Source organism: Streptomyces gobiensis, from assembly GCF_021216675.1.
In the GTDB taxonomy this organism is placed as follows: Bacteria; Actinomycetota; Actinomycetes; order Streptomycetales; family Streptomycetaceae; genus Streptomyces; species Streptomyces gobiensis.
The window spans coordinates 3279611-3394953 of record NZ_CP086120.1; the positions used below are offsets into that span (position 1 = coordinate 3279611).

The 115343-nt window shown below is 68.8% G+C and carries 106 protein-coding genes and 4 pseudogenes (2 of these 110 running past the window's edge); 60 read left to right on the top strand and 50 right to left on the bottom strand.

Annotated elements, in window-relative coordinates; translation table 11 throughout:
• Positions 1–534: the 3' portion of a SpoIIE family protein phosphatase gene (locus tag test1122_RS15330; RefSeq protein ID WP_232269730.1), read on the top strand. Its footprint begins 1929 nt before the window's first position; the window shows 534 of its 2463 coding nt (coding positions 1930–2463); its start codon lies off the left edge, out of view; its stop codon occupies positions 532–534.
• A gap of 31 nt (positions 535–565) precedes the next feature.
• Here test1122_RS15330 and test1122_RS15335 read toward each other — a convergent pair whose 3' ends face one another.
• A complete protein-coding gene (locus tag test1122_RS15335) occupies positions 566–1636 on the bottom strand; it encodes an alpha/beta hydrolase (RefSeq protein ID WP_232269731.1) in 1071 nt (356 codons plus the stop codon).
• 279 nt (positions 1637–1915) lie between these two features.
• Between test1122_RS15335 and test1122_RS15340 the strand changes: the two genes are divergently transcribed.
• Together test1122_RS15340 and test1122_RS15345 are read left to right on the top strand one after the other, a co-directional pair.
• Positions 1916–3832 carry an AMP-dependent synthetase/ligase gene (locus test1122_RS15340; protein ID WP_232269732.1) on the top strand — a complete coding sequence of 639 codons (1917 nt, stop codon included), beginning with the start codon at positions 1916–1918 and terminating at the stop codon, positions 3830–3832.
• Positions 3833–4113: 281 nt separating this feature from the next.
• Complete coding sequence (locus tag test1122_RS15345) at positions 4114–4461, top strand: VOC family protein (RefSeq protein ID WP_232269733.1); 348 nt, start codon at positions 4114–4116, stop codon at positions 4459–4461.
• A gap of 170 nt (positions 4462–4631) precedes the next feature.
• Here test1122_RS15345 and test1122_RS15350 read toward each other — a convergent pair whose 3' ends face one another.
• The 3 genes from test1122_RS15350 to test1122_RS15360 form a co-directional block, all read right to left on the bottom strand.
• Positions 4632–5279 (bottom strand): DUF4360 domain-containing protein, encoded by a 648-nt coding sequence (locus test1122_RS15350; protein WP_232269734.1) that lies wholly within the window; start codon positions 5277–5279, stop codon positions 4632–4634.
• A gap of 121 nt (positions 5280–5400) precedes the next feature.
• On the bottom strand, positions 5401–6360 hold the full coding sequence (locus test1122_RS15355; protein WP_232269735.1) for an FAD-dependent oxidoreductase: 960 nt from the start codon (positions 6358–6360) through the stop codon (positions 5401–5403).
• On the bottom strand, positions 6357–6899 hold the full coding sequence (locus test1122_RS15360; RefSeq protein WP_232269736.1) for a cysteine hydrolase family protein: 543 nt from the start codon (positions 6897–6899) through the stop codon (positions 6357–6359). The genes test1122_RS15355 and test1122_RS15360 overlap by 4 nt, the downstream gene beginning before the upstream one ends.
• A gap of 320 nt (positions 6900–7219) precedes the next feature.
• On the opposite strand from test1122_RS15360, the gene test1122_RS15365 reads away from it, so the two are divergent.
• Positions 7220–7699 (top strand): thioesterase family protein, encoded by a 480-nt coding sequence (locus test1122_RS15365; protein ID WP_232269737.1) that lies wholly within the window; start codon positions 7220–7222, stop codon positions 7697–7699.
• Positions 7700–7766: 67 nt separating this feature from the next.
• On the opposite strand, the gene test1122_RS15370 is transcribed toward test1122_RS15365, so the two are convergent.
• On the bottom strand, positions 7767–9491 hold the full coding sequence (locus test1122_RS15370) for an AMP-dependent synthetase/ligase (RefSeq protein WP_232269738.1): 1725 nt from the start codon (positions 9489–9491) through the stop codon (positions 7767–7769).
• A gap of 113 nt (positions 9492–9604) precedes the next feature.
• Here test1122_RS15370 and test1122_RS15375 point away from each other — a divergent pair, with 113 nt between their 5' ends.
• Positions 9605–10639: an AraC family transcriptional regulator gene (locus test1122_RS15375; protein ID WP_232269739.1), complete on the top strand. Its 1035-nt coding sequence runs from the start codon at positions 9605–9607 to the stop codon at positions 10637–10639.
• 84 nt (positions 10640–10723) lie between these two features.
• On the top strand, positions 10724–11905 hold the full coding sequence (locus test1122_RS15380; protein ID WP_232269740.1) for a lipase family protein: 1182 nt from the start codon (positions 10724–10726) through the stop codon (positions 11903–11905).
• Positions 11906–11945: 40 nt separating this feature from the next.
• Here test1122_RS15380 and test1122_RS15385 read toward each other — a convergent pair whose 3' ends face one another.
• Both test1122_RS15385 and test1122_RS15395 read right to left on the bottom strand, forming a co-directional pair.
• The gene (locus test1122_RS15385; protein ID WP_232271919.1) at positions 11946–12245 is read right to left on the bottom strand and encodes a hypothetical protein; all 300 of its coding nucleotides are present in this window, start codon (positions 12243–12245) and stop codon (positions 11946–11948) included.
• Positions 12246–12657: 412 nt separating this feature from the next.
• Positions 12658–12861: a cold-shock protein gene (locus tag test1122_RS15395; protein WP_003984261.1), complete on the bottom strand. Its 204-nt coding sequence runs from the start codon at positions 12859–12861 to the stop codon at positions 12658–12660.
• A gap of 281 nt (positions 12862–13142) precedes the next feature.
• Here test1122_RS15395 and test1122_RS15400 point away from each other — a divergent pair, with 281 nt between their 5' ends.
• The 7 genes from test1122_RS15400 to test1122_RS15430 all read left to right on the top strand — a co-directional run bounded on the left by test1122_RS15400 (position 13143) and on the right by test1122_RS15430 (position 21105).
• Entirely contained in the window at positions 13143–14018 is an 876-nt protein-coding gene (locus test1122_RS15400) for a menaquinone biosynthetic enzyme MqnA/MqnD family protein (protein WP_232269741.1), read from the top strand.
• A 79-nt stretch (positions 14019–14097) separates the two neighbouring features.
• Positions 14098–15744, top strand: coding sequence for a serine/threonine-protein kinase (locus tag test1122_RS15405; protein ID WP_232269742.1), 1647 nt, complete (start codon positions 14098–14100; stop codon positions 15742–15744).
• A 42-nt stretch (positions 15745–15786) separates the two neighbouring features.
• Positions 15787–16992 (top strand): cyclic dehypoxanthinyl futalosine synthase, encoded by a 1206-nt coding sequence (gene mqnC, locus test1122_RS15410; protein ID WP_232269743.1) that lies wholly within the window; start codon positions 15787–15789, stop codon positions 16990–16992.
• A gap of 10 nt (positions 16993–17002) precedes the next feature.
• Positions 17003–17497 carry an imidazolonepropionase-like domain-containing protein gene (locus tag test1122_RS15415; RefSeq protein WP_232269744.1) on the top strand — a complete coding sequence of 165 codons (495 nt, stop codon included), beginning with the start codon at positions 17003–17005 and terminating at the stop codon, positions 17495–17497.
• Positions 17498–17675: 178 nt separating this feature from the next.
• Positions 17676–18377 carry a demethylmenaquinone methyltransferase gene (locus test1122_RS15420; protein ID WP_232269745.1) on the top strand — a complete coding sequence of 234 codons (702 nt, stop codon included), beginning with the start codon at positions 17676–17678 and terminating at the stop codon, positions 18375–18377.
• Positions 18378–18509: 132 nt separating this feature from the next.
• Complete coding sequence (locus test1122_RS15425; RefSeq protein WP_232269746.1) at positions 18510–19760, top strand: hypothetical protein; 1251 nt, start codon at positions 18510–18512, stop codon at positions 19758–19760.
• Positions 19761–19836: 76 nt separating this feature from the next.
• Positions 19837–21105, top strand: a complete 1269-nt coding sequence (locus test1122_RS15430; RefSeq protein WP_232269747.1) for a geranylgeranyl reductase family protein — start codon at positions 19837–19839, stop codon at positions 21103–21105.
• A 67-nt stretch (positions 21106–21172) separates the two neighbouring features.
• Here the strand turns inward: test1122_RS15430 and test1122_RS15435 are convergent, their stop codons facing one another.
• Positions 21173–22003: a C40 family peptidase gene (locus test1122_RS15435; RefSeq protein ID WP_232269748.1), complete on the bottom strand. Its 831-nt coding sequence runs from the start codon at positions 22001–22003 to the stop codon at positions 21173–21175.
• Positions 22004–22269: 266 nt separating this feature from the next.
• Entirely contained in the window at positions 22270–23049 is a 780-nt protein-coding gene (locus test1122_RS15440) for a sulfite exporter TauE/SafE family protein (RefSeq protein WP_232269749.1), read from the bottom strand.
• 824 nt (positions 23050–23873) lie between these two features.
• On the opposite strand from test1122_RS15440, the gene test1122_RS15445 reads away from it, so the two are divergent.
• The 14 genes from test1122_RS15445 to nuoN all read left to right on the top strand — a co-directional run bounded on the left by test1122_RS15445 (position 23874) and on the right by nuoN (position 40100).
• Complete coding sequence (locus test1122_RS15445; RefSeq protein WP_232269750.1) at positions 23874–24233, top strand: NADH-quinone oxidoreductase subunit A; 360 nt, start codon at positions 23874–23876, stop codon at positions 24231–24233.
• Between the two features lie 70 nt (positions 24234–24303).
• On the top strand, positions 24304–24858 hold the full coding sequence (locus test1122_RS15450; protein WP_232269751.1) for a NuoB/complex I 20 kDa subunit family protein: 555 nt from the start codon (positions 24304–24306) through the stop codon (positions 24856–24858).
• A complete protein-coding gene (locus test1122_RS15455; RefSeq protein ID WP_338423543.1) occupies positions 24855–25568 on the top strand; it encodes an NADH-quinone oxidoreductase subunit C in 714 nt (237 codons plus the stop codon). Before test1122_RS15450 ends, test1122_RS15455 begins: the two co-directional genes overlap by 4 nt.
• A complete protein-coding gene (locus tag test1122_RS15460; RefSeq protein WP_232269752.1) occupies positions 25568–26905 on the top strand; it encodes an NADH-quinone oxidoreductase subunit D in 1338 nt (445 codons plus the stop codon). Before test1122_RS15455 ends, test1122_RS15460 begins: the two co-directional genes overlap by 1 nt.
• A 17-nt stretch (positions 26906–26922) precedes the next feature.
• On the top strand, positions 26923–27783 hold the full coding sequence (gene nuoE / locus test1122_RS15465; protein ID WP_232271921.1) for an NADH-quinone oxidoreductase subunit NuoE: 861 nt from the start codon (positions 26923–26925) through the stop codon (positions 27781–27783).
• Positions 27783–29162, top strand: coding sequence for an NADH-quinone oxidoreductase subunit NuoF (gene nuoF / locus test1122_RS15470; protein WP_232269753.1), 1380 nt, complete (start codon positions 27783–27785; stop codon positions 29160–29162). Before nuoE ends, nuoF begins: the two co-directional genes overlap by 1 nt.
• The gene (locus test1122_RS15475; RefSeq protein ID WP_232269754.1) at positions 29159–31690 is read left to right on the top strand and encodes an NADH-quinone oxidoreductase subunit G; all 2532 of its coding nucleotides are present in this window, start codon (positions 29159–29161) and stop codon (positions 31688–31690) included. The genes nuoF and test1122_RS15475 overlap by 4 nt, the downstream gene beginning before the upstream one ends.
• The gene (nuoH, locus tag test1122_RS15480) at positions 31687–33030 is read left to right on the top strand and encodes an NADH-quinone oxidoreductase subunit NuoH (protein ID WP_232269755.1); all 1344 of its coding nucleotides are present in this window, start codon (positions 31687–31689) and stop codon (positions 33028–33030) included. The genes test1122_RS15475 and nuoH overlap by 4 nt, the downstream gene beginning before the upstream one ends.
• The gene (gene nuoI / locus test1122_RS15485) at positions 33023–33721 is read left to right on the top strand and encodes an NADH-quinone oxidoreductase subunit NuoI (protein ID WP_232269756.1); all 699 of its coding nucleotides are present in this window, start codon (positions 33023–33025) and stop codon (positions 33719–33721) included. Before nuoH ends, nuoI begins: the two co-directional genes overlap by 8 nt.
• Positions 33718–34605, top strand: coding sequence for an NADH-quinone oxidoreductase subunit J (locus test1122_RS15490; protein WP_232269757.1), 888 nt, complete (start codon positions 33718–33720; stop codon positions 34603–34605). The genes nuoI and test1122_RS15490 overlap by 4 nt, the downstream gene beginning before the upstream one ends.
• Positions 34602–34901 (top strand): NADH-quinone oxidoreductase subunit NuoK, encoded by a 300-nt coding sequence (gene nuoK / locus test1122_RS15495; protein ID WP_232269758.1) that lies wholly within the window; start codon positions 34602–34604, stop codon positions 34899–34901. Before test1122_RS15490 ends, nuoK begins: the two co-directional genes overlap by 4 nt.
• Before the next feature lie 13 nt (positions 34902–34914).
• Positions 34915–36846: an NADH-quinone oxidoreductase subunit L gene (nuoL, locus tag test1122_RS15500; RefSeq protein ID WP_232269759.1), complete on the top strand. Its 1932-nt coding sequence runs from the start codon at positions 34915–34917 to the stop codon at positions 36844–36846.
• A gap of 3 nt (positions 36847–36849) precedes the next feature.
• Entirely contained in the window at positions 36850–38475 is a 1626-nt protein-coding gene (locus test1122_RS15505) for an NADH-quinone oxidoreductase subunit M (RefSeq protein ID WP_232269760.1), read from the top strand.
• Positions 38476–38492: 17 nt separating this feature from the next.
• On the top strand, positions 38493–40100 hold the full coding sequence (nuoN, locus tag test1122_RS15510; protein ID WP_232271922.1) for an NADH-quinone oxidoreductase subunit NuoN: 1608 nt from the start codon (positions 38493–38495) through the stop codon (positions 40098–40100).
• A gap of 678 nt (positions 40101–40778) precedes the next feature.
• Here nuoN and test1122_RS15515 read toward each other — a convergent pair.
• Complete coding sequence (locus tag test1122_RS15515; RefSeq protein WP_232269761.1) at positions 40779–41273, bottom strand: hypothetical protein; 495 nt, start codon at positions 41271–41273, stop codon at positions 40779–40781.
• 36 nt (positions 41274–41309) lie between these two features.
• Entirely contained in the window at positions 41310–42527 is a 1218-nt protein-coding gene (gene fahA, locus test1122_RS15520; RefSeq protein ID WP_232269762.1) for a fumarylacetoacetase, read from the bottom strand.
• Between the two features lie 172 nt (positions 42528–42699).
• On the opposite strand from fahA, the gene test1122_RS15525 reads away from it, so the two are divergent.
• On the top strand, positions 42700–43710 hold the full coding sequence (locus test1122_RS15525) for a polyprenyl synthetase family protein (RefSeq protein ID WP_232269763.1): 1011 nt from the start codon (positions 42700–42702) through the stop codon (positions 43708–43710).
• A gap of 168 nt (positions 43711–43878) precedes the next feature.
• The gene (locus test1122_RS15530; RefSeq protein WP_232269764.1) at positions 43879–45015 is read left to right on the top strand and encodes a LolA family protein; all 1137 of its coding nucleotides are present in this window, start codon (positions 43879–43881) and stop codon (positions 45013–45015) included.
• 343 nt (positions 45016–45358) lie between these two features.
• Here test1122_RS15530 and rarD read toward each other — a convergent pair whose 3' ends face one another.
• The 9 genes from rarD to test1122_RS15575 form a co-directional block, all read right to left on the bottom strand.
• Positions 45359–46324 (bottom strand): EamA family transporter RarD, encoded by a 966-nt coding sequence (gene rarD / locus test1122_RS15535; protein WP_232269765.1) that lies wholly within the window; start codon positions 46322–46324, stop codon positions 45359–45361.
• A 194-nt stretch (positions 46325–46518) separates the two neighbouring features.
• Positions 46519–47619 (bottom strand): 2-oxoacid:ferredoxin oxidoreductase subunit beta, encoded by a 1101-nt coding sequence (locus tag test1122_RS15540; protein WP_232269766.1) that lies wholly within the window; start codon positions 47617–47619, stop codon positions 46519–46521.
• Positions 47612–49498, bottom strand: a complete 1887-nt coding sequence (locus tag test1122_RS15545) for a 2-oxoacid:acceptor oxidoreductase subunit alpha (RefSeq protein WP_232269767.1) — start codon at positions 49496–49498, stop codon at positions 47612–47614. The genes test1122_RS15540 and test1122_RS15545 overlap by 8 nt, the downstream gene beginning before the upstream one ends.
• 216 nt (positions 49499–49714) lie before the next feature.
• Positions 49715–50374, bottom strand: coding sequence for a response regulator transcription factor (locus test1122_RS15550; protein ID WP_232271923.1), 660 nt, complete (start codon positions 50372–50374; stop codon positions 49715–49717).
• Positions 50375–50486: 112 nt separating this feature from the next.
• The gene (locus tag test1122_RS15555; protein ID WP_232269768.1) at positions 50487–51776 is read right to left on the bottom strand and encodes a sensor histidine kinase; all 1290 of its coding nucleotides are present in this window, start codon (positions 51774–51776) and stop codon (positions 50487–50489) included.
• Positions 51777–51779: 3 nt separating this feature from the next.
• A complete protein-coding gene (locus test1122_RS15560; protein ID WP_232269769.1) occupies positions 51780–52964 on the bottom strand; it encodes a sensor histidine kinase in 1185 nt (394 codons plus the stop codon).
• Between the two features lie 102 nt (positions 52965–53066).
• Positions 53067–53654 carry an NADPH-dependent FMN reductase gene (locus test1122_RS15565; protein ID WP_232269770.1) on the bottom strand — a complete coding sequence of 196 codons (588 nt, stop codon included), beginning with the start codon at positions 53652–53654 and terminating at the stop codon, positions 53067–53069.
• Between the two features lie 94 nt (positions 53655–53748).
• Entirely contained in the window at positions 53749–54483 is a 735-nt protein-coding gene (locus test1122_RS15570; protein WP_232269771.1) for a mycothiol-dependent nitroreductase Rv2466c family protein, read from the bottom strand.
• A complete protein-coding gene (locus tag test1122_RS15575; RefSeq protein WP_232269772.1) occupies positions 54480–55463 on the bottom strand; it encodes a 3-hydroxyacyl-CoA dehydrogenase NAD-binding domain-containing protein in 984 nt (327 codons plus the stop codon). The genes test1122_RS15570 and test1122_RS15575 overlap by 4 nt, the downstream gene beginning before the upstream one ends.
• Positions 55464–55932: 469 nt before the next feature.
• Between test1122_RS15575 and test1122_RS15580 the strand changes: the two genes are divergently transcribed.
• On the top strand, positions 55933–56709 hold the full coding sequence (locus test1122_RS15580; protein WP_277879832.1) for an AfsR/SARP family transcriptional regulator: 777 nt from the start codon (positions 55933–55935) through the stop codon (positions 56707–56709).
• Between the two features lie 22 nt (positions 56710–56731).
• Here the strand turns inward: test1122_RS15580 and test1122_RS15585 are convergent, their stop codons facing one another.
• The 9 genes from test1122_RS15585 to test1122_RS15625 all read right to left on the bottom strand — a co-directional run bounded on the left by test1122_RS15585 (position 56732) and on the right by test1122_RS15625 (position 66584).
• Positions 56732–58399, bottom strand: coding sequence for an MDR family MFS transporter (locus tag test1122_RS15585; protein WP_232269774.1), 1668 nt, complete (start codon positions 58397–58399; stop codon positions 56732–56734).
• Positions 58400–58472: 73 nt separating this feature from the next.
• Positions 58473–59606 carry a glycosyltransferase gene (locus test1122_RS15590; RefSeq protein ID WP_232269775.1) on the bottom strand — a complete coding sequence of 378 codons (1134 nt, stop codon included), beginning with the start codon at positions 59604–59606 and terminating at the stop codon, positions 58473–58475.
• Positions 59607–59887: 281 nt separating this feature from the next.
• Positions 59888–60796: an MBL fold metallo-hydrolase gene (locus test1122_RS15595; RefSeq protein WP_232269776.1), complete on the bottom strand. Its 909-nt coding sequence runs from the start codon at positions 60794–60796 to the stop codon at positions 59888–59890.
• On the bottom strand, positions 60793–61749 hold the full coding sequence (locus tag test1122_RS15600) for an aromatase/cyclase (RefSeq protein WP_232269777.1): 957 nt from the start codon (positions 61747–61749) through the stop codon (positions 60793–60795). The genes test1122_RS15595 and test1122_RS15600 overlap by 4 nt, the downstream gene beginning before the upstream one ends.
• 1 nt (position 61750) lies before the next feature.
• On the bottom strand, positions 61751–62008 hold the full coding sequence (locus test1122_RS15605; RefSeq protein WP_232269778.1) for an acyl carrier protein: 258 nt from the start codon (positions 62006–62008) through the stop codon (positions 61751–61753).
• A gap of 44 nt (positions 62009–62052) precedes the next feature.
• On the bottom strand, positions 62053–63276 hold the full coding sequence (locus tag test1122_RS15610) for a ketosynthase chain-length factor (RefSeq protein WP_232269779.1): 1224 nt from the start codon (positions 63274–63276) through the stop codon (positions 62053–62055).
• A complete protein-coding gene (locus test1122_RS15615; RefSeq protein WP_277879833.1) occupies positions 63273–64541 on the bottom strand; it encodes a beta-ketoacyl-[acyl-carrier-protein] synthase family protein in 1269 nt (422 codons plus the stop codon). Before test1122_RS15615 ends, test1122_RS15610 begins: the two co-directional genes overlap by 4 nt.
• Before the next feature lie 59 nt (positions 64542–64600).
• Positions 64601–65746: an acyl-CoA dehydrogenase family protein gene (locus test1122_RS15620; RefSeq protein WP_232269780.1), complete on the bottom strand. Its 1146-nt coding sequence runs from the start codon at positions 65744–65746 to the stop codon at positions 64601–64603.
• Positions 65747–65798: 52 nt separating this feature from the next.
• Entirely contained in the window at positions 65799–66584 is a 786-nt protein-coding gene (locus tag test1122_RS15625) for an SDR family NAD(P)-dependent oxidoreductase (protein ID WP_232269781.1), read from the bottom strand.
• 187 nt (positions 66585–66771) lie between these two features.
• Between test1122_RS15625 and test1122_RS15630 the strand changes: the two genes are divergently transcribed.
• On the top strand, positions 66772–67221 hold the full coding sequence (locus test1122_RS15630) for a nuclear transport factor 2 family protein (protein ID WP_232269782.1): 450 nt from the start codon (positions 66772–66774) through the stop codon (positions 67219–67221).
• 11 nt (positions 67222–67232) lie between these two features.
• Here test1122_RS15630 and rfbH read toward each other — a convergent pair.
• The 3 genes and pseudogenes from rfbH to test1122_RS15645 form a co-directional block, all read right to left on the bottom strand.
• Positions 67233–68549 (bottom strand): annotated as a pseudogene (rfbH, locus tag test1122_RS15635) (lipopolysaccharide biosynthesis protein RfbH); the annotation flags it as partial.
• A 65-nt stretch (positions 68550–68614) separates the two neighbouring features.
• Complete coding sequence (locus test1122_RS15640) at positions 68615–69595, bottom strand: Gfo/Idh/MocA family protein (RefSeq protein ID WP_232269784.1); 981 nt, start codon at positions 69593–69595, stop codon at positions 68615–68617.
• Positions 69592–70929: an NDP-hexose 2,3-dehydratase family protein gene (locus test1122_RS15645; RefSeq protein WP_232269785.1), complete on the bottom strand. Its 1338-nt coding sequence runs from the start codon at positions 70927–70929 to the stop codon at positions 69592–69594. Before test1122_RS15645 ends, test1122_RS15640 begins: the two co-directional genes overlap by 4 nt.
• Before the next feature lie 234 nt (positions 70930–71163).
• On the opposite strand from test1122_RS15645, the gene test1122_RS15650 reads away from it, so the two are divergent.
• Together test1122_RS15650 and test1122_RS15655 are read left to right on the top strand one after the other, a co-directional pair.
• Positions 71164–72078, top strand: coding sequence for an NADP-dependent oxidoreductase (locus test1122_RS15650; protein WP_232269786.1), 915 nt, complete (start codon positions 71164–71166; stop codon positions 72076–72078).
• Between the two features lie 62 nt (positions 72079–72140).
• Entirely contained in the window at positions 72141–72785 is a 645-nt protein-coding gene (locus tag test1122_RS15655) for a DsbA family oxidoreductase (RefSeq protein WP_232269787.1), read from the top strand.
• A gap of 58 nt (positions 72786–72843) precedes the next feature.
• Here test1122_RS15655 and test1122_RS15660 read toward each other — a convergent pair.
• Positions 72844–73688 (bottom strand): IS5 family transposase gene (locus test1122_RS15660; protein ID WP_422396910.1). Its coding sequence is split into 2 segments (ribosomal slippage): positions 72844–73358 and positions 73358–73688, totalling 846 coding nucleotides; the frame shifts between segments, so codons are not numbered across the junction.
• A gap of 564 nt (positions 73689–74252) precedes the next feature.
• Between test1122_RS15660 and test1122_RS15665 the strand changes: the two genes are divergently transcribed.
• Positions 74253–74924, top strand: a complete 672-nt coding sequence (locus test1122_RS15665) for a hypothetical protein (protein WP_232269788.1) — start codon at positions 74253–74255, stop codon at positions 74922–74924.
• 61 nt (positions 74925–74985) lie between these two features.
• Here the strand turns inward: test1122_RS15665 and test1122_RS15670 are convergent, their stop codons facing one another.
• From test1122_RS15670 to test1122_RS15685, 4 genes are all read right to left on the bottom strand, one after another.
• Positions 74986–76269, bottom strand: a complete 1284-nt coding sequence (locus test1122_RS15670) for a DUF6365 family protein (protein WP_232269789.1) — start codon at positions 76267–76269, stop codon at positions 74986–74988.
• Positions 76266–77402, bottom strand: a complete 1137-nt coding sequence (locus tag test1122_RS15675) for a DegT/DnrJ/EryC1/StrS family aminotransferase (protein ID WP_232269790.1) — start codon at positions 77400–77402, stop codon at positions 76266–76268. Before test1122_RS15675 ends, test1122_RS15670 begins: the two co-directional genes overlap by 4 nt.
• A gap of 93 nt (positions 77403–77495) precedes the next feature.
• Positions 77496–78632, bottom strand: a complete 1137-nt coding sequence (locus tag test1122_RS15680) for a glycosyltransferase (protein WP_232269791.1) — start codon at positions 78630–78632, stop codon at positions 77496–77498.
• Between the two features lie 66 nt (positions 78633–78698).
• On the bottom strand, positions 78699–79532 hold the full coding sequence (locus tag test1122_RS15685) for a methyltransferase domain-containing protein (protein ID WP_232269792.1): 834 nt from the start codon (positions 79530–79532) through the stop codon (positions 78699–78701).
• 212 nt (positions 79533–79744) lie between these two features.
• On the opposite strand from test1122_RS15685, the gene test1122_RS15690 reads away from it, so the two are divergent.
• On the top strand, positions 79745–80818 hold the full coding sequence (locus test1122_RS15690; RefSeq protein WP_232269793.1) for a glucose-1-phosphate thymidylyltransferase: 1074 nt from the start codon (positions 79745–79747) through the stop codon (positions 80816–80818).
• Positions 80815–81783 (top strand): dTDP-glucose 4,6-dehydratase, encoded by a 969-nt coding sequence (rfbB, locus tag test1122_RS15695; RefSeq protein WP_232269794.1) that lies wholly within the window; start codon positions 80815–80817, stop codon positions 81781–81783. Before test1122_RS15690 ends, rfbB begins: the two co-directional genes overlap by 4 nt.
• 66 nt (positions 81784–81849) lie before the next feature.
• Here rfbB and test1122_RS15700 read toward each other — a convergent pair whose 3' ends face one another.
• The 4 genes from test1122_RS15700 to test1122_RS15715 form a co-directional block, all read right to left on the bottom strand.
• Positions 81850–82464 (bottom strand): NADPH-dependent FMN reductase, encoded by a 615-nt coding sequence (locus tag test1122_RS15700; RefSeq protein ID WP_232269795.1) that lies wholly within the window; start codon positions 82462–82464, stop codon positions 81850–81852.
• 28 nt (positions 82465–82492) lie between these two features.
• A complete protein-coding gene (locus test1122_RS15705) occupies positions 82493–83488 on the bottom strand; it encodes a quinone oxidoreductase family protein (RefSeq protein WP_232269796.1) in 996 nt (331 codons plus the stop codon).
• A 96-nt stretch (positions 83489–83584) separates the two neighbouring features.
• Complete coding sequence (locus tag test1122_RS15710; protein ID WP_232269797.1) at positions 83585–84772, bottom strand: mandelate racemase/muconate lactonizing enzyme family protein; 1188 nt, start codon at positions 84770–84772, stop codon at positions 83585–83587.
• 12 nt (positions 84773–84784) lie between these two features.
• Positions 84785–86035, bottom strand: a complete 1251-nt coding sequence (locus tag test1122_RS15715) for a M24 family metallopeptidase (protein WP_232269798.1) — start codon at positions 86033–86035, stop codon at positions 84785–84787.
• A 72-nt stretch (positions 86036–86107) separates the two neighbouring features.
• Here test1122_RS15715 and test1122_RS15720 point away from each other — a divergent pair, with 72 nt between their 5' ends.
• Positions 86108–87016: a LysR family transcriptional regulator gene (locus test1122_RS15720; protein WP_232269799.1), complete on the top strand. Its 909-nt coding sequence runs from the start codon at positions 86108–86110 to the stop codon at positions 87014–87016.
• A gap of 13 nt (positions 87017–87029) precedes the next feature.
• Here the strand turns inward: test1122_RS15720 and test1122_RS15725 are convergent, their stop codons facing one another.
• The 3 genes from test1122_RS15725 to test1122_RS15735 form a co-directional block, all read right to left on the bottom strand.
• Positions 87030–87548, bottom strand: coding sequence for an isoprenylcysteine carboxyl methyltransferase family protein (locus test1122_RS15725; protein WP_232269800.1), 519 nt, complete (start codon positions 87546–87548; stop codon positions 87030–87032).
• A 71-nt stretch (positions 87549–87619) separates the two neighbouring features.
• Positions 87620–88687: a type III polyketide synthase gene (locus test1122_RS15730; protein WP_232269801.1), complete on the bottom strand. Its 1068-nt coding sequence runs from the start codon at positions 88685–88687 to the stop codon at positions 87620–87622.
• Between the two features lie 114 nt (positions 88688–88801).
• Entirely contained in the window at positions 88802–88960 is a 159-nt protein-coding gene (locus test1122_RS15735; RefSeq protein ID WP_232269802.1) for a hypothetical protein, read from the bottom strand.
• Between the two features lie 220 nt (positions 88961–89180).
• Between test1122_RS15735 and test1122_RS15740 the strand changes: the two genes are divergently transcribed.
• The 14 genes and pseudogenes from test1122_RS15740 to test1122_RS15805 all read left to right on the top strand — a co-directional run.
• Positions 89181–89441 (top strand): hypothetical protein, encoded by a 261-nt coding sequence (locus tag test1122_RS15740; RefSeq protein ID WP_232269803.1) that lies wholly within the window; start codon positions 89181–89183, stop codon positions 89439–89441.
• Positions 89435–90757 (top strand): type VII secretion integral membrane protein EccD, encoded by a 1323-nt coding sequence (eccD, locus tag test1122_RS15745; protein ID WP_232269804.1) that lies wholly within the window; start codon positions 89435–89437, stop codon positions 90755–90757. The genes test1122_RS15740 and eccD overlap by 7 nt, the downstream gene beginning before the upstream one ends.
• 18 nt (positions 90758–90775) lie before the next feature.
• Positions 90776–91903 carry a CpaE/TadZ family protein gene (locus test1122_RS15750; protein WP_232269805.1) on the top strand — a complete coding sequence of 376 codons (1128 nt, stop codon included), beginning with the start codon at positions 90776–90778 and terminating at the stop codon, positions 91901–91903.
• A complete protein-coding gene (eccCa, locus tag test1122_RS15755; RefSeq protein ID WP_232269806.1) occupies positions 91903–95886 on the top strand; it encodes a type VII secretion protein EccCa in 3984 nt (1327 codons plus the stop codon). The genes test1122_RS15750 and eccCa overlap by 1 nt, the downstream gene beginning before the upstream one ends.
• 187 nt (positions 95887–96073) lie before the next feature.
• Positions 96074–97492, top strand: coding sequence for a DUF6177 family protein (locus tag test1122_RS15760; protein ID WP_232269807.1), 1419 nt, complete (start codon positions 96074–96076; stop codon positions 97490–97492).
• A 157-nt stretch (positions 97493–97649) separates the two neighbouring features.
• The gene (locus test1122_RS15765) at positions 97650–97982 is read left to right on the top strand and encodes a hypothetical protein (RefSeq protein WP_232269808.1); all 333 of its coding nucleotides are present in this window, start codon (positions 97650–97652) and stop codon (positions 97980–97982) included.
• Between the two features lie 21 nt (positions 97983–98003).
• Positions 98004–98312, top strand: a complete 309-nt coding sequence (locus test1122_RS15770) for a pore-forming ESAT-6 family protein (RefSeq protein ID WP_232269809.1) — start codon at positions 98004–98006, stop codon at positions 98310–98312.
• Positions 98313–98327: 15 nt separating this feature from the next.
• Complete coding sequence (locus tag test1122_RS15775) at positions 98328–98711, top strand: DUF6507 family protein (protein ID WP_277879837.1); 384 nt, start codon at positions 98328–98330, stop codon at positions 98709–98711.
• 10 nt (positions 98712–98721) lie between these two features.
• Entirely contained in the window at positions 98722–101274 is a 2553-nt protein-coding gene (locus test1122_RS15780; protein ID WP_232269811.1) for a hypothetical protein, read from the top strand.
• On the top strand, positions 101271–101807 hold the full coding sequence (locus test1122_RS15785) for a hypothetical protein (RefSeq protein WP_232269812.1): 537 nt from the start codon (positions 101271–101273) through the stop codon (positions 101805–101807). Before test1122_RS15780 ends, test1122_RS15785 begins: the two co-directional genes overlap by 4 nt.
• 86 nt (positions 101808–101893) lie before the next feature.
• Complete coding sequence (locus tag test1122_RS15790; protein WP_232271925.1) at positions 101894–102505, top strand: pentapeptide repeat-containing protein; 612 nt, start codon at positions 101894–101896, stop codon at positions 102503–102505.
• A 268-nt stretch (positions 102506–102773) separates the two neighbouring features.
• The gene (locus tag test1122_RS15795; RefSeq protein WP_338423545.1) at positions 102774–103271 is read left to right on the top strand and encodes an NADAR family protein; all 498 of its coding nucleotides are present in this window, start codon (positions 102774–102776) and stop codon (positions 103269–103271) included.
• A gap of 491 nt (positions 103272–103762) precedes the next feature.
• Positions 103763–104233, top strand: a complete 471-nt coding sequence (locus test1122_RS15800) for a hypothetical protein (protein ID WP_232269814.1) — start codon at positions 103763–103765, stop codon at positions 104231–104233.
• A gap of 27 nt (positions 104234–104260) precedes the next feature.
• Positions 104261–104692, top strand: a pseudogene (locus test1122_RS15805) (class I SAM-dependent methyltransferase); the annotation flags it as partial.
• A gap of 64 nt (positions 104693–104756) precedes the next feature.
• On the opposite strand, the gene test1122_RS15810 reads toward test1122_RS15805, so the two are convergent.
• Positions 104757–105005 carry a hypothetical protein gene (locus tag test1122_RS15810; RefSeq protein WP_232269815.1) on the bottom strand — a complete coding sequence of 83 codons (249 nt, stop codon included), beginning with the start codon at positions 105003–105005 and terminating at the stop codon, positions 104757–104759.
• A 319-nt stretch (positions 105006–105324) separates the two neighbouring features.
• On the opposite strand from test1122_RS15810, the pseudogene test1122_RS15815 reads away from it, so the two are divergent.
• The 6 genes and pseudogenes from test1122_RS15815 to test1122_RS15840 all read left to right on the top strand — a co-directional run.
• Positions 105325–105621: pseudogene (locus test1122_RS15815) on the top strand (urease subunit gamma); the annotation flags it as partial.
• The gene (locus test1122_RS15820; protein WP_422397077.1) at positions 105607–106143 is read left to right on the top strand and encodes an urease subunit beta; all 537 of its coding nucleotides are present in this window, start codon (positions 105607–105609) and stop codon (positions 106141–106143) included. The pseudogene test1122_RS15815 and the gene test1122_RS15820, both read left to right, overlap by 15 nt.
• A complete protein-coding gene (locus test1122_RS15825) occupies positions 106143–108311 on the top strand; it encodes an urease subunit alpha (protein WP_232269816.1) in 2169 nt (722 codons plus the stop codon). The genes test1122_RS15820 and test1122_RS15825 overlap by 1 nt, the downstream gene beginning before the upstream one ends.
• Positions 108312–108430: 119 nt before the next feature.
• Entirely contained in the window at positions 108431–109105 is a 675-nt protein-coding gene (locus tag test1122_RS15830; protein ID WP_232269817.1) for an urease accessory protein UreF, read from the top strand.
• A 38-nt stretch (positions 109106–109143) separates the two neighbouring features.
• Positions 109144–109833, top strand: a complete 690-nt coding sequence (gene ureG, locus test1122_RS15835; protein WP_232269818.1) for an urease accessory protein UreG — start codon at positions 109144–109146, stop codon at positions 109831–109833.
• Positions 109830–110675: an urease accessory protein UreD gene (locus test1122_RS15840; RefSeq protein WP_232269819.1), complete on the top strand. Its 846-nt coding sequence runs from the start codon at positions 109830–109832 to the stop codon at positions 110673–110675. The genes ureG and test1122_RS15840 overlap by 4 nt, the downstream gene beginning before the upstream one ends.
• Before the next feature lie 13 nt (positions 110676–110688).
• Here the strand turns inward: test1122_RS15840 and test1122_RS15845 are convergent.
• Positions 110689–111447: pseudogene (locus test1122_RS15845) on the bottom strand (IS5 family transposase); the annotation flags it as partial.
• Between test1122_RS15845 and test1122_RS15850 the strand changes: the two are divergent.
• On the top strand, positions 111437–111820 hold the full coding sequence (locus tag test1122_RS15850) for a hypothetical protein (RefSeq protein WP_232269820.1): 384 nt from the start codon (positions 111437–111439) through the stop codon (positions 111818–111820). The pseudogene test1122_RS15845 and the gene test1122_RS15850 overlap by 11 nt on opposite strands.
• 67 nt (positions 111821–111887) lie before the next feature.
• The gene (locus test1122_RS15855; protein WP_232269821.1) at positions 111888–112571 is read left to right on the top strand and encodes an SMI1/KNR4 family protein; all 684 of its coding nucleotides are present in this window, start codon (positions 111888–111890) and stop codon (positions 112569–112571) included.
• A gap of 123 nt (positions 112572–112694) precedes the next feature.
• On the opposite strand, the gene test1122_RS15860 is transcribed toward test1122_RS15855, so the two are convergent.
• The 4 genes from test1122_RS15860 to test1122_RS15875 all read right to left on the bottom strand — a co-directional run bounded on the left by test1122_RS15860 (position 112695) and on the right by test1122_RS15875 (position 115013).
• Complete coding sequence (locus test1122_RS15860) at positions 112695–113258, bottom strand: Uma2 family endonuclease (RefSeq protein WP_277879838.1); 564 nt, start codon at positions 113256–113258, stop codon at positions 112695–112697.
• 424 nt (positions 113259–113682) lie between these two features.
• Complete coding sequence (locus test1122_RS15865) at positions 113683–113901, bottom strand: hypothetical protein (protein ID WP_232269822.1); 219 nt, start codon at positions 113899–113901, stop codon at positions 113683–113685.
• Positions 113898–114299: a hypothetical protein gene (locus tag test1122_RS15870; protein WP_232269823.1), complete on the bottom strand. Its 402-nt coding sequence runs from the start codon at positions 114297–114299 to the stop codon at positions 113898–113900. Before test1122_RS15870 ends, test1122_RS15865 begins: the two co-directional genes overlap by 4 nt.
• A 279-nt stretch (positions 114300–114578) precedes the next feature.
• Complete coding sequence (locus tag test1122_RS15875) at positions 114579–115013, bottom strand: ATP-binding protein (protein WP_232269824.1); 435 nt, start codon at positions 115011–115013, stop codon at positions 114579–114581.
• Positions 115014–115306: 293 nt separating this feature from the next.
• Between test1122_RS15875 and test1122_RS15880 the strand changes: the two genes are divergently transcribed.
• Positions 115307–115343, top strand: partial view of a helix-turn-helix domain-containing protein gene (locus tag test1122_RS15880; protein ID WP_232269825.1) — the beginning only. 809 nt of this gene lie beyond the right edge of the window; 37 of the gene's 846 nt are visible here — the first part of the coding sequence; its start codon is at positions 115307–115309; its stop codon lies off the right edge, out of view.

Consider the following 115343-nt stretch of genomic DNA (forward strand, 5'->3'; position numbering starts at 1 on the left):
CGGCTCGGTGCCATCATCGCCGAGCACTGGCGGCCCCTGGATGAGCTGTGTGAGCACGCGGTGGCGTCCCGGCCCGCCGGGCCGGTGGCTGATGACGCGGCCCTGCTGCTGGTCCGTACGCGCGTACTCGCCGGTCATCAGGTGGCCGAGTGGGAACTCACCGCCGACCCCGCGGTGGTCTCCCAGGCCCGCACCGCGGCTGTCGAGCAGCTCGGCGCGTGGGGCCTGGGCGAGCTGGCGTTCACCACCGAACTGGTCGTCAGCGAGCTGGTCACCAACGCCATCCGCTACGCCGGCGGACCCATCCACCTCCGGTTGATCCGAGATCAGACCCTCATCTGCGAGGTCTCCGACACCGGGCACACCTCGCCCCATCTGCGCCGTGCCGCCAGCGAGGACGAGGGCGGGCGCGGCCTCTTCCTCATCGCCCAGATGACCCAGCTGTGGGGTACGCGCTACACCCCCACCGGCAAGACCATCTGGGCTGAACAGCCTCTCCCGCATCAGCACCTGGACCTCGGTTACGCCGCCTAGCCGCCTAGCCGCCTGGCCGCCTTCTCAGTTCTCACCCCGCCTCGATCGCGGCCGCCAGCAGGGGCAGTGCGGTGGCCAGCTCCCGTTCCCAGTACCGCCAGCTGTGGGTGCCCGGGCCATAGCGGTGGGCGGTGACATGGAGGCCGTAGTCGCGGGCGCGGTCGATGTAGGCCGCGGCCATCCGGTCGAAGGAAGCCTCCAGGCCGCTGGGTGCGGCCTGTGGCCTGTCCATGGGGCCGGGGCGGCCGTCGCCGCAGGAGATATAGACCGGGAAGCCCCTGGGGAGGCTGCGGATCAGCCGATACGGGTTGTGTGCCGTCCAGATGTGCTCATGGGTCACCGGGTCGCCCCAGAGCGCCTTGGGGTCCGGCGCGAAGCGGCCGACCTTGTTCAGTACGGCCAGTGGGTCGGACTGGGTGTCCAGCCGCCCGCTGAACGACGCGGCCATCTGGAACATTCCCGGGTTCCGCCCCGCGTACAGCAGCGCCCCGGTGCCGCCCATCGAGACGCCCGCCACTGCGCGGCGCCCGTTGGCGCGCAGCTCACGCTCCAGCAGCTCGCGTAGCTCGGTCAGATGAAAGGTCTCCCAGGCGGCCGGGGTGCCCTGGTCAGACCGCCACCAGTTGCTGTAGTAGCTGACGGGGCCGCCCTCGGGCATCACGACCAGGGCCTTGAGCGAGGCTGTGATCAGCTCGACATCGGTCTTCCGGGTCCACAGCTGCCAGCTGTTCTGGGAGATACAGCAGCCGTGCAGCAGATAGAGCGTCGGCCAACGCCGCTCCGGCTGCTCATCGAAGCCGGGCGGCAGCAGCACCCGGGTGGCCACTCGTCGGCCGAGAGCGGGGGAGTCGATGGTCAGATCGACGGTGCGCCCCGCGCCGCGGGTGAGGGAGACGAGCCGGGCTTCGTCGCCGCTGCTCCGTTCGATCAGCGCTGGTGCGCCGACCGGGGCGGCGGGCTGCGGCCGGGAGCCGTAGGAGTCCAGTCCGACGGCGAGCGCCAGCGCGACGGCAGCCGCGAGCGCGATCGCCGTGAGCGCTACCGCCGCACGACGCCACAGCGGTGCCGGGCGGGATTTCCGGCTGGTCGTGCTGATGCCCACGGAACTCCTCGGCGACCAGATGCGCTTCACAGACCTCCAAGCCGACCCCATCACGGCGAACGGACGCGGTCATTCAGGCGGCGCAGGAGTTACCGCATTCGGGCCAGTCACGGCGGCAGAGCGGCGGCAGAGCGGTGGCAGAGCGGCACCAGAGTGACAGAAGAGCGTGGCTGTCTGGTGAAGGTGCGTGTCCAACCTCTGGCCAAAGGGCGATAACCGCGTCAACCTACGCCCCAGTAGTGCTGAATTTCTGTCAATAACTCGCTGCTGGGAGGACGCATGTCCGCACAGCAAGTCCCCGCCGTCCCCGCCGTCCCCGCCGCCCCCGAGCCTGTCGAACCCGTACTGCGGGTCGCGGACGGCTCCGTGCGGGAAGTCTCCGTACCGCCGCTCGTACAGCCCGTAAGCCGGGGGTCGCTCGCCGATATCCCCTTCGACAACGCCAGCGAGGCACCGACCGAGGCCGTGCTGGGCCGTAAGCGACCCGATGGCCGCTGGGAGGATGTGACCTGCGCCGAGTTCGCCCATGAGGTGCTGGCCACCGCCCGTGGGCTGGTCGCCAGCGGGCTGCGCCCCGGTGACCGGCTCGCCATCATGGCCCGTACGACCTATGAGTGGACGCTGCTCGATTTCGCCGCTTGGGCCGCCGGGCTGATCACCGTCCCGATCTATCCGACGTCCTCCGTGCACCAGGCCCGCTGGATACTCCAGGACGCGGCCGTATCCGCCATCGCGGTCGAGGACGTCGCGGGCGTCCGGCTCATCAGCGGTATACGCGCCGAACTCCCCGATCTGGCCCACCTCTGGCAGCTGGACAACGGCGCCATCCCCCAACTCGCCGCCGATGGCCAGGACATACCCGACGCCCTGGTGACCGAACGCCGGGCGGGCCTCACACCCGACACGGTCGCCACCCTCATCTACACCTCGGGCACCACCGGACGCCCTAAGGGCTGTGTCCTCACCCACGGCAACTTCTTCGCCGAGGTCGACAACTCCATCGAGCTGCTGCACCCTGTCTTCAAAGCGGTCAGCACGGAGCCCGCCGCTACGCTGCTGTTTCTGCCGCTGTCCCATGTCTTCGGCCGGATGGTCGCCGTCGGCTGTCTGCGCGCCCGGGTCAGGCTCGGCCACGCGCCGAGCATCCAGACCGAGGACCTGCTCGCCGACCTCGCGGGCTTCCAGCCAACATTCCTGCTGGCCATCCCCTATGTGCTGGAGAAGGTCTACAACACCGGGCGCGCTACGGCGGAGAAGATGGGCCGCGCCTCGTCCTTCGACCGGGCTGCGAAGATCGCCATCCGCTGGGGCGAGGAGTGGAGCGCCGCTCGCAGCGGCCATGGCAAGGGGCCCGGGATCGCCGTCCGGGCCGCCCGTGGCCTCTACGATCCGCTGGTCTACCGGCGCATACGGGCGGCGCTGGGCGGCAAGGTGCGATACGTCATCTGCGGCGGCTCGCCGCTCGGCAAGCGGCTCGGCGCCTTCTACACCGGAGCCGGGATCGAGGTCTTCGAGGGGTACGGGCTGACGGAGACCACGGCGGCGTCCACCGTCACCCCGCCGCTGAAGCCCAAGCTGGGCACCGTCGGCTGGCCGATGCCGGGCACGTCGGTGCGGATCGCCGAGGACGGTGAGGTGCTGCTGAAGGGCGGTCATATCTTCAGCGGCTACTGGGACTCGGAGCGGGGAATCACCGTCCCGGACACGGATGGTGAGGGGTGGCTCGCCACCGGGGATATCGGCGCCCTGGACGCGGAGGGCTACCTCACCATCACCGGCCGCAAGAAGGATCTGATTATCACCTCCGGCGGCAAGAACATCGCCCCGGCTCCGCTGGAGGACTGGCTGCGCGCCCATCCGCTGGTCAACCAGTGCCTGGTGCTCGGCGACAATCGGCCGTACATCACCGCGCTGATCACTCTGGAGCCCGACGGTCTCGCCCACTGGCGCCGTATGCACAAGAAGGAGGACATCCCAGTCGAGGCACTGGTCACGGATGACGACCTACGGCGCGACCTTCAACAGGCTGTGGATGAGGCCAACAAACTCGTCTCCCGCGCCGAGTCCATCCGCCGCTTCGCGATCCTGCCGGTGGATTTCACGGAGGAGTCCGGCCACCTCACGCCATCGCTGAAGCTCAAGCGGGCGGCGATCACCCGCGACTTCACCAAGGAGATCCAATCCCTCTACACCTGACCCGGCTCCCGGGTGCGGGGCCCCCACCCGCGTTGTGGGCAACTCGCAGCCCCGCGAGGGGCTGTGGGTGGGTACAACACCGACCACCGGCCCGCACCGGCAAACCCGCCGCCTCAGTCTTCGCCTCAGAACTGGACCAAGCTCGGCAGATCGATTTCGACCGGATACGGCACTTCCGTGACTAACTTTAGGACCTGCTTCGAAAGTGCGTGCGGCGATGGGTGTGCTGTGGTACTTCTGGGGCGTCTCAGAGACAGGTTTGTTCTCACTTGGAGTCGTCGATGGCCGTCCGCCGTGTCATGCCCATCATCCAGTCAGAGGCTGCGCCGGAGAACCGCGAGTTCTACGGCCTGCTGGGGTTTGAAGAGGTCATGAATCACGGGTGGATCATGACGCTCGCCTCCCCGTCCAGTCCGGCGGCACAGGTCAGCTTCATGACCAGTGACAAGACTGCGCCGGTCACCCCGGACATGAGCGTGGAGGTGGACGACGTGGATGCGGCCTACGCGGTCATGCGGGAGAGGGGTGCGGAGATTGTTCACCCCCTGCAGGACGAGGAGTGGGGAGTACGGCGGTTCTTCGTCCGCGACCCCAACGGCCGGGTGGTCAACGTACTGAGCCACCGCTGACGCCTCTCCCCGAACTGCTGGTGAAGGTACTGGTCACAACCACTCGTTGATGGCCGCGACAAGGACAGTCGCTTCGTAGCGAGCGGCAAGCTTCCCGTAGCGGGTGGCGCCACCGCCCCACGGCGTGGGCCCGCTCACCGGTGTTGGGTGGTGGGCGGGCCGTCGCTCGGTCAGGGTTTGGGGCACCTCTTCCAGGCCAGGTGGTAGATCGTGTTGACGTCACCGTCCGTGGAGTCCATGGTCATGAAGCTGGTCTTGTCCGCGTCCGAGGTACCGGCGTTGACCCGCAGTTCGGTGTTGACGTTGAAGTTCCGTTTGGCGCCGCAGGGGGCCCAGACCAGTTGGGCCCATTCGGTCTCGTCGGTCGCCTGCCAGTTGTCGTTGTACGGGCCGTCGAACGGGTGGGTCCTGGACGCCGTATCCGGTGACCCCTGGAAGTAGTACGAGGCCTTCTGCATGCTGCTGGCGCCAGGCTGCAGGGAGGCGAAACCCCGGTAGTCGACGCTGGCGATCGCGTAGGTGAATCCGTGCGGGACATGCACGACAAGGCTGATCTGGCAGTTCTTCCGGAAGTCGGTCGGGTCGGAGGACCCGCCCACTCTGGCCAGATAGTCGCTGTAAGTAACCGTGAATGCCGTGTTGTCCTGGGCGACGGCCACGGCGGCTGTGCCCTGGCGGCACCCCGATCCATTGACCGTCGCGACTTCGATGACGATCTTGTCGGGGGGCGGGTCGCTGATCGCGGACGCGCCCTGAGCGGAGAGCGTCGAGGCGAACAGTGCTGCTATCGCGCCACTTGCGAGTAATCCACCGGCCATGATTCTCCCATCCTCGGCTCGGGTGGTGTGGGGGTAACGCAAGAGGCCGCTGCGAGGTGGGGGGATGCGGATTCCCCATCCGTACGCGGCGCGACCGTTGAGCGGGCCGGTCCCCGCAGGGTCAGTTGCGGTCTGTGGGACCGGAGTTGGGCAGATAGTACGTACCAGCGTGGGGGTCGGCTAGGGAGCTTTCCGGCCAGTTGTAGTAGGCGTGCAGTGCGGCCTCGCTGCCGGAGCCCATCGCGGTCATGATGCGCTGGCAGCGTGCGGAACGGAGGTCGCCCGCGATGTGGATGCGGGGGTGCTGGCGGGCCGGTGGGCAGTAGCCCAGCTCGTCGGGGGAGAAGGGGCCGGTGGGGTGGTGAGGGCGGGTGCCCAGGTTGAGGTGGATGTGATCTGCCGGTCGTGACAGGGTTTCGCCGGTTGTGCTGGTGATCTCGGCGGTGAGCTGGGGGCTTTCTGGGGGTGTGTACACCGTCACGTGGCGGGCCTGGATGAGCTCGACGCGGCTGTCCCCTCGGGCCTCGGCGGTCTTGTAGGTGTCCTCGGGCGGGTGGACGACCAGGAGGTGGGTGTCGAGGTCCGGGGCCGAGCGGAGGAGGGTGTCCAGGGGGCGGTCGGCGCCCAGGATGAGGGCGGTCCGGCCGGTGAGCGCTTCGGGGCTGGCCTCCCACAGCGGGGTGATGGCGAGCCCTTCCGGGGCGGTGATCCAGTCGGCGTGGGCGGGCTGTGCCGGGGTGACGCCGGTGGCGACGACCACGTGCGGCGCGGTGAGCCGCTGGTCCGGGGCGAGCGTTACGGTCACGTCTTCGTCGCCGGCGTCGATACGGGAGACGGGGTGCCCGGTCATGATGTGGCAGCGGTCGGAGCGGGTGACATCACCGGCGATCGCTTCGGCCAGGGCGGGTCCGGAGGTGAAGCCGCCCAGGACATTGCTGAGGGCGGGGATGTGCAGCAGCTTGCGGCACAGCAGGGTGTCCGCCTCAAGCAGGGTGGAACGCATACCCAGGCTGGCGGCCATCACGGCCGCCGCACAGCCCGCGGGACCGCCGCCGACGATCAGCAGGTCGATATCCCTCATTTCAGCATCTGAGGCAGGTCACCGGAGGTAATCAGGTGATCGGCCCCGATGAAACGCCGGGCGACCGTCACCCCGGCCTCGTGGACGGCGGAGCCTGCGTGGCTGGCGGAGGCATCGGTCACGATCCATGGCCGGTAACCACGCTCAAAGGCGTCAACGGCAGACTTCAGAACACAGTTTTCCGTGGCGATCCCGCAGAAGACGAGATCGCTCCACCCCTCCTTCTCGAACAGGGCGCTCCCCTGGGCCGTGAAGCAGGTGTAGGCGGGCTTGTCGATAACGGCACGCGCATGGGCCGCCCGCTGAGCCAGCGTAGGAGCGATATCCGTCTCGGGCGGCTGCTGAAGCCGCGTCCAGTGCAGCAGGCGCTCAAAGGGGCTGCCCGGGTGATTGCGGTACTGGGTGAACACGACGGGACGGCCAGCCGCCGCCCAGCGGTCGATGAGCCCGGTGACGGTGGGGAGGATGTGCTGGCTGTGGGCGTTGAGAAAGCCGTTCTGCATATCGATGACGATCAGCGCCGCGTGAGGGGCATCCAAGGGGCTGTTCTCCTGTACCGGCTCTGGGTGGGGTGATGTGGGCTGGCCTGACGTGCAGGCTATCCAGCTGGAAGCGGTTCGTACGGACCGTGATCAATACTGACCGAATGTTCACTCGGAGCGGGTGAGGCATCCCGCTCCCGGACCCAGCGTGTGACACTCCCCTCGCCCGCGCGAGCTGCGACAGGACGGCGGGCGGGCGTAGCATCGCCGCTCGTCGGGGAACGGGACCAGGGCGTCATCGACGTCGCTGCACGCCGCCGCCGGACGACTGACATACCGCAGTGCAAGCAGGACAAGCAGGACAAGTGAGGCGCCAAGTGAACGATCGGCTCCCCGATTTCGAGCAGACCGTCCGGCCTGAGTGGGTCGACTACAACGGCTGTATGAGCGAGGCGTTCTACGTCCTCGTCTTCGGCCACGCCACGGACATGATGAGGGCGGAGACCGGCCTTGGCTCCGGCTACCGCGAGGGGACCGGGTGTTCCCTCTACACCGGCGAGACGCATGTGCGCTACCTCAGCGAGGTGGAGGAGGGCGCCGAGCTCACCATCCGTACGCGGGTGCTGGGCGTGAGTGAGAAAGAGGTGCGCTTCACGCACGAGATGTACGTGGGTACGCCCGACGACGACGCGGCCGAGCCCGTGGCCACCTCCGAGCTGCTCGGCATCCATGTCGACCAGCGGGCGGGCCGTTCGGCGCCGCTGCCCGACGCGATCCGCGAGTGCTTCGCGGCCCTGACCGAGACGCCCCCCGCGTGGGCGGGCGGCGCCATCGGGCCCGTCCCGAGCGCGGCCTGAGAGTACGTCTGCCGGTTGGGCCCCTTCCGCCGGACCCCGAACGCGGAGTCCGGCGGAAGTCGCGGGGTCACCCGGGCGGTGCGTACAGCGCCTCGATCTCGGCCGCGTAACGGTCCATCACCGCCTTGCGGCGGACCTTCATGGTGGGGGTGAGTACGCCCGTTTCCACCGTGAAGTCCCCGTCCAGGATGGTGAACGCACGGATCCGGGCCGGGCGTGCCACCTGCGCGTTGGCCGCCTCGACGGCCGCCTCGACCAGCCGCCGTATCTCGTCCTCCGGCAGCCCCTTCGTCGTATCCGGATCCAGCGTGATCAGCGCGACCGGGTACGGCCGCTTGTCACCGACCATCACCGCCCGCGAGACATAACGGGACTGCTGGATCGCCAGCTCGACCTGCGAGGGCGTGAGGTTCTTGCCCGCCGAGGTGATGATCAGATCCTTCTTGCGCCCGGTGATGGTGAGATAGCCGTCCTCGTCCAGTGAGCCCAAGTCGCCGGTGTGCAGCCAGCCCTCCGGATCCAGGGTCTGGGCTGTCGCCGCCTCGTTCGCGTGGTAGCCGGGGAAGACATTCGCCCCGCGCGCCAGCACTTCACCGTCCTCAGCGATACGGACCTCACAGCCCGGTATGGGTTTGCCGACCGTCCCGTAGCGGACCGCGCCCGCGTGGTTGAGGGCGATGACACCGCCGGATTCGGTCATGCCGTAGCCCTCGAAGATCTCGATGCCGCAGGCGCGCAGAAAGTCCAGCGTCTGCGGGGCGATCGGGGCGGCGCCGGTCAGTGCCCAGCGCAGTCGGCCGCCGAAGATGGCCCGGACCAGTCCGTACAGCTTCTCGTCGGCGGCAGCGTACGGCTCTCGCAGCTCCTCCGGGAGTTCCTTGTCCTGGGCGCGCAGGTCGGCAGCTTGCACGCCCAGCCGCACCGCCGCGTCGAAGCGTTCCCTGCCGCCCTCCTGCGACTCCGCGATGGACAGCACGGTCGCGTGCACCTTCTCGAAGAGCCGGGGTACGGACGGCAGATGGGTTGGCTTGACCTCGGCGAGCTCGGCGACGATGTTCTCGATCACACCGCCGAAGAAGCACAGTTCACCGCCCTGCACCAGACAGCGCAACTCGATGAGCTGCGCCATCGCATGGGCCAGCGGCAGATAGAGGTAGGTGACACTGCCCGGCCCGCCCTCGATGAAGTCGACGGTGCTGTCGTGCACCGAGACGATGTTGCCGTGCGTGATCCGGCATCCCTTGGGCATACCGGTGGTGCCGGATGTGTAGATGATGGAGCACAGATCGCCGGGCTCCACGGAGCCGCTGCGGGCGAGGAGTTCATCCAGTGGAGCCTGCGCCGCCAACTCCCCCATGGTGTCCATCGGTACCACAGCACGCAGTGCGGGCAGCTTGCCGCGCACCCGCTCCACCCGCTCCCGCTGCGCGGCGTCCTCGCAGAGGATGACCGAAGCCGCCGAGTCGCCGAGCACCCAGGTGACCTCCTCCTCCCCCGCCGTCGGATAGACGGGGACGACGACGGCGCCCGCCGCGAGGACGGCCAGATGGGCATAGGTCCACTCCGGACGGGTTTCGGCAAGGACGGCCACCCGGTCGCCCCGCCGTACCCCTAGCCCCATCAGTCCCCGCGCGATGGCGCGCACCGTGTCGCGGAACTCCGTATATGTCACGGTTTCCCAGCCGTCCCCGTCCGCCGTTCTGAAGCGGAGCGCCGGCTGCGGGCCGTGCTGTTCGGCCGACCATTCGGCGAAGAGGGCAAGGGTGCCGGGACGTGCGGGCTCAGCGGACATACGCGTCTCCCTCGGTGTCGTACGCATGAAGCTAGGGAGAGAACGAGGGGCGCATGATGACGCGAGGCGTCACCACCACTGACCTCTGCGCTCACCCGCGCTACCGTGCGCCTATGAGCAGCAGCCGGACCATCAGCGTGCACCGGGTGCGGGCCGCGATGCGCGGCGCTGAGCGGCTGGGCATCGACACCGTGCCGCTGCTGCAGCACGCACAGATCCCGCCGCTGCTGCTCGGTGACGATGAGGCGCGGGTGACGCCGGAGCAGTTCACCCAGCTGGTCCGGGGGCTGTACCGGGCGACCGAGGACGAGTTCTTGGGGCTGGGCCCGGCCCCCAGCCGACGCGGCACCTTCGCGATGATGTGCTACGCCTCGATCGGCTGCCGCGATCTGGGCTCGGCCCTGGACCGCGCCATCCGTTTCTACGGCCTCTTCCCTGACGGCCCCGAGCTCTCAGTCGAGGCCGGTGCCGGTGCCGGTGAAGGGGGCGTCTGCTACACCATCCACAACGATCTGCCCGATGACCCGGATCACTTTCTCTCCGAGTGCCTGGTCGTGATCTGGCACCGGCTCTCCAGCTGGCTGATCGGCCGCCGGATCCCGCTGCTGTGGGCGGAGTTCCGCTACGAGCCGCCGCCGCACCAGGAGGAGTACGAGCTCATCTTCGGCTGCCCGTCCCGGTTCGGCGCCAACCGCACCCGCGCCGCCTTCGCCGCCCACTGGCTGGACGCGCCCGTCGTCCGGGACGAGGCCGCGCTGGAGGCGCTGCTGCACAGTGCCCCGGCGGATCTGCTGAGCCGCCGGGCCTGGGATACCACGGTGGTCGAGCAGGTACGGCACACCCTCCGGCGGGCCCTGCGCGAGGGGGCGCGGCTGCCGGAGCTGACCCAGGTCTCCGCCCGGCTGGCGGTCAGCCCGGCCACCCTGCGGCGGCGGCTGCAGCTGGAGGGCACCTCCTACCAGGAGCTCAAGGACGCGGTGCGGCGCGATGCCGCGCTGGCCGCGCTCGCCGAAGGGCAGGAGCGGATCGCCGAGCTCGCCGCCCGGCTCGGCTTTTCCGAGGACACCGCCTTCCACCGCGCCTTCCGCCGCTGGACCGGTACGACTCCGGGCTCGTACCGCAATGAGACGTCAAGTCAACAAGACTGAGCGCCTCGGTCAGCACGGACATTACTCACTGGTCAGTACGGTCCCAGCAATGAGCCCAGCACCCCCATTTGTTGGGAGAGCCGTATGCACAGCAGAACCCGCTCTACTCGCTCCACTCGCCCTACTCGCTCTGCTCGTAACTCCCGAATACGCCGAGGCGCAGGGGCCGCCGCGGTCGCCCTCACGCTGACCGCCGGGCTGGCCTCCGCCACCGCGGAGGCGCAGGAGTCCAGCAGGCCGGGGGATGTGGTCAGCGCCCAGGCACAGGCCTTCAAGCCGAACCCGCTGACCCACTCCGACGCCAGGTCATGGAAGGTGCACTATCGCTCAACCACCGCCACCGGGCAGCCGAACGTCGTCTCGGGCACGGTCATCGTGCCGAACGACGGCAAGACCGGGGACCGCCCGATCGTCACCTATGCCGTGGGCACCGTCGGCCTCGCCGATCAGTGCGCACCGTCCCACACCTTCCCCTCCGGCCTCACCAAGGAGGGCTCCCTGATCCAGCAGGCACTGCAGCGCGGCTGGGCGGTCGCCGTCACCGACTACGAGGGCCTGGGCACCCCCGGCACCCACACCTACACCGTGGGCCGCTCGGCCGGGCACGCGGTACTGGACGCCGCCCGCGCCGCCCAGCGGCTGCCCGAGGCCGGTCTGTCCGCTGAGTCACCGGTCGGCATCATGGGGTACTCCCAGGGCGGCCAGGCCTCCAGCTGGGCCGCCGAGCTGCACGACCAGTACGCGCCTGAGCTCAACGTCAAGGGCACCGCGACCGGCGGTGTGCCGCGCGATCTGATGGAGGTCGCCAAGTTCAACGACGGGAACATGGGCTCCGGCCTGATAGCCATGGCCGCCGTTGGCTACGACGCGGCCTTCCCTGAGCTGGACCTGAACAAGTACCTGAACGCCCGGGGCAAGCTGCAGAGGAAGATCGCCGAGACCCAGTGCGTCGAGCTCGCCGCCGGCACCTGGCCCTTCGGCCGGATCGAGGACATCACCACGACCAACCCGCTCAATGAGCCGGACTGGCAGCAGCGGCTGAATGAGTCCAAGCTCGGCACCCACGCACCCAAGGCACCGGTCTTCCTCTACCACGGAGTCGTCGACACGCTGATCCCCTACACGTCAGGCACTCAGCTCCGGGACGACTGGAACGCCCGGGGAGCCGAGGTCACCTGGAAGTCGCTGCCCCTGGAGCATGTCTCCGGTGCGATCGCGGGCTCACCGCTGGCCATGGCCTGGCTGGCGGACCGCTTCAAGCAGTAGCGGCGTGCCCCCATCGGATTCGGATCCGGTGGGGGCACTGTCAGTGGTCGTCCCAGTGACCGGCGTGGGCGGCGTGCCGGTGCCCGTCGTGGGCGTAATCCACATGGTCGCCATGTGGCACCGCGGGGTGGCCGCAGCCGTCACCGTGCTCGTGGGCGTGGCCCGTGTGCTCTACATGCTGCGAGGTCTCGCACTCGTCCCAGTGGTCCTCGTGCTGACGGTGCAGGTGGCCGTCGTGGGAGTAGTCGACGTGGTCGTCGTGCTCGAAACTTTGGTGGCCGCAGGCCGGGCCGTGCTGATGGCCATGGGCCTCGTGGGGCTGGTGGACGGCGGTGGTCATCTTGCGGCTCCCGTGATCTCCGCGCGGCGCGCGGTGGGGGTTCGGTGCCCCCAAGCCTAGCGACCTTTCCGCCCCTTTGTCGGGTTTCATCCCGCCACCCAGGGGCTCCGCCCCTCCTCCGGCTCCGGATGGGGGTTCCCCCAATTCCCGCCCCTTTCCGGCACCGACGGCAGCGATGGTGGTGCGCCAGCCGATCTCGTCGGAGAGGGCGCCGAAGGCGAGGTTGAACAGGATGTTCGTACCGAAGGTGATCGCCAGCAGTTGGAGCCACCGACTGCTTCCGAAGCCGACATCGTCGGAGAAGGTACTCGGCAGATAGACCAGCAAGTCGAACATCGGGGCGGGGAAAAGGCAGGAGCCCCCCGCCAGTGGCGGGGGGCTCCTTGAAGTGCTGAGAAGATCAGCCCGGCGGTCAGACCGGGGTGACGTTCTCTGCCTGCGGGCCCTTCGGGCCCTGAGTGACGTCGAAGTTCACCTGCTGGTTCTCTTCGAGGGAGCGGAAACCGCTCGCATTGATCGCGGAGTAGTGGACGAACACATCAGGGCCGCCACCGTCCTGGGCGATGAAGCCGAAGCCCTTCTCGGCGTTGAACCACTTGACGGTTCCGGTAGCCATAAGCCCTCCCTGGGCCTATAAGGGTCGCCCTGCTCCAGAACCTGCAAGAAGTCTGAAAACGACGAAAGCCTGCGGTCACATGCTCCGCAGGCTCTGTACTGCAAGGGAAACCAAACTGCAACTTGCGGCGAGCCTAGCACGCTCTGCGCAGGTGGGGGAAGAGTCAAAAAGATCTCCACCTGACCGGACGTATCCCGCCGCGTGGCGCCGTGTCCCGGACGCCTTTCGCCCTCATCGTCCCTGGCCGTGAGCGTCTGAGACCCCAGGCGTACCCTCCGAGTGTGAGTGCACACGCCAGCTCCCCCAGAACCCGTCCGCGTGTCGGGCACATCGAGTTCCTCAACTGCCTTCCCCTGTACTGGGGCCTTGCGCGTACCGGAAGTCTGCTCGATCTGGAGCTGACGAAGGACAGCCCCGAAAAGCTGAGCGAACAGCTGGTGAACGGTGACCTGGATATCGGGCCCATCACCCTGGTGGAATTTCTGCGCAATAGCGAGGGCCTTGTCGCGCTGCCTGATATCGCGGTGGGCTGCGATGGTCCGGTGATGTCCTGTGTGATTGTGTCGAAGGGCCCGCTGGACCGGCTCGACGGGGAACGGGTGGCCCTGGGATCGACCTCGCGGACGTCCGTAAGGCTGGCCCAGCTGCTGCTGGCCGAGCGGTACGGGATCGCACCCGACTACTACACGTGTCCGCCCGACCTCGAGCTGATGATGCGGGATGCGCAGGCGGCCGTGCTGATCGGTGATGCCGCGCTGCGTGCCTCGCTGCACGATGCGCCCAAGCTTGGTCTGGCCGTCCACGATCTGGGCCAGATGTGGAAGGACTGGACGGGTCTGCCGTTCGTCTTCGCGGTATGGGCGGCCCGGCGTGACTATCTGGAGCGGGTGCCGGAGAACGTGCACGAGGTGCACCGGGCGTTTCTCGCCTCCCGTGATCTGTCCCTGGCAGAGGTCACCAAGGTCGCCGAGCAGGCGGCCCGCTGGGAAGCCTTCGACGCGGAGTTGCTGGCCCGCTACTTCACCACGCTCGACTTCCGCCTCGGCCCGGAGCAGCTGGCGGGCATCCGGGAGTTCGCCCGCCGGACCGGCCCGGAGACCGGCTATCCGGCGGACGTACATGTGGAGCTGCTGCGGAGCCGCATCGGTCTACGCTGAACTGCACGCGTCAGCAGGGCAGTAGGGCAGTGGGGCGTAGGCAGTAGGGCAGTACGTCAGAGGGGGAGGCGTTTTCGGCATGGATCCGCTCGCGGCGGACGATCCACGGACCATAGGCGAGTACCGGCTGCTGCGCAGGCTTGGCGCCGGCGGCATGGGCCGGGTCTATCTGGGCCGCAGCCCGGGCGGCCGTACCGTCGCGGTGAAGGCCGTTCATCCGCACTTCGCCGCCGATGAGGAGTTCCGTGCGCGCTTCCGCCGGGAGGTCGAGTCCGCGCGGCGGGTCGGTGGGGACTGGACAGCGCCCGTGCTGGACGCCGACCCGGAGGCCACGACGCCCTGGGTGGCGACCGGCTATGTGGCGGGCCCGTCCCTGCAGCAGGCAGTCGCCGAATACGGGCCGTTGCCGGAGACGACCGTACGCGCCATGGGTGCCGGACTCGCGGAGGCGCTACGGCATGTGCACGGTCTCGGCCTGGTGCACCGCGATGTGAAGCCGTCCAATGTGCTGCTCACCCTGGACGGTCCACGGCTTATCGACTTCGGTATCGCGCGTGCCACCGATGGCACCGCTTCCCTCACTTCGACCGGTGCCTCGGTTGGCTCGCCGGGCTATATGTCGCCCGAGCAGGTGCTGGGCAGCGGCGTGGGCGGCGCCTCCGATGTCTTCTCGCTGGGCGCGGTGCTGGCGTACGCGGCGACCGGTGCGGCGCCGTTCCCCGGGGACAGCTCGGCGGCGCTGCTCTACAAGGTCGTGCACGAAGAGCCCGAGCTGGACGGGCTGGACGGCGAGCTGCGTGAGCTGATCGCGGGCTGCCTCGCCAAGGGCGCCGCGGACCGCCCCACTCCGGCGGAGCTCGCCGGGCGGATCGCGGGTCCCGCGGGCGGGGCGGCGGGGATGGTACGGAGCGGCTGGCTGCCAGGGCCGCTGGTGGAGCAGGTGAGCAGGCGGGCTGTCGAGCTGCTGGAGCTGGAGCCGGAGGGCCCGGCGGAGGGCCCTGCGGACGGCCCCGCCTCGGGGCCCGTGCCGTTCACCACGCCGTCGGAGGGTCCGTACGGCGCCTTCGGGCCACCGGATCCTTCGTACTACGGCACGGCGAAGCCGACCGGCCCCGGTAACGGGCGTCCCGGGCTCTCCCTCACCGCCGGCGCGGAGCGCAGCAGGCGCGGGCTGAGCTGCACCCTCGCCCTCTCGGTCGCGGGCGCGCTGGCGGCGGTGACGATCGGCTCGTACTTCTTCGGCCTCTTCCCCGGCCAGGACAGTGGCAGTGACAGCGATGGCGGGGTCGCGCAGCCACCGCCGGCCAGCGAGGAGCCCGCCACCAGCGGTGGCTCCGACGGGGAGGCCGGGGAGCAGGGCGCTGTGCCCAAGGCCTTCCTCGGCACCTGGACCGGCGACGTCCGGAAGAGGGACGGCACGCCGCACGGGACGATGTCCGTGACGATCAGCAAGGGCAGCAAGGGTGATGAGGTCCTGAAGACGACATATGAGTTCTCCGGCTACGAATGCGGGGCGAAGGGCACCCTCGAATCCGCCACCGAGAAGAAGCTGACGGCCACGGAGGAGAGCGACGGCCGGACCTCAGAGGTGCTGGGCATTCCGCTGTGCACCGGAGCGACCGCGACGGTGACCCTCACCCTGAAGGGCGACAAGGCGCTCACCTTCGTCTCGGACGACGCCGCGGGCGGCAAGCCCACCTCGGAGCTGACCCGCGTCAGGGACTGAGTACGCTGGATCAGTCGTAAACCCCTCCGAAGGGACGCCCCGGTGACCGAACGATCGTCGAATGCCGACCTTCAGTCCCTGCTCGACCGTGCCGCTGACGGCGGGCGTATCTCGCCGGAGGAAGCGCTCGAACTGTACCGCCACGCTCCCCTCCACGCGCTCGGTCAGGCGGCCGACACGGTGCGGCGGCGGCGCTACGCCGGTACGGCGCACATCGCGACGTACATCATCGAGCGGAACATCAACTACACCAACGCCTGTGTCACAGCATGCAAGTTCTGCGCGTTCTACGCGCCGCCGAAGAGCGACAAGGTGTGGACCCGGGATCTCGACGACATCCTGCGCCGCTGCGCGGAGACCGTGGAGCTGGGCGGTACCCAGGTCATGTTCCAGGGCGGGCACCACCCGGACTATGGCGTGGAGTACTACGAGAAGCACTTCGCGGCGATCAAGGAAGCCTTCCCCCAGCTGGTGATCCACTCGCTGGGCGCCTCCGAGGTTGAGCACATGGCCCGGATCTCGGGGGTCAGCCCGGAGGAGGCGATCCGCCGCATCCACGCCGCTGGGCTCGATTCCTTCGCGGGGGCGGGCGCGGAGCTGCTCCCGGCCCGGCCGCGTAACGCCATCGCGCCGCTCAAGGAGTCCGGTGAGCGCTGGCTGGAGATCATGGAGACGGCGCACCGGATGGGCGTCGAGTCCACCTCCACGATGCTGATGGGCACCGGCGAGACCAACGCCGAGCGGATCGAGCACATCCGGATGATCCGCGATGTCCAGGACCGTACGGGCGGCTTCCGCGCCTTCATCCCGTATACGTATCAGCCCGAGAACAACACGCTGAAAGGCCAGACCCAGGCCACGCTCTTCGAGTATCTGCGGATGCTCGCCGTTGCCCGGCTCTTCCTCGACAATGTCGCCCATATCCAGGGTTCCTGGCTGACGGTCGGCAAGGACGTCGGCCAGCTGTCGCTGCACTACGGCGCGGACGACCTCGGCTCGGTGATGCTGGAGGAGAACGTGGTGTCGTCGGCGGGCGCGAAGCACCGCTCCAACCGGATGGAGCTGATCGACCTCATCCGGGCGGCGGGGCGGGTGCCCGCGCAGCGGGCGACGACCTATGAGCACCTGCTCGTGCATGACGACCCGGCGAACGACCCGGTTGACGACCGGGTCGTATCGCATTTCTCCTCTACCGCGATTGAGGGCGGTACGGCGCATCCTGAGCTGAAGCTCGTCGATGTGAACTGAGCCGGGTGCCGTGCTGACGCTTCATGTGCCCTCGGAGGGCGACGCGCTCGCCGTTGAGGGCGACCGGATCGCGGCCATCGGCCCCTACGAGGAGCTGGCCGCGGCCTATCCGGCGGCTCGGGTGCGGCGCTGGGCGGGGGCGCTGGCGCCCGGCCACGTTGCGGCTGACGCGGTCGAGCTGCTGGAGGGGACTTACCACCCCGATCCTCGGGAAGCGGACACGGAGTCGCCGGCCGTGGCGGAGCTGACCGACTCCCGGTGGGGCCAGAGCGCCCGGCGCGGCGTGCAACGGCTCCTCGGGGAGGGGGTAACGGCCGTGGTCGGGCCGTTCACCCGCCCCGCGGTTCGCACCGCGGTCCAGCGGTCGGGGCTGCGGGTGCTGCCCGCGGCGCCCCGTGAGCTGTCGCTGGCTGTCGGCATGCGGGCCGACTTCGCCGTTTTCGACGCGTCTGGGCGCTGTGTGGCGACGGTTATCGGTGGCCGGTTGGTCTATCGGGCCCGGTAGGTGTTGTTCCCCTAACCCGCCCCTTCCCGGAAACCGGGGCTTCGCCCCGGGGCCCCGGGGGTGGCCGGTGCGGGCCGGTGGCCGGTGTTGTGCCCACCCACAGCCCCTCGCGGGGCTGCGAGTGCCCACAACGCGGGTGGGGGTCTGGGAATGTCTTCGCCGGGTACAGAATGGGGGCGTGACCCGCGCATCTTTGGATAAGCAGCCGCACGACGTCGCCGCGATGTTTGATGACGTCGCCGCGAAATACGACATCACCAACGACGTGCTGTCCCTCGGCCAGGCCCGGCTGTGGCGCAAGGCCGTCGCCCGCGCCGTGGCCGCGCGCCCGGGGGAGCGCGTGCTCGACCTCGCCGCCGGCACCGGCACCTCCTCGATGCCGTTCAGCGCCGCCGGTGCGTACACCGTGCCCTGCGACTTCAGCCTGGGCATGCTGGGGGAGGGGAAGCGGCGGCACCCCTGGATGCCGTTCACCGCCGGGGACGCCACCCGGCTCCCCTTCGCCGACGGCACCTTCGACGCCGTCAGCATCTCCTTCGGTCTGCGCAATGTGCAGGACACCGACGCCGCGCTGCGCGAGATGCTGCGCGTCACCAGGCCCGGCGGCCGCGTGGTCATCTGCGAGTTCAGCCACCCCACCTGGGCGCCGTTCCGCACGGTCTACACCGAGTATCTGATGCGCGCCGTGCCACCGGTCGCCACCGCCGTATCGTCCAGCCCGGACGCGTATGTCTATCTCGCCGAGTCCATCCGTGCCTGGCCCGATCAGCGCGCTCTCGCCCGCCGTCTCCAGCAGGCGGGCTGGACCAAGGTCGCCTGGCGGAACCTCACGGGCGGCATCGTCGCCCTGCACCGGGGAACTCGCCCCAATAAGGCCTGAGTTGACCAGAAGCAACTTTGCTGACAGGGTCAGCTGTGCGAGAGTGTGGCTGTGCCCTCGTTCTGTCCCGCCTGTGGTGCTCAGTTCCTGAACGATGCCCGCTTCTGCATGGCGTGCGGACAGCAGCGGCCGGTGGCGCCAGCAGTACCGCCGCCACCGCCGCCCATGGCACCCCCGCTGCCCGGATACGCACCACGGACCGCGCCCGCGCGGCCTTCGGCCGCCGCGCTCTTCCTCCACCGCACGGTCACCGGTGACTGGCTTGCCGCGCTCAAGGCCGCGCTCTGGCCCACCGGGCTGCTGTTCATGCTCGCCCTGGCCGTGGCCATCCCCGCCACCGAGGAGATGGAGGAGATCGGCCTCGGCTTCGGCGCCCGGGTCCGGGTCGCCTTGGCGCTGCTGCTGCAAGGGCTCGGCGGCGGATTCACACTGCGCGGCGAGCCGGCCGCCGAGGGGTGGCTGACGCCGTCGGCCAGCAACGAGCTGACGCTCTCCGTGGTGCCGCTGACCATCACCGTGCTGTGGGCGGGAGCGGTCGCGCTCGGAGCCCGTATGACACACCGGCAGAGCACGGCAACGGCCGGACCCGAAGGGACGGTACGGATCGCGCTGCTGGCGGCGCTGGGCGTGCTGCTGCTCGGGCTGTTCGCACAGCCATCGGTCTCCGAGGTCTCGGTCTCCATCGCTCCGGCGCCGGCCGCGCTGTGGGCGCTGCCGCTTGGTGCACTGGCGGCGGCCATGGCGCTGTGCGGGCCGCAGGCGGGCGCCTGGCTGGCGACCCGGCACGGTCTGCGGTCCACCGCGAGCGCGCTGGGTTCGGCGGCGATCGCCATGGCCGTGGTGGTCGCGGTGTGCGGGCTGGCCGGGCTCATCTGGCTCGGGGCGGAGCAGGACCAGGACACCGGCTGGTGGCTGCTCGGGGCCTTTCTGCTGATGCCCAATATGGCCGTGGGCGTCCTGGGACTGTCCTGGGGCGCCAACGTCGAGGCGGAGAACGGCGCGACCGGTGAGGGCTTTGAGTACGACTCATTGGGGCTCGCCCAGCTGGGCAGCGAGCTGGGCGGCTGGGCGGTGGTCGGCGCGCTGCTGCTCGGCGTCTTCTGTGCGCTGACCCTGGGAGTGGTCGCCGCTCGGCGGTCGTCGCTGCGGGCCGAGCAGCTGCTGGCGGCGGGCTTCTTCATGGTGTTGTTCCTGCTGTTGATCGCCGTGGGCTCGGTGGGTGTCGAGGGCTCGGCGGATATGGGCTTCGGTCTCAGCGGCGAGGGCAGCGCCAAGACGGGGGTGAACGCGGCGGAGGCGCTGCTGTTCGGGCTGCTGTGGGCGTTCGGCGGTGCGTTCCTTGGGCCGTATCTGCTACGGCTGTTGCGGAGCCGTGCCACATAGGTGCAGCCTGCCCGGAGGAGGCGAAGACCGTCACCATAGACTGCGTTGGTCAGCGCCTAGTCTTGCGGGAGTCCTCGTGGCAGAACACCACGCCGATGTGATCGTCGTCGGGGCCGGGCCCGCCGGGTCCGCAGCGGCCTACCATCTGGCCCGCTCCGGACTGGATGTCCTGCTGCTGGAGAAGACCGCCTTCCCCCGGGAGAAGGTCTGCGGCGACGGGCTTACGCCCCGTGCCACCAAACAGCTGGTCGCCATGGGCATCGATATCTCCGAAGAGGCGGGCTGGCTCCGCAACAAGGGGCTGCGGATCATCGGCGGCGGTCAGCGGTTGCAGCTCGACTGGCCGGAGCTCGCCAGCTACCCGGACTACGGGCTCGTCCGTAAGCGCGACGACTTCGATGAGCAGCTGGCCCGGCAGGCCGAGAAGGCCGGTGCACGGCTGTATGAGCGGTGCAATGTCGGCGGACCGATCCTGGACGCCGCAGGCCGTATCACCGGCGTCGAGGCCAAACTCGGTGAGGACAAGGCCCCGGCCACCTTTCACGCCCCGATCGTGGTCGCGGCCGACGGCAACTCCACCCGGCTGTCCCTGAAGATGGGCCTGCACCGGCGCGAGGACCGTCCGATGGGTGTCGCGGTCCGGACCTACTTCACCTCACCCCGGCACGATGACGACTATCTGGAGTCCTGGCTGGAGCTGTGGGACCGGCGCGGCCCACAGGACCGGTTGCTGCCCGGCTATGGCTGGATCTTCGGTATGGGCGATGGCACGTCGAATGTCGGTCTTGGCATCCTCAACAGCTCCAAGGCGTTCCGGGAGCTGGACTGGCGCGAGGTACTGAAGGCCTGGTGCGCCTCCATGCCATCGGAGTGGGGCTACACCCCGGAGAACATGACCTGCCCGATCCGTGGCGCGGCGCTGCCGATGGCCTTCAACCGGAAGCCGCACTACACCCGTGGGCTGCTGCTCGTCGGTGACGCGGGCGGACTGGTCAACCCGTTCAATGGCGAAGGCATCGCGTATGCGATGGAATCCGGGCAGATCGCCGCGGAGGTCATCGTCCAGGCGCAGGCCCGCCAGACCCCGTCCCAGCGCGAGCTGGCTCTGCGCCGCTACCCGAAGGTCCTGTCGGACACCTACGGCGGCTACTACACGATGGGCCGTGCCTTCGTGAAGCTCATCGGCAACCCGAAGGTGATGAAGCTGGCCACGGAGCGGGGGCTCTCGCACCCGCTGCTGATGCGCTTCACGCTGAAGATGCTGGCCAACCTGACCGACCCGACGGGCGGCGACGCGATGGACCGCATCATCAACGGACTGGCGAAGGTAGCCCCAAGGTCCTGACCACAAGTGGTGTGGGCAGTCGTGCCTCCCCCAGCGGTGGCTGGGGGAGGCACGACTGCCCCCTCGGTCAGAGGAACCGCACCGCGCCGGACGGCGTACCGCCCCAGCCCAGCTCATGCTCGGCGACGCCCGACGACGGATTCTGCGCGCCGACGTACTTGCCGTTGCCGATGTAGATGGCCACATGGGTCGCGCTGCCCTTGCCACCCCAGTAGAGAACGTCACCGGGCTGGAGATTGCTCAGCCCGACCTCGGTCCCGGCGCTCGACTGCGCCTGCGAGGTACGCGGGAGACTGACGCCCACCTGCTTGAAGGCAGCCGTGGTGAGGCCGGAGCAGTCGTAGGCGTTGGGTCCGGTGGCACCCATGACATACGCCTTGCCGACCTGGGCGCGGGCGAAGTTGACGACGCTCGCCGCGTTACCGCTACCGGGCGAGGTGGACGGCGCGGACGGCGCGCCGCTCAGGGCGCTGCGCTCAGCGCTGCGCGCGGCGCGCGCTTTCGCTTCCCGCTCGGCCTCCGCCTTCCTGGCGGCCGCCGCGGCTGCCGCCGCTTCCGCGGCTTTCTTCTTGGCCTCGGCGTCAGCCTTCTTCTTCGCCTTGGCCGCCGCTTCCTGGGCCTGCTTCGCCGCCGCGGTCTGCACCGCGTCCAGTTCATACTGGATGGCGATGGATTGCGTCGCGTGAGCGGCCTGGGTGGTGGTGGAGGCGAGCGCGCTGCCCAGGGTGGGCATTTCGACGGTGTCGACCGGGGACTTGCTCTCGGCCGAGGCCGGGGAGGCGGATCCGGTCACCGCGAGAGTGCTGAGGACGCCACCGGCAACGCCCGTGCGCAGAAGCGTGTTCCCGGAGGAACGACGGGGTTTCCGGTGGCTGCGTATGTGAGGTTTCGCGGACATGTTTCCCAGAGCTATCAGTGGATGAACGTTCCACTCAACAAAGGTGGGATGCACCACAGTCGGCGTGTCCGTGCCCAATTTAGGGCTTTTGAGGTCCCCTCAGCCCGCCGACAGAAGTTGATCAATGTCCAACTACGGGGCGCTGGCCACGTAGTTGTCCGGTTTGTTCCTGTCGGCGACACGCCTAGCATGTCACGGCCCGGTAACGCCACTATGTCAGTCGCTGTCGTTTCGCCGTTGTGGCGCAGTTCACAGCTGGCTCCCCGTCAGCTCACCCATCGCTCGTATCCCAGCTTTCCCACGAGGACAACAACCACCACCAGCAGGACAATTCGCACAAAGCCGCTCCCCTTCTTCAGCGCCATATGCGCGCCGAACCAGCCCCCCGCGATGTTGAAGAGCGCCAGCAGCGGGGCGAGCGTCCACAGCACCGTGCCATGGGCGGCGAAGACGGCGATCGCGCCGAGGTTTGTGCCGACGTTCACGACCTTTGCGGCGGCCGTGCCGGAGACCATGTCCATATGGAGCATCGCTACGAAGGCGATCACCAGAAAGGTCCCGGTGCCGGGGCCGATCAGGCCGTCGTAGAAGCCGACACCGATACCCGCCACGAGAAGCGCCGCCGCCACCCTTCGGCGTGTCACCGGGCGTCCGCTGGGCGCCCTGCCAAAGTCCGGCCGCAGGGTGACGAAGGCGGCCACGGCGAGCAGGATCACCATGATGAGTGGCTGGAGGATGTCGTTGTTGACTGCGGTCGCAAACGATGCGCCAGCGGCTGCCGAGAGCAGCGCCGCCCCGCCCATCCGCAGTGCGAAGCCCCGGTCGATCGGCACTCGCCGGGCATAGGTGACCGCGGCCATGGTGGTCCCGGCGATCGCCACGGCTTTGTTGGTGCCCAGTGCGTAGGTGGGGGGCAGGTGGGGGAAGCCGATGAGGAGTGCGGGGAGCAGGAGTAGGCCGCCGCCGCCTACTACGCCGTCGATCCAGCCTGCGAGTAAGGCGGCGGCGCACAGCATTACCGCGGTGGTCAGGGATATGTCGTCCATGCCCCCGGACGCTATCCACTTGCGCCCCCGCCTCTCCCCGGCCGCCCCGGTCCGCGGCTCCGCCGTACGGCGGGGTTGCTCCTACCCTTCCCGGCTCCGCCGGCGAGGGTTTCCCCTACACCCCGCTCCTTCCCGGCTGTGCCGATATGCGGCTCCGCCGCGCGGCGGGGCTTCGCCCGGCTGCGGGGGTGCCGTGGGTGGGGTTTCCCCGTATCCCGCTCCTTCCCGGCTGTGCCGGTGTGCGGCTCCGCCGCGTGGCGGGGCTTCGTCCGGCTGCGGGGTGCGGTGGGTGGGGTTCCCCGTATCCCGCCCCTTCCCGTAACCGGGGCTTCGCCCCGGGGCCCCGGGGTTGGCCGGTGCGGGACGGTGGCCGGGTGTTGTGCCCACCCGTTCCGCCCCAGCGGAACGGGTGGGCACAACACCCGGGGGTCTGGGGGCGCAAGCCACCGGTTTCGGGAAGGGGTGGGTCAGGGGAAGCGCTAGCGGGCGGAGATGTCTGTTGCAAATTTGCTTGGGCTGTCATCGCTTGATAAAAGCGCGCTCCGCGCACCGGGCCGGAAGGCCGGTGGAAATCACCAGCGGTGATCACTCAGGCGCTTACTGTATGAAGATCATCTGCCCTGTGAACTTATGCTCTCGCGGCTGGTGGTGAAGATCACAAAGCCCTTGTCCGACCCCGTGTCGCAGATCACAGATGCCGGGGCATAGGATGCAGTCAACTCGGGCTTGTGAACTGCCTCACATGTGCACGATCTTTCGTGAGACGGTCATCGGCTCGCAGCGGACCCCAGCTAGTCATCGGCGACTGGAAGGAGCGAGGAGCGGTGAACGCCTACGTCCCCATCCTCGTGCTCGGAGCCCTCGGGGCGGCCTTCGCGGTGTTCTCCGTGGTCGCGGCCTCGGTCATCGGCCCGAAGCGCTACAACCGCGCCAAGCTCGAGGCGTATGAGTGCGGTGTCGAGCCCACTCCCATGCCGGTCAGCGGCGGACGCTTCCCGGTGAAGTACTACATCACGGCGATGCTCTTCATCGTCTTCGACGTAGAGATCGTTTTCCTCTACCCCTGGGCCGTCCACTTCGACTCCCTCGGGATGTTCGGCCTCGTACAGATGCTGATCTTCGTGGGGCTCATCGGTGTCGCCTACGCCTACGACTGGCGCCGGGGTGGTCTGGAGTGGGACTGAGCGGCGGTAGGACTGAGCGGCCGGAATCGCGGAATCACCACCCGAGGATCTGAGATAGGGGCGAAACCAGATGGGAATCGAGGAGAAGCTGCCCAGCGGCTTCCTGCTCACAACGGTGGAGAACGCCGCCGGCTGGGTGCGCAAGTCATCCGTCTTCCCGGCGACCTTCGGCCTCGCCTGCTGCGCCATCGAAATGATGACCACTGGCGCGGGCCGCTATGACCTGGCCCGCTTCGGTATGGAGGTCTTCCGTGGCTCCCCGCGGCAGGCCGATCTGATGATCGTGGCCGGGCGGGTCAGCCAGAAGATGGCGCCGGTGCTGCGGCAGGTCTACGACCAGATGCCCAATCCCAAGTGGGTGATCTCCATGGGGGTCTGTGCCTCCTCCGGCGGGATGTTCAACAACTACGCGATCGTGCAGGGCGTCGACCATGTCGTGCCGGTCGACATCTATCTGCCCGGCTGTCCGCCGCGCCCCGAGATGCTGCTGTACTCGATCCTCAAGCTGCACGAGAAGATCCGCGAGGAGAAGCTCGGTGTGAACCGCGAGCAGGCGGCCCGTGAAGCGGAGGAAGCGGCGATGAAGGCGCTCCCGACGATCGAGATGAAGGGGCTGCTGCGGTGAGCGAGCCGAACGACCAGAACGGGACCGTGCCCACGCCGCGCGAGGACGCCGGTGAGGTCATCGACGTACGCAGGGGGATGTTCGGCGCCAGGAACGGCGGCGACACCTCGGGTTACGGCGGGCTCGTACGGACCGTACAGCTGCCCGGGGGCAGCGCGCGGCCGTACGGGTCGTACTTCGATGAGGTCGCCGATGAGCTGGAGGGCGCCCTTGAGGAGCAGGGTCTCGACCCCAGGAACGCCATCGAGAAGACGGTCGTCGACCGTGGCGAGCTGACCTTCTACATCGCCCGCGAACATCTTCCGCAGGTCGCCCGGACACTGCGCGATGACCCGGCGCTGCGCTTCGAACTCTGCACCGGGGTCAGCGGAGTGCACTTCCCCGGCGACCGGGGCCGCGAGCTGCACGCCGTCTACCATCTGCGCTCGATCACCCATAACCGGCTCATCCGGCTTGAGGTCAGCGCCCCCGACAGCGATCCGCACATCCCCTCAGTCGTCGATGTCTACCCGACCAACGACTGGCATGAGCGCGAGACCTACGACTTCTTCGGCATCGTCTTCGACGGTCACCCCGCGCTGACGCGGATCATGATGCCCGACGACTGGCAGGGCTTCCCGCAGCGCAAGGACTACCCGCTCGGCGGCATCCCCGTCGAGTACAAGGGCGCCCAGATCCCGGCTCCCGACCAGCGGAGGTCGTACAGCTAATGAGCACCTCGCACGCGTCCGCACGCGAGACGTCCCCACGAAAGACAACAGAAGGAACCGTCTACACCGTCAGCGGCGGTGACTGGGACGAGCTCGCGGAAACGGCGGCCAAGCGCGACGACGAGAAAATCATCGTCAATATGGGTCCGCAGCACCCGTCCACCCATGGAGTGCTCCGGCTCATCCTGGAGATCGACGGAGAGACCGTCACCGAGGCCCGCTGCGGCATCGGCTACCTGCACACCGGCATCGAGAAGAACCTCGAGTACCGGAACTGGACGCAGGGCACCACCTTTGTGACGCGCATGGACTATCTGACGCCGTTCTACAACGAGGCGGCGTACTGCCTGGCCGTGGAGCGGCTGCTGGGCATCGAGGACCAGATCCCCGACCGGGCCACCGTGCTGCGCGTCCTGCTGATGGAGCTGAACCGTCTCTCTTCCCACCTGGTGGCCATCGCCAGCGGCGGAATGGAGCTGGGCGCCACCACGATCATGATCTACGGCTTCCGGGACCGCGAACTCGTTCTGGATGTCTTTGAACTGATCACCGGGCTGCGCATGAACCACGCGTTCATCCGCCCCGGCGGCCTGGCCCAGGATCTGCCGCCCGGGGCGATTGACCAGATGCGCGAGTTCGTCAAGAAGATGCGCAAGAACCTTCCCGAATACGACAAGCTCGCCACCGGCAACCCGGTGTTCAAGGCCCGCCTCCAGGATGTCGGCTATCTCGACCTCGCGGGCTGTATGGCGCTGGGCGCCACCGGACCGGTTCTGCGCTCCGCCGGGCTGCCGCACGATCTGCGCAAGGCGCAGCCGTACTGCGGCTATGAGACCTATGACTTCGAGGTGCCGACCGCTGACACCTGCGACTCCTACGGCCGCTTCCTCATCCGTCTTGAGGAGATGCACCAGTCGCTGCGGATCGTCGAACAGTGCCTGGACCGGCTGGAGCCGGGCCCGGTGATGGTCGAGGACAAGAAGATCGCCTGGCCCGCGCAGCTCGCGCTCGGCCCGGACGGTCTGGGCAACTCGCTCGACCACATCAGGCACATCATGGGCACCTCGATGGAGGCGCTGATCCACCACTTCAAGCTGGTGACCGAGGGCTTCAGGGTTCCGCCGGGACAGGCCTATGTGGCCGTCGAGGCACCCCGCGGCGAGCTGGGGGCGCATGTCGTCAGCGATGGCGGCACCCGCCCCTACCGGGTGCACTTCCGTGACCCCTCCTTCACCAACCTTCAGTCCATGGCGGCGTTGTGCGAGGGCGGCATGGTCGCCGATGTCATCGTCGCCGTCGCGTCCATCGACCCCGTGATGGGAGGTGTCGACCGGTGACGGAGGTATCCCTTGGTATGCCGGAGCTGCCCGCCCCCGACTATCCGGCCGAGGTACGGGCCCGGCTTGAAGCCGATGGCAAGGAGATCATCGGCCGCTACCCCGACAGCCGTTCCGCGCTGCTGCCGCTGCTGCATCTGGTGCAGGCCGAGGAAGGCCATGTCACCCGTACCGGCGTGCGCTTCTGCGCCGAGCTGCTGGAGCTGACCACCGCCGAGGTCACCGCGGTCGCCACCTTCTACACGATGTACCGGCGTAAGCCCAGCGGCGATTACCAGGTCGGGGTCTGCACCAACACCCTGTGCGCGGTGCTGGGCGGCGACGCCATCTTCCAGGCGCTCCAGGAACATCTCGGTGTCGGCAACACCGAGACCACGGACGACGGCAAGGTCACCCTCGAACACATCGAGTGCAACGCGGCCTGCGACTTCGCCCCGGTGGTGATGGTCAACTGGGAGTTCTTCGACAACCAGACCGTCGAATCCGCCAAGCGGCTCGTCGATGATCTGCGGGCCGGGCGCGAGGTCGCCCCGACCCGCGGCGCCCCGCTGTGCACCTTCCAGGAGACCGCCCGCGTCCTCGCCGGATTCCCCGACGAGCGCCCGGGCGTCACCGAGGCCACCGGCAGCGCCGGGCCCGCCTCGCTGATCGGACTCAGGCTCGCCAAGGGTGAGACCGGGCCGGGCCGTATCGTCTCACCGCGCACCGCCGGCTACCCCGCGGAGGAGCCGCCGCCGGAACACCCCAGCTCCCATGACTCCCGCCCGTCGCCCGACCACCACCCCTCAACGAGTCCCTCCGGGACGCAGCCAACATTGCCGAGCTCGGCCTCCGACCCGCAACACCCGGCAGGTCCGGTGTCCGAGGAGGGTGAGTGATGACCGTGACCTCCGAAATCAATGAGACGAGCCCGGAGAAGCTGCTCAGCCCCGTGCTGTCGTCCTTCTGGGACCAGCCGGACTCCTGGACGCTGGACACCTACCACCGCCATGAGGGGTACCAGGGCCTGCGTAAGGCCCTCGCCATGGACCCCGACGATGTCATCGCCTACGTCAAGGACTCCGGGCTGCGCGGCCGGGGCGGCGCGGGCTTCCCGACCGGCATGAAGTGGCAGTTCATCCCGCAGGGCGACGGCAAGCCGCACTATCTCGTGGTCAACGCCGATGAGTCCGAGCCGGGCACCTGCAAGGACATCCCGCTGCTCTTCGCCAATCCGCATTCGCTGATCGAGGGCATCGCGATCGCCTGCCATGCGATCCGCTCGGACCACGCCTTCATCTATCTGCGCGGCGAGGTCGTCCCCGTACTGCGCCGACTGCATGAGGCCGTGCGGGAGGCATACGAGGCGGGCTATCTCGGCCAGGACGCCCTCGGCCCCGGCAAGAACCTCACCGTGACCGTGCACGCGGGCGCCGGCGCGTACATCTGCGGTGAGGAGACCGCTCTCCTCGACTCCCTCGAAGGACGCCGTGGCATGCCCCGGCTGCGTCCCCCCTTCCCCGCGGTCGCGGGCCTTTACGCATGTCCCACTGTCGTCAACAACGTGGAATCCATTGCCTCGGTTCCCGCGATCCTCAACAAGGGCAAGGACTGGTTCCGCTCCATGGGCAGCGAGAAGTCCCCGGGCTTCACGCTCTACTCGCTGAGCGGCCATGTCGCCAGCCCCGGCCAGTACGAGGCCCCGCTGGGCATCACCCTGCGCCAGCTGCTCGATATGAGCGGCGGCATGCGCCCGGGGCACCGGCTGAAGTTCTGGACGCCCGGCGGCTCCTCGACCCCGCTGCTCACCGATGAACATCTCGATGTGCCGCTCGACTACGAGGGCGTCGCCACCGCCGGGTCGATGCTCGGCACCAAGGCGTTGCAGTGCTTCGACGAGACCACCTGTGTCGTACGGGCCGTGACCCGCTGGACCGAGTTCTACGCCCATGAGTCCTGCGGCAAGTGCACCCCCTGCCGCGAAGGGACGTACTGGCTGGTCCAGTTGCTCCGCGATATCGAGGCGGGCAAGGGCACCATGACCGATATCGACAAGATCGACGACATCGCCGACAACATCAACGGCAAGTCCTTCTGCGCCCTCGGCGACGGCGCCGCCAGCCCGATCTTCTCCTCGCTCAACTACTTCCGGGCGGAGTACGAGCAGCACATCACCGGCCGTGGCTGCCCCTTCGACCCGGCGAAGTCCACGGTCTGGGCGGACCAGGGTGACGACGGCAAGAACGACAACAACGCTCACCAGGGGGTGAACGCGTGACTGTGACCACCAACGCACCCTCCTCCGGTGGAGGAGAGGCGGTGCCGCCGGAGGATCTCGTCTCGCTGACGATCGACGGCATCCAGATCAGCGTGCCCAAGGGAACCCTGGTCATCCGCGCCGCGGAACTGCTCGGCATCGAGATCCCACGGTTCTGTGACCACCCGCTCCTCGACCCCGCGGGCGCCTGCCGCCAGTGCATCGTCGAGGTCGAGGGCCAGCGCAAGCCGATGGCGTCGTGCACCATCACCTGTACCGACGGCATGGTGGTCAAGTCCCAGCTCACCTCGCCGGTCGCGGACAAGGCCCAGCGTGGTGTGATGGAGCTGCTGCTCATCAACCACCCGCTGGACTGCCCCGTCTGCGACAAGGGCGGTGAGTGCCCGCTGCAGAACCAGGCCATGACCGCCGGTGACCCCGAGACCCGCTTCGAGGGCAAGAAGCGGACCTTTGAGAAGCCCATCCCCCTCTCCAAGCAGGTGCTGCTCGACCGGGAGCGCTGTGTGCTGTGCGCCCGCTGCACCCGCTTCTCCAACGAGATCGCGGGCGACCCGATGATCGAACTGCTGGAACGCGGCGCGCTTCAGCAGGTGGGCATCGGTGAAGGGGAGCCCCTGGAGTCGTACTTCTCCGGGAACACCATTCAGATCTGCCCGGTCGGCGCGCTGACCTCATCGGCGTACCGCTTCCGCGCCCGCCCCTTCGACCTGGTCTCCTCGCCGTCCGTCTGTGAGCACTGCGCCGGTGGCTGTGCGACCCGTACGGACCACCGCCGGGGCAAGGTCATGCGACGGCTCGCGGAGAACGACCCCGAGGTCAATGAGGAGTGGATCTGCGACAAGGGCCGCTTCGGTTTCCGCTACGCGCAGCGCCCGGACCGGATCACCACCCCGCTCGTCCGGGACCCGGAGAGCGGCGAGCTGGCGACGGCCAGCTGGCCGGAAGCGCTGGCGGCGGCGGCCGAAGGGCTGGCCGGTGCCCGGGGACGTACCGGGGTGCTGACCGGTGGGCGGCTCACCGTCGAAGACGCCTACGCCTACGCCAAGTTCGCCCGGGTCGCACTCGGCACCAATGATGTCGACTTCCGGGCCCGGGTACACAGCGCCGAGGAGGCCGACTTCCTCGCCTCCCAGGTAGCGGGCCGGGGCCGGGACCTGGACCGTTCCGGGCCCACCTACACCGCGCTGGAGAAGGCTCCGGCGGTACTGCTGGCCGGTATCGAGGCCGAGGAGGAGGCGCCCGGCGTCTTCCTCCGGCTGCGTAAGGCGCACCGTAAGCGCGGGCAGCGGACCTTCGCACTGGCCACCCACGCCACCCGGGGTCTGGACAAGGCGGGCGGGACCCTGCTGCCCGCCGCACCGGGCAGCGAGACCGAGTGGCTGGACGCCCTGGCGGGCGGGGCGGGGCTCGATGAGGCCGGACAGCAGGCCGCCGAGGCGCTGCGTAACGAAGGTTCCGTGATCATCGTCGGTGAGCGGCTGGCCGCCTTCCCCGGTGCGCTGACCGCCGCCGTACGGGCCGCCTCCGCCACCGGCGCGACGCTGGTGTGGATCCCGCGCCGGGCGGGGGAGCGGGGCGCCGTTGAGGCGGGCGCCCTGCCCGGCCTGCTGCCCGGTGGCCGCCCGGCCACCGACCCCCGCGCCCGGGAGGAGACCGCGGCCGCTTGGGGCATCGCCGAGCTGCCCCGCGGCGTGGGCCGGGACACCGGCCAGATCATCGAGGCCGCGGCCACCGGTGAGCTGGCGGCGCTGCTGGTCGGCGGGGTGGAAGTGGCCGATCTGCCCGACCCGGCACGGGCCATCGAGGCACTGGACGCGATCGGCTTCCTGGTCAGCCTGGAGCAGCGGCCGAGTGAGGTCACCGAGCGGGCCGATGTGGTGCTGCCGGTCTCGACGGTCGTCGAGAAGTCCGGCACCTTCCTCAACTGGGAAGGCCGCGCCCGGCCCTTCGAGGCCGCGATCAAACCGGACCAGATGACCCGCCGCTTTGTTTTCCCCGACGCCCGCGCGCTGAACATGCTCGCGGACGCGCTCGCCCGCGCCGAAGGCGCTGACAGCCGCAGCCATCTGGGGCTGCCGGACGTACGGACCATCCGTGCTGAAATCTCGACGTTTCAGCGGCTGGGCACCTGGGACGGCCCCCGGGCCACCGCACCCCTGGAGACCTTCCAGCCGCCGGCCACCCCCGGCAAGGGCCAGGCCGTACTGGCCGGGCACCGGATGCTGCTCGACCAGGGCCGTCTCCAGGAGGGCGATGACGCGCTCGCCGCGACCCGGCATGAGACGGTGGCCCGCCTCTCGGCGGCCACGGCCGAGTCGGCCGGTGTCCAGGACGGTGCGCAGCTGAGGGTCACGGGCCCGGCCGGGTCGGTGGAGCTGACGCTGCGGATCACGGCGATGCCGGACCAGGTGGTCTGGCTGCCGCTCAACTCCACCGGCGCCGGGGTGCACCAGGACCTCGGCGCGCTGCCCGGCGAGCTGGTGACCATCACGGCAGCGGCCGTGGACACCCCGGAGGTGACGGCATGACAGACATGCTCGCGGTGGAAGACCTCTCCATGTTCGGGACCGACCCGCTCTGGCTGGTCCTGCTCAAGGCGGTCTTCTGCTTCGCCTTCCTCATGGTGACGGTCCTCATCTCCATCGTGATGGAGCGCAAGGTCGTCGCCTGGATGCAGCTGCGCATCGGCCCCAACCGGCATGGCCCCTGGGGCATGCTCCAGTCGCTCGCCGACGGCATCAAGCTGATGCTCAAGGAAGATGTCGTCGTCAAGGGCGCCGACAAGGCCATCTACATCATGGCCCCGATCCTTGGCGCGATCCCGGCCTTTATGGCGATCGCGGTGATCCCGTTCGGCCCGGCCGGCAACGAGGTGTCCATCTTCGGCACCCGTACCGCGATGCAGCTGACCGATCTGCCGGTGGCGGTGCTCTACATCCTCGCCACCGCCTCCATCGCCGGTTACGGCGTGGTGCTGGCGGGCTGGTCCTCCGGCTCGACCTACCCGCTGCTGGGCGGCATCCGCGCCACGGCCCAGATCATCAGCTACGAGATCGCGATGGGCCTCAGCTTCGCCGCGGTCTTCCTCTACTCCGGCTCCCTGTCCACCTCGACGATCGTCGGTTCGCAGGCGGATACCTGGTTCGCGGTGCTGCTGCCGATCTCCTTCGTCATCTACATGGTGTGCATGGTCGGGGAGGCGCACCGTGCGCCCTTCGATATGCCGGAGTCCGAGGGCGACCTGGTCGGTGGCTTCAACACCGAGTACTCATCGATCAAGTTCGCGATGTTCATGCTCGCCGAGTACATCCATATGGTCACCCTTTCCGCCGTCGCGGTCACCCTCTTCCTGGGCGGTTGGCGGGCACCGGCGCCGATCTCGACGTACTGGGAAGGCGCCAACCACGGCTGGTGGCCGCTGCTGTGGTTCGTACTGAAGCTGAACGTGCTGCTGTTCGGCTTTGTCTGGCTGCGCGGCACGCTGCCCCGCGTCCGCTACGACCAGCTGATGAAGCTGGGCTGGAAGGTCCTGATCCCGGTCTCGCTGGTCTGGCTGATGCTGGTCGCCACCGTCCGGGCGATGCGGAACGAGGGCTACGACTTCTCCCAGGTGATTCTGTGGGTCGCCGGCGGAATCATCGCGCTGCTGCTGATCTCCTTTATCGCCGATGTCTTCCGGGACCGCGCGGAGCGGCAAGCCGCCGAGGAAGCGGCGAAGGCGGCCGCCGAGTCGCCACCGGAGTTCGACCCCATGGCAGGCGGCTATCCCGTGCCGCCCCTCCCCGGGCAGAGCCTGCCGCCCGTACCGCGCCGGCCGTCCCGCCAGGAGCAGGAGCTGGTCAGTACCAAGGAGTCCGACGATGCTTGATTTCCTTAAGCCGGTGGCCGGCTTCGGCGTGACCTTCAGGGCCATGTTCAAGAGGCGGCTGACCGAGCAGTACCCGGAGTACAAGAAGCCCACCGCGCCGCGCTTCCACGGCCGTCACCAGCTCAACCGGCACCCGGACGGGCTGGAGAAGTGCATCGGCTGTGAGCTGTGCGCCTGGGCCTGCCCCGCCGACGCCATCTATGTCGAGGGCGCCGACAACACCGACGAGGAGCGCTACTCGCCGGGTGAGCGCTATGGGCGCGTCTACCAGATCAACTATCTGCGCTGCATCCTCTGCGGCCTGTGCGTCGAGGCGTGCCCGACCCGGGCGCTGACCATGACGAACGATTACGAACTCGCCGACCGGACCCGCGCGGGGCTCATCTACACCAAGGAAGAGCTGCTGGCCGGTCTTGAGGAGGGCATGGTCGACAGCCCGCACGCGATCTACCCGGGGATGACCGAGAAGGACTACTACAGCGGTCTGGTCACCGAGGCCGCACCCGGCACCGAGCGCCAGGTCCCGCTGACCGAGGGCGAAGAGCCCAGCGCCCAGCGGCTGTCGGACGACGCCGAGCAGCCGGTGGCCAGCCCCGCGAGCGGCGCCCGGCCCTCGAACACGGCCGGGAAGGAACAGCCGGACGAGGAGTCGCACGGCGGCGGCAACGGGGCTGCGGGGGTGCGGGTATGAGCACGGATCTGCTGGCGGCCACCACCTCGACCGGCGAAGCGACGCAGTTCTATGTGCTGGGTGTCATCGCCGTGGCCGGCGCGCTCGGGACCGTACTGATGCGCCGGGCCGTGCACTCGGCGCTCTGCCTCGCCACGACCATGGTGATCCTGGCGATCTTCTATCTCGCCAACGGCGCCTACTTCCTCGGCGTCGTCCAGATCGTCGTCTACACCGGCGCGGTCATGATGCTCTTCCTCTTTGTGCTGATGCTCGTCGGTGTGACCACCGCCGACTCGCTCAAGGAGACCCTGAAGGGCCAGCGCTGGCTGGCCGCCGCCTGCGCACTGGGCCTGGGCATCCTGCTGATCGCCGGGATCGGCCAGGCCTCACTGGGCACCTTCAACGGACTGGGCGAGGCCAACGCCGCGCACGGCGGCAATGTCCCCGGCATCGCCGAGAAGCTGTTCACCGAGTACGTCGTCGCCTTTGAGGTCACCGGCATCCTGCTCACCATCTCCGCCCTCGGGGCCACGCTCCTCACTCACCGGGAGCGGACCGAGGTGGCCAAGTCGCAGCGGGAACGGGCCGAGGAGCGGGTACGCGCGGGCAAGCAGCTGCCGCCGCTGCCCACCCCCGGCGTCTACGCCCGGCACAACGCCGTCGACCGTCCGGGTCTGCTCCCGGACGGCACCACGTCCGAACTGACCGTCAACCCGACGCTCCGCGAGCGCGGCCAGGTCCGCGAGGTCAGCGCCGAGACACTGGCCCGACTGGCCGCGCTGGAACAGCGCACCGCCGACTACCACGGCCAGCAAAACGCCGGCAATGGTGACAACAGCCTCAATGGTGACGAGGGCGGCAACGGCGAACGCGGTGAACGCGGCGAGGAGGCCCCCCAGTGAATCCCGTGAACTACCTCTATCTGGCCGCTTTGCTGTTCACCGTCGGCGCCTCCGGAGTGCTGATCCGGCGTAACGCCATCGTGGTCTTTATGAGCGTCGAGCTGATGCTGAACGCGGCGAATCTGTCGTTGGTCTCGTTCTCCCGCATGCACGGCAATCTCGACGGCCAGATCATGGCGTTCTTTGTCATGGTCGTCGCCGCCGCCGAAGTCGTGGTCGGGCTGGCGATCATCGTGATGCTCTACCGCTCCCGCCACTCGGCCTCGGTCGACGACGCCAGCCTGATGAAGCTGTAAGGGGTACGAACCAGTGGAGTCATTGATCGGACTGCTCATCGCGGCACCGCTGCTCGGCGCGGCGCTACTGCTCTGCGGCGGGAGGTTTCTGGACCGTACGGGCCCCTGGCTCGCCTGTGTGCTGGCCGGCGTCTCCTTTGTCATCGGCGCGGTGCTGTTCTTCGACATGGTCGGCAAGAGCGGCGATGAACGCGCCCTGCACCAGCATCTGTTCAGCTGGGTGCCGGTCGCCGATTTCCAGGCGAACGCCGCCTTCCAGCTGGACCAGCTGTCGATGACCTTTGTGCTGCTGATCACCGGTGTGGGCACGCTGATCCATATCTACTCGATCGGCTATATGGAGCACGACGACCGGCGCCGCCGCTTCTTCGGCTATCTGAATCTCTTCCTCGCGGCGATGCTGCTGCTGGTCCTCGCGGACAACTATCTGCTGCTGTACGTCGGCTGGGAGGGCGTCGGTCTCGCCTCGTATCTGCTCATCGGCTTCTGGCAGTACAAGCCGAGCGCGGCGACCGCGGCGAAGAAGGCCTTTATCGTCAACCGGGTCGGTGACGCGGGGCTGGCCATCGCCATCTTCCTGATGTTCACAACCTTCGGCACCTTCACCTTCGGGCCGGTGCTGGACAACGCCACCGAGGCCGGCCAGGGCACGCTCACCGCCATCGGGCTGGTGCTGCTGCTCGCCGCCTGCGGCAAGTCCGCCCAGGTGCCGCTGCAGTCCTGGCTCGGTGACGCGATGGCGGGCCCGACCCCGGTCTCGGCCCTCATCCACGCCGCCACCATGGTGACCGCGGGCGTCTACCTCATCACCCGCTCCGGCGCGATCTTCAACGCGGCACCGGACGCCCAGACAGCGGTGGTCGCGGTCGGTGCGGTCACCCTGCTCTTCGGTGCGATCATCAGTTGCGCCAAGGACGACATCAAGAAGGCGCTCGCCGGTTCCACGATGTCGCAGATCGGCTATATGGTCCTGGCCGCCGGGCTCGGCCCGATCGGCTACGCCTTCGCCATCATGCACCTGATCACCCACGGCTTCTTCAAGGCCGGTCTCTTCCTCGGCGCCGGTTCGGTCATGCACGGCATGAACGATGAGATCGATATGCGCAAGTACGGTGGCCTGCGCCGCTATATGCCGGTCACCTTTGTCACCTTCGGCCTGGGCTATCTGGCCATCATCGGCTTCCCGGGTCTGTCCGGCTTCTTCTCCAAGGACGCGATCGTCGAGGCCGCCTTCGCCAAGGGCGGCACCCAGGGCTGGATCCTCGGCACGGTCACCCTGCTGGGTGTGGCGCTCACCGCGTACTACATGACGCGCATCATGGTCCTCACCTTCTTCGGGAAAGAACGCTGGCGCGCGCAGGCCGCCGACGCGGCCGGTGATCCCACCGGCGCAAGGCCCGCCGCAGCCGAGCCGCACCCGCATGAGTCGCCCAAGGTCATGACCATCCCCATGATCCTGCTGGCCTTCGGCTCGGTCTTCGCCGGTGGCCTGTTCGCGTGGAACGACTCCTTTGTGGGCTGGCTCCAGCCGGTCACCCAGTTTGAGCACGGCCATCCGCCGGTCAGCGCGGCGACCGTCACCACCGCCACCATCGTGGCGCTGACGATCGGCATCGCAGCCGCCTGGGCGCAGTACGGGCGGCGCCCCGTACCGGTCCTCGCCCCCCGGGCGGGTCTGCTCACCCGGGCGGTGCGGCGGGATCTGCTCCAGGACGACTTCAACCATGTGGTGCTGGTCCGGGGCGGGGAACACCTCACCCGCAGCCTGGTCTATGTGGATCACAAGCTGGTCGATGGTGTGGTCAATGGAACCGCCGCCACATTCGGCGGCCTCTCCGGCCGGATGCGGCGGCTCCAGAACGGTTTCGCCCGCTCGTACGCGGTCTCGATGTTCGGCGGTGCGGCGATCCTCATCGCCGCGACCCTGCTGGTGAGGGCGGTCTGAGTTATGTCATTTCCTCTCCTTACGGCGACGGCCGTGGTGCCCGCGCTCGGCGCGATCGCCACCGCGGCCGTGCCCGCCGCGAAGCGCACCGCCGCGAAGTGGCTGGCGCTGCTGGTCTCCCTGGCGACGGTGGTGCTCGCCGCCGTGGTGCTGATCCGGTTCGACCCGGGCGGCGCCCGCTATCAGCTCACCGAATCCCGGCCGTGGATCGCCGACTTCGGAGTCCGCTACGAGCTCGGGGTCGACGGCATCGGTGTCGCGCTGATCGCGCTGACCGCGCTGCTGATCCCCTTCATCATCGGCGCGTCCTGGCACGACGCCGACTCCCATGAGGGTCAGACCACCAACCGGCGCTGGCGGCCCACCCAGGGTTTCTTCGCGCTGATCCTGATGGTGGAGGCAATGGTGATCATCGCCTTCGCCGCGACCGATATCTTCCTCTTCTACATCTTCTTCGAAGCCATGCTCATCCCGATGTACTTCCTCATCGGCGGCTTCGGAGACCGCGCGCACGCGCATGGGGAGGCTGAAGGCGCCAAGCAGCGCAGCTACGCCGCGGTGAAGTTCCTGCTCTACAACCTCGCCGGCGGCCTCATCATGCTGGCCGCGGTGATCGGCCTCTACGCCGTCACCGCCAGCGAGATGGGCGCAGGCACCTTCTCCATGCAGCAGATCGCCGAGGCCCGGGCGGCCGGTGACTTCACGCTGGCCGCTAACACCGAACGGCTGCTCTTCCTCGGCTTCTTCTTCGCGTTCGCCATCAAGGCACCGCTGTGGCCGCTGCACACCTGGCTGCCCAACGCCATGGGCGAGTCGACCGCACCCGTCGCCGTGCTCATCACCGCGGTCGTCGACAAGGTCGGCACCTTCGCGATGCTCCGCTTCTGCCTCGGCCTCTTCCCGGAGGCCAGTGCCTGGGCGACACCGGTCGTCATCTCGCTGGCGCTGGTGAGCATCATCTACGGAGCGCTGCTGGCCGTCGGCCAACGCGACATCAAACGACTGATCGCGTACGCGTCCATCTCCCACTTCGGCTTTATCGTGCTCGGCATCTTCGCGATGACCAGCCAGGGCCAGGGCGGCGCGACGCTGTACATGGTCTTCCACGGGATTTCCACAGCCGCGCTGATGCTGGTCGCGGGCTTCCTGATCTCCCGCCGTGGCTCCCGGCTCATCGCGGACTACGGCGGTGTGCAGAAGGTCGCCCCGGTGCTCGCGGGCACCTTCCTGGTCGGCGGTCTGGCCACGCTCTCCCTGCCCGGCCTGGCCCCGTTCATCAGCGAATTCCTGGTCCTGGTCGGTACCTTCAGCCGTTACCCGGCCGCCGGGATCGTGGCCACCGCCGGAATAGTACTGGCGGCGCTGTACGTCCTGCTGCTCTACCAGCGGACCATGACCGGCCCCGTGGAGAAGCCCGAGATCCAGCGGATGCCGGATCTGCGGCTCCGGGAACTCGCCGTCATCACACCGCTGATCGCGCTGTTGATTTTCCTCGGAGTCTTCCCGAAGCCGCTGACCGAGATCGTCAACCCGGCGGTTGAGCACACGCTCTCGGATGTGCGGAAGACCGATCCCAAACCAGACGTGCCAGACGTGCCAGAGGTGTCAGAGGTGGAGGCGGCCAAGTGAGCGCGGATCTGTGGACCATGGGAGCTGCGCAATCCGCGGCTCCATCCATCGAGTACCTGCAACTGTCCCCGGCCCTGATCGTGTTCGGCGTCGCCGTCGTCGGTGTCCTCATCGAGGCGTTCGCGCCCCGTAAGTACCGATACGGCATTCAGGTGCCGCTTGCGGCCCTCGGTCTGGCGGGCGCGTTCGCCGCCGTGCTGGGGCTGGCGCTCGGCGGATACGGCACGACCAAGGCCTCGATCGCGGGCCTCGGCGCCATCGCCGTGGACGGCCCAGCGCTGTTCCTTCAGGGCGTGATCCTGCTGATCGCGATGGTCGGCCTCTTCACCTTCGCTGAGCGGCGGCTGGAGCCGGTGGCGCATGGCGCCAGGGTGGACTCCTTTACCGCCCACCCTGCCGCCGTAGCCGGCGGCGCAGGCGAGAAGGAAGCGGTCAAGGCGGGCTGGACCACCACGGAGATCTTCCCGCTGCTGCTCTTCGCGGTCGGCGGCATGATGCTCTTCCCCGCCGCCAACGACCTCCTCACCCTCTTTATCGCCCTCGAAGTCCTCTCCCTCCCGCTCTACCTCCTCTGTGCGCTGGCCCGCCGCCGACGGCTGCTCTCGCAGGAGGCCGCCGTCAAGTACTTCCTGCTCGGCGCCTTCGCCTCGGCCTTCCTGGTCTTCGGGATCGCCCTGCTCTACGGCTATGCGGGCACCGCCAACTACGCGGGCATCGCCCAGGTCGTGGACGGCACGGTGAGCAGCCCGGACCCCGCGCTCGCCAGCACGATGGGCAATGACGCGCTGCTGCTCATCGGCGGCGCCCTGGTGCTGATGGGCCTGCTCTTCAAGGTCGGCGCCGTCCCCTTCCACATGTGGACCCCGGACGTCTACCAGGGCGCCCCCACCCCGGTGACCGGCTTTATGGCAGCGGCCACCAAGGTCGCGGCCTTCGGAGCGCTGCTCCGGCTCCTCTATGTGGTCCTCCCCGGCCTGCGCTGGGACTGGCGGCCGGTGATGTGGGGTGTGGCGGTTGTCTCCATGCTGCTCGGCGCGATCGTCGCCATCACCCAGACCGATGTGAAGCGGCTGCTGGCCTACTCCTCCATCGCACACGCCGGGTTCATCCTGGCCGGTGTCATCGCGGCGACCCCGGCGGGTATCTCATCGGTGCTCTTCTATCTGCTGGCCTACTCGTTCATCACGCTCGGCGCGTTCTCGGTGGTCACGCTGGTACGCGACGCGGGTGGCGAGGCCACGCACCTTTCCAAATGGGCTGGCCTGGGGCGGCGTTCCCCTCTGGTGGCCGCGGTATTCGCCGTCTTCCTGCTCGCCTTCGCGGGCATCCCGCTGACCTCGGGGTTCGCGGGGAAGTTCGCGGTCTTCAAGGCCGCGGCGGAGGGCGGCGCGGTGTCGCTGGTCGTGGTCGGCGTGATCGCTTCCGCTATCGCGGCCTTCTTCTATGTCCGCGTCATCGTGCTGATGTTCTTCAGCGAGCCGAAGCCGGAGGGGCCGACGGTCGCCATCCCCAGCGCCTTCACCACGGCGGCGATCGGCATCGGCGTAGCGGTAACGCTGCTCCTGGGGGTGGCCCCCCAGTACTTCCTGAACCTGGCCTCCCAGGCAGGCGTCTTCGTCCGCTAGGGGGGGCCTCCCCCTAACCCACCCCTCCCCGAAACTGGGGGCTACCGCCCCCAGACCCCCGAGGGGTTGTGGGCACTCGGTCCGCCCGAGGGGCGATGGGGGTCCCCCCAGGCCCTTAAGGCTATGGGGGAGGGTGGGCACAACACGGGCCACCGTCCCGCACCGGACCACCCCCGGGGCCCCGGGGGTGGTCCGGTGCGGGAAGGGGCGGGAATTGGGGAACACCCACCCACAGCACCCCCGCAGCCGGGCGAAGCCCCGCCACGCGGCGAAGCCGCTATCGGCACAGCCGGGAGGGGCGGGATACGGGGACAACCCACCCACAGCACCCCGCAGCCGGGCGGAGCCCCGGCGCGCGGCGGAGCCGCTATCGGTGCGGCCGGGAAGGGGCGGGATACGGGGACAACCCACCCACGGCGCCCCCGGAGCCGGGCGGAGCCCCGGCGCGCGGCGGAGCCGCTATCGGTGCGGCCGGGAAGGGGCGGGATACGGGACAACCCACCCACGGCGCCCCCGGAGCCGGGCGGAGCCCCGGCGCGCGGCGGAGCCGCGTATCGGTGCAGCCGGGAGGGGGCGGGGATGGGGGAACCCCACCCACGGCACCCTGCGCCGGGGGCGGAGCCCTGCCCGCCCCGGGGCAGGGAGGGTGCGCCGTTCACACGGGGGGGGGGGGGGACCTCAGCCCTTCGGGATGAGGTCGCCCAGGTCGTCCAGGTCCGACGGGGCGACATTCGGCGCGTCGGACAGCTTGGTGTACGTATCGGTGTCACCCCCATTCCACGACACCTTCATCGTCTTGCCCTCAATGCTGTCCACCGTCCCGTTCGTGCGCTCCTCACCACCCCCATTGGGGCACTTGATGGTGAGCGAGGGCTTGCCCGTGTCGGTCACCCGGCCCGTGCAGGTCTGGCCGTCGTGCCGGATGAGGCTGGCCACATCCCCGGCGATGGACAGGACGTAGACCTTGCCGTCCACCTCGCTGTTCCAGATGCCCTGTACGGTGCCGGGCTTGGCGTCGGCTTCCGGACCGCCGTTCTCATCGGTACCGGCCGACTCCCCGGCTGAAGGCTTGTCAGCCTTGCCCTCGTCGCTGCCGCTGCCGCATCCGCTGACGAGCAGCACGGCCGCGATCACCGTAGCCGCCGCCCCCGTCCATCGCGCTGACGTGCGCACCAGTTCTCCTCCGTTGTCGTACAGATGGCCGTCAAGCTAGCAGGCGACGCGGCCCGTTACCTCGCCAAGGCCGATACGCGCCGCGTCGGGCCCCGGCGCCCAAGCCGAGATGGTGACCTCGTCACCGTCCTCCAGGAACGTCCGCTTGGCATCCGCAAGCTCGAGCGGTTCCCGTCCGCCCCAGGTCAGCTCCAGCAGGCAGCCGCGCTGGTGCGGCTCCGGCCCGCTGACCGTGCCGGAGGCGAAGAGGTCACCGGTGCGGAGCGAGGCACCGTTGACGGTCATATGGGCGAGCTGCTGCGCCGCCGTCCAGTACATCGCGGAGAACGGGGGCTCGGCGATGGTCTGGCCGTTGAGGGTGACGGTGATGCGCAGATCGATTCCGCCCGGCTCGCTGTCGGCGTCGTCGAGGTAGGGCAGCAGCTGGTGGGTGCGCTCCGGCGGTGCGACGCGGGCCGAGTCCAGGGCCTCAAGCGGGGTGATCCAGGGGGAGACGGAAGTCGCGAAGGACTTGCCGAGGAAGGGGCCGAGCGGGACGTACTCCCAGGCCTGGATGTCGCGGGCCGACCAGTCGTTGACCAGGCAGACCCCGAAGACATGTTCACGGAAGGCCGACTGCGGTACCGAGGAGCCGAGCGCGGTGGGCGCGCCGACCACAAAGCCGACCTCGGCCTCGATGTCCAGCCGCTGGGAGGGGCCGAAGGCGGGAACCGGGTCGGCGGGCGCCTTGCGCTGGCCATGCGGCCGGACGATCTCCGTGCCGGAGACCACGACGGTGCCGGAGCGGCCGTGGTAGCCGATGGGCAGACGCTTCCAGTTGGGGGTCAGCGGCTCACCGTCCGGGCGGAACATCTTTCCGACGTTGGTGGCGTGGTGCTCGCTGGCGTAGAAGTCGACATAGTCGGCGACCTCGAAGGGGAGGTGGAGGGTCACTTCGGTCAGTGGCGTCAGCAGCGGTGCGACCTGCTGGTGATGGGTCGGTGAGGTGAGCCACAGCCGCAGATCGGTCCGTACGGCCGTCCATACTGCCCGGCCGGCCGCCATCAGCGGATTCAGCGACCCCGCGCGGAGCAGCGCGATGTGCGGGGAGGCGAAGAGCTCGGCCGCCGCACCGAGATCGAGCACCCGATCGCCGTAACGCACGCCGATACGACGCCGGTCGGGCGTGTCGGCCGTGCTGTAAACGCCGTAGGGCAGGTTGTGCCGTCCGAAAAGGTGGTCTTCGGGGAGAATGAGCGGGTTCTCTGCTGACATGGGGTGGTGCCCTCGCCTTCGAGGTCGTCGCCGGTCAGGACTCTGAACTGGCTGAACAGGCTATCGAGGGACGCGGCTGACGTGATCCTTATGTGACCGGATACGCTGCCAGTGATGGTGGCAACGACGCAGTAACCAGCCGAGTGATCGTCCGCAGACAGGAGAACCCCTCGTGACCGTCGTCGGGCCCTTCGGGCTGAGCGTGCGGGACCAGGCTCTGGAAGCCGATGTCCAGGCAGGGTTGTCGGCTGTCGAGGAGGGGCTCTTCGAGGCCACCAAGAGCGACGTACCGTTCATCACGGAGGCCGCGCAGCATCTCGTACTGGCGGGCGGGAAACGTTTCCGGCCACTGCTGGTGATGCTGGCCGCGCAGTTCGGTGATCCGTACGCGCCCGGTGTCGTGCCATCGGCGGTGGTCGTTGAGCTGACGCATCTGGCGACGCTGTACCACGACGACGTCATGGACGAGGCCGATGTGCGGCGGGGCGTGCCCAGCGCCAATGCCAACTGGGACAACTCGGTGGCCGTCCTCACCGGCGACTTCCTCTTCGCCCGGGCCTCGCACATCCTGGCGGACCTCGGCCCCGAGGCGGTCCGCATCCAGGCGGAGGCCTTTGAACGGCTGGTGACCGGTCAGATCCTGGAGACGGCCGGGCCCCGCGAGGGTCAGGACCCGATTGACCACTATCTGGATGTGATCGCGGGCAAGACGGGCTCGCTGATCGCCGTATCGGGCCGCTTCGGCTCGATGATGGCGGGCGCGGAAGAACGGGTCGTCAGCATCCTCACCCAGTACGGGGAGCGTATCGGTACGGCCTTCCAGCTGGCGGACGATGTGCTGGACATCGCCAGCGACACCCAGGAGTCCGGCAAGACCCCGGGCACGGATCTGCGTGAGGGCATCCCCACGCTGCCCGTTCTCCGGCTTCGGGCTCATGCGGCGGCGAGCGGCTCGGCGGACGACCTCGCGCTGTGCCGGCTGCTGGACGGCGACCTCACGGACGATGTACGGCACGCCGAGGCGCTCGCCGGGCTGCGCGTCCACCCCGCCCTGGAGCAGGCCCGCCGCGACACGGTCCGCTACGCCGAGCAGGCCCGCGAGACGCTGGCGCCGCTGCCGGAGTGCGCGGCCAAGGCCGCTCTGTCGGAGCTCTGCGACGCGGTGGTTCACCGGGCGGGATGACTCCGGGGCCCTGGGTGTCATCCCCGGGGAGTACATGGAGTTGGCCCTGTCGGCTGACGCCCGACGGTCGGCGATTTGGTGGGATTGTCAGCACCACCCCGCACCTATACGGGTGACCAGGCGGCGAGGGGTGGCGGCGGCGCCGCCAATACGGAGGTATGCGCACTGATGGCACGTACGCGACTGAGTAAGAAGGCGGCGCGGTACGCCGTACCGGTGACCGTAGCGAGCGTGGCGGTGGCGAGCATCGGCCTGGTACCGGCGCTGGCTGACAACGGGGACCCCGATCTGCCGGAGATAACCGCCGAAGAGCTGATAGCGAAGATCGCGGACTCGGACACCCAGCAGCTTTCCGGCACGGTGCAGATCAAGACCGACCTGGGCCTGCCGGCCCTGCCGGGCGGCCTCCAGGGCGGCGGTGGTGATGGTGGCGATGGCGCCGACCCGCAGGCCAAGCTGATGGAGCTGGCCTCCGGCGAGCACACGCTCCGGGTGGCCGTGGACGGCCCGGAGAAGCAGCGGGTGTCGGTTGCAGAGGGCGCCGAGGAGTACAGCTACATCCACAACGGCGGCGAGGTCTGGGCACACGACAGCGCCAGCAAGTCCGCCTACCACGCCACGGCCCCGGAGGGCGAGAAGCGGGGGAAGGGCGCCGACGCCCACGAGGGGCTCGGCAAGGCCACCCCGCAGGAGGCGGCCAGGGAAGCCCTCGACGCGGTCGACGACACCACCTCGGTCACCGTCGACGGCACCACAAAGGTCGCCGGGCGGGACGCCTATCAGCTGGCGCTGAAGCCCAAGAAGGCCGCGAACTCCACCATCGAGGCCATCCGGATCGCGGTGGACGCCGACAACGGTGTGCCGCTGAAGCTCACCGTCGCCCCCAGGGGCGGTGGCAAGGCGGCGATCGAGGCCGGATACACCAAGGTCGACTTCACCAAGCCGACCGCGGGAACGTTTGACTTCAAGCCGCCGAAGGGCACGGAGATCACTGAGGCCGAGGAGCTGGGGAAGCCCGACCACGGCGGCGACCTCGGTGAGCTGGACGGTCTGAACATCATCGGCGAGGGCTGGAACTCCGTCGTCGAGCTCAAGGCGCCGGAAGGCGCCGACGCCGGGGAGCGGCCGGGCTCGGCCAAGGGCGACAAGCTCCTGGACGCCTTCTCCGAGAAGGCCGAGGGCGACTTTGGCACCGGCCGGATCTTCAGCACGCGGCTGGTCAATGCGCTGCTGACTGAGGACGGCACGGTTTACGCTGGCGCCGTCACCAAGGATGGCCTGATCGCAGCCGCCAACGCCAACTGACCCCACGGGACGGTTTCCCCTCTGCGGCTCCGCCGCGCGGCGGGCTTCGCCCGGCTCCGGGGGTTGCTGTGGGTGGGTGTCCCCGTATCCCTCCCCTTCCCGGCTGTGCCGATATGCGGCTCCGCCGCGCGGCGGGGCTCCGCCTGGCTGCGGGGCGCCGTAGGTGGATTCCCCGATACCCGCCCCTTCCCGGAAACCGGGGCTCGCGCCCCGGGCCCCGGGGTTGGTCCGGTGCGGGCCGGTGGGCGGTGTTGTGCCCACCCACAGCCCCTCGCGGGGCTGCGAGTGCCCACAACGGGGTGGGGGTCTGGGGCGTTAGCCCCCAGTTTTGGGAAGGGGTGGGTTAGGGGAGGACGCTGTCCCCGACGCGGGGTTCCGGGGCTGGCGCGCTGGACGCTGCGCGGGCCGCGCGCAGGGCCGCGCGGGAGCGGTTCGCGTTGCGCAGGGCGTCGACGGTCAGCACGGACAGCGCGAGCCAGACCAGCAGGAAGCCCGCCCAGCGCTCGGGCGGCATCTCCTCGTGGAAGACCAGCAGGCCCAGCAGGAACATCGTCGACGGGGCGATGTACTGCATCAGCCCGATCGTGGAGAGCGGTACCCGCACCGTCGCGGCGCCGAAGAAGATCAGCGGCAGTGCGGTGACCAGGCCCGTACCCATCAGCAGCAGGGCATGGGTAGGGCCCTCGGCCGTAAACGTGGAGTCGCCGCGTGCGGCGAGGAAGACGAGGAAGCCCAGCGCGGGCAGGAACTGCAGGGCGGAGTCGGCGCTGAAGCCCTCCAGGCCGTCCAGCCCGGTCTGCTTCTTGATCAGCCCATACGCGGCGAAGCTGATGCTCAGGCTGAGCGAGACCCAGGGCATCTGGCCATAGGCGACCGTCATGACGACCACGGCCAGGGCGCCGATGCCCACCGCCGCCCACTGCGCGCGGCGCAGCCGCTCCCGCAGCAGGACCACACCGGCGGCGATGGTGATCAGCGGGTTGATGAAGTAGCCGAGGGAGGCCTCAAGGACCCGGTCGGCGCTGACCGCCCAGATGAAGAGAAACCAGTTACCGGAGATCAGTACGGCGGAGAGGGCCACCAGGCCCAGCCGCTTGGGCTGCCGCAGCAGCGGGCGTATCCAGGACCAGCGGCGCATCAGGGCGAGGATGAGCACCGCCACGGGCAGTGACCACACCATGCGGTGGGACAGCACCTCGCTGGGGGCGGTGGACTGCAGCAGATGCCAGTACAGCGGGAGCAGCCCCCACATGCCGAAGGCGGCGAAGCCGAAAGTGAGTCCGGTGCGAGTCTCGCTCGTCGACGACACAGATCCTCCTCATGCGATGCGGCGGCAACCAGCCGAAGGTAGCGCCGAACACGCCCGCTTGTCATTTCCGTTTACGTATTACAGTCCTGACAGGCTCGACAGGTCCCGACCGGCGTGAGGAAGTGATCAGTGGCCGCGAACGCCGATGTCCCCGCACGCCGTCACACGTGCGGGGACATCGGGGGAAGGTGGGCTCAGCCTGCGACGGTCCAGGTGTCGTTGCCGTGGAGGAGCGAGGCGAGGTCGCCCTTGCCGTGTTCCTCTATGGCGTGCTCCAGCTGATCGGCCATCTGTCCTTCGTAGACCGGCCGCCGGACGCTGCGGAAGACCCCGATGGGGGTCTGGTGCAGGGTGTCCGGGTCCGCGAGCCGGGAGAGCGCGAAGGCGGCGGTGGGTGACGCGGAGTGGGCGTCGTGGATGAGGATGCCGTCGGTGCCGTGCTCGGTGATGTCGATGACCTTGAGGTCGCCGGTGGCCGGGTCGCGGATGACGCCCTTGGACCCGAGCCCGTCCTCGGCCGGGGTGCCGAAGCGGACCGGCTGGCCGTGCTCCAGACGGATCACGGCCTCCTGGGCCTGCTGCTTGTCCTTGAGGACCTCGAAGGCACCATCGTTGAAGATATTGCAGTTCTGGTAGATCTCCACCAGCGCGGTGCCGGGGTGATCGGCGGCCGCCCGCAGTACCTCGGTGAGGTGCTTACGGTCGGAGTCCACGGTCCGGGCCACAAAGCTGGCCTCGGCGCCGAGCGCCAGTGACACCGGGTTGAACGGCGCGTCCAGGGAGCCCATCGGGGTGGACTTGGTGATCTTCCCGGCCTCGGAGGTGGGGGAGTACTGGCCCTTGGTGAGGCCGTAGATCCGGTTGTTGAACAGCAGGATCTTGAGGTTCACATTGCGGCGCAGCGCGTGGATGAGGTGATTGCCGCCGATGGACAGCGCGTCACCGTCGCCGGTGACGACCCACACGGACAGATCGCGGCGGGCAGCGGAGAGGCCGGTGGCGATGGCTGGGGCGCGGCCGTGGATGGAGTGCATCCCGTAGGTGTTCATGTAGTACGGGAAGCGCGAGGAGCAGCCGATGCCGGAGACGAAGACGATGTTCTCCTTCGCCAGGCCGAGCTCGGGCATAAAGCCCTGCACGGCGGCGAGGACGGCGTAGTCACCGCAGCCGGGGCACCAGCGGACTTCCTGATCGGACTTGAAGTCCTTCATCGTCTGCTTGGCGTCGGCCTTGGGCACCAGGGAAAGCGCTTGGGACGCGTGCGCCTGGGGCCCCTCCATAAGCGTGTCAGCCATTGTCGATGGCCTCCTTGAGGGCGGTAGCGAGCTGCTCGGCTTTGAAGGGCAGACCGCGGACCTGTGTGTAGGACTCGGCGTCGACGAGGTACTTCGCGCGGAGCAGGGTGGCGAGCTGACCGAGGTTCATCTCGGGCACGACCACCTTGTCGTAGGACTTCAGCACCTTGCCGAGGTTCGCCGGGAAGGGATTGAGGTTGCGCAGATGGGCCTGGGCGATCGCGTCACCCGCGTTGCGGATGCGGCGCACCGCGGCCGTGATCGGTCCGTAGGTCGAGCCCCAGCCGAGCACCAGTACCGTGGCCTCGCCGCTGGGGTCGTCGACCTCGATGTCCGGGACCTCGACGCCGTCAATCTTGGCCTGCCGGGTGCGCACCATGAACTCATGGTTGGCCGGGTCGTAGGAGATATTGCCGGTGCCGTCCTGCTTCTCGATGCCACCGATCCGGTGCTCCAGACCCGGGGTGCCCGGGATCGCCCAGGGGCGGGCCAGGGTGTGCTCATCGCGCTTGTACGGCCAGAACACCTCGGTGCCGTCATCCAGTGTGTGGTTCGGCGAGGTGGTGAACTGCACACGCAGATCGGGCAGTTCATCGGTCTCCGGGATCCGCCAGGGCTCCGAGCCATTGGCGAGATAGCCATCCGAGAGCAGAAAGACCGGAGTGCGGTACCGCAGCGCGATCCGGGCGGCGTCCAGTGCGGCGGTGAAGCAGTCGGCCGGGGTGGACGGGGCGACGATCGGCACCGGGGCCTCGCCGTTGCGCCCGTACATCGCCTGCAGCAGGTCCGCCTGCTCCGTCTTGGTCGGCAGACCGGTCGAGGGCCCGCCGCGCTGGATGTCCACGACCAGCAGCGGCAGTTCGAGGGAGACGGCCAGACCGATGGTCTCCGACTTCAGTGCCACACCGGGGCCGGAGGTGGTGGTCACGGCCAGCGAGCCGCCGAAGGCCGCACCGAGCGCGGCGCCGATTCCGGCGATCTCATCCTCGGCCTGGAAGGTGCGCACACCGAAGTTCTTGTGCTTCGACAGCTCATGCAGCACATCGGAGGCCGGTGTGATCGGGTAGGAGCCCAGGAACAGCGGCAGGTCCGCTTGCTGAGACGCGGCGATCAGTCCGTAAGACAGTGCCAGGTTGCCGGAAATGTTCCGGTATGTACCTGGCGGGAACGCGCTGGACGCCGGGGCGACCTCATAGGAGACCGCGAAGTCCTCCGTGGTCTCGCCGAAGTTCCAGCCCGCCCGGAACGCCGTGACGTTCGCCTCGGCCAGCATGGGCTTCTTGGCGAACTTCGTCCGCAGGAACTGCTCGGTGCCCTCGGTCGGCCGGTGGTACATCCACGACAGCAGGCCCAGCGCGAACATGTTCTTTGACCGGCCCGCCTCCTTGCGGCCCAGGTCGTAGTCCTTCAGCGCCTCCACCGTGAGGGTGGTCAGCGGCACCTCGTGGATCGCGTACGCGTCCAGCGAGCCGTCCTCCAGTGGGTTTGTTTCATAGCCCACCTTGGCCATGGCACGCTTTGTGAACTCATCGGTGTTGACGATGATCTCCGCACCGCGCGGCAGATCACCGATATTCGCCTTCAGCGCCGCCGGGTTCATCGCCACCAGCACATTCGGCGCGTCACCGGGTGTGAGGATGTCGTGGTCCGCGAAATGCAACTGGAAAGAGGAGACACCGGGGAGGGTCCCGGCGGGTGCCCGGATCTCCGCGGGAAAGTTCGGCAGGGTCGACAGATCGTTCCCGAACGACGCGGTCTCCGAGGTGAACCGATCACCCGTGAGCTGCATACCGTCGCCCGAGTCCCCCGCGAACCGGATGATTACCCGGTCCAGGCGCCTGACTTCTTTGGCGCTGTCACTGCTGACCTGGCTGGTCACTTGTTAGGACCTCCCTCGAGGCGGCGGCTCACTATCCATCGTACGTGGGTAAGGGTTGCCTTCCTGAGGGTGATCATATAGTGGACATCGATCTGAGACGTCCTTTTGCCCCGATATAACAAGAAATTCCACTCCCCCGAAGTGCACCGTTCGTTTACCCCTTCCCGCCCGGTCGGGCCGCGATTGAGCGTCACTTGGTTGAACGGCTACCGACCACTATGAGTTCAGATACCTGAGGACTGCGAGCACCCGACGGTGATCTCCGTCACTCTGCGACAGTCCGAGCTTCAGAAAGATATTGCTGACGTGCTTCTCGACCGCCCCGTCGCTGACCACCAGCTGGCGGGCGATCGCCGAGTTCGTACGGCCCTCCGCCATCAGCCCCAGCACCTCGCGCTCTCGCGGGGTGAGCCCGGCCAGCACATCCTGTTTCCGGCTGCGGCCCAGCAGCTGCGCGACCACCTCGGGGTCGAGCGCGGTGCCGCCCTGCGCCACCCGTACCACCGCGTCAACGAACTCACGTACTTCGGCTACCCGGTCCTTCAGCAGATAGCCGACACCCCGGCTGGATCCGGCCAGCAGCTCGGTGGCGTACTGCTCCTCGACGTACTGCGACAGCACCAGCACCCCAAGGCCGGGGTGCTCGGCGCGCAGCCGTACGGCAGCCCGTACCCCTTCGTCCGTATGCGTCGGCGGCATCCGGACGTCCGCCACCACCACATCGGGCAGCTGCCCGGCCCCCGCCAGCTGCTCCACCGTCTTGATCAGCGCCTCGCCGTCCCCGACCCCCGCGACGACATCGTGCCCCCGGTCGGTCAGCAGCCGGGTCAGGCCCTCCCGGAGCAGCACCGAATCCTCGGCGATGACCACCCGCACCCCGTACTCCACGATTTCCGGCCCCCCGTCCTTAGCTGTATGCCTCCAGCATCCCAGATCGTGGACAGGGAAACAGGACAACCGGACAGTCCGGCCAGCTCGCCCCGCCGGCTCAGTCCCGCCAGGGGAGCTCCGCGGTGATGGTGGTGGGCCCCCCGGCGGGGGACTGGACGAGCAGCAGCCCGTCCACGGACTCCAGCCGCTCGGCCAGCCCCGCCAGCCCGCTGCCCTCCCCGGCGCTGGCCCCGCCCCGCCCGTTGTCCTCGATCCGCATGAGCAGCCGGTCGCCGCTGCGCCACACCTCAACGGCGGCGGTGCGGGCGCCGCTGTGTTTGCTGATGTTCTGGAGGAGTTCGGAGACGGTGAAGTAGGCGATGCCTTCGATGGCGGGTGCCGGTCGCTGGGGTAGGTCTGCGGAGACGTTGACGGGGACGGTGCAGCGGGCGGCGAGGGCGGACAGGGCGGGGCCGAGTCCGCGGTCGGTGAGGATGGCGGGGTGGATGCCGCGGGCGAGGTCCCGTAGTTCCTGGAGGGCGAGTTTCACTTCGCCGTGGGCTTCGTCGACCATTTTGGCGGCGGCTTCGGGGTCTTCCGTCAGCTTCTCCTTGGCCAGCCCGAGGCCCATGGCCAGTGCCACCAGCCGGGCCTGTGCTCCGTCGTGCAGATCCCGCTCAATACGCCGCAGATCCGCGTTCGCGGTGTCCACCACCGTGCCCCGGTCATCCTCCAGCTCCCACATCCGGGCCGCCAGCTGGGACGGGCCGAGCAGCGTACGGACCAGCAACCGGTCCACGGTGGTCAGCCCACGGAACCACCACGGGGTGACCAGCACCAGCAGCAGACCGGCCAGCGCCAGGACGGCGATCTCCACCGGGGCGTCGATATACGCGCCGTTGCCGCGCCCATCCCCGTTGATCTGGAGCCCCGGCTGGTCCGAGAGGGCCGGGATGACCCAGAACCACAGCGGATACGTCAGCGCCATCCATCCGTAGGCCCACACCGACAGCCCCGCCGCGAAGGAGAAGCACGCCCACGGGAAGTGCAGCAGCGTATAGAGCAGCTGCCGCCAGGACGCACCGCTCTTCAGCAGCGCCCCCACCCTGGCCATCAGCCCGGTCTTGCCCTTGGGCGGCCGTACCGGCTCCGGCTCCGCGACAGCCAGCCGCAACAGCGCCCGCGCCCTGGCACGTTCCAGCACGCCGAGGCCCCGCGCCGTGGCGAGCGTCAGGGCCAGCAGCGGCACCCCGAGAAAGGTGATCAGCAGCCCAGCGCTGGCCGCCGTCATCCCCACCATCAGCGCGAAGACCGCCGCGGCGATCGGCAGCCCGGTGAGGAGGTAAAGAAACTCCCGCCAGGTACGGCCCGTGAAGGGCCCGCCCAGTATCCGCATGGGCAACCGCATGGGTCAGCCCTCCGTCCGGTCACGGTCCCGCCAGGGCAGCTCGGCCGTGACAGCGGTGGGACCCCCAACGGGGGAGTCAACGAGCAGCAGCCCATCGACTGAGCCCAGCCGGTCAGCCAGCCCCGCCAGCCCACTTCCACCTTCAGTGGTGGCCCCGCCCCGCCCGTTGTCCTCGATCCGCATGAGCAGCCGGTCGCCGCTGCGCCACACCTCAACGGCGGCGGTGCGGGCGCCGCTGTGTTTGCTGATGTTCTGGAGGAGTTCGGAGACGGTGAAGTAGGCGATGCCTTCGATGGCGGGTGCCGGTCGCTGGGGTAGGTCTGCGGAGACGTTGACGGGGACGGTGCAGCGGGCGGCGAGGGCGGACAGGGCGGGGCCGAGTCCGCGGTCGGTGAGGATGGCGGGGTGGATGCCGCGGGCGAGGTCCCGTAGTTCCTGGAGGGCGAGTTTCACTTCGCCGTGGGCTTCGTCGACCATTTTGGCGGCGGCTTCGGGGTCTTCCGTCAGCTTCTCCTTGGCCAGCCCGAGGCCCATGGCCAGTGCCACCAGCCGGGCCTGTGCTCCGTCGTGCAGATCCCGCTCAATACGCCGCAGATCCGCACTGGCCGTATCCGTGACCGTGACCCGGTCCGACTCCAGCTCAGCGATCCGCCGCTCCAGCTCATCCGAGGGCGACAGCAGCCCACGCACCATCGCCCGGTCCGCGTGTGTCAGCCCGCGCGCCAGCCAGGGCAGTACCGGCCAGGCGACCAGGAGGGAGACGAGAGCGACGCTGAAGGTCATGACCCCCCAGGGCACCCGGATGAACGAGTACAGCGCGTGCCGCCACCCGACCGGGTCCTTCAGACTCGTCCACAGCCAGGGGAAGAACCCGCCATGTGTACGGTGCCGGATCGGCGACGGCTCATCGACCCGCACCCCCAGCAGCGCCCTGGCGCGAGCCCGCTCCAGCTTGCCGAACTGCCGACAGCCCAGCAGCCCCAGCGCGAGGATGGGCAGGCCGACAACAGTGACCGACAGCGGCACTCCGCAGTAGATCCACACGCTGACGTAGGTGAAGCCGATGAGATCCATCGGCATATTGCTGAGCAGGTGTGCGATTTCTTTCCACGTCTGCGCGCTCAGCGGCGCACGTGGCGCGGGCAGCGCCGCGTCACCGGGTTCGTCGTAGTCGGAGCTCACGGCCATACGGCTAAGACTGCCGGTCGCGCGACCGTCGTCGCTATGGGGGAGGTGGGCGGTCCGAGGTGGGGTTTACCCCACCCACCCGGAGGTGGGTGGGGAATGGGATCACGCTGTGTACGCTCGCTTGGCCCGAGCTTCCTTCAGCGCAACCCCCCACCAGGTGAGCTGGTCGAGGAGCTCATCCGCCGCCTTGTTCACGGCGTCCGCCTGCAGCGGCTTGCCGTCCTCGTCGAACTGCTCCCAGGCCATGTGGAAGCTGACCGTGTTGCGCACGGTGACCGCGTGCAGCTCGGCGAAGACCTGGCGGAGCTGTTCGACGGCACGCTGGCCGCCCGCCATGCCGCCGTATGAGATGAAGGCGACGGGCTTGGCCCGCCACTCTTCGTACACCCAGTCGACGGCCAGCTTCAGGGAGGCGGGATAGCCGTGGTTGTACTCCGGGGTGATGATGACGAACGCATCGGCCTCGCCGATCCGGTGGGCGAACCCGGGACCGTTCATCGGCGCGGCTGTCTCGTCGAAGTTCAGCTTGAGCTCTTCGACGATCAGCGGGTCCGCGAGATCTATCAGCTCGGCCTCGATGTCGTCGCGCTGGGCGATCTGCTCGCGGAACCAGCCGGTGATGGTCTCGGCGAACCTGCCCTTTCGCACGCTGCCGATGATGACTGCGACCTTGAGACGCTGCTGGGACATGGGGGGTCTGCCTCCGTTAGGAATCGACTGGGTGCCGGTATGCGCCCCGCAAGGGGAGCCAGCCACCACCCTGCAAATTGAAGTGGGGTTGAGGTCAAGGTTCTTGACGGAGCGGAGCCCCCGGCACGGTGCGCGGCTCTCCCCGTACGGCGACTCTCTTGAGCTCGAAGAACGCCCCTTCGGTCGCCAGGACGCGGAAGGCATCCCACAGTTCACCGGCCCGCTCCCCGGTCGGGATCTCGGTGAAGATGGGGCCGAACTGTCCGGCGTGGCCGTCCACGGAGAGCGTGGGGACACCGATGAGCTGCCGGTCCAGCCCGTCTCCTGCCGGGATCCGGTCCCGGGACGCGCGCAGATCCCCGTCCCACGCCTCCGAGTCCATCGCGGAGACGAGCGACCCGGGCAGCCCGGTGTCGCGCAGCGCCGCTTCTACGCTGGGGCCGATCCGTTCCAGCGCGGCGACGGTCACGGCCCGGAAGGTCTCCCAGGACGCCTCACGGACCTTGGTGATATCGCCCGCGGGGCCGTGGAAGCGGTTTCCCATGGCCGTATAGAGGGATGCGGCGGCTTCGGGGCCGAACCGGGCGCGGGCGGCGGCGGCCACTCGGACAGGGCCCCAGTAGCGGTCCATCACCTGTCGGCGGTCCGGCGGGAGATCGGCCTCGCTGTTGAGCAGTGCGAGGCTCAGCTCATGCCAGACGATTTCGACCGGCCGGACCTTGGATACCTCGATGATCCAGCGTGAGGTGATCCAGGACCAGGGGCACAGCGGGTCGTACCAGAAGTCGATGCGGCGCTGCGGCTGCCGCTCGCCATGGTGCCCGGTCACACGTCGTCCGTTCGTGCGGTGTCCGGTCCGGCCGCGTCCGGGGTGATCCGCGCGAGCGCGTTGAGTACGGCGTTCTGCTTGCGGTCCCGCTCAGTGGCGAGCTCGGCGTAACTCCGGTTCCCGAAGGCGCGCTCCGCCTGGGTGCTGAGGAATTCGATGGTCTCGGGGTCCATCCGCGGGTGGCCCAGCTCCTGCCAGCTGCGTTCCAGGCCGGTGCCGAGGTGGGTGAGCCAGTGCCGCAGTCCGCCCTCGCCGCCCCCCAAGTGGAAGGCGAGGAAGGGGCCCACCGTGGACCAGCGCAGACCGATGGAGTGGGTGACGATGTCATCGAGTTCCTCGATGCCGACGACGCCCTCGCGCACAAGGTGTACACACTCTTGGAGCAGCGCGGACTGGAGCCGGTTGGCGACGAAGCGCGGTACGGCCTTGCGCAGGACGACCGGGACCTTGCCCACGGACCGGTAGAAGGCCGCCGCCTCTTCCAGGGCCCCCGGCGCGGTAGCGGCGCCGCCGACCACTTCCACCAGCGGTACCACATGCGGCGGGTTGAACGGATGTCCGACGATCAGTCGGCTCCGGTCGGCCATCAGCGCGCCCATGTCGTCGGGGAGGAGCGTGGACGTCGAGGAGAGCAGCAGCGCCTCCGGGGGCGCTGCCTCGCCGACGAGCTTGAACAGCTCCTGCTTGAGCGGCAGATCCTCGGGCGAGTTCTCCTGTACGACGTCGACGCCCTCGACGGCGTGGGCCACGTCGGGTTCGAACTCCAACCGGGCGGCCAGCTCCTCGGGGTCCCGGGCGCCGCCGGGCAGGGTGGGCGCGAATACTCTGAGGCCGTCCCTGACGATTCGCTCGGCTCCGGTCCGGCGGCTGTTGACCCGTACGGTGAGTCCGTGCGACAGGAACAGGGTGATCCAGCCGAGTCCGATGGTGCCAGCACCTATGACTGCCACAACCGGCGTCCGTGCTACGGAATTAGTCATCGACACCCATTCTCATACACCTCACGCGCGAACTTCAGCTGCGCGAACTTCAGCATGAAATAAAAAGCTACAGGAAAGCACTCGAAGGCCGGTCGAGGGGCGGTCGAGGGGGCGGTCGAAGGGCGGTTGAATGCGTGAGCCTGGCGAGGACGCGTGCCACCTTGGTCAAAGTAGCGGACGCTGGGCTGCCGCGTGATGAACGTCACATGGGAAAACTATCTGCTGCCTACAGGTAAACCCGCAGGCTGCGGGGCGCTGTTATACAGTTCAATCAAAGGGGGGAGTGCAGCAGAATGCAGATACATGATTCGGCGCACGTCATCATCTGGGCGTCGAACGTTGCTCGCGAGTCGGAGAGCCCCACAGCCAGCTCGCCAGCGCCATCATTCACTTTCTGTAACGCTCTACGTGTGCGCCTCTTAGTCGGGCGGGACCAACACACGTAATGACACAGGGGGATCAGGCCAAAATGCGATTCAATCTCATCGGCCCATTTGAGATAATCACCGACGAAGGCAGAGCCTACACGCCTCGCACTCCGAAGGTGTGTCAATTACTGGCACTTCTTCTCACTCGACCCAATGAAATCGTGATGATCGATTCGCTTATTCGCGAATTGTGGGGATGTAATCCGCCGCGCAGTGCTCTGACCACGCTGCAGACGTATGTGTACCACTCCCGGAAGATGTTCGCGAACGAGGGTCTGACCAGCCCTGAACGGGAGTTGCTGCTCACCCGTCCGCCCGGATATCTCATCCGCGTCGACGCGGAGGAACTGGATACCCAGATCTTCGAGCGGCTTATCCGGCAGGGACGCGACCATCTTGCCAACGGCGAGCCGGAGCTGGCGGCCAAGAGGCTCCGGGATGCCCTCGCGCTGTGGCGGGGACCGGCCCTCGCCAACATCTCGGCGGGCGAGATACTCATGGCTCGTATTTCCTATCTGGAGGAGCTGCGGATCCGCGCGGTGGAACTGCGGATCGAGGCCGACAAGCAACTGGGCAGACATCGGGAGCTGATCCCGGAGCTGCGATCGCTGGTCAAGGAGTACCCGTTCAACGAGTGGTTCCATGGCCAGCTGATCGACATGCTGAACACCGCGGGACGCCGGGCGGAGGCGCTTCAGGCGTACCAGAACCTGCGGAAGACGCTGCACGACGAGCTGGGTCTTGAACCCTCTACGGCGCTGCAACAGCTCCAGTACGAGGTCCTCAGCCCGCCGTTCCCCGAGCCGGTGAGCCAATAGCGGGTCACGAGCCGACCGCGCCCTACGGGGCCGCGGTCGGCTCGGTCGATTCCTTCTTCTCCGCCTTCGGCGCCGTCCCGCCGCCCTTCAGCAGCAGCGCCACCAGGAACCCCAGCAGCATGACGGCACCAGCTGTCAGATAGACGGTGTTGATGGCTTCGGCAAGGCCCTCCAGCACCGGCCGGGCCAGCCGTGGGTCCGCCTCCGCCAGCCAGGCCGTGTTGTCGATATCGAGGTCGCCGCCACCGCGTACCGCCTCCAGGACTTCGGTGTTGGCAGGGGCGTGCACGACATCCGGATCCCGCAGCGCGGCCTGGAAACCGGTCGAGCCCGAGGCCACCCGGAGAGCGTCGGCGATCCGCCCGCCGACGACGGAGAACATCACCGACAGAAACACCGCCACACCGGCCGTGCCGCCGATCTCGCGGAAGAACATATAGGCGGCGCTGGCCACCCCCATTTCCTCCTTGCGGGCGCCGTTCTGGAGCGCGATCAGCGTGACCGGGAAGCAGATGCCGACGCCGAGCCCCAGCACACAGGTGTAGAGGACGACCAGCCAGAGGGCGGTGTCCGGGCCGACCGTGCCAAAGAGGAGGAGCGCCGTCGTCACCAGCCCCAGACCGAGCAGGATGAACTCCTTGTAGCGCCCTGTCCGGTTGATCACCGGTCCGAGAGTGCGGCTGGCGAGAATGGTTCCCACGGTCTGCGGCAGCAGCATCAGAGCGGCGTTCCCCGGGGAGAGGCCCTTGACCAGCTGGAGATAGAGCGGCAGGAAGAGCAGCGAGCCGAAGACACCCATGCCGACGATGATGTTCACGGCATTGATGACGGAGAACGCCCGGGTCCTGAACAGCCGCATCGGAATGATCGCCGCATCGCCCATCCGCGATTCGACCAGGATGAAGAGAATGAGCCCGGCCAGACCCAGGGCGAACATCGTCAGGGAGAGCACGGAGCCCCAGCCCCATTCCCGGCCCTGCTCCGCCACCACGAGCAGCGGTACCAGGCACAGCGTGAGGGCGAACGCACCGCCGTAGTCGACCCGCTGTTCGGTGCGGAGGCGCGGCATCTTGAAGGTGGTGGTGACGACGATCAGCGCCAGCAGGCCGATCGGCAGGTTGATGAGGAATACCCAGCGCCAGCCGGCGATACCCAGAACGTCGCCCATGTCGGCGAAGAGGCCGCCGAGCAGCGGTCCCGCGATACCCGCGATACCGAATACCAGGGAGAAGTAACCCTGGTAGCGGCTGCGCCGCTGGGGCGTCATCATGTCGCCCATGATCGTGAAAGCCATTGTCATCACACCGCCCGCGCCGATGCCCTGGAGCGCGCGGTAGGCGGCGAGTTCATACATCGACTGCGCGATACCGCAGAGCAGGGAGGCGATGAGGAAGGTGACAATGGAGATCACATAGATGCGCTTACGGCCGTAGATATCGGAGAGCTTGCCAAGCAGCGGAGTGGTGATCGTGGAGGTGACCAGATACGCCGTGGTCACCCACGCCTGGACGGTCAGTCCGTTGAGTTCGTCGGCGATGGTGCGCATGGCCGTGGCGACAACCATGAGATCGAGCGCGCCTAAGAAGAGACCGAGCATCAGCCCGGCCATCACGATCATTATCTCCCGGTGAGTCGGCTCATTGGCCGTGCTCTGCGACCCGCCCGTGGGTGACGATGCGCTGTCTGTCATGGCGTCATACTCCTCGTTGCCTGCTACCGTTCCGCCATCCTCCAAGTTCAACCTCGCTTGAGGTCAAGCACCGTCAAGGACCGGAGTTCGCCAGAGACTCCAGTGACGGGACGAGTTCGGCCGGGCCGGGCATGGCGTTCATGTCCGACCGCAGCCGGTCGGCGGCATCCCGGTATGAGGCGTTGCCGAGGACCTCCTCGACGGCCGCCACGATGGTGTCCGCGGTGTCTTCTTCGGGCGTGATCAGCTTCGCCGAGCCGAGTTCGGCGAGCCTGTGGGTGTAGTCCAGGCCGAGCATGTGCGGAATCAGGATCTGCGGCACGCCGTGGGCCATCCCGGCGAGGGTGGTGCTTCCACCGCCGTGATGGACCATCGCGTTGATGGTCGGCATGGCGGTATCGAGCGGAATCCAGTCGGCCCGCGCGTGCGCCGGCAGCGGCCTCAGCTTTTCAGCGACCGCCTCGGGCGCGGCGATCAGCAGCTCGGCGTCGAGCGAGGAGGTGGCCCGGACCAGCCCGTCGAGGATGTCGAAGTCATGGTCCGGGGTGACCCTGCTGCCCGCGCTGACCAGCACACGCGGCCGGTCGTGCGCCGAGTGCAGCCACGGCTCTACGGGCCGCTGTGAGGTGTACGGGATATGCCGCATCGGCAGCGCGGGCGGTACTACGGCGGGGCGGGCGGCCGACGGGCACACGCTGATGCTCAGTGCGGGCCGGGGCATCTCGTAGAGCCCGAACCGCTCCATCTCCAGACCCAGTTGGGCCGCTGCGGCCAGATTGGTGACGGCGGGCTCGGCCAGATCGGTAGCGAACCGTACGAAGGGGACCCCCGCGTGGTGGGCGACCAGGGGTGCCGCGTACGCCAGCACCACGCCGACCACCAGATCGGGCCGCCAGTCATCGGCCAGCCGCAGCAGTGGGTCCAGACAGTCCGCCGCGTATCCGCCGAACATCCGGCCGATGGCCAGATAGGAGTCGAGGCCCTCCTCCGACACCGGTGCGGTGTTGCCCAGGCCGGGGATCCGGAAATCGGCGACGGACCGGTCGGTCACCACGACGGGCGGCAGACCGGCCCCGGCGATGTCGCCCGCGAGTGCCTCGGGGCCGGTCATGAAGACCTCGTGACCGGCGTTACGGGTGGCCTGAGCGAGCGGGATCAGCGGGAACAGTGTCCCCGCCCCGTTTCCCCCGACGAAAAGAATCCTCATGTCCACATCGTCAGCAGTGCGGATCGAGTGCGGCTCGACGTTTCCTCGACGCGGACGCCTCAGGGCCTGTCCGGGCGGATCTTTCCCCAACCCCGCCCCTTCCCGAAAACTGGGGGCTTCGCCCCCAGGCCCCCGGGGCGGAGGCCCGGGAAAATTTGCCGCAACGGTGCGGAACCACGATGGTGAGGTTCTGAGGGCGCCTCCCCCAGACGGAGTCTGGGGGAGGAATCTGTGGCGGCCGTGAGAAGCACGTTCGGTTGATCCGCCGGACAGGCCCTGGTTCAGGCTCGGCAGGTCATGAGCTGGCCGCCGTTGAACTCGACCATCTCCTGGAAGATACCGGCCACATCGAGGGGGCGGGCCAGCTCGCCGTCTTCCAGCTCGGCGCGTGCCCGGTGCAGATTGCCCACCAGCCGTTCCGGGTCGGTGAGGGCCGCGTACGCACCCAGGTCAGCCGTGCGGGCCGTCTCCAGCGCGGTCAGCCCCCGGGCGACGCCGGCCGCCGCGAGGTCCTGAACCCACCGTAGATACGCCTCCGTCGCGTCGAACGCCTCACCGCCGGCTACCGGGCCGTGGCCGCCGATGACGGTACGTGGATCCAGGGCGCGCAGCTCGTCCAGCGCCCGCAGCGACCCGGCCACCGTGCCCATCAGTACAAACGGAGTGCACCCCGGCAGCACCACATCGCCGGTGAACAGCACGCGTTCTTCCGGCAGCCACACCACCGTGTCATTGCGGGTGTGCGCGGGCCCCACATGGATCAGCTCCGCGCGCCGCTCGCCGAGGTGCAGCGTCATCCGCTCCTCGTAGGTGACCGTGGGCAGCGCCAGCTGGACGCTGCCCCACTCCACGTCCGGCCACAGCCCGGTCAGCGCCAGGCCGGTGGCGGCCATCTCCTCGCGGGTACCGGCGTGGGCGACGATGGCTGCCTCCGGGCCGAACACCGCGTTGCCGAAGGTGTGGTCACCGTGGAAGTGCGTGTTGACCAAGGTACGAGCGCTCCCAGGGGCGACCGCGTCCACCTGCGCGCGCAGCCGTTCGGCCCGGGCCACGGTCGCGGCGGTGTCCACGACGATCGCGCCGTCGCCACCGACGACGACCCCGGAGTTGTTGAGACACCACCCTCCGTCCGGCTGGATCCAGGCGTAGACGTTGTCGGCGACCGGAGTCAGCCGGGGCTCCTCGCTCATCCGGTCGCCGTCGCTTCCCGCGCGTACTGCGCCGCCTTCTCCAGGGTGCGTCGGCTGTTGCCGCCGAGCACCCGTCGTATGTGCTCCTTCGCGTCCGCGATACCGCTGTCCGGGCCCAGCAACTCCCGGAGCGCGGCCGGGTTCAGCGTCACGGTGTGCGCCGAGGTCACCACCGCGCGTCCGCTGGGGCCGTCCGCGAAGCTCCACAGCCCGCTGTGCCCGAGCAGCACAGCGGGCGGGAGCTCCTGCTTGTACGCGATCCAGTCCCCCGGTGCGCAGATCCGCACCGAGCGAGTGGTGTGCGTGGAGCCGTCGGCGGTGGCCGTGTCCATCTCCAGCCGCTGGATGCCCGGGGTGTCCTCGGTGAGGGTGACCGCGGCGACATGCGGCAGTCGTTCGGGCCAGAGGTCGGCGCGGTTGATGAAGTCGTACGCGTCCCTGGCGCGGCCCGGCACCTCGACCCGGTCCTCGAAGGTGAACACCACATCGTCCAGCGGGTGCCCCAGCTCGGCCACGCGTCTGAGTGAGGCCAGCTCCTGCGGGGTGTTGGTGTTGACGGCGTCGGTGATCCACCGTACAGCCGCAGGGTCGTTGTCCACCGCGGCGAACTCGTGCGTCAGCGTGATCTCGGCGCCGCCCTCCGGCAGCGCGCGCACGGTCCACCGCCCACCCATCGAGGCGACCGGGGCGTGACTGCGCTCCTGTCGGAAGGTGACGGTGCCGGAAGTCCGGTCGAGGGTGCGCGCCGACGACCAGGTCTTGACCCCGTCGCCGGCCAGGGCCCAGATCTGGAAGCGCTCGGCGTGCTCAGCGCGTTCGGTGTGGCGGACATACACGCTGGGTCCAAAGACGGCGGGCCACCGGCAGACGTCGGCAACGAGGTCGTATACGACGTCTGCGGGCGCGCTCGTCGTCTCCGTATGCACCAGCCTGTGCTGGGTCGGCGGTGTCACGTCAGTTCACTCCGGCGGCGGTGGAGTTCACCGCGTCGACAACCTGGCGGGGCGTGCGCAGCTCCAGGATCTGTTCATCCGACAGGACTACGCCGTACTGCTGCTGAATGCGCGCCGCCGTCTCCAGCATGGCCAGCGAGTCATAACCGAGGTCCTCGAACTCAACGTCCTGGATATCGCCCGACAGGTCGATCGACTCGTCGGCGCCCGCCCCCTGCACAAGGATGCGCTGCAGATCGTCGATGGTCATGATGCTCATGAAGGTCTCCTGTTCTGAGAGTGTGGTGAGGTTCGGGCCGGCGGTCAGTCACGCACCGCGCGGATCACCAGCGCTGAATTGAAGCCCCAGCGGCCCCGGGCGAGCACCAGGGCGGCCGAGACCTGGGTCTCCCTGGGCCGGTCCAGGACCAGGTCAAGGCCGTAGTCGTCGGGCACGTCCACGGCGCGGCCCGTCGGGGGGATCACGCCATCACGGATGGACAGCAGTGCGTCCGTCACATCGAGCGGTCCGCCGCCCGCGTACAGCCGGCCGGTCAGCGCCTTGGGGGCGGTCACCGGCACGCCCCGCGCGCCGAACAGCTCACGCAGCGCGGAGGCCTCGGCCCGGTCCTCGTCGGGGGTGCCGGCCGCGTCGGCGAAGACCACGTCGATGTCGCCGGGTCGCAGTCCGGCGTCGGCCAGGGCCAGTTCGGCGGCCCGGCGCAGACCCGGCGGGCGGTTCGAGCCGGGCGCCGGGTCGAAGGTCGCGGCGTATCCGGCGATCTCGCCGTACGCCTGGCCCGCGCCGCGGGCGCGGAACGCGGCGGCCGACTCCAGCACCAGCATGGCCCCGCCCTCGCCGGGCACGAAGCCGGGAGCGGCCCGGTCGAAGGGCAGGTAGGACCGCTCCGCCTGGGTGGCGTGGCTGACCCGGCCGGTGGCCAGATGGGACGCCCAGCCCCATGGATCAAGGGCGGAGTCCACACCTCCGCTCAGCACCAGACGAGTGCCCTGCCGGATCACGCGCCGGGCGTGGCCGAGCGCGTCGAGGCCCCCGGCCTGCTCGGCGACCAGCACGGCACCGGGTCCGCGCATACCGTTCCTGATCGACAGCTGGCCGGTGTTGACGGCGTAGAACCATGCGAAGGACTCATACACGCTGACGTACTGCGGGCCCTTGGTCCACAGCTTGTCGAACTCACGGTGGGTGAACTCGAATCCCCCAGAAGCATTGGACGTGATCACGCCCATGTCGAACTCCGGGATCTCCGCCGGGTCGGCCACCGCGTCGGCCAGCGCCCAGTCGGCGGCGGCCAGCGCGAGCCGGGTGGAGACGTCGGTCTGCGGCAGCAGCCGGCTCGGGATGTGATCGGCCGGCGCGAAGTCGGTGATCTGCCCGGCCAGCGTGGCCGGGTAGCGCGAGACGTCGAAACGGGTGATCCGGGAGATGCCGTCACGCCCCTCCAGGGTGGCCTGCCAGTGTTCCTTGGCCCCGAGGCCGTTGGGCGCCGCCACTCCGATGCCGGTGACATACACCGTGTCGCTCATGCCGCCGTCCTTCCCTGGGCGCGGAGCACCATGGCGCTCTGGAATCCGCCGAAGCCGCTGCCCACGGTGAGCACCGTGTCCAGACGCTGCTCGCGTGCCGTCAGTGGTACGTAGTCGAGGTCGCACTCGGGGTCCGGCTCACGCAGATTCGCGGTGGGCGGCACCACCCCGTGCTTGATGGCCAGGGCGGAGGCGGCGATCTCGATGGAGCCAATCGCGCCCAGCGAGTGCCCGACCATCGATTTGATGGAGCTCACCGGGACGCGATAGGCGTGCTCGCGCAGGCTGCGCTTGAACGCGGCCGTCTCGTGGCGGTCGTTCTGTTTGGTGCCGGAGCCGTGGGCGTTGACGTAGTCGACGGCGGTCGGGTCGAGCCGGGACTGGTCGAGCGCGTGGGTGATCGCCTCGGACATCTCCCGGCCGTCGGGCTTGAGACCGGTCATGTGGTAGGCGTTGAGCCTGGTCGCGTAGCCGGTGATCTCGGCGTAGATGTCCGCGCCCCGCCGCCTGGCGCTCTCGTACTCCTCCAGGACGAACATCGCGGCACCCTCAGCGAGCACGAAGCCATTGCGGGTGTTGTCGAAGGGGCGGGAGGCGTGCTCGGGGTCGTCGTTGCGCGGGGTGGTCGCCTTGATGGCGTCGAAGCAGGCCACCACGATCGGCGAGATCGGGGTGTCGGAGGCGCCCGCGATCATCACATCGACGGTGCCCTCGCGGATCAGCTGGCTGGCATAGCCCACCGCGTCGAGGCCGGAGGTGCAGCCGTCGGACACCATGGCGACCGGGCCTTCCGCGCCGACGGTCCAGGCGACCTCGGCCGGCATGACGCTGGGCACCATGTGGTCGAACATATGTGGGGAGAGATAGTCCGGGTCGACCTCCCACTCCCGGCCCCGGTCGGACAGCACGAGGTATTCCCGCTCCAGCGAGGTGGCGGCCGCCACCGCGCTGCCGAGGCTGACGCCGATGCGGTGCGGGTCGGTTCCGGCGAACTCCAGGCCGCTGTCGGCCACCGCGTCCCGGACACACACCACGGCGAACTGCGCGGCGCGGTCCATGCGCCGGGTCTCCCGGGGGCTGAGCCCCTCCAGCTCGGCGTCGAAGTCGACTGCCGCGGCCACCTGGGAGCGGTAGGGAGAGGGATCGAAGAAGGACAGCCGGCGGGTGGCGGTCTGGCCGGAGGTCAGCAGGTTCCAGAAGTCCTTGGCCGAGGGGCCGCCCGGGGCTCGGACCCCCATGCCCGTGAGGACGACACGTCGGGTCACCGGGCACCTCCGTGGGGAGTGCTGCAGCGCGTCAAGGCTCTCTTCCTTCCTTAGGTGGTTCAGTCCGCGGCCGGGGTCAGCAGGCTCCGGGCGTAGGCGCTGGCCGCCGGGGCGAACTGCAGTCCGCTGTGTCCGGCGCCGGAGTTCACATCGCGCCAGAACCGCTGAAGGTCCTCGGATTCGGCTTGTCCCCGGCTGCCGGAGGTGCGCAGGAGGGTGTCCACGGTGGTGGCGAGCAGGTCGGCGGCGAGGGCGCAGTCACGCCCGTTGCGCACGGTGTCCAGAGCGGTGACGGCACCGCTGTCAGACACTGAGGCCACCCGCTCCAGCAGCAGCCGGGCCGCGTCGATCTGCCCGTCGGCGCGGGCCAGAACCAGCTCGGCCGCGGTACGGTCCGCGCCGCCGGAGATCGCACCGCCGGGGCCCTGGAGCTTCGCCTCGGTCAGTTCGGTCCAGCGGTTCCGCGCGCCACGCGCGGCACCGAGCAGCGGGGCGGTGAGGGTGAGCCCGTTGGCGGCCTTCATCGGCGTCCGGTGGCAGGGGGCCTCGGCGTCGGGAGCCAGGCCCGCGAGGAGCGTGTCGAGCGCGACGGAGTGGTCCTTGGGCACGGTCACCTCGTCGAGCAGCAGGGTATTGCTGCCCGTTGCCCGCATCCCGGTGTTGAACCACGTGTCCACCGTGCGGTACGCCTCACGGGGCACTGCGAAGAAGCGGGGCTCCTGGCCGCCTTCCGCTGTGGCCGTACGGGCGCACACCAGCGCCCAGGAGGAGAGATCAACCCCGCTGACGTATGTCCAGCGGCCGGAGACCCGCCAGCCGCCGGGTACCGGACGGGCTTCGCCCGATGGCACCAGGGCGCCGACCACGATGGTGTCCGGGCACCGGGCCCAGATCGCGCGCCGACCGGCCTCCGGCAGGTACGCCGCCATCCGCCCGACGCTCGCGGCGAGCGAGGCGAACCAGGCGGTGGAGGCGCACCCCTCGCCGATCTCAGCGACGGCTGCCAGCAGTTCGGCGAAGGTACCGGCGCTGCCACCGAAGCGGGTGGGCACGAAGTGCCGGGCGAAGCCTGCCTCGATCACCAGCGCTGCCACATCCGAGTCGATCAGACGCCGTGCCTCCGCCTCAGCCGCGTGCTTGGCGGCGAGCGCCGCGATGTGTTCCGCGGCGAGGAGGAGGGAGGTTGAGCTGAGCGCGTGGGTCATCATGCCACCGTCTAGTCGTTGAGTCGTCGAGTGCCGTCGTCGGAGGCACCCCCTAGTAGTTGCCGAGGCCGCCGCAGACGTTCAGCGCCTGGGCGGTGACGGCGGCGGCGCCGTCGCTGATGAGGTAGTCGACCATCGCGGCCACTTCGGCGGTCTCGACATAGCGGCCCATCGGGACGCGGGCGGTGACCCGGGAGTGCGCCTCCTCGGTGGAGACACCCCAGATACCGGCGTAGTGGGCGCGTACCTTCTCGGCCATCGGGGTCTCGACGAAGCCGGGGCAGACCGCGTTCACCGTGATTCCGGTCTTGGCGAGTTCCAGTCCCCATGCCTTGGAGAGGCCCACCACGCCGTGCTTGGCAGCGGAGTACGGGGCACCGTGCAGCACACCCTGCTTGCCGCCGGTGGAGGCGATGTTGATGATGCGGCCCCAGCCGCTGCCGGACATGCCGCCGTTGTTGAGGACTTCCTTGGTCATCAGGAAGACACTGTTGAGGTTGGTGTTGATGACATCGAGCCACAGCTCGTCCGGCACATCCTGGGTGATGCCCCCGCCACTGCGGCCCGCGTTGTTGACCAGGATGCCGACCGGGCCGAAGCGGGCCACGGCCGCCGCGACGAACGCGCGGATCTGTGCCGGGTCGCTGACGTCGCAGGTCTGCCCGTCGACCTCGAGCCCCTCCGCCTGGAAGTCCTTCAGCACGGTAGCGAGGTGGTCGGCCGAACGTGAGCAGATGAAGACCCGATTCCCCGATTGCGCCAGCCGCGTCGCGATCTCCAGTCCGATACCGCTGGTGGCACCCGTCACGAGGGCCACCGGCTTGATCTTCTCGGTCATTCTTCCTCCATCGCATTGCGTCGCGCCCGTCTGCTGCCGACCTTCGTCCACGCTTCTCGAGCGCCGGTCGAACTGGCCTGGAACGGCACTCTCAGTCCTGCCTCAAGCCGGATTCGATCCGGCCGGGCCACCGTGGGCCCCTGTGACCAGCGGGAGTGCGAGGAGCACAATGACCACGAGGAGCACAATGATCACGACGACCCCCCTGAGCGACCTGACCGGCCTGTACGCGCGGGTCCAGCAGTTCTACGCCCAGCAGATGCACGCGCTCGACGGCGGCGACTTCGCGCAGTACGCCGCGACGTTCACTCCCGATGGGGAGTTCAGCCACACACCGGGGCGTCCTCCGGCCCGTACTCGGGAGGGCATCGCGGCCGAGCTGCACGCCTTCCACGAGCAGCGGTTCGGGAACGACCCGGTGCGTCGCCGGCACTGGTTCAACATGATCAGGCTGGCGCCGGGGGAGGACGGCACCATCCGGTCCACCTTCTATGTCCTTGTAGTCACCAGCCGTCCCGGCGTGCGGGAGCCGGAGATCGCCCCGAGCTGTGTGGTCCACGATGTGCTGGTGGAGGAGGGCGGGGAGCTGTTCAACCGCAGCCGCCGGGTCGACCACGACTATCTCGGTATCGGCTGACGGCACGCGTGTCAGGAGTTCTTGACGGCGAACTCCCGCAGTGATTCGGCCACGTAGTCGATCATCTCTTCGGTGAGGCCCGGGTAGACGCCGGTCCAGAAGGTGTGCTCGGCGATGAGGTCGCTGTTCTCCAGCGTGCCGTGGATACGGCGCGGAACGCCGATGTAGGCGGGGTGCCGGGTGAGGTTGCCCGCGAAGAACCGGCGGGTGCCGATCCGGCGGGACTCCAGGTGAGCCACCAGATCCTTGCGGGTGTAGCCCGCGTCGGGCAGCACGGTCAGGCAGAAGCCGAACCAGCTGGGATCGCTGTCCGGGGTCGGCTCGGGCAGCAGCAGCCCCGGTACGCCGTCAAGTGCCTCCCGCATCCGCTGCCAGTTGGCGCGGCGCGCGGTACCGAAGTCCGGGAGCTGGCGGAGCTGGCTCAGGCCCAGCGCGGCCTGCATATCGGTCGCCTTCAGGTTGTAGCCCACGTGCGAGAAGATGTACTTGTGGTCGTAGCCGTGCGGCAGGTCACCGAGCTGGTAGTCGAACCGCTTGAAACAGCGGTTGTCCTCGCCGGGCTCGCACCAGCAGTCCCGCCCCCAGTCGCGCAGTGACTCCACGATCCGGGCGAGCACCAGATTGTCGGTGAGTACGCAACCGCCCTCGCCCATCGCGATGTGGTGGGCCGGATAGAAACTGACCGTGGCGATATCGCCGAACGAGCCGGTCGGCTGGCCCTGGTAGGTGGAGCCCACCGCGTCGCAGTTGTCCTCGATGAGGAAAAGGTCATGCTCCTCGGCGATCCGGGCGACATCGGCGGCGGCGAAGGGGTTGCCCAGCGCGTGGGCGATCATGATGGCCCTGGTGCGCGGGCCGATCGCGGCCTCGATGCGCTCCGGTGTGGTGTTGTACGTACCGAGTTCCACATCGACGAAGACCGGCACCAGACCGTTCTGGAGGATCGGGTTGACCGTGGTGGGGAAGCCCGCCGCCACAGTGATCACCTCATCGCCGGGCACCAGCCGGCGGTCCTCCAGCAGCGGGGAGGTGAAAGCGGACAGTGCCAGCAGATTGGCCGATGAACCGGAGTTGGTCAGATGGGCCTTGCGCAGCTTGAGGACCCGGGAGAACTCCCGCTCAAAGCGGCGGGTGCTGACCCCGGCGGCGATCCGCACGTCGAGTGCGGCCTCCACCAGAGCGGCGCGGTCCTCCGCGTCGAACACCGCGCCCGAAGGCCAGATGGGTGTCACTCCGGGGACGAACTCCCCGCGGACACCGCCATGGTGGTCCTCACCCATGCCATGGTAAGCCCGGACCTGGTCCAGGATATGAGCTTTTGCCTGGCTCGCGCTCTGGCTCGCGCTCTGACTCGCGCTCTGACTTGCGCTCTGACTCGCGCTCTGGGTAGTGCTCACTTCTGCCTCCACGGAGCATGCAACGGGATGCCGGCGCACCGGCGGATCGCGGCGATCAGGTGTGCCTGGCGCACGATCGCGGGGTCGGCCGTGGTGTCCTTCTCCAGCACGGCACGTACGAACGCGGCGACGGACGCTCCGACCTGGTCCTCGGCGGCGAGGACGAGCCGTTCGGTCCCGCCGCGGTCGAGGCGTACCACGGGGCGGTGGTCGGCCGGCGGGGTGAAGGCGTGGTCGAGACGGAGCCGTCCCGCGCTGCCGTACAGCTCGTAGCCGGAGGCGTAGTGGTGATCCATCCCGAAGGTGAGCTGGGCGGTCACCCCGTCCTCACGGCTGAGGAGTGCGGTGCCGGCCAGGTCGACACCTGTGGCCTGGTCGTGCCGCAGCCGGGCGCCGACCACCCCCAGCCCGTCGCCGAGCAGCAGCTGGGCGGCGCGCACCGGATAGCCGCCGACATCGAGCAGGGCGCCACCGCCAAGGTCCGGCCGCAGCCTGATGTCGTCCGGTGGGCGCGGGGGGATGGCGAACACGGCGGTCATGGTGTGCGGGTCACCGATGGCCCCGTCCTGGAGGAGTTCCCGTACCCGCCGGTGCTGGCCGTGCCGTACGAACATGAAGTTCTCCCGGAGCACCAGCCCGGACGACTCGGCGAGGGCGACCAGTTCCGCGGTGCGCGCCGGGTCGTCGGTGAGCGGTTTCTCGGCGAGGACGTGTTTGCCGTGGCGCAGCGCCCGCTCCACCCACTCCGCGTGCAGGGCGGGCGGCAGCGGTACGTAGACGGCGTCGATGTCGTCGCGGCGCAGCAGGTCCTCGTACCCTCCGGCCGCCGCCGTCCCGAAGGTGTCCGCGACCCGCTGAGCGGTGGCACGGTCCCGAGCGGCGACCGCGGCCAGCCTGACACCGTCAGTGGCGGCCACGGCGGGCAGCACGCGGCGCAGGGCGATATCGGCGCAGCCGATCAGTCCGAGCCGGATCATGGCATCAGCCGCAGACAGGCCAGCAGATTGCGGGCCTCGACATTGACGTGGCTGCCGTGGCGGGCCATCGCGGACAGCTGCCGTACGGTCATCCAGATGTAGCCGGGCCCGGCGTCCAGTGGCGCGTCGTCCCCGGCCTCCACCAACAGGTAGCGGTTCTCGGCGTGGTAGAACCGGCCGCCTTCCTCGGAGTGCACTACATCGAAATGGATCTGCTCGTTGGGGGCGGACAACACCAGGTTCAGGAAGTCCGGCTGACGGCTCTTTGGCAGATGCAGATAGTTGTCCGGGACGCACTGCACGGTGGGGCCCATCTCGACCACATCGAGCGTACCCGCTTCGGTATGTGCCTTGACCAGCAGATGGAGCACCCCGTCGAGCCGCCTGGCCACGAACGCGATGACACCCCGGCCGCTGGGCTGAATCATCGGCTGGGACCAGCGGGCCACCTCTCGGCTGCCGGCCTCCACATCGACGCCCAGCACCGAGAACCATCTGCCGCTCTCATGGCTGATCCGGTCAGCGCCGCACACCCAGCCCTTGGTCTCATTGAGCGCGATGGCCCTGCGGTCCAGCTGGTGCGAGGCTTTGGCCTCGGTGAACCAGCTGAGCAGTTCGGCGTCGGTGTGCCTGGCCCGGTCGGTGCTCGCGGACAGCGTGAGGGCTTCGCGTGCGGACCCTGGCGCGGGCGGTCGGCCACCGGCCTCAGGCCAGCCGGCCAGCACCGTGCGCGCGTCCATGTTGATCACGTTGTCCAGCATCAGCAGCTCGCCGATCTGGCCGGCGGTCAGCCAGCAGAAGCGGTCCAGCACCGGGACGTCTTCGGTCACCTCGACGATCATGTTGCGGTTGCGCTTGTGCAGAAACCACGAGCCCTGCTCGGACTGGAGCGCGTCAAAGACGATCCGTCCGCGCCGCGGGGCGAGAAAGTGCTCCAGGTAGGGCACCGAGCCGCCCCGGTGCAGCCGGGTGTAGTTGCTGCGGGTGGCCTGCACGGTCGGTGAGAGCTGCAGAACATTGATATTGCCCGGCTCCATCTTGGCCTGCATCAGGAAGTGCGGCACACCGGCGAAGCGTTTGACCAGGATGCCGAGGATGCCCGACTCCGGCTGGTCGATGATGGGCTGCTGCCAGGATTCGGTCTCCCGGTTGTCGGTCCTGACCTCCAGACCGTCGATGGAGAAGAACCCTCCCGTGCGGTGGCGCAGGGTGCCCCGGTCAGGGTCACGGATCCAGCCGTCCAGGCCGTCCAGCGGCGCGGGGATGACCCGGTAGTGGTGTGCCGTTCTCTGCTCGGCGAACCAGTCGGTGAACTCCGCTGTTTGACGGAACACGGTCGGGCCTCCGGTGATCACAAGTCGCAAGGGACCGGAGCAGCTTCTCCCCACGCTCTCGAACCCTGACCGACGCGACGCTGGAGAACGGCTGGAGCGGCGGGGGAGGCACCACAGGATACTTCGTGACCTGGCACACACTCCCTAATTCCCTTGACTTGAAGCGCAGTTGAGCTTGCAGGATGGCGTAGACCACACATTGACTCCCGCACATTGACTCCTGGAGGTAAGACCATGAAAGCTGCTGCTTTCCGCGCGTTCGGTGGACCTGAGGTCATGGAAGTTGTCGAGATCGCGACGCCGACGCCTGCCCCCGGGCAGCTCCGGGTACGGGTCAGGGCGGCGGGCGCGCAGGCCTACGACTGCGCGGTGCGCGAGGGATGGACCCCGCCTGGCCAGACGCTCTCCTTCCCGCAGGTGGTCGGGAACGACTTCGCCGGAATCGTCGACGCGGTGGGCGACGGCGTCACCGGCTTCGCGGTCGGCGACGAAGTCCTGGGCTGGGCCCTGCTGTCCTGCTACGCCGAATATCTGGTGGTCCCCGCCGAGCAGGCCGTGGCGAAGCCCGCCGCCATGTCCTGGGAGGCCGCTGGCGCCTTCTCCGCCTCCGCGCAGACCGCGCACACCGCGCTTCAGGCGCTGCATGTCGGGCGGGGTGACACGGTCCTCGTTCATGCCGCGGCCGGCGGGGTCGGCACGGTGGCCGTACAGCTGGCGAAGGAGTGGGGCGCGACCGTGATCGGCACGGCCTCTCCGCGCAACCATGACTATCTGCGCTCGCTGGGCGCGGTGCCGGTGGCGTACGGGCCGGGCCTGGTGGACCGGGTACGCGAGCTGGCACCGGGCGGAGTCTCGGCCGCCCTGGACGCGGTTGGCGGAGGGGCCGCACTGGATGCCTCGGTGGCACTGGTCGAGAACCGGGAACGGATCGGCACCCTGGTGGACTTCGACCGCGTCGAGGAACTCGGCGTACAGGCGATCTTCAGCCAGCGGTCGGCGGAGCGGCTTGCCGAACTGACCGCGCTGTACGACGAGAAGAAACTGCGCATTGAGATCTCGAAGAGCTTCCCCTTGGACCAGGCGGCGGACGCGCACCGCGAGGTCGAGACCGGCCATGTCCGCGGCAAGGTCGTTCTCACCATCGGCTGAACCACGTAGCGGACGCACCCCACGCACCCCACGTACCCGACGTGTTCAAGGAAGGATGACCTGTGCAGATCGAGATCTGGTCCGACATTCTGTGTCCCTGGTGCTACATCGGCAGGAGCCGCATCACCAAGGCCCTTGCCGAGTTCGGTTACCGCGACGAAGTCGAGGTGACCTGGCGCAGCTTCGAGCTGGCCCCCGACGACGGTGCTGAGCCCGGACCGACCGCCAAGGAGGCCATGGCCGGGTGGATGGACCCGGGGAAGGTCGACGCCCGCGTAGAGCTGATCAGTTCGGAAGGGACCAGGGAAGGTCTGGTCATCCGGCCGGATCTGTCCCGGCCCGTCGGCACTTTAGACGCCCACCGGCTGCTCCATCTCGCCGCCGGCCAGGAGCGCGGCGGGGAGGCCGTCGACGCGCTGCTGGAGCAGCTCTTCTTCGCTTACCACACCGAAGCGCGGAACATCGCCGAGCATGGTGTGCTGCTCGACCTCGCCGACCGGGCCGGCCTGGATGTCCCTGAGGCGAAGGCTGTTCTAGCCGGTGACCGCTACGCCGACGCGGTCAGGGCCGACGAGCGGCGGGGCCGCTCGCTCGGCGTGTCCGGGGTCCCCTCGGTCGTCATCGACGGCAGACCGCCGGTCTCCGGTGTGCTGCCGCCGGAAGAGCTGGTGCGCCATCTCCACGACGCCCGGCGAGCGGGCGCCTAGCCAGCGCCTGTCCGGCGGGGCTTTCCCCGATCCCTCCCCCTAGGCCGTTTCTTTTGGATCACCTCGCTGACCAGATGAAGATGGCGGCGAGGTGGAGTCCGGCGAGGTAGATGGTGGCGGTCTTGTCGTAGCGGGTGGCCAGGCCGCGCCATTGCTTGAGTCTGTTGATGCAGCGCTCGACCGTGTTGCGCCGCTTGTAGGCGTCGCGGTCGAAGGCTGGTGGTCTGCCGCCGCGGCTGCCGCGGCGTTTGCGGTTGGCGGCCTGGTCGGCGGGCTGCGGGATCACGGCCCGGATCCCGCGCCGACGGAGATGGGTCCGGATCGCGCGGGATGAGTAGGCCTTGTCGGCCAGGATCACGTCCGGCGTGATCCTGGGCCGGCCGATTGGCCGGGGCACCCGTAAGCGGGCCATGACCTCGGGGAATGCGGGTGCGTCACCTGCCTGGCCAGGCGTGATGACGAAGGCCAGGGGCCGGCAGTGGCTGTCCGCGGCGAGGTGGATCTTGGTGGTCAGTCCGCCGCGGGAGCGTCCGAGGGCATGGTCGTCCGGCTCGCCGGCCGGGGCCCCTTTTGACGGGCCCCGGCGGCGTGCTGGTGGGCTCGGACGATGGTGGAGTCGACCGCGACGACCCAGTCGAGGTCGCCTTCGGCGTCGGCCTGGGCGAGCAGGGCGGTGAAGACCTTCTCCCAGGTGCCGTCGGCGGCCCACTTCCGCAGGCGGTTGTGGGCGCCCTTCCACGACCCGAAGTGCTCGGGCAGGTCCATCCACGGTGTCCCGGTGCGGTACTTGAACGCGATCGCGTCGATCACCTGCCGGTGATCACGCCACCGTCCGCCCCGCTTCGGAGTCCGGTCCGGCAACAACGGCTCGATCCGTGCCCACTGGGCATCAGTCAACGACACACATCAACCAACGATCAGATGATCCGAAGGAAACGGCCTAGCCCTGGCGGGCTGGGAGGTGCCCCCACCTTCCCGAAAACTAGGGGCTTCGCCCCCAGACCCCGAGTGTTGTGGGCAGTCGTTCCGCAGGGCGTGGGGGCACCTCCTGGGGGCACCCCCAGCGTTAGCTGGGGGAGTTAGCTGGGGGAGGGTGGGCACAACACGGCCTGCACCCGACAACCAACCGGGGCCCGGGGCGGCAGCCCCGGTTTCGGGAAGGGGCGGGAATCGGGGATACCCTCCACCCCGAAGCGGGGTGGCTGCGCGGGCCGCGCCCAGCAACAGGGCGGGCCGGTGAGCCCGCGCTGGCGGTCGGGGCCCGGGGCGAAGCCCCGCCACGCGGCGGAGCCGCATATCGGTACAGCCGGAAAGGGGCGGGACAGGGACGAATCCCTCCCCAGCGGTGGCTGGGGGTGGCTTTTCGGCCGCCTCGGCTGGATCAGTTCTCCACACATCTTCGAGCCGCTGTGCCCATCGTGTCCTCGGCGTTCGACGCCAGACACAGTGCAAGGAAAGGGCAGAGAAGTGCACAAGAAGTGGAAGCCCATCACAGCCACGATCGTCTCGCTGGGGTTCGCTGTCACGGGGGTCGTGTGCGCGGCTGGACCGTCCGTCGCGGAGAGTGCGGAGAGTACGGCCATGGGCCACGCCACCGCGAAGACGGTCACCGTCGACTACAACTGCCGGTCCCGCTATGAGGGCGAGTGGTTCCCGGTCACCTACACCAAGGACTTCACCACCTCCGCGCCGGCCACCGTGCGCAAGGGACAGATGTACAACGTCACCTTTGACCCGTCGCCCATCAAGGCGCTCCCGGAGTTCAACAAGATGCTCACCGACCTGACGGTGGCCTACAAGGTCCCGAAGGAGGCCAGGGTGCTCGGCTACCGCCTCACCGGCGGCAGCAACCTGGGCGATGCCAGGGTGCGGGTACAGCGCACCGGCAATGAGTTCACCATCACGTCCGACGGGAAGTTCCGTGGCGGTACCGAGTTCGACCTGCCAAACCTGGTGGTGAAGCTCCAGGCGAGCGCACCCCGGGGCACTCGCCTCACCACCGGGGCGGGCGGTTCGAGCTTTGAGCGCCCGCAGTTCGGCTGGCTCCGGCAGCACCCCGAAAACTCCCAGTGGGACCCGTTCCAGTGCTATGAGAAGCCGGAGGCACCCCAGACGTTCTCCACCACGACCGTGCGCTGACGGCTGGATCCGTAACCGCGAGGGCCGCCGGACCGAGAGGTCCGGCGGCCCTCGCCGTAGCTCAGCGGACTCCGGCCCTCGCCGCGGCCGCCTCGAACACCTCCACCGTAGGCGGCAGTGCTTCGGCCGCGTTCCGGTACGCCTCCCGCGCTGCGGCCAGCCGGTCCCGGGTCTCCTCGTCGTACAGCAGCCGCTTCAGGCCCGAGACCACCGTCTCCTCGTCGAGGATCTGGGCGCCGAGCGCGGTCGCGGTGAACGGGTTGTCGGTGAGCAGCGGGCGCAGAACGCGGTTCCAGCGCAGCGGCCACATATGGAACTCCGGGACCGTGCCCGGATAGGCGCGCAGCCAGCCCCGTGCGGTGGGGCCGAGCCCGGACAGTTCCTTCGCCACCCGCTCGATCCCCGCCTCCCCGTCCACTTCGAAGCCGTTCACCGCGTACAGGCCGGGCACATCGGCGAAGACCGCCCGCTCCAGCGCGTAGGACGGCAGATGGAATGACAGCACGCCGTCGGCCGCGCGCAGCAGATCGTGGTACTCCACAGCGGTGTACGAGGGACGGGAGTGCACCCGCTCGGCCGGCAGCCCGCGGAAGCCGTCGAACAGTGGACCGGTCATCAGGAAGTGGGTACGGCTGGGCAGTCTGGCCAGATATCCGGCGATCAGCTCCGGCAGTCTGGTGGCCAGTCCCCGGGTGGCCGGGGCCGCCCGCTCGGCCATGATCTGCTGCCACGGCAGGGTGGGGATCATCAGCAGCCGGTCGTCATCACGCAGCCCGAGCCCGCGCCGTATCTCCCGCCGTTCGTCCTGGCCCATCGGCCGGATCGTGTGGTTGGCCCGGTACGGGAAACCACGCCCCGAGGGCCCGTCGTCGAAGTGCCCCATCGGCACCGGACGCAGCTGCGCGGGCATGCTGAGAATGCGGTCGCTGACTTCGACGGTGCGGCCCAGGATCTCCACCTCGCGGCTGGTGCGCTCCAGGCCGAAGAGATCGATCGGAATCACCGGGATGCCGAAATCGTCGATGAACCAGGGGTCGAGGTCATACGAGACGAGGCAGGTCATCCAGTGCGCGAGATAGTCGCTGAGCACGATCGCGTCCGGCCGGAATGTCCGTACGGTCTCCGCGACGGCCGAACGCAGTCCGTGTCCCATGGCGGGTTCGACAAGGGTGTACGGAAAGCCGGCCGTGGTCAGCTGCCCGGTGTTGAACGGGTCGATCACGAAGTGGCTCTCGACACCCGCGGACCGCAGCTGGTCCGCGAGGTCGAGGCCGATCGTCACCTCGTGCAGGGTCTTGCCGAGATGCGCCATGAAGAGCAGCCGTCGCGGCACCGCGCTGTTCACCTCCGCTTCTCCACGGCCTTGCGTACCGTCTCTGCCACGGTGTGGACATCCTCGTCGGACAGGCCCGGATGCAGGGGCAGGCACAGTGTGCGCTCGGCAGCGTGATCCGATCCGGGCAGCGCGGCGTCCGTGGCCCGGTAGGTGGGCACCTTGTGCAGCGGGGCGTACCGGAAGGTGGTGTAGATGCCCGCCGCGTAGAGCTCGGAGGCGACCTCGTCGCGGATCGCCGGGTCCATCTGCACCCAGTAGAAGTAGTACGAGGAGCGGTGGTGCGACGGCAGCGGGGGCGGCAGCAGCAGGCCCTTGGTCCCGGACAGCTTGTCGTCGTACAGCGCCACGATCGCCTGTCGGCGGCCGATCAGTTCAGGCAGCCGGTCCAGCTGCACGGTTCCGATGGCGGCGGTGAGGTCATTGCCGATCTCACGGCGGCCGATCTCCGGAATGTCCAGCTCCCACCAGCGGTGCGAGACCTTGGCGTGGCCGAAGCCGCTGGGCTGTTTCAGCCCGTGGTAGGCGAGCCGCCTCGCACGGGCGGCGCGTTCGGCGTCCCGGGCGTAGAACATGCCGCCGTCACCGGTGACCATGATTTTCATCGCGTCGAAGCTCCACATGGCGGCGTCGCCGAAGGAACCGGCGCGTCGGCCGTCCACGCTGGACGCCACCGAGCAGGCCGCGTCCTCGATCAGCTCGACACCGCGCTCCCGGCACAGCTCCGCGATGGCGACGACGTCGCCGGGGTAGCCGCCGTAGTGGAGCACGATCACGGCTCGGGTGCGGGGGGTGAGCACCCGCTCGATGTGCTCCGCGGACGGGTTGAGGGTGCGCGGGTCGACATCGCAGAAGACCGGTCTGGCACCCCGCGCCAGGACCGCGTTCGCCGCGGCGACGAAGCTGAGCGAGGGCAGCACCACCTCGTCACCCTCGCCCAGGTCCATCGACTCCAGCGCCAGGAAGAGGCCCGCGGTACCCGAGTTGATAAAGATCATCTGCTCCGGGTGGACCCCGACATGCTCGGCGAAGGCCGCCTCGAACGCCTTGGTCCGCGGGCCGTGTCCCAGCCACCTGTCCTTGAACACCTCGCCCACGGCGGCGAGTTCCGCGTCGCCCACCTGTGGCTGGAAAAGATTAATCATGCTCTCCCCAAAAGATCCGCATGGTTCGGGTGGTCTGTGGTGTCTGGGTGATGTCTGTGTGAGGTCTGTGGGCCAGCCGTCCCCGGACCCGGGTCAGCGCTGCTTCCGGCCCAAGTCCTCCAGGGCGCCGACCACCTGCGCCGGGAGCGGCATCGCGGCCATCTCACGCGCCACGTCGGCGGCCCGCTCCCGGTAGGACGCGGACTCCAGCACCTCCTGGCAGGCCCGGGTGATGTTCTCGGCGCTGTCGTCCTCGGGGCGGACCAGCTTCGCCGCGCCGTACGCGCACAGCCGCTCGGTGTAGTCGACGACATACGGCAGATAGGGGATCAGGACCTGGGGCACGCCATGGGCCATGCTGCCCAGCACGGTGTTCCCGCCCGCGTGGTTCACCACCAGATCGCAGGTCGGGGCCACCACGTCCAGCGGGATCCAGCCCACCCTGACATGTTCCGGCAGCGGCCCCAGCTTCTCCGCGACCGCCTCCGGGGCCGCCACCAGCAGCTCCGCGTCGAGCCCCGCCATCTTCCCGACCAGCCCCGACAGAATGTCGAAGTCACGGTCCGGGGTGACTCTGCTGCCCGCGGACAGCAGCACCCGGGGCCGCTCCCCGCGGACATACATCCAGGGCTCCACCCGCCGCTGTGCGGCGTACGGGATATAGCGCATCGGCTGCGCGGAGGGGGCGTCCGCGACCCGGAGGCTCGGCGGGCAGGTGTCGACGAACAGATCGGCGCCCGGCATCTCGTGCAGCCCCAGGCGCTCCAGCCAGGGCGCCAGCTCCGCGGCCGCGGCCAGATCGATGGTGTGCGGCTCGCCCATGTCCACCGCGTGCTTCACATACGGCACGCCCGCGTGCGCGGCCACCAGCGGAGCCGCGAACGCCAGCGCCCCGCCCACCACCAGATCAGGACGCCACCGGTCGGCAAGGTCCAGCAGCCTCGGCAGGCACCAGGAGGCGTACCGCCCGAAACAGCGCCCGTTGAAGATGTAGCGCTCCCGCAGATCCGACGGGATCGGAATGGGATGTCCCTCGCTGTCCAGCAGCGACTCCAGCATGCCCCGTGAGGTGACCGGCACCCCGGGCAGCCCCGCCGAAGTGACCGTCTCCATCACGTTCTCGGGCCCGGCCACGAAGACCTCATGGCCGGCGATACGGGCCGTCTGCGCGAGCGGGACGATCGAGAAGATCACACCCGAGGTGCCTCCGGCCACAAAGAGAATTCGCATGCGGGCCATGGTCCGCAGGGCACGTCGAGCGTCACTCGAAGTCTCCTCGACGCCGGGCCGGGCCGGTCAGTCCGCCATGCGCCGGGCGGTGATGATCGAGTAGCCGAGGTGGTCCCGCTCCAGCTCGCCGACGCGGGAGATCATCTCCTTGAACTCCTCGGCGAACTCCCGGCCGCCCTTCTCCACCACCTTGTCGTAGTTGTCGGCCACCAGACGTTCAATACGGGCGGCGGACCGCCGCAGATGTGGTGTGGCGTCATAGTCGCGCACGACCTCGAAGCCCGCGGTGCGCAGCATCCGCGGATACTGCCCCGCCGTCGGCAGCGACTCAACCGTGAACCCCTCGCTGAGCACCGCCCGCCACTCCTCCGTCAGGGCCTCGTTCTCGGTGTAGTCGGAGAGGACAAAGACACCTCCCGGCGCCAGCACCCGTGCGATCTCGTGCAGCGACCTCATCCGGTCGGAGAGATACATCACCGACTCGCAGGCCCACACGGCATCGAACGAACCATCTGGGTACGGCAGTTCCATCGCGTCCGCCTGCTCGAAGCGCACCCGGCCCGCGAGGCCCGCCTCCGCCGCCAGCCTCTCCCCGGTCGCCACCTGCTCGGCGCTGACCGTGATGCCGGTGACCTCGCCACCGGTCGCGGCGGCCAGCCGGACAGCCGGATGACCCGTACCGCAGCCGACATCCAGCAGCCGCTGTCCGGGCCGCAGGCCCACCTGCTCGATCAGTACATCGGTCAGCCGGTCCTTGGGGTCGGTGTCCGGATCGGCGTCGTCCCAGTACCCGATGTGCAGATTCTGGCCCATGAAGATCTCGTACAGCCACCCCCGGTCGTCGTAGAACTCCCCCACTTCCTCAGGGGTGAGCGCCTCCTGTGTCTCCTGCTCCGCCATGACGTGGCTCCTCCCTGGATTCGTGCGCGTCCCTGGATTCGTGCGCGTCCGGCACATCCTCGCCGGGCCACATCGACCCGAGCTCGAACCGGAGTCGAGCCACAGCAACGAGCATCGCCGCATCCGAACCTGTCGGCCGAAGCTCTTGGAGAGTGACTGATGTGCCACGCGAGTCCGCAGCTTCCCTGTCCGCCGGAAGGGGAGCGACCGGCATGAAAGCCCTCGTTCTTTCCGGAGGTTCGGGTACCCGACTGCGCCCGTTCACGTACTCCATGGCCAAGCAGCTCGTACCGGTGGCCAACAAACCCGTCCTGTTGAACTGTCTGGAGAATCTGCGGGACATCGGGGTCACCGAGACCGGACTGATCGTCGGCGGATACGCCAGTGAGATCGAGGACGTCGTCGGTGACGGCTCCGCCCTCGGTCTGGAGGTCACCTACATCCACCAGTCCGCGCCGCTCGGCCTCGCCCACTGTGTGGCGCTGGCGGCCGACTTCCTCGGCGACGACGACTTCGTGATGTACCTGGGCGACAACATTCTGGCGGACGGCATCGAGGCCGCCGCGACGGCGTTCCGCGAGGGCGGCGCCGACGCCCGGATCCTCGTCACCAAGGTGCCCGACCCGAGCCACTACGGCGTGGCTGAGATCGACGCCGACTCCCGCGTCACCGCCCTGGTCGAGAAGCCTCAGCAGCCGCAGAGCGATCTCGCCGTGATCGGCGTGTACTTCTTCACCAACGCCATCCACGAGGCCGTACGTTCGCTGCGCCCCAGCGCCCGCGGCGAACTGGAGATCACCGACGCCATCCAGCTGCTCGTCACCGGCGGCCGGACCGTCCTCGCCCACGAGTACCACGGCTACTGGAAGGACACCGGCAAGATCGATGATCTGCTGGAGTGCAATCGCGAGCTGCTCGGACGGCTCCCCGATGACGGCCCCCCGTCCGACGGCGTCGACAGCGCCTCCACCGTGCACGGGCAGGTCGTGATCGGACCTGGCGCCCGCGTCATCGGGTCCGTCCTCACCGGTCCTGTCCTGATCGGCGCGGGCAGCGTAGTCGAGAACAGTGCCATCGGCCCCGATGTCTCCATCGGCCCTGACTGCGTTCTCAAGGACGCTGGTCTGGAGCACTCCATCCTGCTCGAAGGCGTGACCATCGACGGCGTCCGTGAGCTGCACGGCTGTGTGATCGGACGCTGGGCCCAGGTGCGTGCCCCCGACAACGACGACGTCCGGCAGCGGCTCATCATCGGCGACCACACCCAGGCGGAGGTGTCGGCATGAAGATCCTGATAACCGGCGGTGCCGGCTTCATCGGGTCCCACTATGTACGCTCGCTCCTCGCGGGCGCGTACCCCGGTGGCGAAGACGCCCAGATCACCGTCGTCGACAAGCTCACCTATGCGGGCAACACAGCCAATCTGCCGATGGACCATCCACGGCTGACCTTCGTACGCGGCGACATCTCCGGCCCGGATCTGATGCGGCATCTGCTGCCGGGCCACGAGGCGGTGGTCCACTTCGCCGCCGAGTCGCATGTCGACCGGTCGGTGGATGGTGCGGTCGCCTTCGTCCACAGCAATGTCCTCGGCACCCAGAGCCTGCTCGACGCCTGCCTGTACGCCGGGGTGAAGACCGTGGTGCATGTCTCCACCGACGAGGTCTACGGCTCCATCGACAACGGCACCTGGACCGAGGAGTCACCGCTCCTGCCCAACTCGCCGTACTCGGCGTCCAAAGCGGGCAGCGATATGCTGGCGCGCGCCTACCACCGCACCCACGGCCTGGACGTCCGGATCACCCGCTGCTCCAACAACTACGGCACTCATCAGCACATTGAGAAACTGATCCCGCTGTTCGTCACCAACCTGCTGCGCGGCCTTCCCGTCCCGGTGTACGGCGACGGGTCCAACGTCCGCGAATGGCTGCATGTCGACGACCACTGCCGCGCCATCCATCTTGTCCTCACCGGCGGCCGTCCCGGCGAGATCTACAACATTGGCGGCGCCACCGCGCTGGCCAACATCGATATGACCGCCCGGCTCCTCGAACTCTGCGGCGCCGGCTGGGACGCGGTCCAGTATGTCGAGGACCGCAAGGGCCACGACCAGCGGTACGCGATCGACGACGCCAAAATCCGCGCCGAGCTGGGCTACGCCCCGCTCTGGACCCTGGAAGAGGGCCTGGACCGCACCGTCGCCTGGTACCGGGCCAACGAGAGCTGGTGGAAGCCCTTGCTCAACGCCTGACCGACGTCTCGGCTTTCCGGTCCCGCCAATGCTGTATCTACATCTACGCAGCAGACCGCGGGGCCCTCAGAAGTCATACGGCCGTCGGGCCCGGCCCTCTGCCAGCACCCCGGCCCACCAGGTCAGCTCATCGAGCATCAGCTTGGCCGCGCCGTTCGCGCCCACGGCGTCGCGCGGAGCACCGCTCTCGTCGAACACCTCCCGGACATGGGCGAAGCTCACGCTGTCCCGCACGGTGACCGTGTGCAGCTCGGCGAAGACCTGGCGGAGCTGTTCGACAGCCCGCAGCCCGCCGGACTGGCCGCCGTGGCTGACGAAGCCGACCGGCTTGGCCCGCCACTCCGTGTAGAGCGCGTCGATGGCGTGCTTCAGTGGCGCGGGGTAGCCGCGGTTGTACTCCGGAGTGATCACGACATACGCGTCGGCGGCGGCCATCCTGGCGGCGTACGCGGCGACCTCGTCGCAGAGATAACCTCCGTCCGGGGTCCGCTCGGGGATCCCCGGCGGCAGCCCGGCCGCGGGCAGGTCGACGGCATCGACGTCGAGATCGCCGCGTTGCCGGGCCTGGCCGACGAACCACCGGCCGACCATGGGGCCGCTCCGGCCGTTGTGGGCGCTGCCGATGAGGACGGCCAGGCGCAGTCGGCCCTTCCGTATGGGCGGGTGCGTGGGCGGACGCATGTGCGGGTGCCTTCCTTCCCTGGGGCTCCTAGGAGTGGCCGGGAAGGAGCACGATCCGGCCGGTGTGCGCCCGGGACTCAATGAGTTCGTGCGCCTTGGCCACATCGGTCAGTGTCAGCGTGGCATGCACGGCGTGCCGTACCGTGCCGTCCCCGAGGGCTTTCACCAGCCGGGCATGGTTCTGCGCGTACTCCTGCGGCCGGGTGTCGCGCCAGGTCGACAGCGCGAACCCGGTGAGGAACTTCAGCCGGATCAGCTCCATCGGGGACACCTTCGGGATCTCCAGGCCGCCGCCTGCCGACCCGTAGAAGACCAGTCGGCCGAACGGCGCGAGCAGGCCGATGCCCTCCCGGAGCACATCACCGCCGACGCTGTCGAGGACGATGTCGACCCCCCGGCCGCCGGTGGCCTCCCGTACCTTGTCGGCCCAGCCGGTCCGGCTGTAGTCGACGGCCGCGTCAGCACCCAGCGCGCGGACGAACTCCAGCTTCTCCGGCGAGCTCGCGGTACCGATCACCAGTCCGGCGCCCGCGGCCCTGGCCAGCTGGACGCTCAGATGTCCGATGCCACCGGAGGCCGCGTGCACCAGCACGGTCTGCCCTGCGGCCATTCCGGCGGTGCCCAGCGTGCCGGAGGCGATCGGTCCCGGGGAGGGCAGCGCCGTCGCCTGGGCCGCGTCCAGTCCCTCTGGCACCGGCAGCAGGGTGTCCGCGTCGACCACCACATAGTCGGCGTACGCCCCATGCAGCGTGAACGCACCGACCCGGTCACCGACCTGGACCCCGCTGACTTCCGGTCCCAGCGCCGCGACCCGGCCGACCACATCGCCGCCGAGGGTGATCGGGAAGACGGGCTGCCACATCGGCGCGGGAAAGATGTTCCGCCGCATCTGGGTCTGGGCGAACCCCACGCTGATCGCCTCGGCGGCGATCAGCACCTGACCGGGCCCCGGCCCAGGCACCGGCGCCTCCTCAGTCTTCAGGACACCGGGGTCCCCGTACTCGTGCATACGGACGATGCGCATGTCTTCCCCTCCGTCGCCGCGGTCGGCCCAGTGTCCTGACCGTGCCTAGAACACGACTCGAAGACGGGTCACCACCACGGCCCCTCCGCCCACCGGTCAGCGTTTCGGCAGGGCGGGGGCGTGGGTGAGGGCGTGCGGGTCGTGGAAGGTGAAGTCGGCGGCGGCGGTGCGGTAGAGGTCGGCGTAGCGGGCGACGCGGTCCGGGTCCAGGGATACGCCCAGGCCCGGGGCGTCGGGAACGGGGAGGCAGCCGTTCCGGTAGTTCTCCTGGGGGCCGCCGAAGCCGTCGGCCACGATGTCGTCGGTGAGGAGGGCGCCGTAAGCCTGGTTCGCGTAGCGGAAGTTGGGGGTGGCCGCGATGACGTGGGTCGCCGCGGCGAGGGCGACGCCCAGTTCGCCGAGGCTGTGCTTGAGCACGGGGAGCCCGGCGGCCGCGCACAGCCCCGCCGACCGCTTGAGGTTGAGCAGGCCGCCGTCCATCTGGTGGTCCACCGAGATGACATCCGCCGCGCCGTGCTGGATGACGGCGAGCTGGTCCGAGCGGGTCCAGGAGGCCTCGTTGGCGAGCAGCGGGGTGTTGATACGGGAACGGACGTAGGCCATCTCCGGGAGGTTGCGGCCGGAGACTGGCTGCTCGACGAGCTCCAGGCCGTACTCCTCCAGGGCGCGGACGGCCCGTACGGCCGCGCCGGGGGACCACGCCTCGTTGGCGTCCACCCGGATGCCCATCGCGGGACCGGCTCCGTCGCGCAGGGCGGCCACCCGCTCGATATCGGTGGCCAGGGCATCGGCGCCCACCTTGAGGTAGCAGGTGCGGGCACCGGCCGCCGCCGCGCGCTGCCCCTCCGCCTTGACCGCCTCGGGGGTGTCGGCGGCGACGTAGTGGAAGAACTCCACCTCGTCCCGGAAGCGGCCGCCGAAGAGGTTGACCAGCGGCTGGCCGCAGGCCTTGCCCACCAGGTCCCAGCAGGCGGTCTCGACGGCGCCGATCGCCGGACTGCTGGAGTTGATGTGGTGCCAGGTGCCGACGACATCGATCCGCTGGATCAGCTGCTCGATACGGAACGGGTCGGAGCCGATGACCAGCGGCTCCAGGCCGCGCAGCACACTGAGCACCATGTCGGCCGAGGGGTAGGCGGCGGCCTCGCCCAGGCCGGTCAGTCCCTCGTCCGTGTCGATCTCGACAAGGACGGCGACCAGTCCGCTGCGGCGGCCGAAGGCCCAGATCTCGTCGGTGCGGTAGGGGACGGCGACGGGGGTGGCGCGGATCGCGGTGACGCGCATGGTGGCACTCCCTCAGGGGACGGTGAGCAGTTCGCGCGGTGCCTCGGTGACCAGCTCGCAGCCGTCCTCGGTGACCAGTGCGGTATCCGAGACGACATGGCCGGCCGGCCACTCCACCCAGGACATCAGATGGAAGACCATCCCGGCGCGGACACGCGTACGGCCCCCGGCCCGGATGCCGAGCACCGAGCCGCCGCCCACCCAGCTGGGCGGGAAGCCGATGCCGGTGAGATAGCCGCAGTGGTGCCGGCGCGGGCGGCGGCCGGTGACGGCGGCGACCGCGTTCGCCCAGGCGGCGTACACCTCGCCGGTACGGGCGCCGGGGACCAGCGCCGCGCGGGCCGCCCGCAGCCCGGCCAGCGCGGCGGCCGCGGCCTCGGGGGCGCCCGCTGCGGGGTAGCCGCAGTACACGGTGCGGCTCATCGGGGCGTGGTAGCGGTGTACGCAGCCGGAGAGCTCGACAAAGAGGCCGTCACCGGGGGCAAGTTGGCGCTCCCGCCAGGTGACATGTTCCTGGGCGAGCCGCGCCGTGGAACGGATCAGCGGGACAAAGCCGGGCTGCTGGCCGCCCGCCTCGATCATCGCCCGCTGGACATGGGCGGCCACCGTATGTTCGCCGACCCCGCTCCCGGCCACCGACAGCGCCGTACGCATCGCCACCCCGGAAACCCCGGCGGCCCGCCGTACCAGGGCCTGCTCAGCCGGTGACTTGACCATACGCAGCCGGGCGGGCAGCGCCGAGCAGTCCACCCAGCGCAGCTCCGGGAGGGCCGCCCGTACCCGCGCCAGCACAGCGGGCGGCAGCGCCATCGACTGCTCCTCGACGCCGACCGTGCCGCCCGCCGGTACCGCCCGGGCCAGCACCCGGGCCAGCACCCGCGCCGGGTCCTGACCGTCGCCGTACAGCGCGTGCCGCGCCTGCGGTACCTGGGCGGCCAGCGTGTGCCGCTCCATTCGCCGGGCGATCAGCACCGGCGCCCCGTAACGTGGCAGCACCAGCATGGTGAAGGCGAAGTGCCCGAGGTGGTCCAGGCCCAGCAGATAGTGCACATTCTCCGGACTGGCCAGCGCCAGCGCGGACAGCCCACGGCGCCGCATCGCGAGCCGCAGGACGCCCATACGTGCCTCGTACTCCGCATCGGACACGGCACGTTCCGCGGTCGGCTCCGCGGCCGGCTCCGCGGCCGGCGCTGCGGCCGGCGCTGCGGCTGGCTCCAGGGCTGGCTCCAGGACAGGGGCCACCCTCAGCAGTTCGGTGGTCATAGCGCCAGTGTGGAGCCGGAACATCGCGCACAACCAGCGACGATTTCCGATGGCAGCCGTTAGCGTAGCTACATGTACGACGTACGCCGGCTCCGTCTGCTGCGGGAACTGGCCAGGCACGGAACCATCGCCGCCACCGCCGAGGCATGCAACCTCAGCCCGTCCGCGGTGTCCCAGCAGCTCGCCCAGCTGGAACGCGAGGTGCGCACCCAGCTGTTGGTGCGCGACGGCCGACGGGTGGTGCTGACCGAAGCCGCCCGGGTACTCGTCGCGCACACCGAGCGGGTGCTGGCCGAGCTGGAGCAGGCCCGCGCCGAGGTGGCCGCCCTGAGCACCAGCGTCCGTGGCACGGTACGGCTCAGCAGCTTCCCCAGCGCCGCCGCCGCGCTCGCCGCCCCCGCGATCGCCGCCTGCCGGACGTCCCATCCGGACCTGCGGGTCCTGCTGGACGAGGCGGAGCCGGAGGAGAGCATCAGCGCACTGCGCACCCGCGGCAGCGATCTGGCGCTGGTGTACGAGTACAACCTGTTGCCGCGCATCCGCGACAAGGGCATCACCCTGCAGCCGCTGCTCCAGGAGCCGCTGCTGGTCGCCCTGCCGCCCGAGGGCGACGCCGCCGCGCCGGCCGGTCCGGTCAGCCTCACCGACCTCAGCACGCGGCCATGGATCGCCCCGCACAGCGACACCGCCCTGCGCTCCGTACTGGAACGCGCCTGCCAGGCCGCCGGGTTCGAGCCGCAGCTCGACTACACCAGCGACGACTACACCGTGATCATGTCCCTGGTGCAGGCCGGTCTCGGCCTCACCCTGATGCCCCGCCTGATCGCCGAACCCCTCGCCACGGATGTCCGGCTCTGCGAGGTCAGCGGCCTGCAGCTGTCCCGTACGGTGTCGGTCGCGGTACGCGCGGGCAGCGAGAGCGAGCCCACCATCACCGCTCTGCGGGCTGCCCTGCGCGAGGCGGCCGGCGGCGCCCTGTAGCGGCGCCCCGGCGCTACCGCGTGCTGCTCGCCATGGTGAGGGCCCTCTCCTCACAGCGGACGCGTACGGTCAGCAGCGCGGCGTTGCACACGGTGAAGACCATGGCGGTCAGCCAAGCGTTGTGCACCAGTGGCAGGGCGATGCCCTCTGCCACCACGGCGACATAGTTGGGGTGGCGCAGCCGCCGGTACGGTCCGTGCCCGACAAGGGGCAGGCCGGGCACCACGATCACCCGGGTGTTCCACTGCGGCCCCAGCGTGCCGATACACCACCAACGCAACGCCTGAGCGGCCAGCACCACGGCCAGCATCGGCCAGCCCACCAGCGGCACGAACGACCGCCCGGCGATCCACACTTCCGCCACGCAGCCGACGAGCAGCCCGGCGTGGAGCAGCGCGAGCAGCGGGTAGTGCCGTCTGCCGAACTCGACGCCACCGCGCGCCCGGCTCCATCTGGCGTTGCGGTGGGCCACCACCAGTTCACCGATACGCTCGACCGCGACGGCCACGATCAGCAGCGTGTACCAGATCATCAAGGACCCCTTCCCCACTCACCCAGCACAGTTCGCCGGCACAGTTCGCCAGCACAGTTCGCCCGCCGAGTTCACCAGCGCAGCAGCACAAGTTCGGCACAGAAGCCGGGCCCGAGGGCCAGCAGGAGACCCCAGGATCCGACGGGCGGCCGATGCTGGCGGTGGGTGACCTCCAGTACATGCAGCACCGAAGCGGAGGACAGGTTCCCCACCTCCGCCAGCGAATCCCAGGTGACGTCGAGGGCTCCCTCGGGCAGATCCAGCGCCTCACCTATGGCTTCCAGCACCTTGGGGCCGCCGGGATGACACACCCATACGCCGATCTCGGCCCGGGTGAGGCCGTTGTCCGCGAGGAAACCGTCTACGTCGCTGGCCAGATGTCCCCGCACGATGCCCGGGATCGCGGGGTCGAGCACGATCTGAAAGCCGCTGTTGGTGATGTCCCAGCCCATGGCCCGTTCGGTGTCCGGGTAGAAGCGGCTGCGGGTCGCTACGACCTGGGGGCCGTCCGGCGGGGGCTGCTTCCCGGGACCGCAGAGGACGAGCGCGCCGGCGCCGTCACCGAACAGCGCGCTGCCCACCAGATTCGCCGGTGAGGGATCGCCGCGCTGAAAGGTGAGCGAGCACAGCTCGACGGAGAGCAGCACCGCCACATGGTCGGGCCAGCCCCGCAGATAGTCGTGGAGCCGTGCGATGCCGGCCGCTCCCGCGACACATCCCAGCCCGTAGACGGGCAGCCGTTTGACGTCCGGGCGCAGGCCCAGCCGATCGACCAGCCGAGCGTCGACGGACGGGGCGGCCAGGCCGGTCGTCGAGGCGAACAGCAGCAGGTCAACCTCACTCGGCGCGATGCCCGTTTTTCGCAGAGCGCCGTCCACGGCCTCCGCGCCCATCGCGACCGCCGCGGTGATGAACGCGTCGTTGGCGGCGCCGAAACCGTCCAGCTTGACGTAGTCGTCAAGCGGCAGCACAGTATGCCGGGCCTTGACCCTGGCCCCGGCATGTACCCGCTCGAGAAGCGCCCGGTTCGCACCGGGCAGACACTCGGCGGCCAGCTCCGTGATCTCGCCCTGGCGGTGCCGATAAGGCCCCAGAACCTTCTGAACAGCTGCGATATGGGTTACAGGGGTTCGGGTCATGGCGTTTCCCGGTTGTATTCCGGCCGTATCCCGGTCGAATACGGAAAGACCCCTCCGGGGTTCCCCGGCCCGGCTCGCCCATGCCTTCCGGCTGGGCCGGGCCTGGACCGGGCGTTACTCCTCGAAGTCCTCCGGGGTGACGCCCGCATCGTCCAAGGCCTCCTCCATGGTGCGGCCGCCCTCTTCCCGCGGCTCCTCCGGCATGTTCTCCGGGTGGGTGACGGTGTCCTCGGTTTTCTTGGTCTTCGGGCGGTTCTCCTCAGGAACGGTCATCATCGCTCTCCTCACGCCTCACGCCTCGCTTCGGCACGTCGAGTAACCCCGGCCGCGCGGCCCAACCCTCCGGGTTGTCACCGGGGCGGTTCCGGGAGACGGTACGAACCGGTGGGAGCGGTTCGGCGTCCGTGGGAGTGTGGGGCAGCGCCGGGGAGTGCGGGGCGGCGGGTCCGTATGGTGTTGCGGTGCGCAAGGGCGGGGACGAGGAGCGGAGCTGATGGCTCGGGACTACGACAGCCAGTTGCTGGAGTCGGTGTCGGTACGGCGCCGGCGGCTGCGGGACGCGCTGTTGTTCGGGTCGGAGCGGGTGCGGCGGACCCTGGATGAGAACCTTGGGAAGACTTTTGGAGGGATCGCCCTCGCCGCGGTGCTGTGTGCCGGGTGCGTGGGGTGGTCGTTCATCTCGGATCGGATGAGTGACGGCGGCTTCTCGGGGCCGCGGTCGGGCGGAATAGCGGGGATAGCGGCGTCATGGTGAGTGCGGCTGATCAGCGCACCGGCTTGAGCCGGGTGACGCTCGTGGGAGACCGGCGGCGGGTCGACATGGTGCTGCCGTCCGAGGAGCCGGTCGGGGAGCTGCTGCCCGATATTCTGCGGCTGTTGGGGGACCGGGTCGGCAGAAAGCCGATGCTGCGGCGGTTGATGACCGCCGAAGGGACCGTGCTGGCGCAGGACGACACGCTCACCTCCGCGCGGGTGGCGGATGGGGCGGTGCTGCGGCTCGTACGGGAGCAGGAGACGCCCGCCGCGCCGGTGGTGCATGACGTCACCGATGAGGTGGCGGAAGACCTTGACCTGCGCAGCTGGCGCTGGGACGAGCGGACCCGGGCATGGACCGCCGGGGCGGCGAGCGTCGTGCTGGCCCTAATCGCCGCCGTACTGGCCAGGGTCTGGCTCGGGGCGGAGCCGGTCGGGAACTGGGTCGTGGCGGCCGCGGCCGTCGCCGCCGGGACCGGCGCGCTGGCCGCACGGCTGGGCAGCCGGGAGCTGGGGACGGCACTGGTCCTGCTGGGCGGCGCCGTTGGGGTGTTCGGCGCCTGGACGGTGACCGGCCCGGACGGTACGCGGCTGGCGGCGGTGGGGCTGGCGGTCGTGGTGACGCTGGTGCTGCTCGGGCTGTTCACGGCGGTCGGGCAGGGCGGGCTCGTCGGCGCCGGGGCGGTGGCCGTGCTGGTGGGCGGCTGGGCGCTGGGTTCGGCGCTGTTCGGCGGCGCGCGGACCGGGGTGGCCCTCGGGGTGGTGTCCGTACTGGCGCTGGGTTATCTGCCCCGGCTCGCGCTGATGGCGGCCGGGCTGACCAGGCTGGACGACCAGCGCTCCGGGGGGACTTCGGTGAGCCGGCACCGGGTGGACACGGCGCTGGCGGCGACGCATCGTGGGCTCGCTCTGGCCACCGTGGTCACGGCCGCTTCCACGGCGGTCGCCGGGTGGCTGGCCGTCAGCGTGGTCAACGGGTGGACCGTGGGGGTGGCCGCGCTGCTGAGTGTGGTGCTCTTCTCCCGGTCGCGGGCGTATCCGCTGGCCGTTGAGGTCGTCGCGCTGCTCGCCGCGGGCGGCGTGCTCGTGGTGCGGCTGATCGTGCTGTGGGCCGCGGGGTCCACGGCGGGGCCGCTGGCGGTGCTGTGCGCGGTCGCGCTGCTGCCCCTGGCGGTGCTGGTCGTACGTCCGCCCGACCATGTACGGGTCCGGCTGCGGCGGCTGATGAATCTGGTCGAGTCCATCAGCGTTGTGGTGCTGATTCCAGTCGCCATCGGCGCGTTCGGCGTCTATGGCCGACTGCTGGATACGTTCTGATCTGAGGAGATCTGATCTATGTCGGCACAGGACGACTGGCAGCGCGAGGTGTTCCGCGAGCTGGGCGGGGCGGTGGAGACGGCTGGGACAGCCGGGACAGCTGGGACGGCTGAGGCGGCTGCGGGGCCGGTCCCGCAGCCCCAGCCCGTACAGCCCCACTCCGTACAGCCCCAGCCCGTACACCAACAGCCCCCGCAGCCGCCCCGGCTGCCGCCGCCCACACCCGTATCCGTGCCGGTCGTCGCCCCCGAGCTGGCCGAAGCGCGCGGGCGTGCCCGGCACGGCGACTCCATCCCCCAGCGCGCGGGACGGGCGATGCGCCGACTGCTGCTGTCCTCCACCGCCCAGGACACCGCGGTGGCCACCCACACCGCTCAGGTGATCCAGCAGCCGATCACCACGGGCCGCCAGATAGCCGTCACCAGCATTCGCGGCGGAGCCGGGAAGTCCACGGTCGCGGCGCTGCTCTCGCTGACGTACGCGCACTACCGCTCCGACCCGGTCCTCACCGTCGAGGCCGATCCGGCGCTCGGCCCGTTGCCGCTGCGGCTGGGGGCGGCGGAGGTGCGCTGGAGCTGTGCCGATCTGGCGCGCATCATCGACCCCTCCATGCAGATCACGGACATCACCGGCTATCTCGTCCGGCTGTCCAGCGGCGGCTGGCTGCTGCCCGGCAGCCAGGGCGCGGTGGGGGCCCAACTGGATGTGGACATCTACCGGATCGTGATGACGTCGCTGCGCCGTTACTTCGGCACCACCATCGTCGACTGCGAAACGCTCCCGGCCGAACTGGCCCGTACGGCCCTGACCACCACCCAGGCCCGGGTGCTGGTGACCCCCGCCACCGTCGAGGGTCTGGCTGCCACCCGCTCGGTGCTGGACTGGGTGGGCGGCGTACACCGCAGCCTGCTGCCGACCACCGTGGTGGCGCTGACGCACACCTCCCCCGATATGGCCGTTGACGAGCGGCGGGCGGCCGAGCATCTGGGGGTGGGCGGCGCACGGGTGGTGTCCCTGCCCTACGACCGCCACCTCGCCGCGGGCGGTCAGATACAGTCCGCGCTGCTCGGCCAGGCCACCCGGGAAGCGGCGGCCCAGCTGGCCGCCGAGGCCATGGACCGTGCCGTCTCGCGTGGGCGAAGGTGATGAGTACCCACCAGATTCACCGGCCCGCGCGCACCACCCGCCCGCTGGCAGAGCCCGCCGAGCGGTTCATTGAGCCACCGCCGAACCTCCCCGAGGGCAAGTCCGGCTCCGCCGCCACCACGCTGCTGCCGATGGCCGGGGTGATGGGTTCGATGGCGATGATGACGATGATCCGCAGCAGCCAGTTCGCGGCCATCGGCGCCGTCGTGCTGGTCGTCGCCGTCATCGGCGGAATCGCGATGCTGTTCTCCCAGCGCGGCCGGGCACAGCGCACCCGGCGCACCCAGCGGGAGCGCTATCTGGAGTATTTGGAGGAGCTGCGCGAGGAGCTGAGCGCCGAGGACCGCGAACGCCGGGCGGCCGCCCGGGTGCTGGCCCCGCCGCCGGAGGCGCTGTACGACCTGATCGGCGACCCGGCGCGGCTGTGGGAACGGCGGCGGCTGGACCGGGACTTCCTCGACGTACGCATCGCCACCGGCGAAGTGCCGGTACGGAACCTCGCCCTGGAACAGAAGAGCGGCAACATACTGACCCCGCCGGACCGCTTCATGCTGAACGAGGCCGCCGGACTGCAGGAGCGGTTCGCCACCGCGCCGGAGATGCCGCTCACCGTCCCGCTGGACCGGGTCGGCGACGTCAGCGTCATCGGCGAACGCGACGATGTGCTGCGCGTCGTACGCACCCTGCTCATCCAGGCCGCCGTCGCCCACGCCCCCGACGATGTCGCCCTCGCGCTGGCCGCCGACGAGGAGCGGATGGCGGACTGGGAGTGGGTGAAGTGGCTGCCGCACACCCTGGACCCGGAGGCGTACGACGGCCCGGTCAGCGCCCGCCGGATCGCCGCCGGCGCCGGGCAGCTCGGCAAGGGGCTCGCGCCCGAGCTGCGGCAGCGGGCGGCGTACGCGGCCGAGGTACGGCGCGGTCTGGCGGGCCGGGAGGCGCTGGCCATGGCCAAGCGGCTGCTGGTGGTCAGCGACGGCCATGGCGAGGTGGCGCACGAGCTGTCCCGCCCGGACGAGGCCGTGCCGCTGCGCGACATGGGCGTGACCATGCTGCATCTGCTCGCCGAGCGCATCCACGAACCGGGGCAGGTGTCGGTCCGTATCACCGTCGACGGCGACCAGGTGACGGTGACGGACCTACGCGGCCAGGAGCCGGTCACCGTACGCGGCACCGTGGACGAGGTGACGCTGGCGGGCGCCTCCGGCCTCGCCCGGATGCTGGCCCCGCTGCGGCTGTCCCCGGAATCCGCCGCCGCCGGGGCCCCGCTGTCCGGCCCGGTGGACTTCGGGGACCAACTGGGCATCGAGGACCCGGGGGACCTGAGCCTGCGGCGGCTGTGGGCGCCGCGCCGGGGCGACCAGGCGTTCCTGCGGGTGCCGATCGGTCTGGGCGACAACCACGAGCCGGTGCTGCTCGACCTCAAGCAGTCCGCCGACCTCGGTATGGGGCCGCACGGGCTGTGCGTGGGCGCCACCGGCTCCGGCAAGAGCGAGCTGCTGCGCACCCTGGTCCTCGCCCTCGTCGCCACCCACCCGCCGGAGGACCTGGCGATGGTGCTGGTGGACTACAAGGGCGGCGCCACCTTCGCGCCCTTTGAGCCGCTGCCGCATGTCGCGGGCATCATCACCAACCTGGAGAACCGGGCCGGGCTTGTCGAGCGGGTGCACTCCAGCCTCGCCGGTGAGGTCAAGCGCCGCCAGCAGGTGCTCAAGGACGCGGGCAACATCGCGGATATCTCCACCTACGCCGCCGCCCGCGCCGAGCGCCCCGAACTCGACCCGCTGCCCCACCTCTTCGTCGTCATCGACGAGTTCGGCGAACTCCTCACCGCCAAACCCGACTTCATCGACCTCTTCCTCTCCATAGGCCGGATCGGCCGCTCCATCGGCGTCCATCTGCTCCTGTCCAGCCAGCGCATCGAGGGCGGCAAGCTCAAGGGGCTGGACACCTACCTCTCCTACCGGCTGGGCCTGCGCACCTTCTCCCCGGAGGAGTCCCGCACCGTGCTGGACACCCCCGACGCCTTCAATCTGCCGCCCATCCCCGGCTTCGGCTATCTCAAGGTCGACACCAGCGTGTACGAGCGCTTCAAAGCCAGCTATGTCTCCGGGCCCTACCGCGGCCCGGCCCGCCAGGAAGCCGACGACGACGGCCCCGCCGCGCTGCCGTACCCCGCCTACAACACGCTCGACGCCGACACGTCCGAAGGGACCGACGACGGTCCCGCCCCGGCCAGCCGCACCGTCGGCCCCACCCTGCTGTCGACCTTCGTCGACCAGCTCGCCGCCGCCGCGTCGCCGGTGAACCAGATCTGGCTGCCGCCACTGCCTGAAGCGCTCCCACTGGACGCCGTGGGCGGCCCGGTGGAGGCGGGCAAGCGCGGCATGCGGCTCACCCAGCGGCCCACGGGACCCCTGCGCGTGCCGCTGGGGCTGCTGGACGACCCGGCCAAGCAGTGGCAGGGCCAGTGGACACTTGACCTGACCCTCGCGGGCGGCCACGTCGCCATCATCGGCGGCCCGCAGTCGGGCAAGACGACGCTGCTGCGCACCCTCATGCTCTCCCTCGCCCTGACCCACACCCCGCAGGAAGTGGGCATCTACGGCCTCGACCTGGTCGGCGGCGGACTGCAGGCGATGTCCGGGCTGCCGCACGTCGGCGGGGTCGCGGGACGGGCCGACCGGGAGCGGGCCGCCCGCACCGTGGAAGAGATCCGCACCATGCTGGCCGAACGCGAGGAGATCTTCCGCGAGCAGGGCATCGACTCCGTCGACCAGCTGCGGCGGCTGCGCGCCGCCGGGCAGCTCCCGCAGCTCGGCTCCACCGACATCGTGCTCGTCATCGACGGCTTCGGCGGTCTGCGCGAGGACTTCGAGGAGCTGGACGACGCCATCGGCGAGCTGCTCAAGCGCGGCAGCGGGTACGGCATCCATGTGGTCGCCTCCATGCTGCGCTGGAACGACGTACGTATCGCCGTGCAGTCCACCTTCGGTACCCGCGCCGAACTACGGCTCAACGACCCCTCCGACAGCAGCATCGACCGCCGCCTGGCCCAGACCCTCGTCCCCGACGAGCCGGGCCGGGTGCTCACCGACGGCAAGCTCTTCGCCCAGGCCGCTTTGCCCCGGATCGACGGTCTGTCCTGCGGCGACGACCTCGGCACCGCCGCCGAGCACGCCGTACGCACCATCCGCGCGGCCTGGACCGGGCCCGGCGCGCCACCGGTGCGGGTGCTGCCACCGAAGCTGACCACCCGCAAGCTGCCGACCCCGGCGGCCGAGCCGCGGAAAGTCCCCATCGGCCTGGACCAGAGCGCACTACGGCCCGTACTCCTCGACCTGTTCCAGCACGACCAGCACCTGCTCATCTTCGGCGACAGCGAGTGCGGCAAGACCAACCTGCTGGAGCTGATCGCCCGGGGCCTGATCGACCGGTACAGCGAGGACGAGCTCGTCTTCGCCATCATGGACCCCAGGCGCGGCCTGCACAGCCTGGTGCCCGAGCCCTACAGGGGCGGCTACGCGCACAACGCCAAGCTGGCCGCCGCGCTCTCCGCCGGGATCGCCGGGGAGCTGGACAAGCGGATGCCCGACGACACCGTGGCCCCCGAGGTGCTGGCCGCGGGCGGGGCGACGCACAGCGGGCCCGAGATCGTCGTACTCGTCGACGACTACGACATCCTCTCCACGGCCGGGCAGCAGCCGCTGGAGCCGTTCCTCCCCTATATCCCCTCCGCCCAGGACATCGGCCTGCACTTCGTCATCACCCGCCGCGTAGCCGGAGCCTCCCGGGCGCTGTACGAGCCGTTCCTGATGACGCTACGGGAGAGCGGGACCTCAGCCCTGGTGATGACCGGCGACCGCTCGGAGGGCCAGCTCTTCCCGGGCGTCCACCCGGCCCACCGCCCCCCGGGCCGCGGCATGTTCATCCGCCGAGGCGAGCCAAACCGCCTGATCCAGACAGCCCTGACAAACGAGTAAACCCCGACGAGTGTTGTGGGCAGTCGTTCCGCAGGGCGTGGGGGCACCTCCCAGACGGAGTCTGGGGGAGGGTGGGCACAACACGACCCGCACCCGAAGGACAACCGGGGCCTGGGGCGGACAGCCCCAGTTCCGGGAAGGGGCGGGCTTAGGGGAAACCCACCGAACCGAGACGAAACGAGAACGGATGACCACCGACGTAATCGCGCTCACCGAACAAATGCCGGACCCCTGGACCCTGATGGCCGGACTGATGTCCGGCGGCCCCGACACCTCGGTCGCCGCCGCAGGCGACGGCGCGGTGATCCAGCTGTGCGACGCCGAAGGGCGCCCGCTGGCCTCAGTCGAGGCCCCCATGCTGGTCCAGACCCCCGGCGAGATCGCCCGGCTGCTCGGCCCGGACGCCGCCCCCGTCACCGAGCCCATGTGGTGGACCGAGGTACGGGCCGCCACCGCCGCACCCAACTCCCCCCAGCTCGCCGGAACCATCGCCACCCGCCTGGTCGGCCAGCTCGGCGGCGCGGTGTGGCCGCCCGAGGCCACCGCACCGGACGGTGGGGCGGCCGCAGTGCCAGGGGTGACCGCCACGGCCGCCACCGCCGCCGCTCAGCCCGCCGTTGACGTACTCACCGACAAGGTGGCCGCCGTCATCCAGGACCGCCCCGTAGTAGCCATGACGGCCTGGCTCGCCGACGCCCTGCGCGCCACCCGGACCAGCGACCGCGGCCTGCAGATCGTCACCCCGCGCACCGCCCGCCTCACCCTGCCCCTCCGCGCGGCCCTGTCCGGCCTGCCCAACCGCTGGGTGGTACAGGACGGCGAGGGCGGCTACTACGACGGCCTCTCCGGCTCCGAACTCCACTGGCAGGACGGCGCTTTCACCGCCACCGGCACGCTCGCCTCCCCCTACGCCCAACTAGCCGAAACCGGCGAGCACCAGCTCCTGCTCACCTTCGCCACCCGCCACCCCGCTGACCGCGACCTGCTGCTCGGCGGCGCGCTGGAGGCCACCTGGCAGCAGCTCACCGGCGCCGCACCGGCGGGCTGGGGCACCGCGGAACCGGCCAACCTCCCCTGGGACCGCCAGGAACTGACCGACCTGGCCCGGGACCGGGCCCCCGACCCCACCCTGCTCGTGGCCGTCGGCCACCCGGGCCGCCCGGCCATCGCCACCCTGCGGGTCGGCCGCGTCCCCAGCGGCGTCGAGGAGGAGGTCACCCTGGCCCTCGGCTATCCCAAGGACACCGCCCCACCCCTGGACACCCTGCTGGAGCTCGCCGAACAACTCGTCACCGAGCACGGCCTGGTATCCCTGCTGATCCAGCGCCGCCATGCCCGCGCCGACCTGACCATCCCCGCCCACCTGGAAGCCCCTCCGGTCCCGGGCGCCTTCCTCATCGGCAGCGAGGCCGTCCAGGAGATCGGCCCCGCCCAGGCCCGCCGCTCCCCACTGACCGACCCCCCGGTCCAGCTGGGCCGGGGCGCCGACGCGGGGCTCTACTACCCGCTCGGCGACGGGGGCTGGGAGGCCTACCAGCAACTCATGGGGGAGCTGTACCGGGAGGCGAAGCGGAAGGGAAACCCCGGTGGCGCCGGGGGCCATTGACAGCATCGAAAGGGAACCACTGAGCCGCCTGGCGCGTCTCGACAAGAGCGTGTGGACTTGCTCTCGATCGTCACAAAGGCGTTGCATCCACCGGTGCGCCGTCGGATGGTGGTGAGGGCCTGAGCAGTCTTGGCCGCCTCAACGGGAGGGATTGAGCATGAAGTTCGATATGGGGAATCAGGCGCTGTCGACGCTGATGAAGCAGTCGCGGGGCTCATCGACGGACCTTGGGTCGCTGATCAAGCAGTTGATCACTGCGGCGCAGCCGTTGGAGGGGAAGTTCAACGGTGCGGGTAAAGCGGCCTTCGACCAGTTCAAGACCAACGCGGATGGCATCACCAGGTCACTCAATGGCGCCCTGAGTTCGATTCTGGGTGGTCAGCAGGGCATGGAGGCCGCGTTCGGTTCCGGTGAGCAGGAGTCGGCGGACAACGCCCGTCAGGCGATGGGCGCGGCGAACTTCGACGCGGCCCGTTTCTCGGGCCGCTGACCAGAAGGGGGCAGCAGGGACATGGGAAATGCGGACCGGCGTAGTTATGACACGGGTGCCTCGGGCGAGGCGCAGTCGAATCTGCAGGGTGTGATCGCGCAGCTGGAGCGGGTCATCGCGGAGCGGGACCAGCAGGTGAAGGCCGCCATGGCCGACTTCCAGGCCGACGGGGTCTCGGAGCAGTACCACGGCGCTGAGCAGCGGTGGAACAAGTCCGCCAGCGAGGTGCGCTCCATCATCAACCTGCTGAAGTCGACGCTGGAAAAGAACGACGGCACGGCACAGGCAGCACTCAAGCGCGCCAAGGCAGCCGTGGACGGCATCGGCTGATCAGGGGGATGACGGATGTCGCGGTGGGACATCAGCCCACAATCCGCTCAGGGGGTCTTGAAGAAGACCATCGCGGTGGCGGAGAAGCTTCAGGGGCAGGCCAAGTCCTATGGCTCGCATCTGCAGGGCGCAGCCACGAACGCGGGGACGCTCTATATGGGCGAGGGCAAGAGGCCACAGGCTGGTCTGATCGGCGCCGCGCTGGGTGAGTTCGCCGAGGGGAAGAAGGAAGACCTGCTCTTCATCGGGGCACGGGCGGGCAAGTCCCTGAACGGCGCGCAGAACGCCATGAACGCATACCTGCGCGGGGACCAGGCCATGGCTGAACGGGTTCAGCGCGCGGCCACGGCCAGCCCGGACATGGAAAGGATCACGAAGGCGCAGGCGGAGAAGGGGTAGGAGCGGGGGCGTGGCCGAAGAGGTCAAGGAGCAGGTGGACCCGGCCGGTATACCGGAGTTCACCGGCAATCTGGAACAGCTCGACAAAGACATCACCGGACTCAAAAAAGACGCGAGCGCCATCCGCGGAACCGGCTCAGGCGTCCACTCCACCTTCCAGGGCTTGTCGGCGTTCTACGACGCGCCTGAGGCGGAGCAGCTCTTCGCCACCACGAAACCGGTACGGGAGAAGGCCGACGACTTCGCGGACGACCTGGAGAAGGTCACCGCTGCCCTGAGCGGCTACGCGACCGAGGCCCGCCCCCTGGTCGCGAAGCTGAAGCGCCTCAAAGCCGAAGCCACCTCCTTCCTCGGCTCCATCCAGGGCGATGACGACTGGAAGGAAGACGGCGACAAGGTCAAACGCAACAACGACCTTGTCCAGGAGATCTCCGCGACGGTCGCCCAGTTCTGGGAGGCCGAACGCCGCGCCGCCAACAAGATCACCGCGCTGGTCGGCGGCACCCAATGGACGGTCGGCGACGGCTCCGGCGGCAAGAACATGTACGGCCTCAGCGTCGAGGACATGAAGAAAGCCGGAGAAACGCCCTGGGGCAGCGCCGTCGAGCAGGAGTACGCCTGGTACCGGGTGGACCAGCACGCCAAGAGTTTCATCTGGGACGGCGTCATCGTCGACGGGATCTGGGGCACCCTCAAGGGCCTGGGCACCCTGGTCAACCCCTGGAGCGACGGCTTCGCCGACGCCTGGAAGGGTCTGGCCCAGCTGGCCACCGGCATCGCCATGACCTCCGGCCTGGGCGCGCTCACCTACAAGCTGATGCCCGACGGGCCGGTCAAGGACTGGATGAGCGACTCCTGGCAGACCACCAAGCAGGTCGGCAAGGAACTGGTCGCCTGGGACATGTGGAGCGAAAACCCGGCCCGCGCGGCCGGGCTGGTGACCTTCAACGTCGTCACCACCATCGCCACCGGCGGCGCCGGCGCCGCCACCAAGGCCGGCACGGCAGGCAAGGTCCTCAGCGCCGCGGGCAAGGCCGGCAAGGTCATCGACCCCATGACCTACCTCGGCAAGGGCATCGGCACCGGCCTGAAATCCCTCCCGAAGATCACCGACATCACCACCGGCCTGAAAGGCCTCAACTCCATCGAAGCCGTCAGACTCCCCGACGGCAACCTCGCCCTGCCCAACGGCAAAGTCCTGCCCGCCGACGCTCCCCTACGCGACGCCGGCCTGCCCCCGGGCAAGACCGCCCTCGAAATCACCAACAACACGCCCCACATACCCAAAGGCACCATCAAACTCCCCGACGGCACCTACATGACGCCCAAGGGCGACCTCCTGGACTCCACCGGCACCCTCAAACAACCCGCCGACGCCGCCCCCACCGACATCACCACCCGCCCCACCGAAACCCCAGCCGCCCCCCAACGCGAACCCGCCCTGGTCGGCGCCAACACACCCGACAACCTCCCGGGCACCAACGACCTCCCCGGCCCCGGCGGCACAGCCCCCGACGGCCCCACCGCCTCCACCAAAGGCCCCGAAACCCTCGGCCCCGGCGCTGGCCCCCGCGACAACCCCACCGGCACCCCCGTCCGAGAGGCCACCGGCGGCCCAAGCGGCGGCACCGGGAACCCAAACCCACCCAGCAACACAGCAGGCTCCGGCCCAGCTACCGGCGGCCCTGCCCCCGAACCCCCAACGGGCGGCGCGGGCAGGGGCGCCGAAGCTGCAGCAGGCGATGTTGGGAAGGCTCCCGAGCTCTCCACCAGCGCAGAAGCCCCGTCGGGTGGTGCCGGTAAGGGAGCGGAGCCCCCCACTGGTGCTATCGACTCCGAAGCTGCCCCGGGCGCCGCCAGCCGGGAGGTTCCCGACCGCCTAAGTGCAAGTGACGATCTTCCCGGTCAGCGCAACGACGACGCAGGCGCACCGCGAGACCCGGATGATCACGGGCTAGGCGGTAATGAAAACTGGGGCACACACAATGGCGAGTCCGTGGACTACGCCGAGGTGCCTGACCGCAAAGCAGTGTCCGTATACGAGCGCATTCGAGCGAATACGGATGATGTGCCGAGCATCGCCGATAACACCGGAATCGATTCCGGCATTCTCACAAGAGTGAAGGAGCACCTCTTCCTGAACAAGCATGACGTGCAGGTAGGACCTAACCAGACCAGGCAAGGCGTATACTTCACCGCTTACGATGAGATCGCGGATCTGTGGACAAAGGCCGAGAGAGGGACGCTCAAGAGTATCGATGAGGGGTCCTTTCGCGGCCTCATCGCTCACGAGTACGTTGAGAGTCGGCTCATGGAGGCGGGTCTCCCGTATCGTTCGGATCATGCGGCTGCCTGGGAGCCGGGCAGCTCCGAACTGGATCCGAGCTTGCTTGGAGCGCACGACGTAGCCCCCATATCGTTCCGAGGTGCTCCGATTACGGCCGAGGGCACTCTGAAGCGCTGGCCGAAGATGGGACTCATACCTCCGAGCGTGAAGATTGCCGACGACCTGTCCAACCTGGACGAGGTGGTCAACGCCGCCAAGAAAGGACTGAGCTTGTGACGCGCCAGGGTTCAGCGAATGCAATGGTCGAGCGTCTTGTCGCCATTGACTGGACGGACTGGGATACAGCCGATGACCATGCTGTATCGCGATCCATGCTCTTGCGTGAGTACCTTCGCCGTGCCGCGCTGTGGGTGCAGGAGTTGGGAGGTACGGACGAATGGCCTTTCTTCGATATCGCGGAACGCATCGACCCTTCCGTACCTTCCGACCAAGAGCTTATTGATCGACTGGAAAAATTCACATCGGAGAACGTTCCGGGTCTGACGACAAGGAAGATGTGCCGAGCAGCTGTCAACTGGGCAGCGCTTCAGGAAGTGGCTCATCCCCGGCTCGGCGAGCTTGATGACCCGTACGAACCCTTGGTCATGCTGTATGCGCGGGGCGGCGGATTCACGGTAGAGAATGGAGTGGCTGATTTCTTGTTCGTGCCCGTTCCGCTCGGGACATGGCAGGAGCATGTTGCGGAAAAGCCGGTTGTCGCGCTCGATCCAGCTATGCTGGACGCCTTGGACGCAGAGTCAAGCAACTGAAGCCTTTGATCCTTAGAGTGCAAAAGCTATAAGGCATTCCGAGGGGGGTGAGTTCATCGCTCCGTTTTCATAGACAGGACGTGAAGATGCTGCCCGCTGACGAGGAAGTAGCAGCAGTAGTCCGTGAGTGGATGGGATCCTCCGATGATCGACCGCTAGATCTCGCGGGCCTATACTTAAGCGGAGCAGACCTCAGCGGAGCCGATCTTTCCGAGGGACTTTTCACCGAGACCGACTTCCGCCACGTCGCTTTGATCAGCACTGACTTGTACCGCGCCCATCTTGAAGGGGCGAATCTCACTTCCGCGGACCTCTCCAACGCCTGCCTCGTGAAGGCGACCTTGGACGAAGCTGCGCTGTGCTCTGCGAACCTGGACCACGCTGACTTGGGAAGTGCCTCCCTCTGGGGAGTCGACGCCAGGGCCGCAAGCTTCCGGGGCGCCACCCTGGACGGTGCGTCGTTGCTGCGAGTCAAGCTGGCCGGTGCAGACCTTTCCGACGCAACCGTTGCGGAGTCGTCCTTCAATGTTGTTCTCGACGAGCAAACGGTCGTTACCGGGTTGTCAGGCACGGTGTTCGGTCCGGCAACCCTGACAGAAGGCGAAGCATCTCGTGAACTCGCCGGAGCGGACCTCGAGCGGTGGTTGAATGATCGCGGCGCACAGGTAGAGGTGCTATCCCCTCGAAGGTCGAGGTAGTGATGCTTGGGTTCCACAATCTTGCCATCGAGATCACGCTGAAACTCTGGCTGACCCAGCCAGCGAACGGTGAATGAACCTTCTCAACACTGTCGAGCACCCCTGAAGCACTGAACTTACCGAGTGCTCGGGCGCAGGCCTTTCGGACGGAGTCGATATCCCGTGGCCTTGGGACCGTTCGTCTGACAAGGTGCCAACTATGTCCGAGCCCGAAGCGCCGCCACACGACGTTACAGACCTTCGCCGACGCGAAGCCCTAGGTCACCGCATGAAGTTCTTGTTCTTCTGGGGCCACCAGCCGTCCCGAAGTGGGGGAATTGGCCCGGGCTCTCTCAGCCAGTGGTGGCCGACGACTTTCACCGTCGAAGGTGATACGTACGCCAGCGCCGAGCACTTCATGATGGTGGCCAAAGCACGGCTCTTCGGCGACGAGCTGACCGCCCAACGTATCCTGGCCGCCCCTCATCCAGGCACAGCCAAGGCACTGGGCCGCCAAGTCGTCGGCTTCGACGAACAGACCTGGGTAGCCCATCGCTACGACATCGTCATCCAAGCGAACATGGCCAAGTTCGAGCAGGACCCAGGTCTGCGTGACTACCTCCGGACGACGGCGGGGCGGGTGCTCGTTGAAGCCAGTCCCCTCGACCGAATCTGGGGCATCGGTCTCGCCGCCGACGATGAACGTGCCAGCCGACCATCGCAGTGGCGAGGGCTGAACCTTCTCGGTTTCGCGCTCATGGAAGTCCGCGCAGCCCTCGCCCGTTGACGCGGCAATGTGCGTTCCCGGCAGGTCCTGCTGCTGGCGGACGAAGGCTGCCAAGGCACCGGTGCCCTTTAAAGCTCTACCGCAGTAACCGAGTCAAGGGGCGGGCCGATGTGCTCGGCTTTCGAGCCGTGTGGTGACCTGTGGTCATCGGAGTCCCCATTCCGCCGCTAGGCGGCTGGGGGTGCCTCCTGGGAACCCAGCTGCCTGTCGCTGCCCGACGAAGCTCTTCGAGTGCGGTGGGCCAGGCGTACGCGAAGTCCTTCCGGTAGTCGGCGCCGAGTTCGCCGTGCTGGTCCCAGTGACCGTGCCACATCAACGACGAGCGTGCCCGACGCCCGCTCCTTGAACGACACCGCAACCTCCGTGGCCTGGTCCGCGCTGGGGGGCTCACGGCGTGCGGTTCCGACAGCGCATCGGATGGCGCTCAGCCCTCCAAGGAGGCGCCTACTAAAGCGCCGGAGCCATCACCTACCTGGAACGATTCGGACACGGTGCTGGAGACCGGGGCCAAGGTCAAGCAGGCTCTGCCCGATATCCAGGCGATGCCCGGCTGGCGGCCGAAGGTGTCGGCAGACGTCCACCCCGGTGAATCCGTCGCAGAACAGGCCAAGCTGCGGGGCAACGCCAAGTTCACGTCGACGGACGACACGTACGTCAGCTTCGAGATGCTCACCTTCACGAGTAAGCAGGAAGCTGGCGCCCACTTGAAGGACGTTTTCGGAGAGATCGACCGGAAGAAGAGGCCGCGGCTGGAAATGCCCACGATCGGCAACGAAAGCCAGGCCTACCAGCCGGGCGGTATCACGGTCACCATGAGGGTCGGCACCGTGGTCGCCGACGTGTCGGTGGAGGGCAAGGCAATTGACCCGAAGCTCTTGCAAGAGGCAGCCGTCATGTTCGCCAAGCGGATCCAGCAGGTCCAAAGCGGAGATACAGTCAACGCCTCCTTGTACGGCAACTGAGTGCGTGTTTTTTGAAGGCTGCGGGACCTCTTCAGCCACCTCGCGCCGCGCCTGCGTATCGTGAGGTCCGACGTCGTGGACCACCTGCAGGCCACGCCCGGCACCTACGACGTGCTCTACAGCGTCTTCGGCGCGGTCGACTTCACCGACCCGCGGGAACTGCTGCCGGCCGCGAGTGCCGCGCTACGGCCCGGGGGACGGCTGGTGTTCTCCACCCTCGCCCACTACCTCACCGGGGCGCCCGCCCCGCCAGATGCCGTGGCCGCCTACATCCCGGCGAAGACCCCCGACGGGGAGGCGACCACGATGCGCCGTTGGGTCCTCCAGGAGCAGGTGTGGACCAAGTTCCTCGACGAGGCCGGGTCCATGGACATCGGCATCGAGGTCCTGCCGCCCACTGCCGAAGGGCCACGCACAGCAGGCACCCTGCTGGTGTCGGCCTTCCGCCACACGATCTGACCGCACTCGGAGCGTCGTTACCCCGGCCTGTACAGATGAACCGGCCCTCAGCACCCGACCAGGATCAGTGACTGGTGGCTTCCTGTACCTCGATTTCGTACGGCAGGGACGTCAGCGAGGCGAGGCGTTCTGCCACTTCTTCGCGTGCATCGCCGGGCACCGATACCACGACCACCGTAGGGGCGTCCGGCTTGTTGTAGCTGGTGAACTCCGCAGGGCTCATGGTGTCGGTGACCAAGGTCCACAGGGTGCGACGAGCTTGATCGAGTGCGTCTTCGCGCACGGTCATCGAGACGAAGGTGCGAAGTGCCATGTCGGGAATCCCTCGGACAGAGTTGTCTCCCCAGCATCTCTCTGGCCGACCCGGCGTAGCTTGCGATATCAGCAGGGCACCGGGGTGTGAGGTCCGGACGGCATCCTGCAAGGCGCTGACGCCGAGAACTGAGCAGGCAGGCCTGTCACTTCTGCGCCTTGCATTCACCCAATGGTGTAGATCATCTGTGGTCTGTGTGATCTACTCGGATTTCGCCCTTGATGATCTAGAGGCGGCCCCGGAATGACCAGGCGGCACTCTGCACGACCTTGGGCGCGCCCGGCTGCACGCACCATCCGCACAACAGAAAAGGGCCACCGTGCATTTGACTCCGCATGAGCAGGAGCGCTTGCTGATCCACGTCGCGGCCGACGTGGCACAGAAGCGCCGTGATCGCGGGCTGCGCCTCAACTATCCCGAGGTCATGGCCCTGTTAACCGTGTACGCCTTTGAACAGGCGCGCGACGGCAAGACGGTCAGCGACATCATGGATGAAGGCCGACGGCTGTTCACTCGCGACGACGTGATGGACGGCGTCCCGGAGATGATTAAGAACGTCCAGGTGGAGGCCACCTTCCCGGACGGCACCAAGCTGGTCACCATCCACGACCCCATCCCGGAGGCGGTGGAGGAGCCCGAGATTTACCCGGGCAAGGTCGAGCACCCGGAGCCGCCCCGCAAGGCGGAATGTTCGGTCGACTGCGACGACGCCAACAACTCATCCCCGTGCTGCGACGAGTGCGATGACACGGCCTCCCGGCACGCTGCGATCTACTTCAACGTGCACCTGGACGGGGACACGTCCGCGGGCGCGGCAAGCCTTCAGGACAGTAAGACGACGATCAAGGTGAAGAACACGTCGGACCGCCCCCTCCAGGTCGGCTCCCACTATCACTTCGCCGAGGTCAACCCAGGGCTCACGGTCCTCAGCGTCAAGGGTTCGAGGGGTTGGACGACCCCCGCTTCCAGCAAGCTCTGGGACTGCCCGGAAGCGAAGGGGCGGCGGCTCAATATCGCCGCAGGCACATCCGTGCGCTTCGAGCCCGGTGACGAGTGCTGCGTCGAGCTGGTGGCGATCCAGGGCACCGCCACCTCGGGCCTGCCCAAGATCCAGGGACTGCGCGAAGGGACCGTCTGATGAGCAAGAGGCAGCAGCAGAGCAACGAGCTGACGCGGGCTGACTACACCGCCCTGTACGGGCCGACGACGAATGACCGGGTCCGGCTCGCCGACACCGACCTCACCTTAGAGATCGAGGCCGACTGGAGCGGCGGTCCGTCGTACAGCGGCCACGAGATGATCTTCGGCGGCGGCAAGGTGATCCGCGAATCGATGGGCATGTCGCACATCGCCAGGGACGGGAAGGACAGCGGGGCCACGGTCACAGGGCACAAGCCCGTGGACACCGTCATCACGGGTGCGCTGATCCTCGACTGGTGGGGCGTGGTCAAGGCCGACATCGGCATCCGCGACGCTGAGATCGCGGCCATCGGCAAGGCGTACAACCCCGAAACGATGGACCCGATCAAGCATTTCGAGATGCCGGGCGGTTTCGGCGCGAGGTTCACCGATCAGGGGCAGGCGGCCTTCACCACGGCCACTGTGAAGCCGGAGAACTTCGTGGTCGGCCCGAGCACCGAGGTCATCTCCGGCAATGGGCGGATCCTCACCGCTGGCGGCGTGGACACCCACGTCCACTTCATCTGCCCCGGGGAGATCCACGAGGCCCTCGCCTCGGGCGTGACCACCCTCATCGGCGGCGGCACCGGACCGGCCGAGGGCAGCACGGCCACCACCGTGACCCCGGGCGCGTGGCACATCACCCGGCTCTTCGAGGCGCTGGACGAGTTCCCCATCAACATCGGCGTGCTCGGCAAGGGCAGCACGATGAACAAGGCCGAGCTCGAAGCACAGGTGGACGCCGGTGCCTGCGGCCTCAAGGTCCACGAGGACTGGGGCGCCACGCCCGCGGTGCTCGACAAGGCCCTGGAGGTCTGCGAAGAACGCAAGATCCAAGTCGCCCTGCACGCCGACTCGCTGAACGAGTCCGGATTCCTGGAAGACACCCGTCACGCCTTCGTCAAGAAGGACACCAACGGGAATCCAGTGGACGCCCAGGGCAACCCCACAGCTGACGAAGACGAGTATGTGCGCCGCCCCATCCACATCTTCCACGTCGAAGGTGCCGGAGGCGGTCACGCTCCGGACATGATCGAGCTGGTCAAGGACGCCAACGTCCTCCCGGCCTCGACCAATCCGACGCGTCCCCTGACGGTCAACACCGTCAAGGAACACATCGACATGATGATCGTCTGCCACCACCTCAACCCGGAGATCCCGGCGGACATGGCCTTCGCCGACTCCCGGATCCGGCCCTCCACCATGGCAGCGGAGGATCTCCTCCACGACATGGGCGCCATCTCGATGATGTCCTCCGACGCGCAGGCCATGGGCCGTATCGGCGAGATGGTCATGCGCACCTGGCAGACCGCGCACGTCATGAAGTGCCGCTACGGGCCGCTGCGAGAGGACCTCGACGCCGCGAAGATCCGCGACATCGCCGATGACACGGATGCCAAGGGCCACGAGCACAACGAGAAGCAACTGCTGCCGAACGACAACTTCCGGGCGCGCCGGTACGTCGCCAAGTACACGATCAACCCGGCGATCACACACGGCATCGACAAGTACGTCGGCTCCGTACAGCGGGGCAAGCTGGCCGACCTGGTGCTGTGGGAACCGAAGTTCTTCGGCGTGAAGATGCACATGGTCGTCAAGGGCGGCCAGCTCGCCTACGCACAGGTCGGCGACGCCAACGCCTCCATCACCACCCCGCAGCCCTACCTGCCGCGCCCGGTCTGGGGCGCCAGCGGCCGCTCCCCTGGGCGCAACTCGCTCAACTTCGTTGCTGAGAACGTGGGCGCCAAGCTGTCCAGCTACGAGAAGAATTCCGACGGGACCGCCAAGAAGTGCGCCGACGGCACCTTCGTGAGGAAGACCGCTGAGGTCACCAGCAAGGAGAAGCGGGGTGACGATGAGATCACGGTGACGAGGCCCGAGGGTCTCGGGCTTGAGAAGGACTTCGTGGACATCACGGATACCCGGTGTATCACCAAGGCCTCCATGCTGCTGAACGACCGGGGCGCAGAGGGCAAGGAGCTGGACCTGGAGGTCAGCCACAACAGCTTCGATGTCACCATCGGCGGTGCGACCACGGCGGACGCGCGTGCCGAGATCGACAAGGCGACCGTGCCGCGTTCCTACGTGAACGAAGTACCCATGGCACAGCGGTACTTCCTCTTCTGAGCTGCTGCCGTGTGCCCGGGCGGACACGCCACGTTCGCCCGGACTCACGGCGGTCGGCACCCGAACCCCGCAGACCTCCCGCAACACCCCTCGCAACGATGAAAGGCAGCCGCTCGCGCATGAGCCGTGCAGCCCTGCTCCTGCTGGCCGACGGCCGCTTCCCCGCCGGTGGGCACGCCCACTCCGGCGGCGTCGAGGCCGCGGTCGCCAACGGAGCCGTATACGACACCGACAGCCTGGAGGCGTTCTGCCGCGGACGCCTGCACACGGCCGGGCTAACCGCAGCCGGACTGGCCGCCGCGGCAGCGGCCGGATACGACCCGCTGATGCTGGACGAGGCGGCCGACGCGCGTACGCCCGTACCCGCGTTGCGGACCGTCGCCCGGCGGCTGGGGCGGCAGATGCTGCGCGCTGCGCGGGCGACGTTCCCGTCCGAGGAACTGGAGCGGCTAGCCACCGCCTGCCCACAGGGCGCCCACCAGCCGGTGGTGCTGGGCCTCGCCGCTCGCGCCGCCGGGCTCGACCCGGTGGACGCCGCCTACGCCGCTGCGTACGAGAACGCGGGCGGCCCGGCCACCGCAGCCGTGCGCCTGCTGAGCCTCGACCCGCTCCACGCCTCGGGGCTGCTGGCCCGCCTCGGCGCCGAGACCGACGGCGTCGCCACTGCCGCCGCCGACGCCGCGGCCCGTGTCCCGGCCGAGGGTGTCGACGCCCTGCCGTCGGCGTCCGCACCGCTCCTGGACATCACCGCCGAACAGCACGCCGCCTGGACCGTCCGGCTCTTCGCCTCCTGACCACGATCCGAACATCCCTGATTCGCAACGGAGTTAGCATGCACCTCGACCACTCCCTGCCTCACCAGCACCTCCCCAGCGCCTCGGCGACCCGGCCCGACGGCAGCCGCCGCGCCCTCCGCGTCGGCCTCGGCGGCCCCGTCGGCTCGGGCAAGACCGCCACCGTCGCCGCCCTCTGCCGCGCCCTGCGCGACCGCTGGTGCATCGCCGCCGTCACCAACGACATCTACACCCGCGAGGACGCCGAATACCTGCGCCGCGAGGCCGTCCTGCCGCCCGAACGCATCACCGCCGTCGAGACCGGCGCCTGCCCGCACACCGCGATCCGCGACGACATCTCCGCCAACCTGGAGGCCGTCGAGCACCTGGAGGAGACCCTCGAATCCCTCGACCTCGTCCTCGTCGAATCCGGCGGCGACAACCTCACCGCCACCTTCTCCAAGGGCCTCGTCGACGTGCAGATCTTCGTCATCGACGTCTCCAGCGGCGACGACATCCCCCGCAAGGGCGGCCCCGGCATCACCACCGCCGACCTCCTCGTCGTCAACAAGACCGACCTCGCCCCGCACGTCGGCGCCGACCTCGCCACCATGGCCGCCGACGCCAAGCAGCAGCGCGGCGATCTCCCCGTCGTCTTCACCAGCCTCACCTCCGACGACGGCATCCGCGAGGTCGCCGACTGGGTCACCGGCCACCTCACCGAGTGGCGAGCCGAGGCAGCCGTATGATCCCCGCCCCACAACTCACCGTCTCCCGCGCCCCGCTGGACGGCGCCCCCGGCGCCGAAGAGCCCGCCGGGCATCCCGACGGAGTACGGGCCACCGCGCTGATCCGCGCCGCGTACAACGGGCGCGTCACCACGCTCCCGCGGCTGCGCAGCGACGGGCCGTTCCACCTTCGGCAGATGCGCACCAGCGGGCGCTCCGCCAGGGTGGGCATCATCGGCGCGATGAGCGCCCCGCTCGGCGGCGACCGGCTCGCCATCGACATCACCGCCGAGGACCACGCCGAACTGGAGGTCACCACGGGCGCCGCCACGCTCGCCCTGCGCGGCCCCACCACTGAGCCCGCTACGTACGACGTACGCCTCACCGCGGGCGAACACGCCGACCTGCGCTGGCTGCCCCACCCCCTCATCAGCGCCGCGGGCAGCAACCTCCGCCAGACGTACACCGCCGAACTCGCCGACACCGCACGACTCGTACTGCGCGAGGAACAGCTCCTGGGCCGCGCCGACGAGGAGCCAGGACACCTCGTCAGCCGACTCCTCATCCACCGCGCCGGACACCCACTGCTCGACCAGCAGTCGGCATACGGCTCCCCGGAACCCGGCTGGGACGGCCCAGCGGTCCTGGGCGGCCACCGCGCAGTCGGCCAACTCCTCTTGGTGAACCCGCAGATGGACATTCAGCGCGAACCCGTACTGCTCCGCGAGCGCTCCCGGGACGGGTGCGCCGTCCTCGCCCCGCTGGCCGGCGGCCCCGCGCTCCTCGCCACCGCAGCAGCACCGACCTCCGCAGCACTACGGGAACTCCTCGACGAGGCCCTCACCCACGCCCTCGGCGCCTAGATTCTGTTTTTTGTCAGCGTCGGATCCAGATGAGGATGCCGGCGAGGTGGAGTGCGGCCTGGTAGGCAAGAGCGAGCTTGTCGGTCCGGGTGGCCAGACCGCGCCACTGCTTGAGGTGGTTGATGCACCGTTCGACGCTGTTGCGCTGCTTGTATGCCTCGGCGTCGAAGCTTGGTGGTCGGCCGCCTCGACTTCCGCGCCGCACACGATGGCCGACCTGGTCGGAGGGTTGCGGGATGACCGCGCGGACTCCACGGCATCGCAGGTGGCTGCGGATGGCGCGGGAGGAGTAGGCGCGGTCTGCCAGGACCGCCGTGGGCCGGGTCCGGGGCCTGCCGGGGCCCTCGCGGGGCACGCAGATGCGGGCCATCACCCTCTCGAAGGCCGGCCGGGGCGTCACCGGCCTGGCCTGCCGTGACGGTGAAGGCCAGGGGCCGTGCCCGGCCGTCTGCGGCCAGGTGGACTTTGGTGCTCAGCCCCCCGCGGGAGCGTTCGAGTGCGTGATCGTCAGGCTCGTCCCGGTCGGTGACCCCTTTTTGCGTGCTCCGGCGGCACGTTGGTGGGCCCGGACGATGGTTGAGTCCACCGACACCGACCAGTCGATGTTGTCCTCGGCATCGGCTGTCGCCAGGACGGCGGCGAGGATCCGTTCCCAGGTGCCGTCAGCGGCCCATCGCAGCAGCCGTTTGTGGGCAGTCTGGAACGGGCCGAGTTCAGCGGGAAGGTCGCGCCAGGGCGAGTTGGCGCGGTACTTCCACGCGATGGCTCTCAACGGAGTCGCCAACGAGTACAGCGTCACACCCTGGAACGGCGGCTACATCGGTATCAGCCAGGACAGCACGGAAGCATTTAGTGGAAAGATTCGCATCTGGCACGGCTGCGCCCCCTACGGCCCGTTCGGCGCCACCATCGGCCAGGACCAGGTCTACCGCATGCCCGAGCCCGGACCGTGGGGTAGCTACGGTGACGGGAACATCATCAGCTACAACGCCCACGCCCATCCCTCACTGCAAAGCGGCGACCGCTGGACCCTGTCCTACAACGTGAACAGCATGGACAACCGCGTTTCCGCTGAGGGCGCGCACTACCGGGACCCGCGTATCTACAAGCCCCGGTTCGTGTCCTTCCGTATCCGCCCCGACTGAGCCAGCAGTAGTCGGGTCCCCGGCTCCCGCTTGCGGAGCACGGGGGCCCGGCGCGAGCATCACCACCATGACAGCCACCGACCTGACGGAATCCTGGGAGCGAATAGAAGCCTGGCTCGCCGCCCACGCCCCCGCATCCCACGCCTCGCTACCGGCACCAGCCGGCCCGGAAGAGATCCAGCGGGCACAGCAACAGACCGGGATCGTCTTCCCCGGTGAACTCACCACCCTGCTGCTTCGACGCAACGGCGCAGGTGACATGGGAACCGAGGTGATCCCGGGATACGAACTTCTTCCCGCTGCCAGTATCGCTGATACCTACACCATGCACCTGAAGTTCCGGGGACGAGAGAGCGAAAGCAGTCCGGAACCCGCAGATGCTGAGTCGGATACCCGGTACGCCGACGACATCGCAAGAGCAGAAGCAGGACGCTCCTGCTTCCACCAGCATCGGGTCTATCTACCCGTCGCCACGAACGGCTGCGGCGGCTATATGGTCCTCAACTACGTCCCCGGAGTAACCCAGGGACGTCTCGGCCAGTTCTCGACCGAAGACGGCGGCACCTCATTCGAGCCGACGCCCACATGGAAATCCCTCACCGCCCTTCTGGAAGCCGTAGCCGACGGGCTCGAAAGCGACGAGCGAATCGTCGAACTCTACGGCGACTGGCAGACCACCGAACGCGACGAAGGCTGGCAAGCCACCGTTGACGAAGACGGCTACCTGGTCTGGGCCGAACCGGAACCATAGGCCAGGTAGACCCGCACCTCGACCGATTGCGCCAGGCCCGGGTGGCAGCCTGCACGGTCCTGCTGCACCGTCACATCAGTATTTGGCCCCGGCCACGGACGTCGGTGGAGGCGTGGCCCTGTGTCAGCGGGTGTCGCTGTAGAGCGGCAAGCAACTCGTTTCGAGGGTGAAGCCGAAGGGGTCGGGAAGGGGAACCTCCTCCCCGAACTTGCCGCGTAGGGAGCCCTGGTAGGACCCCTCTCTCGGGTGTGTGTACAGCGCCCATACACCGTGGCGGGGATCGATGACCAGGAGAGTCCGCACTCCGGCGAGGGCGTACCAGTCGTTCTTCTCGGTGATCTCTCTGGCCTTCTCTGACTTGGAGATCACCTCCACAGCGAGTTCCACATCACCGGGGTCTGCTAGCCATTCGTCGTCTTCATCCCACGCCTCCGGAAGGACCACCAAATCGGGAGTGCAGTAGTCATCCGGGTCGTCTGGCATTGCGATGGACGACACTTCATACGTGGCCAACCCCGCCTGAATTCTCGGTTCGAGCTGCTTCCGCATGCGCCGGATCGTGCCCGCATGCTTGCCACGCGGGGTTGGGGACATCACGAGGTTCCCTCCCAGAATCTCGACGTGCAGGCCGGTGGCCTTTTCGATCTGCTCGGCAACGGCACGCAGGTTGCCGGGACGGGGATGCATGGCGGGCACGGTCACAGATCGTCGCCTCCAGTTCGGTGGCTGGGAATCTCGCGATGACTACACGTTACTGCCCACCAACCTCGCTTCCTCCATCAGACTCAAGATTCCTGCATACGTACTGTTGATGTTAATTGTACATAGGGTAACTATAACGGCTATTCCCACACCCGACTCTGCCGCTACGAGGTCAGGTGGCCGTCATCGCCGGTGGTCATTCCTGGCGGCGTAGCCGGGGCTATTGGTTCCGGCCGAGTGTGGTGTTGCGTCGGTGGCTGTGCGGGCGGTTTTCCACCACTGGTACAGGGCTCGGCTGCGTGAACGCAGCCGTGTGTGTCGTAGCGGCATCGCTGGCAGCCGTAGGTGTGCTCCAGCCAGCGGACCCACCGGTTGTCGGTCATCCTGCGGAGTCTGGCGCGATTGCCGCTCACCGTTCCGTCTCTTCCGGGTCGATCAGCTGACGTAGCCACTCGGCGGTGAAGTCGATGGTGAGGGACATAACCAGTTCCTCGGTGCAGTTGAGCCACTGCTGGCCGACTCCGTCGCGGTGAAGCGGTTCGGTGTGACCGGCCTCAAGGATGCACGGCTGGCCGTAGCAGTTCGCGTGAGGCTGCCGGGCCCCGCACAACGGCCTGGGAACGTTCACTGGATGCTCCCGACCGTCACACCGTGGATCTGGGCCGGACCCACGTCAATGCCGACGGTGGCAAGCCAGAGGGCGCGGCGGCGCTGCCGCTGCACCAGCCACCTGTCCTCGGTGCCGGGGTCTTGCTCTTCGGTGTACCACTGTGCGGGGGCGTAGGGGCGTCCGACGGTCGGTCCTACGAAGATGGGCCCTTGGTCGCGGGCGTACGGACTCTTGTGGCGCGGCAACGGCGCCTGGTGGCGCACGGCGGCATCGAGTAGGGGCATGGACAGGGGCGCGGGCACCGGGTACTCGGTTGTGGAGCGGTGCCGTCCGGTGGCCGGAAACAACCGGGCCAGCACCCACTCGACCAGCGGGGTCAGTGCCAGATTCAGGGCGCGCAGAGTACGCTTCCCCATGTCGTCAACTCCTCGGGTTGGTGGCCGTTCCCCGGGAGGTGGCCGCCTCGCCGGGGTCTTTCTTGCCATGCCGTGTCATGGAATGACACAGATTGATTGGGCTACCTCTGCTCTCGTACGTTTCCGACGACGGCTGAGGTCTCAGAGTGGTCGGGCCCGCGTGATCGCGGGCAACGTGTGGGCCTGGGTCCGCCATCTCCACATGCAGCGTGGTTGTCCTGCGTAACAGCTCCGATGGCGTGCGCGAGCCCGCTAGCCGGAGACGCACGGTGCGGCGCATCAACCGAGCCAGCCTTCCAGTTGGAACCAGAAGGATTTGCCGGGGCCGGGCCCGTCCAGGCAGGTACCGTGGCGGGCTGCGAGTTCGGCGATGAGGTACATGCCGCGTCCGTGGTCGGAGTGGTCGCTGGGGTGGCATACAGCCGGTACGCCGGGCGCGGCGTCGTGGACGTGGATCCGGAACATCCCTGCCGGTAGCCACTCCCCGCAGATGGTGATGGGCTGCGCGCAACCGTTCACCATGCAGGCCGTGATGGCATTGGTCGTCGCCTCGGAGGTGAGAAGGGCGGCCAGTTCGGTGAGCTCCGGGTGCTTGAAGGTGAGCGTGGACGTGCGAACGGTCTCCCGGCAGGTACGCACCCATACGGGGTCGGGCGGAAACGTCAGCGAGAAGCCGGGCATGGTGGCGACGATGCTGGACGGTGTCCGGCACATAGCGGCCTCCAAGTGAGAGGGGGCGGCGCGGATGGGCTGTCTCTGGGTGCCCCGGCCAGCGGCGGTGGCCTGCCGACGCATCAACTCAGTTGCGGCGCCGTGAACTTCCGGCTTAAGCCGTCCGGGGGTGGTGCACTTCTGAAGGTAGAGGAGATAGGTTTCTAATTCACAGCTCTGGAGGTTGCCTTACCTCTATTGGGTGACATGTGTCCGACCCGGTCGTAGGGCGGGTGCCCGGCTGCTAGGAGAGCGTCATGGGACTTCGCACTAGCCCGACACAGAGGCAGCGCCGTTTGGGCATTGAGCTGCGCAGATTGCGCGATGCCGTGC

Excerpts from the sequence above, each read along its gene's own strand:
- test1122_RS15340 (WP_232269732.1), top strand. The coding sequence starts at position 1,916 with ATGTCCGCACAGCAAGTCCCCGCCGTCCCCGCCGTCCCCGCCGCCCCC.
- test1122_RS15345 (WP_232269733.1), top strand. The coding sequence starts at position 4,114 with ATGGCCGTCCGCCGTGTCATGCCCATCATCCAGTCAGAGGCTGCGCCG.
- test1122_RS15350 (WP_232269734.1), bottom strand. The coding sequence starts at position 5,279 with ATGGCCGGTGGATTACTCGCAAGTGGCGCGATAGCAGCACTGTTCGCC.
- test1122_RS15355 (WP_232269735.1), bottom strand. The coding sequence starts at position 6,360 with ATGAGGGATATCGACCTGCTGATCGTCGGCGGCGGTCCCGCGGGCTGT.
- test1122_RS15370 (WP_232269738.1), bottom strand. The coding sequence starts at position 9,491 with ATGTCCGCTGAGCCCGCACGTCCCGGCACCCTTGCCCTCTTCGCCGAA.
- test1122_RS15375 (WP_232269739.1), top strand. The coding sequence starts at position 9,605 with ATGAGCAGCAGCCGGACCATCAGCGTGCACCGGGTGCGGGCCGCGATG.
- test1122_RS15380 (WP_232269740.1), top strand. The coding sequence starts at position 10,724 with ATGCACAGCAGAACCCGCTCTACTCGCTCCACTCGCCCTACTCGCTCT.
- test1122_RS15385 (WP_232271919.1), bottom strand. The coding sequence starts at position 12,245 with ATGACCACCGCCGTCCACCAGCCCCACGAGGCCCATGGCCATCAGCAC.
- test1122_RS15395 (WP_003984261.1), bottom strand. The coding sequence starts at position 12,861 with ATGGCTACCGGAACCGTCAAGTGGTTCAACGCCGAGAAGGGCTTCGGC.
- test1122_RS15405 (WP_232269742.1), top strand. The coding sequence starts at position 14,098 with ATGGATCCGCTCGCGGCGGACGATCCACGGACCATAGGCGAGTACCGG.
- test1122_RS15435 (WP_232269748.1), bottom strand. The coding sequence starts at position 22,003 with ATGTCCGCGAAACCTCACATACGCAGCCACCGGAAACCCCGTCGTTCC.
- test1122_RS15440 (WP_232269749.1), bottom strand. The coding sequence starts at position 23,049 with ATGGACGACATATCCCTGACCACCGCGGTAATGCTGTGCGCCGCCGCC.
- test1122_RS15450 (WP_232269751.1), top strand. The coding sequence starts at position 24,304 with ATGGGAATCGAGGAGAAGCTGCCCAGCGGCTTCCTGCTCACAACGGTG.
- test1122_RS15460 (WP_232269752.1), top strand. The coding sequence starts at position 25,568 with ATGAGCACCTCGCACGCGTCCGCACGCGAGACGTCCCCACGAAAGACA.
- nuoE (WP_232271921.1), top strand. The coding sequence starts at position 26,923 with ATGCCGGAGCTGCCCGCCCCCGACTATCCGGCCGAGGTACGGGCCCGG.
- nuoF (WP_232269753.1), top strand. The coding sequence starts at position 27,783 with ATGACCGTGACCTCCGAAATCAATGAGACGAGCCCGGAGAAGCTGCTC.
- nuoH (WP_232269755.1), top strand. The coding sequence starts at position 31,687 with ATGACAGACATGCTCGCGGTGGAAGACCTCTCCATGTTCGGGACCGAC.
- nuoI (WP_232269756.1), top strand. The coding sequence starts at position 33,023 with ATGCTTGATTTCCTTAAGCCGGTGGCCGGCTTCGGCGTGACCTTCAGG.
- test1122_RS15490 (WP_232269757.1), top strand. The coding sequence starts at position 33,718 with ATGAGCACGGATCTGCTGGCGGCCACCACCTCGACCGGCGAAGCGACG.
- test1122_RS15505 (WP_232269760.1), top strand. The coding sequence starts at position 36,850 with ATGTCATTTCCTCTCCTTACGGCGACGGCCGTGGTGCCCGCGCTCGGC.
- nuoN (WP_232271922.1), top strand. The coding sequence starts at position 38,493 with ATGGGAGCTGCGCAATCCGCGGCTCCATCCATCGAGTACCTGCAACTG.
- fahA (WP_232269762.1), bottom strand. The coding sequence starts at position 42,527 with ATGTCAGCAGAGAACCCGCTCATTCTCCCCGAAGACCACCTTTTCGGA.
- test1122_RS15530 (WP_232269764.1), top strand. The coding sequence starts at position 43,879 with ATGGCACGTACGCGACTGAGTAAGAAGGCGGCGCGGTACGCCGTACCG.
- test1122_RS15540 (WP_232269766.1), bottom strand. The coding sequence starts at position 47,619 with ATGGCTGACACGCTTATGGAGGGGCCCCAGGCGCACGCGTCCCAAGCG.
- test1122_RS15555 (WP_232269768.1), bottom strand. The coding sequence starts at position 51,776 with ATGCGGTTGCCCATGCGGATACTGGGCGGGCCCTTCACGGGCCGTACC.
- test1122_RS15560 (WP_232269769.1), bottom strand. The coding sequence starts at position 52,964 with ATGGCCGTGAGCTCCGACTACGACGAACCCGGTGACGCGGCGCTGCCC.
- test1122_RS15565 (WP_232269770.1), bottom strand. The coding sequence starts at position 53,654 with ATGTCCCAGCAGCGTCTCAAGGTCGCAGTCATCATCGGCAGCGTGCGA.
- test1122_RS15575 (WP_232269772.1), bottom strand. The coding sequence starts at position 55,463 with ATGACTAATTCCGTAGCACGGACGCCGGTTGTGGCAGTCATAGGTGCT.
- test1122_RS15580 (WP_277879832.1), top strand. The coding sequence starts at position 55,933 with ATGCGATTCAATCTCATCGGCCCATTTGAGATAATCACCGACGAAGGC.
- test1122_RS15585 (WP_232269774.1), bottom strand. The coding sequence starts at position 58,399 with ATGACAGACAGCGCATCGTCACCCACGGGCGGGTCGCAGAGCACGGCC.
- test1122_RS15590 (WP_232269775.1), bottom strand. The coding sequence starts at position 59,606 with ATGAGGATTCTTTTCGTCGGGGGAAACGGGGCGGGGACACTGTTCCCG.
- test1122_RS15595 (WP_232269776.1), bottom strand. The coding sequence starts at position 60,796 with ATGAGCGAGGAGCCCCGGCTGACTCCGGTCGCCGACAACGTCTACGCC.
- test1122_RS15605 (WP_232269778.1), bottom strand. The coding sequence starts at position 62,008 with ATGAGCATCATGACCATCGACGATCTGCAGCGCATCCTTGTGCAGGGG.
- test1122_RS15610 (WP_232269779.1), bottom strand. The coding sequence starts at position 63,276 with ATGAGCGACACGGTGTATGTCACCGGCATCGGAGTGGCGGCGCCCAAC.
- test1122_RS15620 (WP_232269780.1), bottom strand. The coding sequence starts at position 65,746 with ATGACCCACGCGCTCAGCTCAACCTCCCTCCTCCTCGCCGCGGAACAC.
- test1122_RS15625 (WP_232269781.1), bottom strand. The coding sequence starts at position 66,584 with ATGACCGAGAAGATCAAGCCGGTGGCCCTCGTGACGGGTGCCACCAGC.
- test1122_RS15630 (WP_232269782.1), top strand. The coding sequence starts at position 66,772 with ATGATCACGACGACCCCCCTGAGCGACCTGACCGGCCTGTACGCGCGG.
- test1122_RS15640 (WP_232269784.1), bottom strand. The coding sequence starts at position 69,595 with ATGATCCGGCTCGGACTGATCGGCTGCGCCGATATCGCCCTGCGCCGC.
- test1122_RS15650 (WP_232269786.1), top strand. The coding sequence starts at position 71,164 with ATGAAAGCTGCTGCTTTCCGCGCGTTCGGTGGACCTGAGGTCATGGAA.
- test1122_RS15675 (WP_232269790.1), bottom strand. The coding sequence starts at position 77,402 with ATGATTAATCTTTTCCAGCCACAGGTGGGCGACGCGGAACTCGCCGCC.
- test1122_RS15680 (WP_232269791.1), bottom strand. The coding sequence starts at position 78,632 with ATGCGAATTCTCTTTGTGGCCGGAGGCACCTCGGGTGTGATCTTCTCG.
- test1122_RS15685 (WP_232269792.1), bottom strand. The coding sequence starts at position 79,532 with ATGGCGGAGCAGGAGACACAGGAGGCGCTCACCCCTGAGGAAGTGGGG.
- test1122_RS15690 (WP_232269793.1), top strand. The coding sequence starts at position 79,745 with ATGAAAGCCCTCGTTCTTTCCGGAGGTTCGGGTACCCGACTGCGCCCG.
- rfbB (WP_232269794.1), top strand. The coding sequence starts at position 80,815 with ATGAAGATCCTGATAACCGGCGGTGCCGGCTTCATCGGGTCCCACTAT.
- test1122_RS15700 (WP_232269795.1), bottom strand. The coding sequence starts at position 82,464 with ATGCGTCCGCCCACGCACCCGCCCATACGGAAGGGCCGACTGCGCCTG.
- test1122_RS15705 (WP_232269796.1), bottom strand. The coding sequence starts at position 83,488 with ATGCGCATCGTCCGTATGCACGAGTACGGGGACCCCGGTGTCCTGAAG.
- test1122_RS15710 (WP_232269797.1), bottom strand. The coding sequence starts at position 84,772 with ATGCGCGTCACCGCGATCCGCGCCACCCCCGTCGCCGTCCCCTACCGC.
- test1122_RS15715 (WP_232269798.1), bottom strand. The coding sequence starts at position 86,035 with ATGACCACCGAACTGCTGAGGGTGGCCCCTGTCCTGGAGCCAGCCCTG.
- test1122_RS15720 (WP_232269799.1), top strand. The coding sequence starts at position 86,108 with ATGTACGACGTACGCCGGCTCCGTCTGCTGCGGGAACTGGCCAGGCAC.
- test1122_RS15725 (WP_232269800.1), bottom strand. The coding sequence starts at position 87,548 with ATGATCTGGTACACGCTGCTGATCGTGGCCGTCGCGGTCGAGCGTATC.
- test1122_RS15730 (WP_232269801.1), bottom strand. The coding sequence starts at position 88,687 with ATGACCCGAACCCCTGTAACCCATATCGCAGCTGTTCAGAAGGTTCTG.
- test1122_RS15735 (WP_232269802.1), bottom strand. The coding sequence starts at position 88,960 with ATGACCGTTCCTGAGGAGAACCGCCCGAAGACCAAGAAAACCGAGGAC.
- test1122_RS15740 (WP_232269803.1), top strand. The coding sequence starts at position 89,181 with ATGGCTCGGGACTACGACAGCCAGTTGCTGGAGTCGGTGTCGGTACGG.
- eccD (WP_232269804.1), top strand. The coding sequence starts at position 89,435 with ATGGTGAGTGCGGCTGATCAGCGCACCGGCTTGAGCCGGGTGACGCTC.
- test1122_RS15750 (WP_232269805.1), top strand. The coding sequence starts at position 90,776 with ATGTCGGCACAGGACGACTGGCAGCGCGAGGTGTTCCGCGAGCTGGGC.
- eccCa (WP_232269806.1), top strand. The coding sequence starts at position 91,903 with ATGAGTACCCACCAGATTCACCGGCCCGCGCGCACCACCCGCCCGCTG.
- test1122_RS15760 (WP_232269807.1), top strand. The coding sequence starts at position 96,074 with ATGACCACCGACGTAATCGCGCTCACCGAACAAATGCCGGACCCCTGG.
- test1122_RS15765 (WP_232269808.1), top strand. The coding sequence starts at position 97,650 with ATGAAGTTCGATATGGGGAATCAGGCGCTGTCGACGCTGATGAAGCAG.
- test1122_RS15770 (WP_232269809.1), top strand. The coding sequence starts at position 98,004 with ATGGGAAATGCGGACCGGCGTAGTTATGACACGGGTGCCTCGGGCGAG.
- test1122_RS15775 (WP_277879837.1), top strand. The coding sequence starts at position 98,328 with ATGTCGCGGTGGGACATCAGCCCACAATCCGCTCAGGGGGTCTTGAAG.
- test1122_RS15790 (WP_232271925.1), top strand. The coding sequence starts at position 101,894 with ATGCTGCCCGCTGACGAGGAAGTAGCAGCAGTAGTCCGTGAGTGGATG.
- test1122_RS15795 (WP_338423545.1), top strand. The coding sequence starts at position 102,774 with ATGAAGTTCTTGTTCTTCTGGGGCCACCAGCCGTCCCGAAGTGGGGGA.
- test1122_RS15810 (WP_232269815.1), bottom strand. The coding sequence starts at position 105,005 with ATGGCACTTCGCACCTTCGTCTCGATGACCGTGCGCGAAGACGCACTC.
- test1122_RS15825 (WP_232269816.1), top strand. The coding sequence starts at position 106,143 with ATGAGCAAGAGGCAGCAGCAGAGCAACGAGCTGACGCGGGCTGACTAC.
- test1122_RS15830 (WP_232269817.1), top strand. The coding sequence starts at position 108,431 with ATGAGCCGTGCAGCCCTGCTCCTGCTGGCCGACGGCCGCTTCCCCGCC.
- ureG (WP_232269818.1), top strand. The coding sequence starts at position 109,144 with ATGCACCTCGACCACTCCCTGCCTCACCAGCACCTCCCCAGCGCCTCG.
- test1122_RS15840 (WP_232269819.1), top strand. The coding sequence starts at position 109,830 with ATGATCCCCGCCCCACAACTCACCGTCTCCCGCGCCCCGCTGGACGGC.
- test1122_RS15850 (WP_232269820.1), top strand. The coding sequence starts at position 111,437 with ATGGCTCTCAACGGAGTCGCCAACGAGTACAGCGTCACACCCTGGAAC.
- test1122_RS15855 (WP_232269821.1), top strand. The coding sequence starts at position 111,888 with ATGACAGCCACCGACCTGACGGAATCCTGGGAGCGAATAGAAGCCTGG.
- test1122_RS15860 (WP_277879838.1), bottom strand. The coding sequence starts at position 113,258 with ATGCATCCCCGTCCCGGCAACCTGCGTGCCGTTGCCGAGCAGATCGAA.
- test1122_RS15870 (WP_232269823.1), bottom strand. The coding sequence starts at position 114,299 with ATGGGGAAGCGTACTCTGCGCGCCCTGAATCTGGCACTGACCCCGCTG.
- test1122_RS15875 (WP_232269824.1), bottom strand. The coding sequence starts at position 115,013 with ATGTGCCGGACACCGTCCAGCATCGTCGCCACCATGCCCGGCTTCTCG.